The organism is Salinimicrobium oceani (assembly GCF_012037645.1).
On record NZ_JAAVJR010000003.1, the window covers coordinates 1 to 115343 of the forward strand.

Sequence of the window (115343 nt, forward strand, 5' to 3'; positions counted from 1 at the left end):
AGGTAGAAAATTTATGAATCCAGTTATAGATCATAGACCGTGACATCCCGTGAAGCTTAGACAGTTGAAAAACACTGTACCTGCCACTTTCATAATCATTCACAATTTGTCTTTTGAACTCATCGGAAAACTTCCGATGTTTACTGAGTAATCGAATATTTGACTTCATATAAGTTGATTTTGTGGTCAACCTATATCAGGGACGTACATTTTGTTTATTGTTTATTGATCATTGTTCATTGATCATCGCAATGAGGGCCTCATTTTTCCGTCATTCCAAAGACCCAGTCGGCAACTGAAGCAAGCTCCTTCTTTAAGGTGTTGCGACCTTAGGTCCTGTTGGATAACATAAGTTTGATCCAATTGATATAGTTGTTGTGGCTTTTGATAGTCTCAGATCTCAAATCTCACATCTCAAGTCTATTTCCTACTTTTGCACACATGAAATTAAACGACAACATCGTAGCCCTCGCAACGCCTTCAGGTGCTGGTGCTATCGCCGTGATAAGAATATCGGGTCCAGATGCTATTGAGCTGGTAGCTCCCGTCTTTAAAGCCAAAAGCAAAAAAGATCTTCGGGAGCAGGCTTCACATACCCTGCATCTGGGAAACATGACCGATGGGGAAAGGATCCTGGACGAAGTGCTGGTGTCGGTTTTTCATGGCCCGAAATCCTATACAGGAGAAAATACCATCGAGATCTCCTGTCACGGGAGTCCGTACATTCAGCAGGAGATCATTCAGCTGTTGATCAGAAAGGGTTGTCGTTCTGCGGAAGCAGGGGAATTCACTTTGCGCGCCTTTCTTAATGGAAAAATGGATTTGAGTCAGGCAGAAGCGGTGGCCGATCTAATTTCTTCTGAAAATCAGGCGAGCCACCAGATGGCGATGCAGCAAATGCGCGGCGGCTTTTCCAATGAGATCCAAAAGCTGCGGCAGGAACTGCTGAATTTCGCTTCTCTCATAGAGCTGGAACTCGACTTCGCCGAAGAAGATGTTGAGTTCGCAAACCGGGATGAATTTCAGAAGCTGGTGAGCAGGATTCAACAGGTATTGAAAAGACTCATAGATTCTTTTGCCGTGGGGAACGTGCTGAAAAATGGAATTCCGGTGGCTATCGTAGGGGAACCCAATGTGGGGAAAAGTACGCTGCTAAATGCCCTTTTAAATGAGGAACGTGCTATAGTTTCAGAGATTGCCGGCACCACCAGGGACACTATTGAAGATGAGATCTCCATAGGAGGCATTGGTTTTAGATTTATCGACACCGCCGGGATTAGGGAAACTGAAGATGTGGTGGAGAGCATCGGGATCAAACGCACCTTCGAAAAGATTAGTCAGGCGCAGGTTGTACTCTACCTTTTTGACGCCTCCCGTCTCTATGGACCCGAACAATCGGACCGTCATCCTGAACTTGTTTCAGGATCCCGGGAAGACTCCACCCCTACTCTTGAACAGGTTAAATTTGAAATCGAAAAGATCAGGAATCAGTTTCCGCAGAAGCCTTTAGTGATCCTGGCGAACAAGGTGGATCAGTTGAGCCCGGAACAGATCCAGAATCTCAGATCTCAGATCTCAGATCTCCATACTATTTCCTCAAAAAGCGGAGAAGGCGTGGAAGACCTGCAGCAAAAGCTATTGCAATTTGTCAACACCGGTGAACTGCGCAACAACAACACCATCGTCACCAACAGCCGACATTACAACGCGCTGCTTAGCGCTTTAGAAGAGATCAACAAGGTGCAGGACGGGCTTAACCACAACCTCTCCGGCGATCTGCTGGCGATTGACATTCGGGAGGCCCTGCATTACTTTGGAGAGATCACCGGGGAGATCACCAACGATGATTTGCTTGGGAATATTTTTGCGAATTTTTGTATTGGAAAGTAAAGTTCGATTGGTTCATTGATCCGATGTTATACCCTCTAAATTGTAAAAAAACATACAATCCACTGCAAGTTTCATCCACCCTCTTATAGCTTCAAATGCGAGCTGAGATATACTGAGAAAAATAGAAGATGAGTTATCAGTAATAGGCAGGTAAAGGAAATTGCTACTCAAAAAGCAGATAAACAGACGACATATTTCTTAAAAGACTGATAGACTTTCCTGGAAAATCCAAAAACCTTGAAAATTACAAGAGATTTTTTGCAAGAAATGATGAAAATGAACGTTATAAAGATTCATCAATCAATTAATAAATCATCACCTCATGCTAAAACGATTCTTTATTTTCTGCTCCGGGGCAGACACCAAAATCCTTGACTCCTGTTCTCCCGGCGAACAAACAAAATATGCAGGCATAGGCGCCACTGTTTTCTTTACAGCCGTCATGGCGTTCATTGCTTCATCTTATGCGCTTTACACCGTATTTGATAATTATCTTACCGCTGTTCTGTTCGGTTTGATCTGGGGCCTTCTTATCTTTAACCTGGACCGCTTTATCGTCTCTACGATCAAAAAGAAAAACAACTTTAGGAGTGAGCTCCTTCAGGCCACGCCACGTCTCATTCTCGCAGTAATTATTGCTGTTGTGATCGCCAAACCGCTGGAGCTAAAAATCTTTGAGAAGGAGATCAACCAGGTTTTACTGGAAGAAAAAAATGATATGACCCTGGCAAATCAGGAGCAGATCGCCACGCAGTTTGATCCGCAGATAATTGCGCTTAATACGGAAATAGCTTCTTTAGAAGAGGAAGTTGCTGGTAAGGAAGCTGAAGTGAACGCCCTCTACAACACCTATATCGCAGAAGCCGAAGGTACCGCCGGTACTAAAAGATTAGGTAAAGGCCCGGTATATACCGAAAAAAGGCAAAAGCATGACGCAGAGCTGCTTGCCCTGAAGGAATTAAAGGAAACCAATGCAGGGAAGATTGCAGCTGCAGAAGCAACAATTACATCCTTAAACCAGGAATACCAGGCAAAGGTAACCGAATCGCAGCCGGTAATTGATGGTTTCGACGGACTCATGGCGCGGGTAAATGCTTTAAGCAAACTTCCGCTCCTGCCTTCTCTGTTTATTATGTTTTTGTTCCTGGCAATTGAGACCTCCCCTATTTTCGCCAAGCTGCTATCTCCGAAAGGAGCCTATGACCTGAAACTGGAAGATGAGGAAAGCGCACTGCAAACCTGGGTTTCACAACAGCTTCAGCAGCGGGCACTTATTCTTAAAACAGATGCCGGCGTGAATAATAAGGTCTATGCAGACATTGCCGAAGAGCAGGAACTGTACGACTACAAACGAAAAAAGGCACGCGAGCTCATGCAGCTGCAGGCTGATGCTTTTTATAATAAACAGAAACAGGTGCTGGGATAACGAAAGGGACAGGATAGTCAGTCTTCTGATAAAATTTTTCTGACCAGGAGAACTCTTTTTAAGCCAAAACCCCTCGTCAGTTCGAGTGAATTTTTCGAGCGCTTTAGCGAGAAAAATTTGTATCGAGAACCAGAGGGAATTTAGAGCGCTTAAGCTAAGAAAATTCGTATCGAGAATCAATGAGTTATTCAATTCCAGAGGACAGCCTTTTCTTTTTTGCATCGCACAAAAAAGAAACAAAAAAGTCTAGGCTCACGAAACCTTATCTAAATTTTTCATACGGCGGCTAAATTTTAGGAACTCGCGGGAGATTAAATTTTTGCGAGTTCAATTCGTTTCGCTCAAACAGCCTAAAATTCTTAACGCCCCTCTCATTTCAAATTTTACAATAAGCTTTCGTAGGCCGGGGAACAACTACAACACCTCTTTCTCAAAAACAGACCCCTCGTCAGTTCGAGTGAATTTTTTGAGCGCTTTAGCGAGAAAAATTTGTATCGAGAACCAGAGGGAATTTAGAGCGCTTTAGCTAAGAAAATTCGTATCGAGAATCAATGAGTTTTTCAATTTCAGAGGAGAGCCTTTTCTTTTTTGCATCGCCCAAAAAAGAAACAAAAAAGTCTAGGCTCACGAAACCTTATCTAAATTCTTCATTCGGCGGCTAAATTTTAGGAACTCGCGGGAGATTAAATTTTGACGAGTTCAATTCGTTTCGCTCAAACAGCCTAAAATTCTTGACGCCACTCTCATTTCAAATTTTACGATAAGCTTTCGTAGGCCGGGGAACAACTACAACACCTCATTTTCAAAAAAACCCTCTCGTCAGTTCGAGTGAATTTTTTGAGCGCTTTAGCGAGAAAAATTTGTATCGGGAACCAGAGTGAATTTTTTGAGCGCTTTAGCGAGAAAAATTTGAATCGAGAACCAGAGTGAATTTTTTGAGCGCTTTAGCTAAGAAATTTCGTATCGAGAATCAAAGAGTTTTTCAATTTCAGAGGACAGCCTTTTCTTTTTTGCATCGCCCAAAAAAGAAACAAAAAAGTCCAGGCTCACGAAAGCGTATCTAAATTTGTCATTCGGCGGCTAAATTTTAGGAACTCGCGGGAGATTAAATTTTTGCGAGTTCAATTCGTTTCGCTCAAACAGCCTAAAATTCTTAACGCCCCTCTCATTTCAAATTTTACGATAAGCTTTCGTAGGCCGGGGAACAACTACAACACCTCTTTCTCAAAAACAGACCCCTCGTCAGTTCGAGTGAATTTTTTGAGCGCTTTAGCGAGAAAAATTTGTATCGAGAACCAGAGTGAATTTTTTGAGCGCTTTAGCTAAGAAAATTCGTATCGAGAATCAAAGAGTTTTTCAATTTCAGAGGACAGCCTTTTCTTTTTTGCATCGCCCAAAAAAGAAACAAAAAAGTCCAGGCTCACAAAACCTTTTCTAAATTTTTCATTCGGCGGCTAAATTTTAGGAACTCGCGGGAGATTAAATTTTGGCGAGTTCAATTCGTTTCGCTCAAACAGCCTAAAATTCTTGACGCCACTCTCATTTCAAATTTTACGATAAGCTTTCGTAGGCCGGGGAACAACTACAACACCTCATTTTCAAAAAAACCCCTCGTCAGTTCGAGTGAATTTTTTGAGCGGAAGCGAGAAAAATTTGTATCGAGAACCAGAGTGAATTTTTTGAGCGGTAAGCGATAAAAACTTGTATCGAGAACCAGAGTGAATTTTTTGAGCGCTTTAGCTAAGAAATTTCGCATCGAGAATCACAAAGTTTTTCAATTTCAGAGGACAGCCTTTTCTTTTTGCATCGCCCAAAAAAGAAACAAAAAAGTCCAGGCTCACGAAAACTTATCTAAATTTTTCATTCGGCGGCTAAATTTTAGGAACTCGCGGGAGAATTAATTTTGGCGAGTTCAATTCGTTTCGCTCAAACAACCTAAAATTCTTAACGCCCCTCTCACTTCAAATTTTACGAAAAGCTTTTGTAGGCCGGAGAACAAACACAACACCTCTTTCTCAAAAACAAACTCCTCGTCAGTTCGAGTGAATTTTTTGAGCGGTAAGCGAGAAAAATTTGTATCTAGAACCGGAGTGAATTTTTTGAGCGCTTTAGCTAAGAAAGTTCGTATCGAGAATCAAAGAGTTTTTCAATTTCAGAGGACAGCCTTTTCTTTTTTGCATCGCCCAAAAAAGAAACAAAAAAGTCTAGGCTCACGAAACCTTATCTAAATTTTTCATTCGGCGGCTAAACTTTAGGAACTCGCGGGAGATTAAATTTTGGCGAATTCAATTCGTTTCGCTCAAACAGCCTAAAATTCTTGACGCCACTCTCATTTAAAATTTTACGATGAGCTTTCTTAGGCCGGGGAATAACTACAAGACATCTTTCTCATAAACAAACCCCTCGTCAGTTCGAGTGAATTTTTTGAGCGCTAAGCGAGAAAAAATTTGTATCGAGAAAAGTCCAGGCTCACGAAACCTTATCTAAATTTTTCATTCGGCGGCTAAATTTTAGGAACTCGCGGGAGATTAAATTTTGACGAGTTCAATTCGTTTCGCTCAAACAGCCTAAAATTCTTGACGCCACTCTCATTTCAAATTTTACGATAAGCTTTCGTAGGCCGGAGAACAATTCCCTACTCCAGCCCTTTAAGCTTCTTAAAAAAGTTATCCGCGTAAGTGTCGCTTACGGGAATGTAATTGCTGGAGATCTTGATTCTCTTTCTTTCAATATGTTCAATCTTATCTATAGCCACCAGGTACGAACGATGTACTCTCGCAAATTTCGATGCTGGCAGGAGTTCCTCCAGTCTCGCAAAACTGAGCAGTGTCATGATCTTTTCCTGGGGCGTGTGGATCCTCAGGTAATCTTTCATGCCTTCAACAAAAAGAATATCTTCCAGAGCAAGCTTCTGCACCCTGTGCCCTACCTTCAGAAAAATATGATCGGGCTCGGGAGGTGCGGGAACCGGGTTATTTATTTTCGGGGGCTGTTTTTCGTTTAACTCCTGATACACCCGCAGCACGCTTTTGTAAAAGCGCTCAAAGGAAACAGGTTTCAGCAGGTAATCCTTTACTTCCAGCTCAAAAGCCTTCAGGGCATATTGATCATAGGCTGTGGTAAGAATGATCGCTGGCTTTGGCTGGAGCATGGGGATAAAGCTTAATCCGTCAAGATCGGGCATATTGATGTCGAGAAAAAGCAGGTCGGCCGGGGCTTCCTTGATATGCAGATTGGCTTCCATGGGACTCATGAAGCTTCCCTTCAGTTCCAGAAATGGCACTTTTGCTATATATTCCTCAAGGATCTCCTGGGCCAGAGGTTCATCATCAATAATGTAGCAAATGATCTTTTCTTTCATGTGGCTGTATATGTAGGTCCTTAATTTTCAGTAATACCGTATAATGACCGTCATTTTCATCTGTTTCAAGAGTATGGCTATGAGGGTATAACAGCTGCAGCCTCTTTTTAATATTCGGCAAGCCTATTCCGCCACTTTCCTGCAGCGCTCCAGCATTTCTACCAATCGGATTCCTGATCCTGAAGATAAGGGTATTTTCCCTCACCTCCACCTGCAGCTGAATTGCCCCGGGTGCAAGATCTGACGGACTGTGTTTATAGGCATTCTCCAGGAAATGGATAAAGAGCAGGGGCGCAATTGCTATACTTGCTGTCTCTCCCTTTATTTCCAGGTCTACAATTGGATGTTTCCTGTACCTGAGCTGCTGCAGACTAATGTAGTCCTGTAAATAAGTGATCTCCCGGAAAAGGGGAACCGTGGGCGCATTAGATTCATAGATCATATAGCGCATCAGGGAAGCCAGCCGCAGTACAGCTTCGGGCGCAGTAGCTGCCTGTTTGTAAACCAGGGTATGGATATTATTCAGCGTATTGAACAGGAAATGCGGATCGATCTGAGATTTCAGATAAGACAGCTCTGTCTGCACCGCCTGTTTTTCAAGCTGCTCTTTTAACACAGTGTTCAGCACCAGATTCTCTGTGACCCTTGCCAGCCAGCTTAGAAAGGTGAATACAGGTACTGCAGTAACAAGCGTCATGAGGTAATAATCCTGAAAAGCTCCTGCACTTGCGAAGCCTGAAGGGTGAAAAATGACAAATGGAATAGGGCCTGTCACTATGATCCCTGCCAGCAGTAGAAAATAATCTCTTTTTTTCCTTTTAGCTGAATACTTCAGAAGATAAAAGTGGCTGTAAAAAACATACATGCAGGTTAGCAATGTGCCTGCAGTTACTGCCCTCCACTGAAGATGTTCATCGGAATTCAGCTGCAGGACGATCAACAGTCCGAAGAGAGTCCAGAGCGCCAGGTGCACCAGCTTGAATATCTTTTTGATGCGGTTCATAGCACAAAGATATTCTTTCCTGCTATTCCCCAGGAACTTAGTCGACCGTTTGGCTTTCCGGCTCTGCGAAAGAGGAGATGAGATCTACAGAGGCTCTACAGAATAAGATGGGTTACTGGTAGGTTGAAAGTGGGGCTTGGTATATCGGTTTTTGTTTTTAGTACTCCTCCTCTTTCTTTTGTTCTGAAATCCCCGACTAACGATTATAGATTTCCATTTCTGCGGAAAACCAGGAAAGGATCTAAAAGAAAAATTATGCTTGCTTCTGAACTTCATCTCTCCATTCGCAATGTCTCCAAGACCTACCCAAATGGTGTCCTGGCTTTAGATCATGTTTCCCTGGAAATTCCGAAGGGCATGTACGGCCTGCTGGGACCCAATGGCGCCGGAAAGTCGACCCTGATGAGAACCCTGGCTACCCTGCAGGAACCAGATTCGGGGGAAATCACTTTGGGAGAGATCAACGTGATACATCAGAAAGCTGAAGTGCGCAAGACGCTGGGCTACCTGCCACAGGAATTTGGTTTATATCCGAAAGCAAAAGCCGAAGAGCTGCTGGATTATTTCGCCGTGCTTAAAGGCCTCACTAATCGTGCTTCCAGGAAGGAGGTTGTTACGGCCCTACTGAAACAAACCAATCTCTGGGAGAAACGCAAACAGAAGCTAGGTGGTTTTTCGGGGGGAATGAAGCAGCGCTTTGGCGTGGCCGTAGCTCTGCTGGGAAATCCACGTCTCATGATCGTAGATGAACCTACTGCGGGGCTGGATCCGGCCGAGCGGGTGCGGTTCCTCAATTTATTAAGTGAACTGGGAGAAAAGAGCGTGGTCATACTTTCTACACATATTGTAGAAGATGTGAGCGAACTCTGTACGCGTATGGCCATCATTAATAAAGGAAAAATTCTACTGGAAGCGGAGCCGCTTAAGGCCGTTGCAAAAATCCAGGGCAGGATATGGCGCCGCGTAATCGATAAGGATCAATTGCTGGCAGTGGAGCGAGACCACAAGGTCATCTCTACCCGCCTTCTGGGTGGCAGAACTGTGGTGCATGTTTACAGTGAAACCAACCCCGGCCCTGCTTTTGAACAGGTGCCTCCCGATCTTGAGGATGTGTATTTTTCGACCATGGCGGGCGTAAATCAGCAAAAGAGGGAGGTGCGGCCATGATCTTTTTCAGGATCTTTCGCGACGAGTTCTTTTACCAGCTAAGCCGGGTATCGGTATGGCTGTACCTGTTCCTGCTGCTCACATTTTCAATTGGAATGAGCCAGCTCATTTCCACCGGCGACGGGGTGCATCCTAACAACAGCTTTCATATTACCGCAACCATCATCATGGGCAGTTTTTTATGGCTTTTAATGGGGGCGACGGTAGCCGGGGAAGCGGCAGCCCGTGATGTAAAGCTGAAAATACATGCTTTAATATTTACTGCTCCCGTGAGAAGGCTGAACTATCTGGGAGGAAAATTCCTTGCTGCCTTTACAATAAATGCGCTGCTCGTATTCTCCTTACCCCTGGGCGTACTGCTTTCCTTTTATCTGCCAGGCATTGAGCGGGAGGAATTACTGCCCTTTCGCCCTATGTTGTATTCGAGGGTCTACTTCCTGCTCTCCTTACCCACTGTTTTTATAGTCACCGCCTTACAGTTCAGCTTTGCTGCCTTGAGCCGGAAGCCCATTATGAGCTTTCTTGCGAGTATCTTCCTTACAGTTTTTCCGCCACTGCTGGCCGTGCTGGCCGAAAATCTCTTCGGAAATCCAGACCTTATAAAGCTGCTGGATCCTGTGGGGGTGGCGGGGATCGTGGGCAATGAAATGCAAACCTGGTCACCCCTGGAAAAAAATACTCAGATCATCAGGCTGGAAGGAATGCTCTTCTGGAATCGCATTCTCTGGCTGCTCCTGGCCCTCGGCGTGCTGGTGATGACCTGCAGGCGCTACAGTTACGGCTATGCAACATCCAGGAGCTGGAGGAGCCGGTTCAGAAGAAAACAGTTCTCCCCTACTGAAACTGTTCCTGAAACCGGTATCCTTCGCGCTCCTGCCATTACTGCCCCGCAGGTACATCGGGAATTCGGCTTAACAACCAGATTACTGCAAACCCTCGCAATTGCCTGGGCCTCCTTTAAAAAAATGATCACTAACCCCATCGGATTAATTCTGGTGGGCGGTTTGAGCCTGGGATCAGCGATCTTTGGAGATCTCCTCATGACCGAACTCGGAATTCCCATAATTCCCACTACTCAGGAAGTAATTTCATACCTCAATCCGCCGTTGAACAGCGTCAATTCGCCCTGGGTGATCCTGCCCCTGCTCATCATCTTTTACGTGGGGGAACTCGTCTGGCTGGAACGGGATCATGGTCTGGCTGAAATTGCTGATGTCACGCCCCTCACCAGCTTGGTACTTTTTATCGGCAAATATCTGGGGCTGGTCTATATGCTTCTGGTATGGCTGGCGATCCTAATGGCGGGAGGCATAGGCATGCAGCTGCTCCTGGATTACCATCACCTGGAAATAGACCTCTATTTTCTGTCACTTTTCGCACTGCAGTTACCCGATTACCTGCTCTTTGGGCTGCTGACTTTTGCTGTGCACGTGATCATTGATCAGAAGTACATTGCAACTCTCGTCATATTGCTCATCTTCGGCATCATGGCTTTTCCATCTCAATTGGGACTGGAGCACAGCCTGTTGATCTATGCTGCCGGCCCCCGCTGGTGGTATACCGAAATGCGCGGATTTGGCGATAGCCTGGTGCCATGGCTATGGTTCAGGTTGTACTGGACCTGCTGGACCCTCTTGCTGGCCATTGCTGCCAATCTGCTTTGGGCACGAGGGAGAGAACAAAGCTTTTCCATGCGCTTTTTAAAAATCAGCGATGGCTTAAAAGGAAGAACCTTGAGGTTCAGTCTGGTGGTGATAGGCCTGCTTGGCATTACCGGAAGCTATATCTTTTACAACACCAATGTGCTGAAGGAATACCTTCCGGCTTCCAAAGTCCTTACGCGAAAGGCGGATTATGAAAAGCAATACAGCCGGTATGGAAATCGCCCTCAGCCTCAGCTCACCGGTACCCGCCTTGAGGTCGAGATCTTTCCACAACAGCAAAAGCTGGAGATCTCAGGAACTTTTTCGCTTAAGAACAATACCGCCGCTGCCATAGATTCCATTCATTTGGGGAGCGTTCCGGGAGTGAAATTGCAGGAAGTGGAATTCAGCAGAAAGGCTACAGCTTTGACAAATGATCAGGTGCTCGGTCATCACATCTACCGCCTTGAGCAGCCACTAATGCCAGGAGATTCCTTAAAGCTGAAATTTAAAGTGGAGGATGAAGCTAGAGGTTTCCACCACAAGACAAATCCGCCGCTGGTGGTCAAAAATGGCACCTCTTTTACAAATTTTGACCTGCTCCCAGGCATTGGATATCAGCGCTTCAGGGAGATCAGTGATAAGGAATTGAGAAAGAAATACCAGCTGCCTTTTCGGCCCGAAATTCCTTCTCTTTATGATCTGCAGGCCCGAAAAAAGGGATTCAGTAATGATCAAATGACCTTTGAGGCCGTCATTGGCACTGCAAAAGATGAGATCGCTGTAGCTCCCGGGAGACTGCTCAAAAAATGGACAGCCGGAAACAGGGCGTACTATCACTATAGATCTGCCACTTCAATTGGGGCAGAATTCACCATTTTATCGGCCGCTTATGAGAAGCGGGAGGCAGCGTGGCAGGACGTGGCCATCCATGTCTATTACCTGCCCGAACACCATAAGAGTATCGACCGAATCGTCAAAGGCGCAAAGGCATCGCTGCAGTATTATGCTGAACACTTTGGCCCCTATCCCTTTAAAAGTCTTACCCTGGTGGAGCAGGCAGGAGGTGGCGGTGGCGCCAGTGCCGATGCTGGGATCATCTACTTTGGAGAAAAGTACGCCCTCTTTGCTCCCGATGACGGCCCCGACGGATTTGACCTGCCGTATTACATCATCGCCCATGAGGTGGCACACCAGTGGTGGGGACTTGCCAGGCTAACTCCTGCTTACGTGGAAGGAGCGGGGGTTTTGATCGAAGGGCTTTCCGTGTATTCAGGAATGCAGGTGCTGGCACAAAATTATGGTCCCGGCCATTTGCAGAAATACCTGGATTACCTGCATGCTTCCTATGCCTTACCCCGCTCCCTCGCTTCTGCTCCCCTGCTCCAGGCCAACGAGGATTTCCTTTATTATAGAAAAAGCGGTTTGGCATTATATGCGCTGAGCAAATATGCCGGGAAAGAGCAGGTCAATGCGGCCCTTAGGGAGCTGCTTGAAAAGCGAACTTCGGGAGCGCTGCAGCTGCCTACCACCTTAGATCTCTATAAAGAGCTGCAGGGAGTAACGCCCGATTCGCTGCATTACCTCTTGCACGACCTGTTTAAGGAAAATACCTATTGGCGCCTGAAAACCAATAAGCTTTCCGCAAGGCAAACTGTAACAGGAGATTGGGAGGTGCAACTGGAAATTGAGGCCCGGAAGCTGGTCATTGACGCCTACGGAAATGAGAAGGAAGTGCCCATGCATGACTGGATAGAGATAGGGATCTTTGAAGAAGGCAAGCCCCAACAGGCACCGCTTTACCTGCAAATGCATCGCCTCGATTCGGGGGTGCAGACCCTTAATATCAGGGTGGCTCGTAAACCCGCAACCGGAGGTATAGATCCCAACCACCTGCTGCTCGACCTGAGACATGATGACAACATTAAAAAATCCGGGCTCTAAAAATGTAATGCTAAAATGCCCTTTTTGACAGGTTACTGCGGAAGGAGTTCAACACTTCAGGAGCTTCGGAATTCCTCCTTTTTATGTTGCTTCTGAAAATACTTCAGCCGGAACCCGAACTTCAGAAATTTCTGAAATTCAGAAGAAATTTCAGCCTTCCGAATACACTTGTAAAGCTTCCGAAGCACATCGGGATATTCCGAATAAGAGCATTGCCGCTGCTCGCCTTGCTCCTGTTCTTCAGCAGCATAACCTGCAGCTGTAATCTTTAAACACAGGCCAAAAAAAACCCGGAGAACGAAAATAATTTCTTCTCCGGGTTTCATTATGAGCTTAAGATCTTCAGAGTTTTTTCAAGCCTTTCATTTCAGCTTTAGTGGCCGGTTTGATGGAAATAGCAACGCCTCCCCCGGCAGCTAACTGCTGTTTCAGCCGGGAGCCAGAATTCACGATGACCTTCCTGATGCTGTAGCTCTGCGGATTCTTATCATAGTTTGCATCCTTTCCGTCGGCATAAATGGTGGCAATGAAATTCTGCTTTTTTGGAAGGTATTCAAAACTGATCTTTGCCTGCCGCGGCTGCTCATCGGTCACACCGCCAACAAACCACGCCTCTTCTCCCTTCGCCTTGCGGGCAATGGTCACGTAATCTCCTGGCTCGGCTTCAAGAATGTAAGTCGCATCCCAGTCCAGCGCCACATCCTTAATGAACTGAAAGGCATCGGGGAACAGCTCATAATTCTCGGGCAGGTCGGCAGCCATCTGCAAGGGACTGTACATAGTGACGTACAGCGCCAGTTGGTTCACCAGCGTGCTGTTCACCCACGAATTGTTATTGGGATTCACCTTACTAATGTCCATCTCAAAAATTCCGGGCGTATAATCCATAGGCCCGCCCAGCAGTCTCGTGAACGGCAGCACGGTAACATGAAAAGGTTTTGAGCCGCCAAAGGCCTGGAACTCTGTCCCCCTTGCCGATTCGTTTGCAATAAGATTAGGCCAGGTCCTTGCTACTCCCGTGGGCCTTACCGCCTCGTGGGCATTGACCATGATCTCATATTCGGCCGCCTTTTCAATGGCATACTGGTAATGATTCACCAGCCACTGACTGTAGTGATTTTCTCCCCGCGGAAGTATATTGCCCACATACCCGCTTTTTACGGCATCATAGCCATGCTCCTTCATAAATTGATATGCTGCGTCAAGATGCCGCTCATAATTGCGTACCGAAGCTGAAGTTTCGTGGTGCATGATCATTTCCACCCCCTTGTTTTTGGCGTAGGCAGTGATCTCCTCAAGGTCAAAATCGGGATAAGGAGTTTGAAAGTCAAAGACATAATCCTTTTTATGACCAATCCAGTCTTCCCAGCCTACATTCCAGCCTTCCACCAACACCCCGTCAAAACCATGTTCGGCAGCAAAATCTATGTATTTTTTGACATTTTTGGTAGTTGCACCATGCCGCCCGTGAGGCGTTGCATCTTCATAATTGGTTACACCAAGTTTTACAGCATTAAAATCTCTGGTATAATCCCAGGAACTTTTGCCCGTGATCATCTCCCACCAAACGCCGATATATTTCATGGGTTTGATCCAGGAGGTGTCATCGATCTTTGAAGGTGCGTTAAGATTATAAGTAATATCAGAAGTAAGAATATCCCTCGCGTCATCGCTCACAATAACGGTACGCCAGGGCGTGTGGGCTGGGGTGATCATATAGGCCATATCGCCATTAACATCGGGCGTAAGCGCCGAGGTAAAGACCAGATTTTCCGGGTCAAGGTCCAAGTGCATAGCCGAATAATCGATAAGTGCAGCTTCGTGGAGGTTAATGTAGAGTCCGTCATCGCTCTTCATCATTAGCGCGGTTTGCACTGCAGAAGGAGAAAATCTTTTGGACCAGGCATCCCCACCTTTATAAGATCTTCCTATCTCGGCTATTTCTGAAAGTCGGGATTCATTGTAGTCATATTCCTGAGTTCCGTAATCTCCCGGGATCCAGAAGGCTTTGTGATCTCCGGTCATGGCAAATTGGGTTCTTTCATTCTTCACTACAAAATGCCCCAGCTTTTCCTGCGAGGGAAACTCATACCTGAAGCCGAGACCGGTGTCAAAAAGGCGAAATCTAAGGGTCATTTTCCTCCCCGTTTCCTGCTGAAGAAGATCTACAGCCATTTCGTTATAGTGATTCCGAATCTGTTTTTCCTCGCCCCACACCGGCTCCCAGGTCTCATCAACTTCGGTGCGGTGTACCTCGCTCACCACGAAACCCTGCAGCAGGTCTGGCTGATTCTTAAGCTCAAATCCCAGTTGACTCGGAGCAATGACAGTCTTCCCTTTAAAACTGAGTTCATAGACCGGGGTACCCGCATCATCGAGCTTAAACTGCAGCTGCAGCCTGGCATCTGGCGACTGCAGTTCCTGCGCAGCAGCCGAAAGGACTAAAAAGAAAAGGAAAATGAAACTTTTAAAAATTTTTTTGTGCATAGTGATTATGATCTGGTTAAGGATAAGGTGCAAAATACATTGATGCCCAAAGATAAGGAAGCCTTTGAAAAGACATTTTTGGAAGGTATAAAAAAGTGTGTTTAATTTTCTGAGGGCAGTGCAGCGGAATGAAGAATCTTTTAATGGTTATGAGTTATGGGTTATGAGTTATGAGTTGAGATTCCTCCTTCGTCGGAATGACAAACGGCTTCAATCACTGAGCGCAGTGCAGCGGAGTGAAGAATCATTTTAGGGATCCCACAACAACTTTTTGAAGAAAATTTTAATTACCGATCTAAAAGAAAGTCCTCCCCTAAAAGAATGTTAAGAAAATTAACTAACTTTCCCGTTCTGGATCGCCCCCCTACTTCTGATCCAGCTTTTACAACCAAACCTTTCCATTTATACATGGCAAAAGCAGACATTGATTTTGAAAAAGAACTCTGGGATGCGGCGAACGAATTGCGCGGCGCGGTATCTGAGAATAACTATAAAAACTACGTCCTTCCCCTTGTTTTCGTAAAGCACCTTAGCGAGCGCTATGAGGTGGTGCGTGAGGAACTGAAGGAGCAGCTTAATGATCCTGAATCTGATTATTACACTACAGATACCGAGGAGATCAATTACGTCCTGGAGGACCGGGATGAATACCGTTCTCGGAATACCTTCAAAATTCCGGAAACCGCTTCCTGGCAATATCTAAAAGACAATGCCGAGCAGGATGATATCAAGGTGAAGGTGGATGATGCCTTTGATGTGATCCAGGAACTTCTAACGGGGTACAATGCCCAGCTGGTAAATATTTTGCCGCGGATCTTTGTGCGGAGTGAACTTTCTCCCAAACAAACCGGCGGAATCATCAACCTGCTTTCCCACCCCAAATTTTCTGAAAAGGAAAATCCCGAAAGCGATATCCTGGGCCGGATCTATGAATATTATATCGGCCGCTTTGCAATGGCTGAAGGCTCGGGTGCGGGGCAGTTCTTTACGCCGGGAAGTATTGTAAGGCTGCTGGTGGAACTATTGGAGCCTTACAAAGGCCGCATCTTCGACCCCGCTTGCGGGAGTGGCGGTATGTTTGTGCAGAGTTTGAAGTTTATTAAAGAACACGGCGGAAACAAAAAAGACATCGCGATCTATGGGCAGGAAATGACCGCACAAACTTTGCGCTTGTGCCTGATGAACCTGATGCTGCGGGACCTTTCTTTTGATATTAAACTGGGAAATTCTTTGCTTGATGACAAATTCCCAAACCTGAAAGCCGACTATATCATTGCCAATCCGCCATTTAATGTGAGTAACTGGCATCCTGAAGATCTGCCCGATGGCGATCCCCGGTTATTTGGTCCTAAAGAAGAATTCACTACAGATGGCAGCGCCAATTATATGTGGATGCAAACCTTCTGGCACCATTTAAGCGACACGGGAACTGCCGGAATTGTAATGGCAAACGGCGCGATGACCTCCAACAACAAGGGAGAGAAAAACGTGCGGCAGCATATGGTAGACAATTCTATGATAGATGCCATAGTTCGCCTGCCCGATAAGCTGTTCCTCACCACCGGGATCCCCGCCTGCCTTTTCATCCTGAGCAAAAACCGCGACGGAAAAGACGGCACCCACCGCGAACGCAACAACGAGATCCTGTTCCTGGACGCCTCTAAAATGGGCACAATGGCCAGCAGAAAATTGAGGGTTTTTAGTGATGATGATATTAATAAAATTGCTGAAACCTACCACAAGTGGCGCAATGTAACCCCGCAAGATGTCACCCTGAGCCCCGTCGAAGGGTACGTTGACATCGAAGGTTTCTCAAAAGCAGCAACAATTACTGATGTACAAAAACAAGATTACAAACTCACCCCGGGCATTTATGTAGGAACCGAAGCTGAAGAGGATGACGGAATCCCTTTTGAAGAAAAGATGCAAACTTTAAAAACTGAATTGCTGGAGCAGTTTGAAAAGGGAGAAGAGTTGAAGGAAAAGATTAAAGCCAATTTTGATAAGATTCTTTGAAATAACCTTGAAATATGGACGAAGAATATTAAATGGTAATGATTCGTGCAAATATTCATCGACACGAGAGAGAGAAAAAAAATTAAAATTAACAACCCACATCGCTCTTGAGAAAGATCAACAAAAAGTAAATCTAAAAAACAGTAAGGTATAATTATTCAAATGGCAGATAGATATTCTGAAACAGAAAGATTAGGCGTAAACGCAGTAGAATCAATTTTTTTGAAAACTTTTAAATGGATTTTTCGTGAACAGCCTATCATTGATATGGGCATCGATGCTCATATTGAAACTGTAGACAGTAAAGGTCCTACCGGAAAACTAATTGGAGTTCAGATAAAAACTGGACCAAGTCACTTTTATGAAACTGATGATTTTTATACTTTCTACTTAGATAATACTCATTATAATTATTGGATAAACCATTCACTCCCTGTATTATTAATTGGTCATTTACCAGACTCAGAAACAACATTCTGGCAATACATTGATAAATCTACTGTAGAAGAAACTAAAAAAGGTTGGAAAGTTGGGATACCTAAAACCAATTTATTAAACCAAACAAAAACGAAGTTCCGAATTCTTGAAATTTTGTCTTCAAAATCAATAGATGAAAAAATAAATAAACTATTCTTTGATAAGGAGCTTATGAAATTCATTGAAAATGGAGATAAAATTAATATTTATACCGAGGAATGGCATAACAAAAGTTTAGGAAGAGGACAGTTTTCTGTAATTCTTATAAAAGATGGGAAAGAAGAAGTAGTAAGAGAATGGAAACATTTTTATAATCTAAAATTACAAGATCATATTGCTAAATTATTTCCCTGGGCTGATTTTGAAAATGATAAAGAATTTTATGCTGAGAATTTTGAAGACAGCGTATATATGATTTATTCAAAGGATTGGCTACATACTTTCAAAATATATCCCTATAAAGTAGTTAGTGGTGAAGCAGGTTTATATCGACTAAATTTAAAACTGAACAAAACTGGAAAAGCGTTTTTGGCGTTAGAAGAATATTTAGAAGAGTTATAACAATGCACAAAACTGTATCCTATGAAAAGCAATGCTGAAACCTTTCTCAATAAAAAGGTCCGTCCTCGCCAATTTCGTTAATTGTCCTGCGGAAAATCACGCTCGCCAGTTCGCATTGTTTTAATTAAGGATGTTGTGCTTAATGCGTATGAGATTTTTGAGGTTTAACGGTTATATGATTTATCGCAAAATTTATTCTCTAAAAAGAATCTATTGAACAAAATAAAATTAACAGCTTACGATAAAAGTATAGAGTTTAGCGATGCGAAAGCATTTTTAAATTTGATGCTAAAGCAGAGCAGCAAAATTTTAATCTTTTCGGCAGGTTATGTTCTAATACTTATTCTAATAGATAGTATAGCACGGATTCTATTAGAACATTTGAAATCCTCCTATTTCGAACCATTTAATCAAATTCATCTATTAATTGAAATTATCAATGAGAAATTTGGATTGAAATTCATTGATTTTTTTAAGGATGTAATTGTAATTAGTGCAGGAGTTTTAGGAGTTATATTTGGTTTATTCTACACTAGTTTTTTGAACATCATTACAACGAAGTATGCAAATATGCACTATAATATTAGTTTGAAAATGATTGAACAAAAAACTATTAAGAGATACTTTTCTCTTTTAGCTATAATGGTAATTTCTTCAATACTTTTTCAATTAACTTTGGTGTTTGGTTTCAATCCAACTTTAATTAGTGCCTCTATATTTACGTTTTCTGTCATAATTTGTATAAGTTCTTTTATTTACTTCGGAAGGTTATCAATGATATTTTTCAACGAGAGTATTCTCGTTGCTGATATTCTAAATGAAGCGTATACAATTTTTAATAGAACATATAAAAATCGAAAGATTTTCTATTCAAAGGCTTCCAACAATTCTCTTACATCTGTAAAGTCTAAATTAGAATTTATTAAACTGATAATTGAAGAATCATCCCTAACCAATTTTAGAAATACTTCTTTGGATGGAATATCAAGAAGTTTATTAGATTTTTCTCTATTCTACTATAGATTAAAACAAACTTTTCCATCAAATAGAAAATGGCACGTTCAGATTTATCGACATAAAACTTGGGAAGAAGCTACCAGTAGCGAATATCAAGTCTTTAGCAATTCAAGCAGATCGTTATTTCCAGAAACTATTGAAGATTTTAATCATATTGACAAGCTTATTATTCAGAGTCAATTTATGCTATTCAAATTAATAAAAGATGATAATGAGAAATGGAAAGTATTGAGCCAACAAGCAAAATTTGTACAAACATTCTCTTATCAAATGGATATTGATTTATTCGATACTTATTTTGAAAACCTTTACGCTTTTCTAAAAGAGAACCTGAAGCCAAATGAATACAAGGGTAATATTTCTTACAACTTACAATTGGTTACAAACTTCAGCAATCTATTGATTAACTACTTTATTGGCCTGAATTATAATTCTAGTAATCTTATTACGGCTAGGAACATAAAAGATCTAAGTCTTAAAGTGCATAGTTTTGAAAACTTTGAAAATGTGACATCTATTCCTTATAAACTAAGAATTTGGATAGACGAACATCAAAATAAACTTAAGAATGAAAAGGACTTACTAGGTGAAATAGTAACACCATTATCCTATACAAATAACTTATTAAAATTAGAATTTGCAGAAATAATCGTAAAACATTTATCCTTCCTAGTAGAGAAATCAATTAAATTAGTTAAGGAAGTAAAAGATCTTCTACTCAAAGAAAATAAATATGACCTACAATGTTTATCCTTTTTGCTTGATAGCTTAGATATAGAAAATAAAACAATCCACGGGATTGACGTAAGTTCCAATTTAATTGCCGTATTAACTGAGGAAGAAATTTTTGTGAACTTTGACGCTCAAAAATTCCAAAAAGAGAGTATTAAAAATAAGATTGAAAATTTAAATGAAGATTTAATTCAAGGAATTTGGGAAATAGGATATGTTAGTGCTGATACAGAAATAGAAAATTTCCCAGACTTATTTGGAACCGTTTATAATATTTTAGTAAACAATATAATAGAAATTGCTACATCTAAGTCTCCAGACGATCTATATGTATTTACAAAAAGCTTTATACGGTATAATTTTATTTATATAAATAAATTAGAAAGAAAGATTAATTCTGAGAACATTCAATATCTAAGTGCTAAAATATACCCGCTGGTAATCGATTTATTTGAAGTTTGGTCATTTACATTCTTTGTGTTAAGAGCTGGGAAGAGAAACGATTTGATTGATGAGCTCATAGAGTTTTGGAACGAATTATTTATAACACTAAAAATTAAAGAGGCTAGTTATTGGCAAAAATTATTGGCCATCTATAATTACTTTCAGAACTCTTTAATGGGATTAGGTAATTCCTCATATGTTCGAGAGTTTGAAAGAAAAAGAAAATTTGAAGCATATATGAAAGAGAAAAATTTCATTAAGAGTAAAATGGTTAAACATCATCATTTTCCTTCTAAAGTGTTTTATAGTGATATCAACGATTTTTACTTAGAAGCAATTGCTAAAAGTTTTGACGACCATTTTGGATTTAAAGGTGACTTAGATCAATTCTTTATAGAATACTTTCTAAGAACACGTATTGTTTTGAAAGAAGCTAAAATTAAGGAAACAGAATATGGAAAAACTCTCAGAAGGGTTATGGAAAGAAATTAGATTCCATCAAAAATTACCTTTACTCGACCACACACAAGTATCCGGAAAGGGTAACGGATTTAATGATAGATTAAGTTTTGAAAGCGATCGGGTTTTTGAAAGCAAAGAAGAGAATTTTCTTGATCGCTCAAAATTCAAAACGATCTATTTAAGAAATTTAGCAAACAGAGCAGATCCTTCTTTATCCAAGGAAAGAATGTTTACAGAATCTATAAAATTTGAGAACTGTACAGATAATTTTATAAAAACTATTTTATTGTATTCTCAACGGGGACATTATAGAAATGATTATACAGTTATTACAAGAGCAATTGGAGACTGGGTTAAGAACTTGATTTATAATGGAAGGGTGATAATAGAAATAGTCAGTTGGTATACAAATGACACTAAACAATTCTATGGGTTTGAACTAATAGTTCTAGACATAAATAAATGCAAAATAAGACGAAAGAATGTCCTTTTCTCAGCACTGAAAAATGGTAAAATTGAAAAAACAAAAATTCCCAAATCGAAATGTATAATTATCGATTTCCCCAAAGAGTTAGGTGGGAATCAAGAATTTAAAAGAAAATCAAAAAAAATAGAAAAGCTTGGCATGGATAATTTATTCAATGTTGAAAATCCCAAGGAATCACTAGAATATAGTAAGAACTGGGATAAACAATTTGATAAAATTATATCAGATTGGGGGTGGATGAATCGACGTGAAAACATTTCCGATTTTTTGTATGCTTACCAGCTCCTAAATTTTAATAATTCAGCTCTTCAATGTTGTTATGCCTGCATAGACGGTTTTAAGTATTTGGTTTCATTTATAAGCTCAAAACTCAATGAAAATGCAATCTTTGAAATCTCAGGATTTTTAGATAGAAGCTTTTATACAGAATTGCTCGAAAAATTCACCAAAGATCAATTACCATTAGAAGAGGTTTTTAATGCTAATAATAAATCTGTTATGTTAGATTATTTATAGGAAATCTTCAATTGAGTTTTGCCACATTTTTAATTTTCAGTGGGAAATTCAGTTAATAGAACTAAATATAATAAAGAATGCTTAAATCAGTCGCAATTTTATACAGCAAGCTTACATAGCTTAGCTGATTGTCCTGCGGTCAATCACGTTCGCAATCTCGCCACTAGTTATAAATGAGTATTTAAAAGAAATAAACATAGCCAATGCCAGAGAATTGGAAAACATATAACCTTGGAAACCTCATAGAGCATCAAAAAGGTTTTGCCTTTAAATCAAAATGGTATCAAAACAGTGGAGCAATTATCGTTAGAGTTTCTGACACTACAGATAATTCCATAGATATCTCAACTTGTAACAAAATTGATATTGATCTCGCAAGCTCTTACGAAAGGTTTAAGATTCAATTTAATGACATTGTTATTGCTACCGTTGGATCCTGGCCTCCTAATTATGCCTCTGTTGTGGGAAAGGTCATCAAAGTTCCTCAAGAAGCCGACGGATCACTTTTAAATCAAAATGCTGTTCGCTTAAGGACTAAAAATCCTGAGAAGTTTGATCAGAAATTCATTTATTATTTGATGAAATCAAAGACCTTCCTCAAGTACATCGTGCATTCTGCCCAAGGAAGTGCTAATCAGGCCAGTATTAAACTAACTGATATTTTTAATTTCTCTTTTTCTCTACCAAATATTTCAGAACAAAAATCCATCGCCTCCATCCTTTCAGCTTTAGACGATAAGATCGAGCTCAACCTCCAGATGAACAAAACCCTGGAAGAAATGGCAATGGCTTTATACAAGCACTGGTTTGTTGATTTTGGGCCTTTTCAGGATGGGGAATTTGTAGATTCAGAATTGGGGGAAATTCCGAAGGGATGGGAAGTGAAACAATTGGAAGATATAATCAAATTTTCCAATGGATATGCTTTTAAAAGCAAGCAACTTCTTAAAGAGGAAGAACCAGACACCTTTCATATTTTTAAAATGGGTCATATCCAAAAAGGGGGTGGTTTGAAGGCTGATGGAACCAAAAGTTGGATTAAAAAAAGGGACTGTAAAGGATTAGATAAATTTATTTTGAGAACCGGTGATATTCTTATGAGTATGACCGATATGAAAGACAATATGACAATTCTAGGACATACTGCTTTGATGAACGAAAACAATAAATTTATTGTAAATCAGCGGGTCGGTCTACTTCGTGTAGCAAACAATTGTGGAATAGATTATCCATATGTGTTTTTGCTCACCAACAGCTCAGACTTTATTCAGCGTTTAAGAAGTCAGGCAAATAGTGGGGTTCAAGTAAATCTTTCAACAAATGCTATAAAATCAGCTAAAGTTGTAGTTCCAAATAAAGAAGTAAACGTAAAATTCAACAACATTACACTTCCTTATTACGAAAGTATTAATCAGAATGCCTTGGAAAACCAAACCTTAACCAAACTCCGCGATACCTTACTGCCAAAACTCATCAGCGGGGAAGTCCGCGTGAAAGATGCGGAGAAAACCTTATCTGAAGTCTTATGACACAAATGATCGAGATCACGGTACAAAAGGCGGCCATAGAGTGCCTCAAGGAGTTGGGGTACACTTATAAAGAAGGCAATTCCCTGCAGCGGGATCTCAAAAAGGTGGTTTTGGAGGAGGATCTTCGGGAATTTTTAGTGAGCTCCTATCCCGGCGTACCTGGCACCGCCATTAACGAAGCACTTTCAGCTTTTACGCAGCACGAGGGAATGGATCTCGATCACCGTAACCGCGATTTTCATCTTAAGATGACCCAGGGGGTTTCCATTACCTGGAAAGATGCTTCTGGCAAGGAACAGGCCCGGCACCTCTACCCTATCAATTACAGTGAACCTGAGAAAAATACATTTGTGTGTGCAGATGAAGTGAAGATCATTGGCAAGAACAGCCGCCGCACAGATCTGCTCGTTTTCATCAACGGACTTCCGCTCATTGTTTTTGAATTCAAGAATATGTTTGATCCCGAAGTGGGCGTGGAAAACGCGCACCGGCAAATTGGGCATTACTTTCAGGATATTCCGCAGCTGTTTGATTACAATGCCATCACGGTAGTTTCAGATGGGCTGGAAACCCTGCACGGGATGTACAATTCCTCCCTAAAGTGGTTTGCTCCGTGGAAAAGTGTATACGGGGATGACCTTCAGCAGCAACAGGAACTTCAGCTGGAGACCTTGCTGAAGGGATTATTTCCGAAGAAAACCTTATTAAACTACCTGCAAAACTTCATTTTCCACGAAGACCACAACGGGAAAATAATCAAGAAAGGGGCAAAATATCACCAGTACTGGGGCATCAAAAAAGCGGTGGACTCTGCGGTAGAAAATATTAAACCCAAGGGCGACGGCCGGCTGGGAGTGATCTGGCACACGCAGGGATCTGGCAAAAGCATTTCGATGGCCATCCTTACCGGGATCCTGAGGCAAATGCCCGAAATGAAAAATCCCACCATCCTCATCCAGGTAGACCGCAATGACCTGGACCAGCAACTCTATGAGAATTTTGTGCTGTGCAAAGACCTGGTGGGCCACGTACAACACGCCGATACCACAGATGAGCTGCGGGCCCTGCTGAGCACCGATGGCGGCGGGGTGATCTTTACCACCATTGAGAAATTTCGGTTAAAAGAACTGGCTTCGGGAAAAGAGCTCTCCCACCCGGTACTTTCTGAACGTACCAACCTTATCGTGATGGCAGATGAAGCCCACCGCACCCAGTACGGGTTCCATAGCGGCGGCTTTGCGCAGAACATAAGACGCGCCTTACCCAATGCCTCCTTTATAGGCTTCACCGGAACTCCCGTAGATGGCAAAGATGCCGATACCCAGCAGGTTTTTGGCCCCACCATTCACACCTACGACATCAAACAGGCCGTGGAAGACGGTGCCACGGTGCCCATTTATTACGAGCCAAAAATGGTTCCGCTCAACATCAAAGCCAAATATGATAAGGAGCTGGATGAAATGGAAGAAGATGAAGACGAGGAGAACAATGCCGTTTGGGCCGCGATAGAAGATGCCGCCGGGGCTGTGGACCGCGTGGAAAGGGTTGCCAAAGACATCCTCACCCATTTTAAGGCCAGGACCGAAAGCCTGGAAGGCAAAGCGATGATCGTGTGTATGAGCCGCAAGAACTGCGTAAAAATGTACAATGCCCTCACCGCGCTGGAAGGCTGCCCTGAAAGTGCCGTGATAATGACCGGGAACATCAGCAAAGATCCCACAGACTGGAATCCACACATACGGACCAAAGATGCGATGGAAGCCATTAAAAAACGTTTCCGCACGCCCGAGGATCCGCTGCAAATTGTGATCGTTCGCGATATGTGGCTCACGGGATTTGATGCCCCCTGCGCCCATACGATGTATGTGGATAAGATAATGAAAGGCCATAACCTGATGCAGGCCATTGCAAGGGTGAACAGGGTTTTTAAAGACAAACCCAACGGACTCGTAGTGGATTTCATAGGCATCTCCGGCTTCCTTGCCGAAGCCACCAAAAAATACACCGCCGGAGGTGGGGAAGGAAAACCCACATTGGATCTTGAAGCTGCGGTAGAAATTTGCCTGGAGCAGTTGGAGAAAGTGAAAGATTTGATAGGTGGATTTACCCTGGAGGAACTTGATCAAATGACCAATCTTGAAAGACTGAAATGGCCAAAAAAAGTAGTAGACCAGCTTCTAAAAAATGATGCTGTTACTGACAATTTCCTGCTGGAAGAACGCAAGCTTTCTGAATTGGTTGCAATGACCAGTTCCGACCCCAGAATTTGGGATAAACAGGAAGAAATAGCCGTAGTTCAAAAAATAAGAAAGATCATAAGACAGATCAAATTCCCTCCCGGTCCGCGCAGGGAAAAGAATGAAAAGATAAAAGACCTGATAAGCAAATCTCTGGAATCTCAGGAAATTGTAGACCTGGCAAAAATGTACAACCTGGATAAGATCGATATTTCCATAATAGATGACCGCTTCCAGGCCATTGTAAAGGAAAAAGGCGACGAGAACATCAAAGTTGAACTGCTGCGCAGGATCATCAATGACGAGATAAGGGTGCGAATGCCCAAGAACATCCGCCGGATGCGGAAGCTGAAAGAAGAGCTGGAAAAAGTACTGAGCAATTACCACCGGAATTCTTTGGATTCCATAGCCGCCATCAAGCATTTGCTGGACATCGCCAATGAATTTCAGCAGGATGATATCAGGACCAGGCAACTCGGTTTATCTGAAGACGAACTGGCATTCTATGACCTGTTATCGGCCAACGAAAAGCTCCTCAACCAATCCGGCCCCATCCAGGACCTGGTGCATAAAGTAGTTGACTCCGTCAAGAAAAACCTGCAGCTCGACTGGACCAAAAAAGAAGACGCCCGTGCCGCGATTAGGTTGGCGGTGAAAAAAGAATTGCGGGGAAAAGTGCCATTTTCGGAACTGGATAATTTGTTGAAAGAGGTAATTGAACAGGCGGAGGGTCAGTACAGGGACTGGCCGATGGAGGCTTAGCGGAATTATTACGCCCCTTCAGGGCTGACCTATTACGCCCCTGCAGGGCTGACGTATTACGCCCCTGCAGGGCTATCACTTTGCTATACTTAATCCATCCCGCTTCACGGGCTGTTAGTATAGTTCGCCCCTTCAGGGCTATATAATAGTAAACCTTTAATGGAGGCATCCCCTTAGAAAAAGCGTAACTTCAGTAAAGCCTCGAAGGGGCGAGATAGCTTAACGATGGGTGAAGCCCATCAGAAAAAGGCGTATCTTAAGTAAGCCCTGGCGTAATAGCTTAACGATGGGTGAAGCCCATCGGAAAAAGGCGTATCTTAAGTAAGCCCTGGCGTAATACCCTAACGATGGGTGTAGCTAATCAGAATAACGCATAACGAAGTAGCCCTGAAGGGGCGTAATACACGAACTACTATGGGTCAATCTCTCGTAAAAAATTATGTACATCTTATCTTCAGCACAAAACATCGTGCTCCATTAATCCTACCTCCCGTAGAACAGGAACTGCACAGCTATCTGGGAGGGATATGCAACAACTTAGAGTGCCACGTGATAAAAGTTGGTGGCTATACCGACCATATCCATATCCTCTGTATGCTATCAAAAAAGATAGCCCTGATGAAATTGATGGAAGAATTAAAATCACATTCCTCTAAATGGATAAAGACCAAAGGAGTGGAATATGCAAACTTCTACTGGCAGGATGGATACGGGGCTTTTTCAGTAAAACCTTCGGAAATTGACAGAGTCATTGCATACATCTCTAATCAGCATGAACATCATCGTAAGAAAACATTTCAGGAGGAGTATCGGGATTATTTGGATAAATTTAATGTCGAATATAATGAGAAGTATGTCTGGGACTAATATGTATGGTTCATCTATATTACGCCCCTTCAGGGCTATATCATTCTGCCTTCTTTAATTCATCCCGCTTCACGTGATGGTTATGTATCAAGCCCCTTCAGGGCTATACCTTCACTCTGATCAGAGACCAGGCTTCACCCCTTCTTCGGATGAAAATTAGGATCTGAAGGATCGTTATCCAGGTCGTAGGTGATGCCTAATGCAAACATGAAGAGTCCGTAGCAAATGATTCCGCAGGCGACTATAGCAAAAGGGATCTTGCCAATGTGATCGCCAATGAAGTTGAAGGCTTTATCGGTATTGACCACATAATCGGAATCCTTAAGAATGCCCGATTTTATGAAAAAGTAACCGATGATGCCCAGAATCACACCCCGGGCTACATAGCCCGTAAAGCCGAGGAAAAAGATGGTCGCCTTTTTCTTTCCACTGAACTTCACGATATCAAGACGCTCCCGGTATCCCCGGGTAATTCCGTAGAACAATTGCACTGCGGCAGTTACGGCAATCAAGAGACCCAGGCCCACGACCAGCCATTTCCCCCACCCAAAATCCAGCATACTGGCTGTCATTTCCCTCTGCTGTTGAGCACTGCCATCTTCAGAAAAATTCGCTGAACCCATAAGAACTACCAGTGCAGAATAGGCAATAAGCGCATCGGCAAAGGAGCTGAGGCCAATGCCGGTACGACGGGCAAGTCCTTTCCAGCCATTTCCGTAGTGATAGGGATCCCGAAAGGATTCATAGATGCGCCATACGATATAGCAAAGCATCCCCAGTAGGATGGCCCAAATGATAAGCACACCTCCCGGCCAATCCCGCACATAAGCTAGAAGGCTGTTTTTAGAAGCGCCGCCGTCCTTGAGCCTCAGCAGGGACAGAATGGCAATGATCCCAATAGCGCTATAGATAAGGCCGGTGGATATGCAACCCAGAATAGGGAAATATTTGATGTACTTCTTCTTCGCTTTTTTCACGGCAGAAACAGATTTGATCCTTAAAATAAGAATTTTACATTTTTCTCCCGTCAACTTGAGTGAAGTTCTATAAGCTACAGCGAATACAATTTTTTTCGAGAAGGACAGGAATTGGGAAACGCCTCTGTTCTCGATTCAGCTTTCCCCCTGCGCTGCAGCTGGAAAGCCACTCGAACTGACGGCACTATCATTCAGGATTCAGAACTTAAAATTCAAGATTTTCTCCCGTCAGTTCGAGTGTTTTCATCAATGCGGAAGCAGTGAGGAAAAAGTATCGAGAACACGGGAGTTTCAATGTAGCCTCTGTTCTCGATACAATTTTTTCATCCGCTCCCCTCCAATAAAAACCACTCGAACTGACGGCGGTAATCTTCAATTCTAAAGCGGCCTATCGAAAATCTTGTGTGAAAATTGAAATGAGCGAGCCGTAAAATTTTAGGCTGTTTGAGCCCAACAAATTTTGTAGAGAGAAGATTGTTGGAGGCGAGTTCCTAAAATTTAGGCTCCGAATGAAAATTTAAGCAATATTTTCGTAAGCCTAGACTTTTTTGGTTCTCGTACGTTTGTTAAGATTTAAGTTTCTTTGGAGAAAATGGCAGTGAAGATAGGAGATATATTTTGGTTCAGGTAGTCATATAGATATACCGTTAAAAAGAAACATACCCTATCTTCATTTGCTTCTCCGAATCTGAGCAGTACTTAGGGAGCTTTAAAAGCATCCCGCGTAAATACGAGAAAAGATTGTAAGGAGCTTTCTGCCATCATTAAATAACATCATTATGAAGGTAGAAAAATTTAGTGTGGGAATTGATATTTCCAAAGACTTTTTAGATTGTATTATTGGCTTTTACCCTACCGGAGATGCCATCAAATTTTCTAAAGTCAAAAGATTTAAAAATTGTATTGACGGCTTTGAAGATCTACTTGGATGGGTAGAAAAGGGCAGGAACAGCAGTAAAATTCTATTTGTAATGGAAGCAACTGGTGTCTACTACGAAAATCTGGCTTATTGGTTGAGTGGACGTGATTTATCATTAGCTGTGATCCTTCCTAATAAAGTCAATCATTTCTCTAAAAGCCATAACTTCAAGACCAAGACAGATAATGTAGATGCTCAAATCTTAAGTAGAATGGGTCTGGAAAGAAGATTAGATCGCTGGCAAGTCCCTTCGCCCCAGATGCGAGAAATTAAATTTCTCACCAGAGAATACAGAGATTTAAAATCAAAACTTGTTTGTGCTAAAAACCAACTCCATGCTAAAACTACTGCTTATAAATGTCCGAAGTCATTGCAAAAGCGACTAAAGCGTCAAATTAAAATGCTTGAAAAACAAGTATTAGAAGTAGAGGCTGAGTTGAGAATAACAGTAATGGAAGATGATGCTCTGGCGGATCAAGTAGAACGTATAGAATCTATACCTGGAGTAAGTTTTATGACAATAATTTGCATTCTTGGAGAAACTGACGCATTCGCTTTGATCCGTAATTCAAAACAGCTTGTGAGCTATTGCGGATTAGACATCCAACATCATCAGTCGGGGAATACTGAGGGAAAACAAAGGGTTAGCAAAAAAGGGAATAGTTACATCCGAAGTGCTTTATATATGCCAGCGCTAAGTGCTTTACAGCACAATCCGGATCTTAAGATATTCTATAACCGTTTAGTGGATAAGAACAAATTAAAAAAGAAAGCAGTAACAGCTGTGGCAAGAAAGCTACTTATACTGATCTATGTTTTATGGAAGAACAACTCGGAATTCGAATATAATTACGCCAACTAAAAAACAGGCGGATTATATTTGGAATTTATCGCAGTACCTTTTTTGGGCGATGCAAAAAAGAACAGGAATAGATTAAGGAGATCGATTTCAGAGGTGTATCCTAGCAAACGTTACGATAAAACTATTTAGCAACCAGAACCACTGGAATACCAAAACCTCTGTTCTCGATACAATTTTTCCTTTCGCTTCCGCTCAGTAAAAACAACTCGAACTGACGGCACTATTATTCAGGATATAGAATTAGCATTCTGGATTTAACTGCCGACTGACCACTGCGCACTGCCTACTTTTCGGTACGCCTCTGTTCTCGATACAATTTTTCCTTTCGCTTCCGCTCAGTAAAAACCACTCGAACTGACGGAGTTTGTATTCCGGATTCAAAATTTAATATTCAAAATTCAGGATCGGGAGATATTTATATTTGAAATTTGGTGCTTAAAAGAATACCTCCCAAAAATGCTATTTTTGACTCTCCTCCCGTCAGTTCGAGTGTTTTCATCAATGCGGAAGCATTGAGGAAAAAGTATCGAGAACACGGGAGTTTGAGAATCGCCTCTGTTCTCGATACGATTTTTTCATCCGCTTCGCTCCTGCAAAAATCACTCGAACTGACAGCAATATTATTCAGGATATAGAATTAGCATTCTGGATTTAACTGCCGCCTGACCACTGCGCACTGCATACTTTTCGGTACGCCTCTATTCTCGATACAATTTTTCCTTCGCTCCCGCTCAGAAAAAACCACTCGAACTGACGGCAAAGAGATTCCGAATTCCAGATTCAGGATTTAAGATTAAGAGATACTGAAATTTGGAATTTAGCCCTCCTGCGCAAAAAGCTCCGGCGGGTAGATGTTTGAAAATTGGTGCTTTTAATGGAAATTTGCTGCTTCAAAAAATACCTTCCCAAAATGCCATTTTTGAATACCCGTCAGTTCGATTTAAAATGATTTCTTTATCATTCCTTCTTCATAAGGTTCAGAAGTGGTTTTAATCTCAAAATCCACAACACCAAGTATGAGTTCCTCTTCTGTAATGACTTCCACTTTCCACTGGCCTTCCCTAAGGTTGTTTTTATGAGTATATCCCCGGAAACCAAGATCACGCCCCCCGGTAACTTTAAAACTAATATCATCTGTTACTTCCCATTTCCCGGACTCAGGATTGTACCATTTCCATCTATGAAAAATAGACTTTTTTAAGTCTGTAGGTGCAAAAACAGAAGTGAAGACATAAGCTCTTTGACCTGCCTGCCGATGAAAATTGGTGTCATATTTACGCCAGAATACATACCATGGGCTCCTCTCGTAAGTAACGATATATTCGTTATTCAGTTTTCGCACATCATGTGCCACTAACCCAGTATCCAGTGCCAGCGGCACCGGGGGAATAAGATTGAAGGTATAAAAAACATTAATTGTTATGTAGATAGACAGGATAAGACTAATGAGTTTTTTTAAACTTATCTCAGCTCTTGTGCCCGGGCTTGATCTGTAAATAAACCTGACGAGCGCCAGCGTACTCCCCAAACTTACAAGTCCCGAAATGATGAAAATAAAGGTATTCATTTCCTTGATCAGCGTGGGAATCATAAAAGCGAAAAAGGTAAAACTTATAAAAAAATAAACACTAAACTGAAGGTATTTATTGGAGATCTTCTTCTTAAGAAACTCGTTTGCAAACAAGAGCAGCACCAGCAGTATGAAAAAAAACATAGTTTTTGACATGGACACACTTCTGAAGAAATAGATAACAAAAGCACTTGAAAGGGCGCCAAAGAAGAACTGTATGGCTAACGGAAAATATTCAGAATAGCGTCTGATAAAAGCACCTTCCCACCTGTCATTTTCCACAGTATTGTATAAATAAAGCGTTATGGACAATAAGGTCATATGCGAACAAAGTACAACCGTATCATATACCCGATCTATTCGCCCTAAGGTCAAAGTATCAAAAATAAAACCTCCCATAAAAAAAATAATGGGAGCGTATTTTTGATTACGAGATACGAACCTTCCAAAAGCACTATTTCTATATTTATCTAAACCTCTTCTCATCACATTTTGAGTAGCGCCAAATGTAGGGGAAAAACTTCATCCGGGTATTTCGCCTCTGTTCTCAATACAATTTTTTCATCCGCTCCGCTCCTGCAAAAATCACTCGAACTGACAGCGGTTGCATTCCGGATTCAAAATTTAAAATTCAAAATTCAGGATCGGGAGATATTTATATTTGAAATTAGTGCTTAAAAGAATACCTCCCAAAAATGCTATTTTTGACTCTCCTCCCGTCAGTTCGAGTGTTTTCATCAATGCGGGAGCATTGAGGAAAAAGTATCGAGAACACGGGAGTATTTCAGTCGCCTCTGTTCTCGATACTTTTTGCCTTCGCTATTGCTCAGCCAAAAAACTCGAACTGACGGCGGTTGCATTCCGGATTCAGAATTTAAAATTTAAAATTCAGGATCGGGAGATATTTATATTTGAAATTTGGTGCTTAAAAGAATACCTCCCAAAAATGCTATTTTTGACTCTCCTCCCGTCAGTTCGAGTGTTTTCATCAATGCGGAAGCATTGAGGAAAAAGTATCGAGAACACGGGAGTATTTCAGTCGCCTCTGTTCTAGATACTTTTTGCCTTCGCTATTGCTCAGGCAAAAAACTCGAACTGACAGCGTCTGGATTCCGGATTCAAAATTTAAAATTTAAAATTTTCTCCCGTCAGTTCGAGTGAATCTGGACCAGCGATAGCAGGGGCAGATTAGTATCGAGAACACGGGAGTTTCAATGTCGCCTCTGTTCTCGATACAATTTTTCCTTTCGCTTCCGCTCAGTAAAAATCACTCGAACTGACGGCAATATTATTCAGGATATAGAATTAGCATTCTTGATTTTAACTGCTGACTGATCACTGCGCACTGCCTACTATTCCGTACGCCTCTGTTCCCAAAACATTTTTTTCATCCGCTTCGCTCCTGCAAAAATCACTCGAACTGACGGCGTCTGGAATCCGGATTCAAAATTTAATATTCAAAATTCAGGATCGGGAGATATTTATATTTGAAATTTGGTGCTTGAAAGATTACCTCTCAAAAATGCTATTTTTGACAATTATAAATGACAAGCCATAAAAATATAAAAAAGCCCTGGCCAACAAAAGCTGCTATGGCGCAGATCTATGAACAAAATCTGTGGGGCGGCATGGATACTGAATTCTATTCCGGTGCAGGCTCCCATCATTCTGAAACAGTGAACCCTTATATAGCAGTAGTATCAGAATTTCTAAATGGTTTTGACAGTCCGCCAACAGTTTGCGACCTTGGGTGCGGAGATTTTAATGTGGGAAAAGAACTGGTAAAGTATTGTACAAAGTACATCGCTGTAGATATAGTCCCGGAACTTATATCGCGGAACAAAAAGGAATTCACAGCAGCCAATCTTGAATTCCGCGCTTTCGATATTGCCACCGCTGACCTTCCTCCTGGAGATTGCGCGATTTTAAGGCAGGTGTTGCAGCATTTATCAAATGCTGAAATTCATTGCGTGGCAGAAAAATTATATCAGTTCAAATACATTATCCTGACCGAACATTTACCAGAAGGTGATTTTGAACCCAACAAGAATATTATCTCCGGGCAGGGGATCAGGTTAAAAAAACACAGTGGCGTAAAGCTTACCGCACCACCATTTAACTTGCAGGTCAAAGAAGAAAGACAGTTTTTATCTGTCCCTGCCCCAGGTTTTAAAGGAGTCTTAGTTACTACTTTATACCAATTAAGATAAACGCAATCCAGTTTAGTAGTATTACTTCTAGCTTTTTTTCCAGATTTTCACTGTAAAAAGCAAAAAATACCCTTTTAGGGGTATTTTATGGCAGCGATCGCCTATCTATCTTAGCAGCGTCAAAGTGTTGAAATGGACAGGAACAGATCCATAGAGAAGTTTTGGTAGGGCACGGCTTCTGTAATTTTATGATGGGGTAAAACACGTAAAAGTGGATCGTTCTTTATTTTAACAGGGTGTTTGACGCAAAAACCTTCAGGGGATTTCCTGGGGGTTTTTTCATTTTCTATACCTCCTTCCCCAGGTTCGGCATTTCCTGAAATTTGAAAATTCCTTATCTTCCCCCTCCGTAACAGGCCTCCCTATGCAAAATGATTTCAACGAGATCTCAAAATACTGGAATGAAAGATATTCCCAGAAGGTAAAAGAATACCGAAAATTCGAGGTTTCTGCTGATTTTATAAGATTCGCTTCTCTCTTCGCTCCGGGTAACTCCTATTTCTATATCGTGAATCTTCACAATTTTAACCTGGAATATGTCTCTGCTACCGCCAAAAATTTCATAGCTAAAGATCCGGAAAAAATAACCATGCAGGATCTTTTGCAAACAGTGATTCCTGAAGAACACCAGAGCATTAGTCTCAAAAGCAGGGTGAACAGTCATTTCTACACTTCCTTTGTCGCCAAAGAGGAGGTGCTGCATTACAAGAATATGTTCACTTACCGGCTGAAGGATCGCGAGGGCGAAATTCGAACTATGCTCTACCAGGCTTTTCCGTTAAGCGTTCTGGAAAACGGTACTCCCGAACATGTTTTCTGCATTCACTCCGATGTGTCTCACCTCAAGGTAAGCAGTACCAACGCAGTGTCTTTCGTTCATATGAACGGCGGAAAAAGCTACTACAACGTCGACATTTCTAAAGGAGAATTCATCGCCGAAGCCACTGAAGATCCAGGGCTCGACCTCGCAGAGCTACTTACGGAAAGAGAAAAACAGATCGTAAAGCGATTTTCCCGCGGATTAAATGCTGAACAGATCGCGGCAGAATTCAACCTCTCTCCCCACACCATCAAGACTCACAGAAAGAACATCCTTCGGAAAAGCGACTGCACCAATACCACCGAACTGGTGGCCAAATGCCTTACCAACGGCATTATCTCCCCGGGACTCAATTAATTTCTCGGGAAGCAATCTGAAAAATTTCAGCTGATTTTCCTTCGGGAAACCTGAAAACAATAGCCTTCAAAAATGCCATTTTTGACACCTCTCGTTTCGGCAACTTCTGAAATTTATGTGGAATAGCACAAATAGGGTCAAAACAAGATCTGCCGTGGCTGGCGGTTAGAAAAGGGAAAGCGTGCCGTGGCTCGCCATGACCGCTGCGTTCTTTTCTGCCCGGTTTACAGCCCTGGAAACTTCCTCTATTTCAGGTTCGTAAAATGTCACATTTGGATCTCCTTTTTTCCGCAGATAATTGCTTAAGATCTTATGGGTATGGTAAGTAGCCACCTGTCTTTTCAGGAATGGTTCATAATCTTCCAGCCTGCTCCCCCGGGCTTCAGAATCAATAAACCCAAAACCCTGGTATTGGCCTTCTCTTACCAGTACAAATGCCTCCTCCTCGAAATGCCTGCCTTTCTCGCGTATCACAAAAGTGGAGGATTCCTCGGTAAGGGAAGCAATGGCCTTATTGACTTTTTTATTATAGGTTTTTACCGGTTCATTGTCGCCACAAATTCCTTCACAGGTCTGGATCTCATAATGAGAACATACCTCAACATTGGCCTGCAAGCTGCAATATTTCGGACAGAGCTTAAATTCCCGACACAAAAATTCCAGCTTCTCCTGGGCCAGCGCCCGACTGTAAAAGGTTCCTATCGACTCCCTCTGCTTACTCGTCTTTTCCAGCGCCAGTTGCAGTACGCCGCGTTGATTCATATAACTCACGATCTGATATACCGGGCCCGGCCTTTTTTGTGCCCTGTTGAACCGCGGATAATACTTCCTAATACATTCCGCTTCCAGGAGCAGGGCAACCAGTTCACTGCCAGTGGTCTCATGATCTATATAAAAAGTTTCCTGTCCCAGCTCATATTCCTTGCTCATTCGATCATAGAAATGGGAAACAACCCGTTTCTTTATATCAATAGCTTTCCCCGCATAGATCACCTTGTGCTTTCTATCCTTAAAGAGATAAATACCTGCGCTTTCGGGTAAATTGTGGATCTGTTCGGCATCAATATGCGGCGGTAAAGTGGCCTGCCGGGAGCGGGCGTGCAAAAAAGAATTGATCACCCTGTAATCTTCATCCAATGACAACAGCCGCTGAAAAAGGATCACCGTAGCATCTGTATCCCCTTCTGCCCGGTGCCGGTTGACCAGCGGAATATTAATGGAATCACACAGCCTGCCAAGACTGTAGGAAAATAATCCAGGGATAAGTTTTCGGGAGAGACGCACAGTACAAAGCTTTCTGCGGCTGTACTCAAATCCCAGTTCCCGGAATTCATTCCGCAGCACATTGTAGTCAAAATTTACATTATGGGCGACAAAAATAGCACCGCGGGTAAACTCCTCTATCTTTTTAGCTACCTCATGAAACTTAGGGGCCGTGGCTACCATTTCATTATCGATCCCGGTGAGAGCGGTGATCTGCCGGGGAATTTCCTTTTCGGGATTGATAAGGCTGGTGTACTTGTCGATCACCTCGTCGCCGCGCAACAAAACGATGCAGATCTCGGTGAGCCGGTTTCCATTTATTCCTCCCCCGGTGGTCTCTACATCTATAACGGCAAATAACTGATCTTTCATGAAGGCTCCAAAAAGGGTAAAAATAGCAATAATTTCTGAAAAGTAGGAAAAAATCCACAACAATGGAAAATATCCTACATTTTTAAATTTCTTCGTTTACTGCCGCGCAAAAAAAGAGGCTGCCTGGAAAGTCATTCTAAGACGTCATCCTGAATTTATTTCGGGATCCTAAAAGAAGCTGAAACAAGTTTAGCTTGACGAAAAATCACTCACCAGGCAGCCTTTCTTCTGTTGCTTTTAAAGCTGAAAGAACTAGGCTACCTCCGCTTCTTCCGAAACCTCTGTCTCTTCAGAAACTATAGCTGCTGCTGCTTCTCCTTCTTCCACTTCATCCGAGAAATATGGAAAAACGTCAAGAATTGGAGATTCTGTTATGGCAGGAATACTGTAATCGCCCATAGTATCGGCCATGACTTGCGTAGTATTCTCAAAGGCTTCTTTAATATCATTCGCCTGCACCAGCAGGTACATATTGGTCTTTCTCTCCTTCCCGCTTTCCTCATCTAAGGCTACCAGGGAAACTTTGGACTTGAACCAGCGATCTGAGTTTTCAAAAGGATGTACCTCCGAAAAATTTGCCACCTTAATGTTGGTGATCCTGAATTCCTCGTTCGTATATGCTGCCATTTCTTCATTGATCCTGGCCTCTGCCTCTGTGTAGGAAACCGCGTCTAGCAGGTAAGTGTCTGTCGTGACCTTTTGCTCTCCCGTCTCGTGTGTTTTTCTGTATTTCACCTTACATTCATACCAAGTTACGCTCATATCATATTTTTTTAGGCTGCCAAAAATATCATTTTATGAACGCGTAGCTCAATTCTAAAGCCAGGAGATATTCACAATTTTACTTTTCTTCAACTTGTTCCCTTCGGAAGGTACACCCGAATAATTCAGGCCTTGTGCTGTATATCAGGCACTTCTCTCTTTCTGGAATATTTTGTTGATCTCGCTCCCGCTGAAGTAAAATGCGTTTAAGAAGATTGCTGCTGTTCCACGTGATCCTTAAAGTTATCGAGGATCGCCTGCCAGCCGGTTTGCTGCATTTCCAGCGGATTGCTCATTTCGGGATCAAAGATCTCTTCTACTACTGTAATATCACCGTAAGCCATGAAATGAACATCGGTCTTGCGCCCGTCATCCATCGTATAGGCGATATGTCTTTGTGCTTCCACCTTGTCATATTCGCCTTCAAAATCAAAGCCATGTGTACCATCCTTCGCTTCCATTCTATAGCTGAACCTGCCATTGGTTCGCAGATCGTTTTTCGCAGCAGGACAATGCCAGTCTGGACTTGCAGCATTCCATTGCCGAATATGCTCCGGCTCTGTCCAGCATTCCCACACTCTTGAAACAGGAGCCTGAATGCTCGTCTTGACAGATATCTTCTGACTTTCCTCCTGCCTGTCTTCTGCTAACTCCTTGATCACCTCAAAAGCTTTGGGCCAGGCATTTTCAAAGTAAGATTCGTATTCCTCATCGAGGTCCATATTGACCAGAAGTTCAGTATTATGCCCTTCCTCCTTTAAAATATAGATTTCTTCAGCCCCGCTCCAGGCTTTCACTTTTTCGCTTTCAAAATCTTCATTTCCGTTCTTATCGATCATACCAAGGTGCTTGAACACCATTTTTTCGGGTTCCCGCTTTTCCTCGATCCTGGCCACCATCCCTTCATTTTCGGCATTTAAAAACAGTACTCTGCTTCCTTCCTGCCAGTCGGTTTCTACTTTTGAGCCTTCAGAGAAGGCAGCAGTCCAAGCCATATAGGACTCGTTTCCCCATAAAATTTCCCACACCCGCTCCCGCGGAGCATGAATTGTTGCCTTATACTGTTTGCGCTTCATAGGTTCTTTTTTTGAAATTAATGATTTATGATCAATAGGAGCGAGATAAATCCGATCCTCTTTATTTTTTTTCTGCTGAACAATGTAAAAAACATTCTGGCCATCATCGCCTGTTCACAAACCAGGGACAAACCGCTAAAAAACCTTCCGCTTAACCTGTTAGCCCTGCAAGGCCTTTATGTCCAGCTTTTTCATTTGCAGCATTGCTTCCATCGCCCGATTCGCCTTTTCCTTGTCGGGATGATTCATAAGCTGTTCCATCCCCATTGGCGCCACCTGCCAGGACACCCCGAATTTATCTTTCAACCAGCCACATTGCTGCGCCTGCGGGTCCCCGCCCTGTGTGAGCTGCTCCCAGTAGGTATCGATCTCCTGTTGATTTTCGCATTGCACAATAAAAGACACCGCCTCATTAAAGGGATGATCCATCGCTATCCCGCTATCCATAGCCATAAATGTTTCTCCGCGAAGCTGGAACTGCGCATGTTTTACTGTGCCAAGAGCATATTCATTGTTATCTTCCTTTTCATATTTCAGCATCCCTTCCACCTTTGAATCTTCAAAGACCGAGACATAAAAATTTACTGCCTGCTCTGCCTTGCCATGCTGTTTTCCTGTAAAGAAAAGCAGAGGACAGATCTTTTGCACGGGCTGCTGCCGGCTGTCATCGATCATGAGTTGCCAGTTAAGCCCATATTGATCCTGAAGCCAGCCATAACCAGAGCTCCAGTCATAAGCATCTAAAGGCATCAGCGCCTGCCCTCCCGCAAGGAGCTTGTTCCACAGCTCCTGCAATTCCTCCTGGTCTCTGCAGGAGACAAAGAGAGAAATTGAAGGATTAAACTGGAAATGTGGCCCGCCATTGAGCGCCAGCAACTGGTAGCCCGCCAGCTCAAAATTCACGGTCATTACTGTCCCGGCTTCCTGCCCGTGTATCTCCTGCCCCACCGCGGGATATCTTGTAATACTGTTCACTGCCGAATTTTCGAAAAGGCCGGTATAAAAAGCTACTGCCTCTTCTGCTTCCTTGTCGAACCAAAGATTGGGGACAATGTTCTGTTTCCTTGTTTTCATATGGTGAATTTTAGTGGCTTAACGTACCTCCCGAACGCCCAGATCATTGTGCAGGCTGCTGCGGAAGTTCCAGCTTAGGTAAAGCTACCTTATTTTGTATTTAAAGCTTAGGGGTAATTCCGCCAACTTGTAGGGGGGATTGCGACAGTTTTTAATGTAATTTTATAATTTGCTTGTTATCTGAAGTTTATGCGAAAGCACGTCTCGATCCTAATTCCAAAAGGCCACACCAGCCTGGTCAATATTGTAGGAACTCACCAGATCCTTAACCAGGTAAATGCCTTTCTTAAGGAGCAAGGAAAACCCGAACTCTTTGAAGTTGAATTGGTAGGCCTCTCCAGTCCTACAGAACAATCCAATGGTTTGTTCACCGTGCATCCCGAGAAGGTTATAGGAGATATTGCTCATACAGATCTTATTATTATTCCCGCAATTCACGATGCTTTTGAAACAGCATTTTCAGATAACCGCGAATTCGTGCCCTGGCTGCAACAACAGTATAAAAATGGAGCTGAAATAGCAAGCTTTTGCATTGCAGCGTTTTTTCTCGCCTCCACCGGCCTGCTCGACGGGAGGCAATGTTCCACCCATTGGATCCATGCCGATGATTTCAGGAGGATGTTTCCGAAGATCGACCTGGTCGATGACAAGATCATGACCGAAGATCATGGCATTTACACCAGTGGGGGCGCCTATTCCTATCTGAACCTGCTGCTTTACCTGGTTGAAAAATTTGCTGGCCGGGAGATCGCTATTCTCACCGCCAAGACTTTTATGATAGATATCGATAAGGCTAGCCAGTCCCCCTTTATCATGTTCCAGGGACAGAAAGCGCATGAAGATATTGTAGTGCAAAAGGCACAGGACTACATAGAGCGCAATTACAATGAGAAGATCCAGGTAGAAGAGCTGGCGCAGAAATTTGCCGTTAGCCGCCGTAGCCTGGAAAGGCGCTTTAAGAAAGCGACCCACAACACCATCACCACCTATATACAACGGGTGAAGGTCGAGGCTGCAAAGCGCAGCCTGGAAGTTAGCAGGGAAAACGTGAGTGAGGTGATGTATGGCATTGGATATTCCGACGAAAAATCTTTCAGGAATACCTTTAAAAAGATCACTGGCATCTCTCCCGTGGCGTACAGGAACAAATACAAAGCTGACAGGCCGGGGCTCTGAGACCACCCTCTTTTCTTCAGGAGGAAAAGAGTTCTGCAGCCAAAATAGGGATAAAAAAAAGGCCCCTAAAAAGGAGCCTTCAGCAGTATATTAACTGTTGCTATTACTCAGTAATTTCTACAGAGGTAACAACGATATTTCCATCTACTATGATTGGAAGGTCAAGCCCGTTGATGCCGTTGAATTCATACATTTCGGCTACTCCGGTATCGTTATGCAGCATTACCCATACGGTATCGCTCACAGCAACATTGGCACTTTCAGTAAAAGTCACCATCACATCTTCGTGAGTTCCGGCTTCAAGATACATTGGTTCAGAAATGATCTCTGGTACCATAGGTCCGGTTCCGGCTTCATTGGAAGCGTGCACTACTACCCATCCAGATTCTGAAAGCTCTACAGATCCAACATTCAGTTGATTATCTGTTACCGCCTGGTCTTCTACAGACAAGGAACCAGTGATCGCTACTACAGTAACTGAAGTAATGGTCAATGGTTTTACAACTACATTCCCGTCGGCATCTGTAATTGGCATATCCAGCCCGTTCTCACCGTCAAATTCATAGGTTTCTTCTTCTCCAGTATCTGTGTGAAGCATCACCCACACAGTATCACCGGCTTCAACATTGGCAGATGAAGTTAGCGGCACTTCTACATCTGTATAAGTTCCAGCCTCTAAATAAACAGGTTCAGAAATGATCTCTGGTACCATAGGGCCATCGCCTGCGTCATTTGAAGCATGGATCACCACGTACCCGCCACGGTCAAAACTCACCGAAGCTACATTAACTACATTATTTGTCATCTCCTGGTCTTCGACCATCAAAGTTCCCATTGGGGCAACACTCACCTCAAAAGACTGGGTCACTACATTGTCTGCCTCATCCATGATCGGAGCATCAAGGCCGTTAGAGCCATTAAACTCATAGGTGCCAATGATCCCATCATCGGTATGTAACATGGCCCACAAAGTTTCTCCATCTTCTACAGTCTCTCCTTCTTTAAGTTGCACCATCACATCCATGGACTCCCCTGCCTCTACCATTTGAGGAACAGAAATAATTTCGGGTACCATTGGTCCTCCACTGCCGTTATCTCGGTGGATCACCACCCAGCCATCGGCGCTCATGGAGACATTATTGATAGTCAACATATTGCTTTCAAGCATTTGATCTTCTACTGCCAAACTACCTGTAGGGTCAAGAATTGGATCTGGGTCTATATTATCGTCGTCGTCGCTACACGCTGTAAATCCTAGGGAAATTGCAAAAAGGGGGATAAAAAGATAATTTCTTTTAAATTTCATATGTTTCGTTTTTATTGTTCGGCCGCAAAGTATTATTTATGAGTTCGAAACCCGTTAATACTGTATTAAATCGGGCAAAATTTGCTATTTTTAATAAATGTTTAAGTGCCTGAAAACCTTTTTTAGTAAAGCCTTTAGATTTTGGAAGCCTGCCTCTCACCGGGGAGCACTGCCTGCTATGGGTCTTTTCTTGCTGCTCTTTAGTGTTTATTCCTGTGACATTAGAGACAAAGAGTGTGATGGAATTTGTACCGAAGAATATCGTACTATAGTTGTAAAGATCGTTGATACGGAAGGTGATCCTGTAGCGCTGGATGATTTCCAGGTATTCATTGCAGGAACGAACCGGGAGATCACCATCACGCCCGATGCCCAGACCTTTGCCCTGATGCAGCAACATGGAAGTTATCCGCTTTTTAGCGATAAGTTCGTTCCGGAATTTGCCCAGCAGCAACTCGATCTCGTTTTTACCGGAATTCTCGATGGACAGGAAATAGTTTCTGAAGCATATAAAGTAGGTGCCGACTGCTGTCATGTCTTTTTGGTATCGGGAAATGTAGGACTACAGGTGGACCTGCCGGATTCTACCGAGTAGAAATCTCCTTCAGGAAATCCTTTTTTTGAGAGGTATAGGTAAGGACAAACTATCTCAATTTAGCTGTTATCTTACCAGAAGGACCATTAAAATTTAGATAAGGAAATTATGGAACAATCTAAACAGGACGCGCGTATTGCCAGCATGAGCTTCGCATCTGTATATCCACATTATGTTACCAAAGTGGAAAAGAAAGACAGAACCGAACAAGAGCTGCAGCAGGTGATCGAGTGGCTTACTGGCTTTAACGAACAGCAGTTGCAGCAGCTAATAGCTGAAAAAATCAGTTTTAAGGACTTTTTTGATAGAGCAAAACTGAATCCGGCAATGGACCAGGTAAAGGGCGTAATTTGCGGGTATCGCGTGGAGGAGATCGAAAATCCGCTAACAAGGCAGGTACGGGTTCTGGACAAGCTGGTAGATGAACTGGCAAAAGGGAAAAAGATGGAAAAAATCCTGCGCACTCCTTGAATCTGGAGCAGTTTTATAAAATGATCACCTAAGAATTCAGCTATGTCTACACTTAAAACCCGGCAAAATGATGCCGATGTCTCCAATTTCATTATGGATTTTGCAACTACCGAGCAAAAGCAGAAGGACAGTTTCGAGTTGATCGAACTCATGAAAGAAACCACAGGCTGTGAGCCCAGAATGTGGGGAGAATCCATTATTGGGTTTGGACAATATCATTATAAGTCGGAAAGGAGTCGGCAGGAAGGCGACTGGCCTCTGCTTGGCTTTTCTCCCAGAAAAGCCGCGATCTCCCTTTATGTGTATTCAGGTTGTGCCGGACAGGAGGATCTGCTGAAAGATCTTGGAAAATTCAAAATGGGAAAGGCCTGTATCTACATCAAAAAACTGGAGGATATTGACCAGCAACAGCTCAAAATTCTGATGAAATCTACGGTCGAATTTCTTAAGAACAAATATCCCGATAACTGCTAACGAAAGCTATTGATTTTAACATTGCGCCTTCCTTCCATGTTTCAGGAAAGGAACGAAATAGAAGAGGTGTCAAAAAAGACATTTTTGACACCTCTTCTGTGACTTGAATTCTATTTGCGGCTCACTCCGAAGCATTTTTGCATAAGGCCTATTAATTCCTGTTTTCTCACAGGTTTTGAGAGATAATGATCGCAACCTGCAGCGAGCGCTTTTTCAGCATCATCGGCGAGGGTATAGGCGGTCTGGGCAATAATCACCACTTCATTATTGAATTTCCTGATCTCACGCGTAGCCTGATGTCCGTTGAGTTCGGGCATTTGCACGTCCATCAGGATCAGATCGAGGTCCTCATGTTCAAGAGCAAGAGCAACAGCTGCTTTTCCATCTCTCGCCTGCAGGATCTCGCGACAGTGATCTTTGATAAAATTAGAAATAATGATGCTTGAGATCCTGTCATCTTCGGCAATAAGGATCTTAAGCTTCGGGAAGTCTTCCGGCTCCTCTGCATCAGGAAAAATTTCAGCAGCAGGTTCTGTAGATTGCGGCACCTCATAGGGCAGGGTGAAATAAAAGGTAGAACCTTCATTTTCAACGCTGTCTCCAGCAGCATTTGGTGCTACCCAGATATTTCCCCCAAGCAGGGTTACGTAGGCCTTGCAAATGGAAAGGCCCAGACCAGCGCCCTGCCGTGCCTTCTTATCTACGATTTCGGCCTGCACGAACCGGTCAAAAATTGCCTCCCGTTTATCTGGTGCTACTCCTATTCCTGTATCTTTCACATAGCATTTCACCATGTCTCCTTCCAGAGAAAAGCCTATCTCAATTTCCCCATGATCTGTGTACTTCACTGCATTTTTGAGCAGGTTCAGTACAATGGCATTAAACTTTTCCCCGTCAGTCATGATGCAGATGTCCTCGCCTCTGGATGCGAAGTGACAGCTTAGCCTTAAACCTTTTTTCTGAACTTCGGGTTCAAAGAAGGAACATGCAAATTCCAGGGTTCTATTGATGTTCACTTCAGAGATCAGCGTTTTTAATTCCCCCGATTCGATCTTGGAAATATCAATGATATCATTGATGATATTCAGCATTCGTTCCCCGCTTTCTTCGATCATTCTTAAATAGTGCTGCTGCTGCTCTCCCGCAATGAGTGGATCACGAAGCAGTTCGGCAAATCCAAGGATCCCGTTCATGGGCGTGCGTATCTCATGGCTAACATTTGTAAGAAAGGCCGTCTTCAACCGGTCGCTTTCCTCTGCTCTTTCCTTTGCGACAAGGAGATCATCTGTGAGTTCCTTTAACCTGGTCACGTCCTCCTTTACCGCGATGTAGGAAGTAGTTCTTCCCTTACTATTCCTTATTGGCGAAATAGTAATATGCTCCCAGTAAAGCTCGTCGTTCTTTTTCTTGTTTCTCAGTTCGCCCTGCCACACCCGGCCAGATGAGATCGTCTTCCACAGGTCTGCGTAAAGCGCTTTGGAGTTTTCTCCCGAATTAAAGATGCGCGGATTTTCTCCAAGAAGCTCGTCAAAAGTGTAGCCTGTAAGGCGGGTAGTCTGAGGATTCACGTAGGTGATTCGCGCTTCCCTGTCTGTAATGATCATGGCAACGGGATTCTGCTCTACGGCGACAGAGAGTTTTGTTAGCTCTTCTTCAGCATTTTTCTGAGCTGTTATATCAACAATATAGCCTCTTACTTTTTTTAGTTCGCCCTCCTCAAAAATGCCAATGGCATTCACCAGGGCGTATTTTTCCTGTCCCTCAATGAAAAACTCAAGCTCCCTGTTTTTTACCTTTTTGAACTTTTCCACGTCCTGTAACAAAAGACGGCGATCTTCTGGCCGTTTATAGAAACTGGTGATCGTGATCCCCTTGCCTTCAGGAATTTTGTCAAGCCCAAAAAATTCAAGAAAGGTCTTGTTATAGCTAAGGATTTCCCCGTTAACTGAAGAAACATAATCGGCAGAAATATCATTTTCGAAGAAATCTTCCAGTTCCTTTTTGCTTTTCAGCACCTCTAATTCAGCTTTCTTCCTCCCGGTAATATCAGAAAAAGTACCGTACATTCTCGTAGCCTTACCATCTGCGCCATAATCTACCCGCGCCCGGGAGTTGCAATGTTTCATCACTCCTTTTTCAGAAATGATCCTAAGATCATAGTTGAGTTCAGTCTTTTCCTCTATACTCTTAAAGGCCGCCTGGTGGTAAGAATCTCTGTCTTCAGGATGCACGTAAAGAGCATTGCCCTCAAGCGACGGAGCATACTGGCCGGGAATCAGGTCAAAAATATCATACAGCTGCTTTGACCACCACACTTCCTGTGAAGAGAGATCCCATTCCCAGCTTCCAATCTTGGCGGTGCATTGTGCCTCTTCATACCTGTTAAGTAGGTTTGTCTTTTCTTCCCCTATAGACTTAAGGGCTTCTGCAGCGTGCTTTTGCTCGGTAATATCGTGAGTCATGCCAATAGAGGAAATGATCTCTCCATATCTATCTTTTATATGCTGACATTTCTCCAGAAGATATCGGGTTTCTCCTGTCACACGGTGAATGATCCTGTGCACGATCTCATATCCCGGGGCCGATTCCTTTACTGAAGTTGTGTAGATCTCATCGACCTTTTCCCTGTCTTCGGGATGTACCACTTCCAGAAAAGCCTGGTAGTTTCCGTTGAATCCTTCCTTTTCTATTCCTGTGATCTTGAACATTTGATCACTCCAAATGAGATTGTTTTCCTTGAGATCAAGAGACCAGGAACCAAGGTTCGCGATTTCCTGCGCTTTGCTTAACAAAAATTCATTCTCCCGTAACCTGGTTTCAAGTTTTTTCCTGTCAGATATATCTTGAAAAGCGCCATGAACCCCTACGATCTTATCATTTTCATTTCGAATAGGTTCTCCAATGGTCCTCACCCACAGGCGATTTCCTTTGGCGGTTCTAATTTCCATTTCCTCGTCATAGGCTAAACCTTCCTCTACACAGCTGGAGAAAACTTTTAATATCTTTTCCCGCCACTCGGGGGTATAAAAATTAATGGCTTCGGAAATTTCGGGAACGTGGCCTACGGGAGTTTCATGGATACGTGCAATCTCATCGGACCAGTACAGCTTGTTGTTTTCGAGATCTACGCTCCAGCCGCCCAGCCTTGCTTTTTCACCTGCCATTCTCATAAGGCCCTTGTGCTCTGCCACCTTTACCGTGAGGATCTTTTCCTCCAGGAGGAGCATGTAGAGCATAGAGTTTTCATTTTTTGTGCAGCGCCAGGAGAGATTTGCGCGCAGGAAGCTGCCATCTTTTTTAATGACCTCTACTTCCATAACCCTTTGGGCTCCGGCCTGGAGAAACTGGCCATTAATACTTCCTTCTGAAAACCTGACCTCCTTTAAAATCTCATTTATATGCATCCCGGCAAATTCCTGCCGGGAATATCCCAGCTCCTCTGCCTGAGGGTTGGTTCTCAATATTTTTCCTGCTGCATCATGGACAAGAAGCAATTCATGAATTTGTCCGGCCAGACCTTCAAAAAGGAGATCGGCTTCCAGGTCATTCTTTAACCGAGCGGCAAGCAGTTCGTTTTCCCCCTGGAGATCCTTCAAAGCTGAAATGAGCTGATCTCTGGTCCTGGTATCTGGATCCATCATTCTAACGTAAGTTTTGAGACGCGTCTAATTCTTCAAAGTCGAGTATCGCTTGTGATTCTGAAGTAGGGAGGTCGAATCGATTTCTTAGGAACAATACAATGAGCTGAATTACAGAGGGAAAGTATTAAAAATATTTTAATAATATAATTTTTTTTTCAGCTGAAGATCCAGTTCTCCCAATGGAACGGCTGAAGTTGGTCTCCCATGGATTTTTCAAACGCAGAAGTCTTTTTCAGCATGACTCTCCTGCGAATTCCCTAAATTATGCTCACAAATTTTTCCAGCCATGTGCTATAGAACCAAACTCAACAGCAGGCTCAGCCAGATCGAAAAATCTTTTGATGCAAGTTTCATTGAGCCAGAAGCTTACCTTCCTATGAGAGAGATCAACGCTTTCGATTTTCAGAAAACCCCTGTCATTCTGGATGAGAATCGGGGAGAAATTGATTTTTTGCAGTGGGGGCTCGTTCCGTTCTGGGCAAAGGATGATAAGATCAAGAAAATGACCCTGAATGCGAAAATAGAAACTCTAACAGAGAAACCAGCCTTCAGAAATGTGGTTGGGAATCGCTGTCTTATTCTTGCCAATGGCTATTATGAATGGCAATGGCTGGATGCCAAGGGAAAGGAAAAACAAAAATTCCTGATGGCTCCCGAAGACCAGGAGGTGTTCGCATTTGCAGGCATCTACTCCACCTGGAAAGATCCTGCATCTCAGGAAGTTGTGAATTCTTACACCATCATCACTACCGAAGCTAATGAACTTATGAGCAGGATCCACAACATCAAAAAACGTATGCCTGTGGTCCTCAAAAAGGAGGACAGGAATAACTGGCTGTCGGGAATGGAAGTGAGTACTTTTGCTTTTCCATATGAAGTGACATTGGCAGCAACTGCGGTATAGTTTTTTCTACAGAATTTATTCCGCCTCAAAGATCTCTTCTATAGACATTTTGAATAAGCGGGAGATCCTGAAGGCAAGAGGTAAACTGGGATCGAATTTACCCTTTTCAATAGCGTTGATGGTTTGTCTCGATACTTCCACTACATCGGCCAGCTGCGCCTGAGTCATATTGTGTTCGGCACGTAAAACTTTGATCCTGTTCTTCATTTGTACCTGGAATTTCCTATCACAACACCTGCCAGATAAGTAATTCCAATGAGGATCACCAGGTGAGAGATCTCAGCATCAAAGGCTATCACATTGGTCACATCGAGCATGGAATAGGCCAGCCCCACAACAACTGCGATTCCAAGGGCAATAGCCATGGCATCCATAGTTACCTTTCTCTGCATTTCATCAAGAGCATTGATGTACTTTCTGTTCATAAATACCATTCCAATTCCCACAACCACAGTAAGCAGGATCGCTAAAGCAGAGAGTACTGTGTTTTCATTCCAAAGGAATTTTGGTCCAAAGGCAGCAATGGCTGTAGTTAAAACCCATGCTCCTGTCCATAAACCAAGCTGCCGGGTATTCTTCCTGGTCCTGTCTTCCCATCTTTGTGTTTGATCTTTCATAGTTAAGCTTATTTTACGTTTTGTAAAGTTTTATTTACACAAAAGTAGTAGAATTTTTCAAAATGTCAAGTTTTATTTACATTTTTTTTTATTTGGCTGAAGCTCCATCAAAGACCTTCCAAAAATGCCTTTCTGAAGGGTCTTTATTTTTATCGTCCAGTTATTGGTTAAGAAAACAGCAGGATGCGCTTTCGGTCTCCTGGAACTTTCATTTTTTGAGAATTGCTTGATGCGATTTAGGAATTACGCTTATCTTGGTCTTTCAAATTTTTAAAAACTACTATGGCTTCAGGTTTTTTTGCCCTTCTTGATGATATTGCAACTTTAATGGATGATGTAGCGGTGATGGGAAAGGTCGCCGGGAAAAAGACCGCGGGTATTCTTGGGGATGACCTTGCGGTAAATGCCGAAAAAGCATCGGGCTTTATGTCCTCTCGCGAATTACCTGTATTGTGGGCGATCACCAAAGGGTCTTTTTTCAATAAGCTCATCATCTTACCGCTGGCATTCCTTCTAAGTGCGTTTATTCCTTCTGCCGTTACTGTCATTCTCATTATTGGCGGACTTTACCTGGCATACGAGGGAGCCGAAAAGATCTATGAATTCTTCTTTCCCCATGCTCATGAAGGCCCTGCACCTCAACTCGAGGAAATTTCTGAAGCAGAAGTTTTGAGCCTGGAAAAAGAAAAGATCAAATCGGCTATCGTTACAGATTTTATTCTTTCTGTAGAGATCGTCATCATCGCTCTTGGAAGTGTTGAGAACGAGCCACTCCTCAACCAGGTGCTCGTGGTCTCTCTTATTGCCCTGGTGGCTACGGTGGGTGTTTATGGTCTCGTGGCACTTATTGTGAGAATGGACGAATTTGGCGCAAAGCTGATCAACCTTAATGATGAAAAAAATACGATCTCAGACAAGATTGGAAATTTTCTTGTAGCTGCGCTGCCTAAAGTGATCAAGAGCCTCTCGGTCATTGGAACTATAGCACTCCTGCTGGTTTCTGGAGGCATCTTTGTTCACAACATCCACTTCTTCCATGGCTTGTTTGAAAATCTTCCCGGCATCCTGGTCGAGTTTCTCATTGGTTTATTAGTAGGTTTTATAGTGCTGGGGCTCATCAAAGCAGCAGGAAAGATCTGGAAGAAGCTTAAAGGGTAATTCTTCCTGTTTTAAAGAAAAAGAGCGAATTAATTTATAGGAGCCATGAAGACAAAGGAACTAACCTCACAACAATCTGGTGCACTCATAAAGACGCTGCAGCTGCGATTCCACGATAACATGCACCGCCATCCTCAAACTTCATGGGAGGAAGTAGCACACAAATTGGAATCTGCTACAGGGCAGCAACTTGTTTCACTTTTTGAAATGGAAAGTACAGGCGGAGAGCCCGATGTGGTACAGATTGGAAAAACTTCGGAAGAAATTACCTTTTTTGACTGCTCAGCTGAAAGCCCCACTGGCCGCAGAAGTGTTTGCTATGACAGGGAGGGTCTTGAATCGCGCAAAGCTCATAAGCCCGAGAACACGGCTGTAGATATGGCCACAGCCATGGGCATAGCTCTTCTTTCTGAAGAGGAATACCGTCATTTGCAAAGTCTGGAGGAATTCGATACCAAAACCTCCAGCTGGCTTAAGACTCCGCCAGCCATAAGGTCTCTTGGGGGTGCGCTCTTCGGCGACCGCCGCTTTGATCATGTATTTATCTACCACAATGGCGCCCAATCTTATTATGCGGCCAGAGGTTTTAGAGCCAGCTTAAAGCTTTAGTCCGTTTTTTGTCAGTTTATTTTCGGTCAGCTTAGGCTCAGATCTGCTCTCTTATTTCATACATAATGGGCAGGGAATATTCAACAGATACAGGTTTATCTCTCTGCCTGCCGGGGATCATTTTTGGCAGTAAACGAACTACCCGTGTCGCCTCTTCCTCCAGTCTTTTATTCGGTCCTCTCGCCCTGATATCGGCAACATCTCCTCGTTCGTTTATTTTAAATACCACGTAGATCCTGTTCATTCCGGTAAGTCCAAGCTCCTCGCTTATTCTCGTATTGAAATGACGTTTCACATGTGCATCTATTTTACCCGACATGCATTTCTTTTGCTCCTCCTTTTGCTGAATTTTTTCACATCCTGGAAATAAAGGAATTTGCTGCACTATCATAAACGGGATCTTATCAATTTCCTCCTCCTCCTCTTCATACTGGATCTCTGCCACTTCTACGATCTCGATCTTTTGATCCTGGTTACTTTCTGTAGAACGTATCTTTGTCTCCTCTACCTCCAGTTTATCTTCCACTACTTCGATAACCTCGGGCATAGGTGGTGGTGGCGGCGGTGGCGGTGGTGGTGGCGTATTGAGCTGTGTGATTGGTACATCTTCCTGCTCAAAAGCTGAAATTTGTACTTCCTCAGTATCCAGATCTCCATTGTCGTAAAATTTCCATTCCAATGAGAAATAGGTGAGACCAAGCATGATGATCAATCCAATCTGGAAAAAGATCATGCTGTTCTTTCCCAGATCTGCTTTCGGATTCTTTTTGATTTGCATAACTATAGCATTAGCATATGAATTGAATTTTTCTCCCAGTTTTCTCCCTTGGTTTTCCCCATCCCACCTTTTCTTTCTATCATCTGAGCTGCCTCAAACTTTTGAATATTCGTTTAAGATCAGCGTATTAAAGGTAGATCTCTTCTAGCAGGAAAAGAATGATATATGTCATGTCTCCACACGACCTATGCTTTGGAAATTGAAATTAAAGCGCAAAAAAAAAGTCCGACTTGCGCCGGACTTTCCTCTCAAAAATGGGTTTCTTACTGCTTAATTTCTGCGGGAGTTTTTATGGTTTCATTCACTTGATCCTTGATCTTCTCCTTATCACCTACTACTATGAGCGTCATTTTTTCTGGCTGAATGTATTTCTTAGCCATTTCCTGAATCTGCTGAGGGCTTACCTCGTTGATATTCTTCACCTGATCTACCAGGAAGGACTCCGGAAGGTTATGAATATCAAGGAAGGTGAGCTGCCCTATGATTCCGCCGGGAGTGGAATTCTGCAACACATAAATGCCCGATTCGTAGTTTTTGATGCCCTGTAGCTCTTCGTTTGCAGGAGCTTCTGTTTGCAAGCGTCTAATTTCCTTGTTGATCTCTTCTATTGAGGCGCCGGTAAACTCTGTGGTGACATCGGCATTTTCATACCAGAGACCTGTCTTATAGTTGGCAGCCAGGGCACTGCTGGGGGAATAGGTATAACCTTTATCTTCCCTAATATTGCTCGTGATGCGCGATCCAAATGAGCCGCCCAAAAGGGAATTCATCACATCAAGTGCTATGTAATCCTTATGGGAAGGATCTACAACAGGCAAGCCATACATGATGGTAGATTGTGGCGCCCCTGGTCTGTCAATGATCTTTACAACGCCATTTGTTTCTGGTTTCGCAGTTGGATAACTGGCCTCTGGTCCTTTTCTCCAGGTGCTCAGCTTTTGTTCCACTGCACTTTTTACCTGCTCTGCATCGAACTGACCTACTACGTACACCGTTGTGCGTTGCGCACCGAAGTTCCTGTCGTAAAAACCTTTGACATCTGTCAGATCATATGAGTTGACCTGCTCGGAAGTTGGGTATTGCCTTCCGTAGGGATGATCTGGATATATTTGTGCAAAGAATTCCTTTCTTGCCTGGGTGCCGGGTCGGGAAAGGGAAACAGTAAGATTGCGATTCATATCTTTTTTAAGACGTTCAATTTCGCTTTCAGGCAGTTTTGGATCTACCAGCACATCGCTTAGAATGCCTACAGCCTCGGGAGCGAATTCTGAAAGCACACTGGTATTTAGGGAAGTAGTGTGGGTGCCAACCCCTATATAAAGATTCCCTCCCATTCCAGAAAGCCTCTCCTTTACGGAATAGTCCTTATTCGTACCTTCTTCCATGAGATCTGCCAAAAGATCTGCCAGCCACACTTCTTCTTTACCTTCGTTTATGTTGCCGGTTTTAAGGGTCATGCTAATTGTAGCCTTTGGAATACTGCCATAGGGAACCAGCACCAGCCGCAGTCCATTATCGTAATTGATCACTTCCTTCTCTGGAAGTTTAAAATCCTTTGGTTCTCCTCCCTGAGGGGGAGTCTCCTTATCTTGCGCCTTTCCAGGTAAAACCATGAAAAGGGCCATCAGAATTGTATAAAATGCTGTCTTCATTAGTTTGATTTTTCGTTGTTAGCCAGAAGTGGATTTACAGTGAGGATAGTCCTGTTAGATTTCCGAAGGTATTCCTTTACGGTCTTGTTCATGATCTCTGGAGTGACTTTTTTGAATTCCTGTTCCAGCTCATTGATCCTGGCAGGATTGTCATCAAAAAGGGCAAAAGTAGCTAGCAGGTCGGCCCGCCCGAGGCCAAAGGTGCCACCCAGTTCATCGTAAAGCTGCGACCGCATTTTGACCATGGCATTCTGCAACATTTCAGGCGTGATCTTAAGCTCATTCATCACCTCATCTACCGCAGCGATCACCTGTTCCTTTGAGGTCTCATTATCATAGGTGAAATCGAACATGAACTGCATGGGCCCATTGTAATTGAACATGTTTCCGAGGTAATTTATACCACCGCTAACATTGGAGGTGTACCCAAGTTGATCTACCAGTTTCTTTTGCAACAAGGCATTGTCTCCCTGTACCAGGATCTGGTTGAGCAGGCCCATGGCATAATATTCGGCCGTATTCCGCTTCGGCATATGGTAAGCAATTGCAATTGCAGGTTTGTTTGCAAGAGAGTCCTTTTTTACGAATTGTTTCTCCTTCTCCTGTCTAGGCTCCGAAATATCGGGCGTCTTCGGAAGATCTACCGCCGGAATGTCGCCAAAATATTTGCTGATCCATTCCTTTGCCTGCGCCATATCAAAATCTCCCACTACTGCAAGTGCTGCATTATTGGGCGAATAATAGGTATCAAAAAAGCTTTCAACATCTTCAAGAGTTGCGGCGTCAAGATCTTCAAGATCTCCATAAAAGTTGTGAGCGTTATACCAGTTGGTATTTGCATACTGTGGCATATCTAACCACGGGAAACCGCCGTAGGGTTGGTTGAGCACATTTACTTTCACCTCATTTTTAACCACGCCTTGTTGGTTGGTAAGGTTTTCCTGGGTAATGTCCAGGCCCCGCATTCTGTCGGCTTCGGCCCATAACATAGTTTCAAGCTTATTAGCCGGCACGATCTCAAAGTAATTAGTAAAGTCAAAGCGGGTAGAACCATTTAAAACTCCGCCGTTCTCCTGCACAAGCTTAATGAATTCCATTTTTCCGAGATTTTGCGATCCCTGGAACATCATATGCTCAAACAGGTGAGCAAAACCCGTGCGGTCTTTAGGTTCGATCCTGAAACCAATGTTGTAATAAACAGCGACAATAGCTGTAGGTGCAGTAGTATCCTGAGAGAGGATCACTTTTAACCCGTTGTCAAGCTTGTAATACTCAACAGGAACTTTAAATTCATTGACGCCATTGCTTTGCTGCGCGATCCCCGAAGCGGTACCGATCAAAAGCAGAAACAATATCATAATTTTCCTCATAAGATGATGGTGTTTGGTTATTATTCTTAAGTATATCATTAATAGACTCTTAATTTTGCATGAAGTTACAAAAAGTCCTCACATAATTGATGACTTCTGGTTCTTGAAGGAAGGAACAAAGAATTTCAACAGGAAAAAAAGCTGAGGCCTGGTGTTAACAGCTACATAGCATAAATAAGTCTTAAATTTTCTCTCCTGCCTTTGGAGGCAGTATTTTTTTTGTTCTTTTTCCTTATATTTCACGCAAAGAAGAATTTATAAATATCCTTCAGCGATCGAGGGTTTATAGCACAAGACCTACTAAATAAGACGTGCGCTACGAAATGTACGGGCTTCCCTCAAGATTGCATTTAATAACTAGAGACCTTAATGGCAGACGCAGATAAACCCGCAGAGGACCTACGGGACAAGAATGTAAAAGAGAAATTAGAGCTCCTTCAGAAGGTAGTTAATCTAAGCCCGAATATATTTTTTGTCATTGACCTGAGGAAACAAAAAATTGTTTTTGTGAGCAGGAAGGTCAAGGAATTATTTGGCCATGACGCAGAATATTTCCTCAATTATAAGCCAGACATTTTTCGTCATTTCATTCATCCCGATGACTACGATCTGCGTATGCAAAATCTCACCCGCTGTCAATCGCTGGCCGAAGAAGAAGAATGTGAAGTTGAAGTGCGACTGCTTGCAGACGGAGGGAAATGGGAATGGTACAGGATCAAGGAAAAGATCTTTACGCAAGATGAACGTGGAGCAGTCTCTCATGTGCTGGGAACTGCCCAGAACATACATGAGCAAAAGATTGGAGAGGAAAGACTCAGGGAAGAACACCGGCGTTTGGAAAATGCGCAGAAAATTGGGCATATAGGGAGCTTTGAGCGCAAGTTGCCCGGGAACATAATGATCTGCTCTGAAGAATTTTATCACATCCTGGGAATAGATCCAAAACCTGAGGGCCTTACTGTTGAGGACTTCTATTCTTTTGTACATCCAGATGACCGTCAAACTCTTCTAACTGCAGTAGAAAAGACGCATTCCACAGGACAAGCTTTTGATACCATTACCCGTATAGTGCGGCCCGATAAGACAATTAGACATGTACATCGCAGGGCTGCACTTATTAAAGATCAGAATGATGTGCCTCAAAGGGTCTATGGCACAATGCAGGACATTACCGAAAGGGTAAGAGCAGAAAAGGAAAAAAAGAGGGTTGAGAAACTGATGCATGCTACAGAGGCCCTGGCAGGAACAGGGAGCTATGAAGTAGATATTATTAACAATACCGTATTCTTTTCTGATGGACTTTTCCTCCTCTTTGGTGAGAAGCCGCAGTCTTTTGTTCCTTCCCTGGAATGGATCGACAAGAGAACGCATCCAGAAGATGTTGCTCTTGTCAAAAAGACGATCACCAGAGCGATCAAAAAGAAATCCACATATGTCTATAAGCGCAGGATCTTTCACAAGGATGGCAGTATTCGCTACCTGGAGGTTCATGGCAAAACCATCTTAAATTCCAGGGGAGAATTAAAAAAGCTGATTGGACTTGTACAGGACGTTACAAGCCGAATGGCAGCTCAAAAAGAGATCGAACGCAGTGAAAATCGCAGTAGGGAACTTCTGGAAGTTCTGCAAAACGCACCAGATGCTTACCTGGTCCTTTCCCGTGATCTCCACATCGAGATGGCTAGTGATGCATATATCGAGGTGACACAAACCAGCAGGAAAGATATCATCGGAAAATACCTTTTTGACGCCTTTCCCGATAACCCTGAACTTCCCGATGCTTCCGGAGTTCGGAATCTTCACGCTTCCTTAAAGAAAGTTCTGGCTACTAAACAAAGGCATCGCATGCCTATCCAGCATTATGATGTGCGGGATAAGAGTGGAGCATTCATAGAAAAATACTGGAGCCCTACCAACACTCCTGTAATAAATGCTAAAGGGCAGGTGGAATACATTATTCACCGGGTCATTGATGTTACAGATGTGCTCCAGGAAAACAATACCGTAAAAGGACTTGTTTCTGAAAGTGAAATGCTTAAAACCTCGCTTGAAGAAGTCAAGATCCAGGCGCAGCAGTTAAAGGAAAGCCGGGCTCTGCTACAATCGGTATTTGATGCCTCGCCTAGTTCCATTATCCTCTACAATACCATTTTTGATGACAAGGGAGAACCACAGGATTTTGAATTCCTGATGGTAAATGCATTCAACCAGCGGGTACTTGAAATTCCTTCAGATGTAACAGGAAAACGCCTTTCAGAATTATATCCTCATGTGATCACCACCGGGATCATGGGGCACTTTAAAACAACGATGAAGACAGGAGAGTCTGCAGATTTTGAAGTGTGGTATGATGGAGACGGTTTTCAGAGCTGGTTCCACTTCAGGGCAGTCAAATTGAACGACCTGTTGCTGGCTACTGCTGAAGATATTACTGAACGCAAGATCGCTGAGAAAGAAGTAATCCAGCTAAAGGAGGAACTCACCCAGAAAGCTACAGATAAATACAGAAAGATCATTAACTCCATGGATGAAGGATTCTGTATCATTGAGATCATTCGAGATGAGACAGGTGCCTGCGTCGATTACAAATATCTTGCTACCAATCCTGTTTTTGAGGAACAAACGGGGTTGAAAGATGTTCTGGGCCGAAGCATCAATGAGTTAGTCCCCGATATTGAGGATTACTGGAAAAGAATCTACGGGGAGGTTGCACGTACTGGAAATGCAATTCGCTTTGAAGATTATGCCGAAGCGCTTGGAAGATGGTTTGATGTAAATGCTTTTAGAATAGATTCGCCCAATGAGCAGCATGTGGCGCTTATCTTTAAAGATATTACAGAACGTAAGGAAGCCGAAGAACGAAAGACCTTTTTACTAAACCTCAACGAAGCTATTCGCCCTCTCGAAGATCCTGTCAAGATCAAGGACACTGCCATGCGATTTTTGGGGCAGCACCTCGAGGTGGACATGGCTTACTTTATAGGCATGTTTGAGGATGAAGATACGATCCTGGAAAAAGAAGGCTTCCATAAGGAACTTGATCCCCTGGTTGGAAAAAAGAAGATCTCAGATTTTAGTCCCGAGCTTCTGGAACAACTGCAAAGAGGAGAAACTGTGGTTATCGAAGATTTGTATGAGACCTATAAGGAAAATGAGCAGGCGAGAGAACAGATAAATTCCTCCCAGGTCAAAGCTGCAGTTATAGTTCCGTTAAGGAGAAACAGCCAGCTCGTAGCAGTAATATCTGTGCAGCACAGCAGCCCGCGGAAGTGGAATTCCAAAGAAGTAGCACTGGTAGAAGAAGTTTGTGAACAGATATGGACTGCAATAGAAAAGGCACAGGCAGAGAAGTCACTGCGGGAAAGTGAACAACGTTTCAGGAATCTGGTTGAGGCCTCAGCCCTTGCCGTTTGGGAAACAGAACCAGATGGAAAGATCATAAAGGACAGCACCTCCTGGCGCGCCTTTACCGGCCAGAGTAATGAAGAATGGGAAGGAGAAGGCTGGCTAAATGCTGTATATGAAGAGGACAGGGCTTTTGCTGAAAGAGCCTGGAAAGAAGCCACAGCCACAAAGACAAAGCTGGACATGGAATACAGGTTGATAAGTGCAACCGGTGAAGCTCGATGGACTAGCGTTAAGGCAGTTCCCATTTTCGATATAGATGGCAAGGTGACGAAATGGACGGGAATGAACATTGATATTCACGACCAGAAGCAGGCAGAAGAAGCCCTTATCTTTGCTAAGGAAGAGGCAGAAGAAGCTTCTCGCGCCAAGGAAGATTTCCTCTCTACCATGAGTCACGAGATTCGTACTCCATTAAATGCTGTAATTGGCCTTACCAATTTATTGCTTGATAAAAATCCGCGGGAAGATCAAAAGGAGAATCTCAACTCCTTAAGTTTTTCTGCAAAGAATCTTTTGGCGCTCATCAATGATATTCTCGACTTCAGTAAGCTGGAAGCAGGGAAAGCAGAAGTTACCATGACCGATTTTGATCTTCCCGGACTTCTCATGAACCTGAAACAGGCGCATCAGCCTATAGCCGATCATCAGCAAACAGAACTGGAGGTAAATTTTGATGACAGAATACCTGCAAGAATTTCAGCAGATCAGCTTAAGCTGTCACAGGTGCTCCACAATCTTGTAAGCAATGCTGTGAAATTTACTTCCCGTGGCAAAGTGGTGATCAATGTTAACCTGGAGGAACAACAGCATGATACCTACTGGCTAAACTTTGAGGTAAAGGATACGGGAATTGGGATTTCCAGTGAAAAACTGGAGCACATTTTCGAAAAGTTCGCCCAGGCCGAAAGTTCGACAGTTCGCCAGTATGGTGGCACCGGCCTTGGTTTGAGTATTACCAGGCTTCTGCTCGAATTGATGGATAGTAAAATAAAAGTGGAAAGTACTCCGGCTCATGGATCCCGATTCTATTTTAGCCTTGCAGTCAAAAAAGCAGAAGTAAAAGAAGAGATCCCTGCGCTTTCCGAAGATTCGCCTAGTCATCAGGATCTTCGGGATCTCAAGATCCTTTTGGTTGAAGACGTGGAGATCAACAGGAAGATCATCATTCAGTTTCTCCAGAACTGGTGGCAGCTGCAGCCCGATGAAGCGATCAATGGAAAAGAAGCCGTAGAAATGGCCGCTGCCAAACGGTATGATATGGTGCTCATGGACATTCGCATGCCGGTCATGGATGGATATGAATCCACCCTGCAAATAAGAAAATTGCCAGGTTATGCTAATGTCCCTGTCCTGGCGCTAACGGCCGACAAAAATCACGAACTGGAACATCCTGGAAAACGCTCGAGATTTGACGGACTACTAACAAAGCCATTCGAACCTCTGGACCTTAAGAAAAAGATCCTGCTTCAGCTTTCGAGACCTGTCGAAGAAGAGCAGCAGCCTTCTCCCTTCAAAGATCTTTCTGCTGAAGAGCTAGGGGAAAGAGAGGAATTGAAAAAGCTCATTGTACAGCAGCTGGAAGAATACAAAGCGACCTTCATTCAGGGAGTACAGGAGAATGATGTACAAAAGCTTAAAGACCTGGAACATAAATCGAAGGTAGTTTTTGAATTGACCAATCTAAAATATCTTAGTAAAAACCTGCAAAAGTTAATATCAGACCTGGAACTGGGTACGGAAAGGGACGTGAAAAATCCCCTTTTTGAAGAGATCAAAAAGGCCTTACAAGATGCAATTGATAAATTAAAAACTGAAGCTGAACCGCCGCCTTTTGAAATTTCCCGCTACGAAAAAATTGCCGGGAATAATGAGATCATCCTTCAAAAGCTCATTGTTAATTCGGTGAAGGCGATGGAACTTTATAGAACAGAATTTTCTGCTGCGGCTAATGCAAAAGACCTGGAAGCCCTTTCAGATCTTGTACATAAGAATACCACGTCTGTACATTACCTGCAGGCAAACGCCCTGGCAAGGAAGATCAATGATTTTAGATCATTTTTGGAAGACAATAATTCTGAAGATGATGAGCTAAGGAGAAAAAAGGAGGAAGTGATAACCGAATTTCAGAAGATCATAAAAGGGCTTAAAAGACTGGAAAAGTAAAGGAAGAAAGAAATATTTCTTCCTTTACTCCGAGTCATTCTCTGTCTAAAAAAGAGTTGAATTTTTGACATTTTTGAAGCCTCATATTTCCAGAGTTTCCTGTTTTTGAGAAATTCCTACTGCAGCTCACCTCCTGCTCTTTCAGTAAAATTACAAGTTCTAAAAAGAGAAAAAGGGAAAGAGCTTAAGGCTTGGGAGGAAGATCAAATGCTATGGCTTCATGTTCAAAATGTCCACGGTGAGAACCGTCGCAAAAAGGTTTGTTCTTTGAAAGTCCGCAGCGACATAGTGTAACACGTTCTCTCCCACCAAGATGATAGGTATTGCCATTTTTATCAACTATCTCGAAGTCTCCGTCAATGATTAGAGAGCCATAATTGTTCACCGTGATTTTTGTCTTTGACATCTTTTCTAATTTTTGCTGCTAATATAAGAGGTTTCACTTTGAGGCGGGGACACAGATGAGATTTTTCACATTGCAAGTTAGAAGAACCTCCTGGTGATCTCATTATTTTAGGAAGTCCATCTTTTCATTAGTAAATTATCGGATAAATATCCGATATTAGTGTATATCGGGAAAAAGACCGATATTGGTCCTTTAAGTATCAAATATGATTGCAGTTATTACAGGAGATATCATCAATTCGAGAACAGAAAAACCTGCCTTGTGGCTGCCAACGCTGAAAAAGGTATTACAGCATTATGGTAAAAGTCCCGAGAAATGGGAAATTTTTCGGGGAGATAGCTTTCAGCTTATCACAGCACCCAAAAATGCGTTTTTGACGGCAATTCACATAAAGGCAGCAATTAAGCAGAATAAGGATCTGGATGTGCGCATGGGCATTGGGGTTGGGGAGCAGGATCACAAGGCTGACAAGATCAGTGAATCAAATGGTACTGCCTTCGTTAGATCGGGCTCCAGTTTTGAAGCTCTGAAAAAACAGAACCTCGGAATACAGACCGGAAAGCCCCAGGTAGATGAACCCCTCAACCTAATGTTCAGTCTTGCCTTACTCACAGCAAATACCTGGAGCCCAACGGTAGCTGCGACCATCCTTACCTTTATAGAACATCCTGGTAAGAGTCAGACAGAGATTGGCAGCATTCTCAAAAGGTCACAAAGCAGCTTGAGTGAAGCGCTCAAGCGAGGTGGCTTCGAGGAGATCAGGAACCTGGATGATTTCTATCGCAAACAAATGTCTGTACTATGATCGAATTTGCAATTAAACTTGTACTTGCTCATATTCTGGGCGATTTCCTGTTTCAACCAGATCAATGGGTGGCCGAGAAAAGGAAGAATAAATACCGCTCGGCCTCCTTATACAAACACCTGGCTGTGCATGCTGCTGCCCTCCTCATTCTGCTTCAGTTCAACCTAACCTACTGGAAAGGTTTTCTCATTCTCCTCTGCTCCCATTATGTAATCGATCTCCTTAAACTACTTCTGGAACGTAAGATGCATCGTGGCTGGCTGTTCATTTTAGACCAGGTTGCCCATCTTCTTATGATCGCTGCGGTAGTCTACTTTTATCATCCCTTCAGCCTCGAATTCAACTGGATTTTTTCTCCTGAAATTCTTCTTGTGCTTACCTGCATAGTAATGGCAACCACGGTTTCAGCAATTTTAATGCGCATGTTAATGAGTCGCTGGATTTTACCCGAAGATCAACCAGAAGATTCACTCCCACTCGCCGGGAAATATATTGGCATGCTTGAAAGGCTGCTGGTATTTGCATTTATTGCGCTGGGGCAATGGGCCGCCATTGGATGGCTCATTGCAGCTAAGTCGATTCTGCGTTTTAGTGACCTAAGCAGAGCGAAAGATCGTAAACTCACAGAATACGTGCTCATTGGAACGCTGCTCAGTTTTTCTCTGGCCATAAGTATTGGGATCTTATACAATTTCTTAAAATATAAAGTCTAGGTTTTTTGCTATTTTAGAGACATGAGCTCATTCGTTTTAAATTCTGCGCTTGGCTATGCGATCGTTACGAGTATCGTGGTCATAGCCGTGATCATTTTTACGGTCATTAAGCTTCGGAAGCAGGTTAAAAAAACCGAGGCAAAAGAAAGAGCAAAGGAAAAAAAAGATCTTCCAGAGAACTAAAGTTGCAGCCCCCAGAAATTCCTTCTGAAAACTTCTGCACATTCTCTTTTCTCCAACAAACACTAACTAATTGATTATGGCACAGTTGATGCATATATAAGTGCATAACCACATCTGAAGAATTAGTGCTTCAGTTCCCAAAATTGCTAAAATGATGATCAAGAAAATGCCCCTCTGGACAGCTGTGCTGTTTGCCCTGATATGGACCTCGTGTTCAAAAGATGATGAAATACATGAACAAAACCTCAGCCCTGAAAATCCTGTAGAAGGAACTACAGAGGTTGCAGACCTTGAAGTGGAAGATTTCATTTATGAAGGTCTTAACGAGATCTACTTGTATAAAGCTGACGTACCTGTTCTGGCCGACACCTATTTTGATAATACTGCAGAAAAGAATGATTTCCTGAAATCTTTTTCTTCTCCCGAGCAATTGTTTGAAAAGCTGCTATCCTCTCAAGACAGGTTCAGTTTTATTACCGACAACTATAAGGAGCTGGAAGACAGCTTCAACGGAATAAGTAGCAGTACAGCGGGAATGAAATTTGGTTTAGGGCGTATAAGCGGTTCCAACAACCTGTTTGCATTCCTGCAATACGTCATCCCCGGAACTTCGGCTGCAGAAGCTGGCCTTACCCGAGGAACCGTGTTTACTGAGGTCAATGGACAAAAACTCACTTTAGACAACTTTTCCTCTCTGCTCGATAATGATACCTTCACCATCAATATTGGCTACGTGGAAGACGGCACCTTAAAACTTACCGATAAAACTGTGACGCTTACCCATACCTCCTATGCTGCAAATCCTGTACACCTGGTAAAGGTGCTGGAAGTAGAAGGTAGGAAAGTTGGATATCTCATGTACAACAGCTTTATTGCGAACTATGATTCTGAGTTGAATGAGGCTTTTGCGCAATTAAAAAGCGAAGGTATTACAGAGCTTGTACTCGACTTGAGATATAATGGTGGCGGCTCGGTAGATTCTGCGGTTGACCTTGCCAGTATGATCACCGGCCAGTTCAACGGGCAGATCTTTATGAAAGAGCAATGGAATGACACCTATCAGAAATACTTCGAAGAAAATGACCCAGAAAGGATCATTAACCGCTTCAATACCACGATAAGAACAGGCGCCAACATCAACAGTCTGAATCTTTCCAAAGTATATGTACTTACCACAGGAAGTACAGCCTCTGCCAGTGAATTGATCATAAACGGGCTGGAACCTTATATTGACGTGGTACAGGTGGGAGAAACAACAACTGGAAAATTCCAGGCTTCAGTCACCTTATATGATAGCGAAGACTTTAGTAAGGATGGCATTAACAAGAACCACACCTATGCTTTACAGCCACTAGTGCTTAAATCTGCAAATGCTGCCGGAAAATCTGATTATGTAAATGGCCTGGCTCCAGATGTAGAACTATCTGAAAGCATTAGTAACCTCGGGACTTTGGGAGATAGAGAAGAGCCTATGCTGAGAGCTGCAATTAATCACATTCTTGGTAAACCTCAGCAAAAGAAAAGTGAGCAGGAGAAACGTGCTGAAGAAAACTTCAGAGTTGTAGGAGAAAGCGGCATGGACAAAATTGGATATCAGAAAATGTATCTGGATAAGGTTCCGCAGCTTTTAACCCGCGAATAATTGATCAGAAATATTAAATAAGGAAACTCCCGGATGCATCGGGAGTTTTTGTTTTCTACAATAATTGTAGAATTTATGTACAACTTTCTACAATGCACATGAATCCGTGAATAATATATATGCTGCAGCTTTTCTGGATCTTCATGACCCGATCCTTCAGAAAGCATAAAGACGGAAAAGCCTTACACGGCGGCAATTACATTGCGAAATATTCATATTTGATCGGCAAATTTTGTCGCAATCCTGAAGAATTAACGCTGCTTTTGCGGCAACCAAATTCTTTTTGGAACTGTAATTGCCATAGAGCTACAGGACCTTTAAAAAAACAGGCATGCATTTAAGAGAAAGACTGTTCGGAAGAAAAGAGATCTTGAATTCTTACACCTACCAAATTAACTGGGACTGGTTATTTTCAAAGGTAGTGTTCATTTTTGCTGCCATTCTCTCTATGGGAATAGCCGCTTTTGTAGTCTGGGTTCTGCAGTGAGAGCTTTGGCCTTAGCGGTTCCCCTGGTTGAAATTATAATTTTGAGTTAAACTGAGATAGTAGTTGAAACAAGTCGCGTAATGCAACGTCTAAAAGATAAGGAGTACTGATAAACGGAAATTTTAAAACTGAAGATGATGAGGACAGCAAAAAAAATGTGGAGGGAAAAAGAAGATTTTCAAAGCTATTTATCTCAGATCAATTGGGATAGCTTTTTTTTCAGAGCTCAACTCGTTTTGGGAGTTTTTATCTTTTTTGCTGTATTCCTATACGCGCTTTTTCCCCTATAGATCTGCATTCTAAATATCGGCTCTCTTCCCGATAACCTCCATTATCGGCTGATTTCCCTATACCCCTTCCCCTACTTTTTCAGGATTTAGCTGAAAAACTACAGCAGAGATCTTGCTTACCATTTCTGAAATCATCTTTTTGCTAAAAATTTTACAATTCATCTTCTGAAATTGACAGTTCAGTCAATTTAAATTCTTCCCTGCCAGTTAAAATAACAACTTTGGATCATGATATTCTAACCTTCCAAAAAGGGGAAATTATGATAGTATTTATTTTTTACCTGCTTGTGGACCTCCAGTCTCCCACAAATGTTCATGCTCCATCTTCCTCTGCGGCTACTCAGCCCCGGACCTATTCGCAAAGGAAAGCTGAAAAACCTCCGGCAGCCGATAGCACATTTGATAAATTGGCAATGGCTGAAAAAGAAGGCTGCATGCTCCTGCGGGAAAACGAACGCACGCTCCAGGTGTCCATCAGATTTGAAAATCGACGAAATCCAGGTTTCGATCAAACCTGCGGGACAAGAATTCAATAAGCTTTTTTATCCCGAAAAAGAAACAGAAATTAGCAACAAAGTAAGTTCCTGAAAATGAAATTCTTCTTAAAAGTAATTCGCATCTCTATTCTCATTTGTGTCATTGTGGTGCTCATCAACTTTGTTTTCGGATTTTTGGGAATGACACAACTCACCAGCGGGAGGTTCTGGGGCACTTTCTTTTTCTATTCTTTTGTGCTTACTCTTATCAATGCGGCTTACTTCAGCTTTTTCAATCAAAGATTTGGGTGGGACAATGCAGGTATGAAAAGAATCCTTCTGGCTGCCTCAGGATCTATAGTACTCACCCTCATTGGGTACTTTGGCTGCCGACTCGTAGACCAAATCCTTTTCCAGGGATATAGTCTAAGCCACTTCCTGGAAAACGAAAAACTGCGATACTACCTCTTTCCTCTTCTTTTTACAGTTCTGGTTTCCCTGGTTTTCCATCTCATTTATTTCTACAAGGCACTTCAGGAAAAGAGAGTGGCAGAGCAGAAGATCATCGCAAGCAATGCCTCTGCCAGGTTCGAAAGTCTCAAGAATCAGCTGGATCCACACTTCCTGTTCAACAGCCTTAATGTTCTAAGTAGTCTTATCGAGGAAAATCCAGATATGGCCCAGAAATTTACCACCTCTCTTTCGAAGATCTACAGATATGTGCTGGAACAAAAAAATAAGGAACTGGTAAGCCTTGAAGAAGAATTAAATTTTGCATCGACCTATATGAACCTCCTAAAAATGCGGTTTGAGAACAGTATTTTTTTCGAGGCTCCAAAACAACCTTCTCTTTCTGAAGCTAAAGTTGTTCCGCTTTCGCTTCAGCTCCTGCTTGAGAATACCATTAAGCACAATGTGGTAAGCGAGTCAAGGCCCCTTAGAATTTCTCTTTATGAAGAAGATGGCTTCCTGGTGATCAAAAACAATCTGCAGAAAAAAGAGGTACTGCAAAAGAGGAACGGGGTAGGTTTACAGAACATCATAGATCGATACGCCCTGGTCACACAAAGAAAGGTAATGATAGCGCAGGAGGCTGATAGTTTTGCAGTAAAGATTCCAATATTAACCAAACAAATAACAATTATGAAAACTGAAAAAATGCATGAAGACAATGCTTATTTCAAAGCTAAGGCACGAGTTAAGGAGATGAAAGAATTCTACGGAAATCTCATTTCCTACTGTACGGTCATCCCGCTGTTGATCTTCATCAATTACCGCACTTACTGGGGCTTCCAGTGGTTTTGGTTTCCCATGTTAGGATGGGGACTGGGAGTGACCCTTCACGGTTTCTCCGTTTTCGGATACGGAGCACGCTGGGAAGAAAAGAAGATTCGTGAGATCATGGAAAAAGAACAACAAAAAAGCAAATCATGGAACTAGAACAAGCTTATCAAAACGAGAGTCTCGAATATAAAAGAGCTGTCAAAAAAGTAAAGGCCCTAAAAGGATTTTACGGCCACCTGTCGGTTTACCTGGTGATCAATATCCTGCTGTTAATTGTTTACACCTGGAATGAAGGCTTTATCAACGGATTAAAGGACATAAGTAACTATTTTACAGCCTTCTTCTGGGGAATAGGTCTTGTGGCTCATGCAGCAGGGGTATTCATGCCAAATATTATCTTTGGAAGGGAATGGGAGGAGCGAAAAATTAAAGAACTAATGGAAAAGGACAGGCGTAACAGCTGGGAATAAAAGCATTTGAAAAATACCTTTTTTGAAACATGATAAATTCAGTAGTCATAGAAGATGAGAAGCCGGCTGCACGAAGATTACAGCGTATGCTGGAAAAGATCGATGTGCAGGTACAGGTAGTTTTGCACACAGTTGAGGAGGCAATAGCATGGTTCTCAACACATCCTTCCCCCGAGCTTATCTTTCTTGATATCCAGTTAAGTGATGGCTTGTCCTTCGGAATTTTTGAAGAGGTAAAAGTGAGTAGTCCAGTAATTTTCACCACTGCCTACGATGAATATGCGTTGCAGGCATTCAAGCTCAACAGTGTTGATTATCTTCTGAAGCCAATAGATGATGAGGAACTTGAAGCTGCTGTTTCGAAATTCAGGTCCAGGAGAGCTGCCGAAAATGAAATGCCCGACCTTCACCTCCTTAAATCCCTGCTCAATTTACCCAAAGAATACAGGAAACGATTTACCATTCCAGTAGGCCAACACCTCAAGCTCCTGTCTATAGATGAGGTGTGTTGCTTCTATTCAGAAAATAAAGGCACCTACCTTTATACCCTTGACGGCCGAAGCTATCTCCTTGACGGCAGCCTGGACAAACTGGAACCAGAACTGGATCCTGCTTCCTTTTTTAGAGTGAATAGGAAATTCATTGTTCACCTGAAGTGCCTTCAGGATATTATCACCTATTCAAATCAAAGGCTGGAAATCAAACTGGAAGCTTTTAAAGGAGAACAGATCATTGTAAGCAGGGAAAGAGTAAAGGAGTTCAAAGAATGGCTCAATTAAATGACTTCCTGCTATACCTGGAATTTCTTCCATTTTCCTTTTGTAAACAACCAAAGTGTAAATAAACCCGCAGCAGTTTCAGAAAAAAATACCGCCCAGAAAACTCCAGATTCCTGCCAGTCCAGTTCGAGCGCAAGGTAGTATGCCAACGGGATCTGCAAAAGCCAGAAAAAAACAAGATTGATCTTAGTGGGAGTTTTTGTATCTCCAGCCCCGTTAAAAGCCTGGGTAGTGACCATCCACCAGCCATACACAAAATACGAGTAAGAAAGGATCTCAAGCCATTCCCCACCCACGGAAATGACCTGGGAATCATTGGTAAAGATCTGCATCAATTCTTCATTGAAAAAGAAATATATAAAAGACACACCCACCAGAAAGAACATTGTGTAAAGGCCTATTTTCCAGATCGACGCTTCAGCCCGTTCCGGATCTTGAGCACCCAGGTTCTGCCCCACCAGCGTCGCAGCTGCATTAGAAAGTCCGAAGGCCGGCATCATTGTGAACATCATGATCCTTAGCGCAATAGTTGCCCCGGCTACAGCTTCACTTCCCACCCCTGCCAGGATTCGCATTAAGAATATCCATGACGTCATGGAAATGACCATCTGGCTCACTCCGCCTAGAGAAGTTCTGAAGATCACAGCCATATCAGCGGCGTGCCATTTGATCTGCGAAAGCAGGATCTTTATGTGTTTGCCCCCACGGAATAAGATCCAGAGCTGTACCAGAACCCCTACGCCCCGGCCGGTAGTGGTGGCAATGGCTGCCCCTTCAATTCCAAATGCCGGAACCGGACCCCAGCCAAAGATCAGTAAAGGATCCAGGATAATATTAAGTCCGTTGGAGATTAGCAGGATCCACATTGCAATAGAAGCATCTCCCGCTCCCCTGAAGATCGCATTGATCACGAACAGCAACATGATCACCGCATTTCCACCCAGCATCCATTGCGTATAGACATAACCAGATTCGATCACCCATTGATCTGCTCCCATGAGTTGCAGCAATTCAGGAGAAAAGAATATACCGGCTATTGCAAATGGAGCGGCGGCCAGCAGCGCCAAAAAAATCGATTGAACTGCTGAACTCCCGGCGTCGAGATGGTTTTGTTCTCCCACCCGTCTTGCAACTACAGCAGTTACGGCCATTGACAGCCCCATTCCTATTGCGTATAGTAAAAAAAGATAGGTTTCGGTGAGACCTACTGTGGCAACGGCTGATGCTCCAAGCTTCCCTACAAAGAAAATGTCTACCACGGCAAAGGTCGATTCCATCACCAGCTCCAGGATCATGGGAACGCCGAGCAAAAAGATGGCGCGGCGAAGATCGATCTTCGTATAATCTGCTTCGGTTCCACGTATCGCATTCTTCAGCTCATGCCAAAGAGACCGGGAAGGAACCGCAGCCTCCTTAGATGCCGCCTCCAATTTCATGGTATGGATTTAATCTCCTGAAATTAAGCAAAAATCTGATTGAACGGGCTAGTGATCTTTCAGGAGTAGAGGAAAAAAAACGCTTCAGAAATCACATTTTTGGACCTGAGATCCAGGATTCTGTAAAAAGAATTTCAGACTGCTTCTGTTAATTTTCCAGGCTCAACTGTCCAGTCAGTTCTTTAAGGGTGATCTCAGAAAGTTTGGCCTCAAAAATGGCGTTACTGTGCCTCACTCTGGCATTGATGTAATTGAGTTGAGCGGTTCTGAATTCAATAGTGGGAATAGTTCCAATTCGATATTTTTCAAGAGTGATCTCGAGGTTCTGCCTGGCTATTGCTTCATTCTCCCTTTCCAGCTGCATCAATTCTAAATTGGTAAGGTAAGTTTGATAAGCAGTATGAATCTGCGCCTGCAGCGATAGTGAAAATTCTTCAACGGCAAGCTCACTGTTTTCCAGTTCCAGTCGCATCATCTTTTCATTCCTGTTCTGGTTAAAACCTTCAAAGAGATTCATTCTGGCAGTAAACCCATAGTTAAAACCTTCTGTTCTCCCAAAGGTGGTGAATCCCACGGGAGATTCATTTCTGGAAAATATATAACCTGTATTGGCTGTAATACGTGGATATCTTCCTGCCTTTACCTGCTTTAGCTCCAGTTCTGTGATGTTCCTGTTAATGACCTGTGCCAGCAAGGCTGGATTCTGCTCCTTTGCGCGCTGCTCAAGATCTGGAAGTAGTAGATCATTATCTACTGCTATGTCTTCCTCAACAAAAAAGGGCGTAGCAGGATTTCGGGCAAGAAGTTCATTCAATCTTATCTTGGTATTTCTATGCAGTTCCTGTTGTCTCAAGATCGTAGTGCGATCACTATTCAAGTCTACCTGGGCATTAAGTACCTCCAGTTTAGAGGATCTTCCAATGGTAAATCGATTCTGTGCCAGCTCCAGCCTTTGTTCCGAAATTACCCTTGTGCTGTCAAGGGCAGCGAGCTGCTGTTGCTGTTGCACGAGATCATAATAGGTGATCAAGACATCGCTTACTCTCGAAAGCAGGGTTTGTTGTAATTCGGCTTCCCCAAGTTTTTCCAGTTCTTTGAGCTGATCGTAACGTGCAAACATCCTAAACCCGTCAAACAGGGTCCAGTCGGCAACCGCACCATAACTTATGTTGTTGTTCTTTGCATTGTCTACTTCAATGATGTCGCCTGAAGCACGGGTTTGTCGGGTCGATTGTATACTGTTATTGCTGTTTGCAGTAAGGCCTATAGAAGGCAGCATTCCTGCATTTCCCAAACTCACGGCTTTACTGTCAATTTCCAGTTCATTCCGTGCTATTTCGATGGCGTAGTTGTTAGAAAGAGCGATGCGAATGGCTTCCTCGGCTGTTAGCTTTTCCTGTGCATTCAATGTTAGATTCATCAAAAATAACAGGAGGACAATAGATATCTTATTCATGTAAAAGAGGTTCGGGAATGTGGGTTTTTGAATTTTCAACTGCATTGAGCTCGTCCAATTCCGGCCTGTGCTTCTTCTCTTTAGCCCACAAATAATAAACAGCAGGAATAATGAACAGTGTAAGAATAAGAGAAAACATGGTTCCACCAATGATCACTACTCCCATTCCTATCCTGCTGGTAGAAGCAGCTCCAAAGGCTACTGCAATAGGCATTGCCCCAAGTGCAATGGTCAAACTGGTCATTAAGATAGGCCTGAGTCTCGATTCTGAAGCTTTTAGAATTGCTTCAAGTTTTGGAACTCCCTGTTCCCTTAACTGATTTGCAAATTCAACGATCAAAATACCATTTTTGGTCACCAGACCAATGAGCATCACCGTTCCTATCTGGCTAAAGATATTCCAGGTCTGCCCTGTGAGCCATAAGCTGAAGAGAGCTCCTGCCACTGCCATAGGCACTGTTAAAATAATGATCAAAGGATCAATAAAGCTTTCAAATTGTGCTGCCAGTAAAAGAAAAATGAGCAGCAGGGCCAGTAAGAACGCAAACATTGTATTAGAGCTGCTCTCAACAAAGTCCCTTGATTCTCCGCCCAGGTCTGTAGTGAAAGTTTCATCAAGTACTTTTTCCCTTATGCTTTCCATAGCTGCTATCCCATCTCCCATACTCATTCCGGGCGCCAGGCTGGCAGAAACCGTTGCGCTCATGTAACGGTTATTGTGGTAAAGCGCAGGAGGGCTGCTTTGTTCTTCTGTAGTGACCAGGTTATCGAGCTGAATGAGCTGTCCATCGCGGTTTCTTACGAACATGGAAGTGAGATCAACCGGTTCATCCCTGTCTTTCTTATCGAACTGTCCCATCACCTGGTACTGTTTCCCATTCATCATAAAATAGCCAAAGCGCTGTCCACTCAATGCCAGTTGCAGGGTTTGCGCAACATCAAGAACAGATACCCCCATGGTTTGCGCTTTTTCTCTGTCTATATTTACATAGATCTCTGGCTTGTTGAATTTCAAATTGAGGTCGGAGTTTGAGAAAGTAGGATCTTTTTCTACCTCTTCCATGAACCTGGGAATATTTACTTCCAGTTGTTCGAAATTCTGTGCCTGAATGATGTATTGTATAGGCATTCCTCCCCGCCTGTTGACAGCAATCGTGGGGCTTTGACTTACGTTTGTTCGGGCGCCGGGGAATTGTTTTGTCCAGGAATTAAGATCTGTGGCAATTTCATCCTGAGACCGTTCTCTTTCCGAAGGATCTACAAGGGCAATCCTTCCGAAGCCACTGTTGACAGAACCCGATCCCCAGCCTGGCGAGGTAATGATAAGGCTCACCTTTTTCTCTGGAATAGAATCATTGATAAGCTGGGTAAGCTCATTCATAAAACGATCCATATATTCGTAAGAAGCGCCCTCGGGTGCCGAAGCACTAATGCTTAAAAAGCTACGATCTTCATATGGCGCAGTTTCTTTTTGCAAGAGGTTGTAAAACACAACCGAGGCTATTAAACAGATTCCTAAAATGGGAAAACTCAGCCACTTTTTGTCCATGAAATCCCGAAGTGAGGCTGCATAGCTTCGGTTCATTTTGACGAAATATTTATCTGTAAAATTGTAAAATTTTGAGTTGTTCTGCTTTCCTGGTTTCATCAGGTAGGCATTGAGCATTGGTGTAAGCGTTAAGGCTACAAAGGCTGAGATCAATACTGCAGCGGCCAGTACCACTCCAAACTCCCTGAACAGCCTCCCCACAAAACCTTCAAGAAAGATCACTGGCAGGAACACTGCCGCCAGCGTCACCGAAATGGAGATCACAGCAAAAAAGATCTCATTTGAACCCTTGATTGCTGCCTGAATGGGGCTCATCCCCTCCTCCACCTTTTTATAGATATTTTCTGTAACTACAATCCCGTCATCGACCACGAGACCCGTAGCAAGCACAATGGCGAGCAGCGTCAACACATTAATGGAATACCCGAACATCCACATTATGAAGAATGTGGCTATAAGAGAAACGGGGATATCAATTAGAGGACGCAGAGCGATAGACCAGTTTCTGAAAAACAGATAGATGACCAGGATCACGAGGATAATGGCAATAGCTAGGGTTTCCACCACTTCGGTCACCGACTTTTTTACGAAGGTGGTATTATCAAATGCTATATTAAGCTTGAAGTCCTGTGGCAGGTCCTTTTGCAGCAGGTCATATTGCTCATAAAAAGCATCGGCAATGTCAAGATAGTTAGTGCCTGGCTGCGGAATGATCACCATTGAAACCATTTCCTGGCCCGAATCGCTTAATTTTGTTTCCAGGTTTTCAGCCTCAAGAGCTGCAGAGCCAACGTCTTTGAATCTTACCAGATTATCGCCTTCGGCCCTGATGATGATGTTATTGAATTCTTCTTCGGTGGTGAGGTTACCTAGAGTTTTTACCGCCAGTTCTGTATTTGATCCTGTAAGTTTTCCGGTAGGTAATTCGACATTCTGAGCGCTTAGAGCTGCCCTCACGTCGGCCACTGTAGCACCATACGACGCAAGCTTCACAGGGTCTATCCAAAGTCTCATGGCATAACGCCGTTGGCCCCAAATCTGTACGCTGCTTACGCCGGGAATGGTTTGCAATCTAGGTGCAATCACATTTTCGGCATAATCACTTAATTCCAGGACATTCTTTTCATCACTTTGAACCGTCATTGCAATGATGGGCTGGGAATCGGCATCGGCTTTAGATACCACCGGGGGCGCATCAATATCCTGCGGCAGTCTTCGCACAGCACGAGACACCTTATCTCGCACATCATTGGCCGCAGCCTCCAGGTCTTTATCCAGATTGAATTCAATATTAATGTTACTTGAACCCTGGCTGCTGGTGGAACTTATATTTCTTATACCGTCTATCGAATTGATCTCTTTCTCCAGGGGTTCAGTGATCTGGCTTTCAATAATATCGGGGTTCGCACCGGTATAGTTCGTTCTAACCGATATAATTGCAGGATCTATGGAAGGAAATTCTCTCACCCCAAGATAGGTGAAGCCAATAACACCGAAAAGTACGATCGCGATATTCATCACGATCGTAAGTACAGGCCGTTTAATACTTAAAGAAGATAAACTCATTAGGATCTTGAATTAGCAACAGGTTGACGCAGCTCCACTTTTACAGGAGCTCCATTTTTTAAGATCATCACGCCCGAAGTAAGGATAGTGTCGCCGGGTTTGAGTCCCGAAATGACCCTCACCAGGTTCTCTGTTCTCGCCCCGGTTTGCACTTCCACTTCTCTGGCAAGGCCTCCTTCAGCAACGAAGATCTTCTTCCCGTTCTGAATAGGGATTAAGGACTCGGTAGGCACCATTAATGCATCATCAACCGCTGCAAGTGGTAAATTCACATTAGCAAAAGTTCCGGGAATAAGCCTGCCTTCTGAATTCTTTGCAACTGCTCTCATTTTGAGGCTGCGCGTAGCCACATCAACTCCCGGTTCTATGGCATATATTTTCGCAAGATGCTTTTCTGAAGATCCCGAGGTCGTAAAACTGATCTCTGAACCTATTTTTACCTGAGAAGAATATTTTTCGGGAATGGAAAAGGTAAGTTTGAGGGCATCGAGATCAACCAGGTTTGCAATAGAGGTTGCAGGGGTGATATAGGTGCCTTCTGAAATATAACGCAGTCCTATAGTGCCGGAAAAAGGCGCTTTTACGGTGGCCTTTGCCAGCTGGGCTGCAATGAGCTGCGACTCGGCTCTTGCCGATTGCAGATTGGCTAATGCCAGGTCATATTCCTGCTGACTAATGGCTTCTTTTTCCAGTAAAAGCTGCGCTCTTCTTTCATTTTCTGCAGCCAGTTTCTCAGCAGTTCTTATTTTCGCAAGTTGCGCCCGCAGTTCCAGGTCATTTACCTTAAAAAGAACCTGTCCCTTTGATACTTTGCTGCCTTCCTTAAAATTTATCTGTTCCACTACACCCGAAATTTCACTGCGAAGCTCCACTTGCTCATTCGCTTCCAGAGAACCCGAAAGTGACAAATTCTCAGCGAAATTTTGCGGAACCAATACCATTCCACTTACGGTTGCATTTCCCTGCGACCTGGGGCCGGCAGTAGATTTTGCTTCGTTATTGGCATTGATCCTGTAGACGATCAAAACCACCAGACCTACAAGTAAAAAGGTGTAAATAAAATGTTTAGTTTTCATTAAGCGGGTATATTATATGGAATGTTGAATGAGCTTTAAGGATCATGATCCTACCTAAGACTTTTTTAATTGCAGGAGGTTTAATCTAAATCTCCAGGATGGTCGTTTTAATTTTATTTGGCCTTAGGAGACTCCTCTTAAATACACTTTCCTAACACAAAGTAAAGGCTTTCAATAGCTTCAAAAAATGCAGTTTTAAAGTACTTTTTTCCTGTTATTCAGTTTGTTTGTAAGGGAACAGGAAATGGTTAATATTTTCAAAAAATATCCTATCTTCACTGCTTGCAATCTACTTCCTTTTACCAGGTGTTCTTTAATACTTTAAATGTATAAATGATGTTGCCCGAATCATCTACATTAAGTTATGACCTTCTTATAGATCAACAGTTTCTCTTCACTTTAGGGAAGCAGGATCTATCTGTTCAGTACATCAATTTTCCAGCCCTCGTCTTTACAGGAAAGTGTCCCCAGGAACTTAAAGGAAAATTCATCAATGAGGTGGTGCATTCTGAAGATCTGGAAGTTTTCAGAAAATTGATCTCCTCTTTAAAAGAAGGAGAGGAAAAGCAATGCATCCTCCGCTTAAGAAAAGGAAATGGGACCTGGGAAAGCTTCAACTTTCGATGCCGACCGTACAAACAGGGGGAGGAGGAAATGGTCCTGTCTCTGGCCATTAGAACACCAGACAAATCCAGACCAGAAGAAGATCATGAGAAAGTGAATTTTCTTAGGAATGAGTATGAGCATTTGCTGGAGTCCTTAGATGAGGCGTTCGCCCTTGTAGATGTTATATATTCTCCTGAAGGAGAAGCCATAGATTTTCTGTTCCTGAAGACTAATCCTTCTTACGAAAAGCAGGCTAATTTAAAGAATGTTGTAGGGAAAACTGTAAGTGAGATCCTGCCCGGCTACTCCCGCAGTATGCTCAAAAAAATTGGAGAAGTTGCGGTTACAGGAAAGCCAGTCAGGTTTCAGGAGAAATCCAAAAGCCTTGGAGAATGGTTTGACCTGTATGCCTTTAAAGTAGGTGCAGATAAAAGTCGGCAGGTCGCGTTTCTTTTCAGAAATATTACTGAAGGAAAGGCGAGTGAAGAAAAAATGCAGGAAGAACTGGTAAGAAATCAGGATCATCTTCGCGAATCAAAAGAATTGCTCCAAACGGTATTCGACACTACCAATCTTGGAATTGCAGTACTTCGTACCATATATGCCGAAGATGGATCTATAGCCGACTTCGAATTTGCAAGGGTGAACAAGGTGATTCGGGAAATGTATCTACAGCAGGATGTGATAGGAAGCCGGTATACTGATGTCTCAAAATACGGAATGGAAATGGGCATTTTTGACGCCTATAAAAAGGTGATGGAAACCGGTGAACCTTTTGATGAAGAATTCTTTTTCGCCCAAGAAGGTTATAATAACTGGTTCCGTGTTACCGCACGTAGTAATCGTGATCTTATCATTACCACTATTGAGGATATCACCAAAGTAAAATTAGAAGGAGAAGCTTTAAAAGATTCCCTGAAGTTTAAAAAGGAACTGGTAGAGACCACCCCCGAGGTGATCATGATCGTGGACCTCAACAGCTTTAAGGTAAAATATATCAACAAAGACCTCCTGCCACAGGCGGGTATTACCAAAGAAAGGGTGCAGAGCCTTGGTCTTGCCGAAATTTTGCCCTTCATACATCCAAGAGACCGGGAGAAGATGCTCGACCTTCACAAGAAGCTTTTAAAATCTTCAAATGACCAGATCTACGATATTGAACTTCGGCTGAAGTTAAGTGGCGTGACCTGGGAATGGTTCAACGTAAGAGGAAAGGTCTTTCTGCGTCGCGACGAGACCTGGGTAGATGAGTATGTGCTGCTAGTTAGAAACATTTCGGAACAAAAACAGACCCAGAGAGCGCTCTTAAAAGCCGAAAAGCTTTCTATACAGGGGGAATTGGCCCGTACTTTTGCACATGAATTGAGAAATCCATTGGCAAGCATTGGAATGGTAGGGGAAGTAATGAGCCAGAAGATTCCTGAAGCGCAGAAAGAAGAACTCAAACCGTATTTTGAGATCCTGAAAAGAAGTACAAAGACCTTAAATAATCTGGTAAGCAACCTTTTGAATGCAGCCAATTATACACCTGCAATTCTTGAAAAGCAGGATCTTTCAGAAATACTTGACAATACCATCTCAAATGCTTCAGACAGGATATATCTTTCAGGAATAAAGGTAGTAAAGAATTACGGCGGCAATTACACCGTCATGGCCGATAAAGAGAAACTGCAGATCGCTTTGTTGAACATAATTGTGAACGCAAGTGAGGCAACTACTCCCGGAGAAGGGATCATAGAAATTGATATCGAAACCAGGGGAACAGAATATATTCTGAGTATCAAGGATAATGGCCACGGAATGGAAGAAAGTGAAATTGAGCACTTGTTTGAAGCCTTCTATTCGAAAAAAGAAAATGGTCTGGGGGTGGGACTGAGTTCGGTCAAGAATATTCTGGAAGAACACGATGCGCAGATCACTGTTTCAAGTGAACCAGATAAAGGTACCTGCTTTAAGATCTCATTTCACAATGCAGCCGAGATCTAATTTTCCTCAAATATAATTATTGAAGACAATTGGAAGCATAGCCTGAAGATGGCTGATGTTTTAGACGAAAGTTTCTTTTGGATTTAAAATTGCAATAAGGAAGTAGAATAGACGAACCGCCTCCCTATGTTTCTTCCCGATTACCCTACATTCTCGGAAAGTACAGTAAGTGAAGGCGGTTTTGTCTAAATTTATATGAGCTTTAGATCCTTCAGGATCCCAATGAGGTGAGGAGTGGTGTTTGCACCAAATTCCTCCCTAAGCTCTTTAAGTCGTTTTTCAATTGAACTTTTACTACTTGGAACGATCCCGCGATTTTTGAAGCTCTCCTGAATCTCCTCCTGAGTCAGCCCCTTTGCAATGGCATTGATCAATTCCATTTCCCAATTGCCCAGGGAAAGCACATTTTCTTTGGTAAGGATAGCATTGATGCTTCCCGAATTGTACTGTTGGCCGTTATTTAAAGCGAGTATTGCTTCCTGCAGGTCACGCATGCCCTGCCTGTCCTTGCATACGTAACCATCGATCTGGCCCGTATTCCACAAGCTTCTAACAGTATGAGGATGGTCTTCTATGGTATTCACAAGAACCTTTAAATTGGGATCTTCCTGTTTTAAGCGGTTGATCAATTCTTTCCCAGAATTGATCTTTTCCTCGTGATGATCTTTTTTAAAGGAAAGATCACAAATGAGCAACTGAAAAGGATCCTGTTCCTGAATGGCTTTTTTTTGCAAGAAGCCAGGCCTTGTCGCAATATTCCGCATGCTCCACCTTGTCTACCGCAAGTTTCTCAAGCACGGCACCAACAGCTAAATTTATGCTGTCAATATCTTCTGCGACCAATACCTTTTTAAACATCTTTTTGATCCTTCTCTTCTTAATTCAAAGTTAAGACATAAGATTCAGGACCAATTACGGTTTTCCACATCTGAGGCTCAAAAAGACAAAAAATTAACATTTCAATTTCATTTTAAAGATTTATCATCTTCTTCCTTTTCTCAGGCACAGCACGTGTTTTCTGCTCTTACAGTGCATTTTAATATTTGCCATTCCAGTTCTGGAATTATTTTTTGATCTTTCAATTCATAAATGCCTTGAGCTGTTTCCTACAAACCTGTATATTTGACAAGTCCTGCTAAAAATGAATATGGATTATCCAGAACTTGCTGCCCTGCTATTGGGATTTTTTGCTTTACTTCCAACAGTCGCCTCCCTTACAAGATTTGATCAATGGTGGGTTAGAGGATTTGATTTTCCACGCCTTCAAATTAGTGCGCTCATCCTCTTTGTGATCATTTACACAGTTAGTGTTTTTGAATTTAATGCGACCTGGGAATATGTTCTCGTTTTGTTCCTCATCTTGAGCTTCGTTTACCAGGGGATCAAGATCTTTCCATACACCATTTTTTCTCCAAAGCAGGTTCAGAAATTCCGCGGAAAAGATCCTGCAAACCAGATTTCTGTGCTCGTGAGTAACGTGCTTACTACTAATAATAAGTACAAAAAGCTGATCAAGCTTATTAACAAGGAAAATCCTGACCTGGTCCTCACGCTCGAAAGTGATTCAGAATGGGAAAAAGCACTGGAAGTTATTGAAGAGGAATATCCCAATACTGTGAAGATTCCGCTGAAGAATCTCTACGGAATGCATTTGTATTCGAAACTTGGGCTTGTAGATATAGATATAAAATATCTGATCTCAGATGAAATCCCTTCCATTCATGGAAAGGTAGTGTTACGCAGTGGCAAAAAGATCAATATTCATTGCCTTCACCCGAAGCCCCCGAGCCCTTCTGAAGATGATACTTCCACCAATAGAGATGCCGAGCTTTTACTTGTAGGCAAAGAGATCAATGGAAGAAAAGCAACCCTTGTCTTTGGAGACCTCAACGATGTGGCCTGGTCTCGTACCACCAAACTTTTCATGAGCCTAAGCGGATTGCTGGATCCACGAATAGGCCGTGGCTTTTATAATACTTTTCATGCTCAGTATCCCATCTTCAGATGGCCGCTGGATCATGTTTTCCACAGCTCAGATTTTCTACTTAAGAAGCTGAAACGACTTAGAAAAATGGGATCAGACCATTTCCCGATCTTCATCAAGCTCGTTTACGATCCTAAAGATGAGGATATGAACGGGGAACCTGAATGTCCCGATGATGAAGAAAAAGAATGGGCAGATGAAAAAATAGACAAAGGAGTTCATCCCGAAAATCATCCGCATTAATACTGCCTCAAAAATGGCATTTTTGACACCTATTCTTTAGACTTAAGCACCGGTGCAAGTACTTCCCAAACATTTTCTGCTACGATCTCATAACCTTCGGCAGTAGGATGTATGCCATCCTGTTGATTCAATGCTGCTACTCCCGCCACGCCTTCTAAAAGGAAGGGAACCAGGTAAAGATCATTTTCTTCAGCTAAGGATGGAAAAATATTGCGAAAAGCAGAAGTATATTCGGGCCCCATGTTTGGAGGGATCTGCATTCCTGCAAGAAGGATCTCCACCTCGGGATTTTTCTCTCGCACTACATCAATGATCTCCTGTAAATTCTTTTTGGTCTCCGCTACAGGAATGCCACGCAAGCCATCATTTGCTCCCAGCTCCAGTACAAATACATCCACATCCTGGTTGAGGATCCAGTTGATCCTGTTCTTTCCGCCGGCAGAGGTTTCTCCACTTAAACCTGCATTTACCACTTCATAATTAAGGCCCATCGAATCGATCTTCTCCTGGATCTCTGCAGGATAACCTTCAGAAGGATCAAGTCCCATGGCTGCAGTGAGACTATCGCCAAAGAAGAGAATGGTCTTTTTGTTTTCAGTATTTTCAGAATCATTTTCTTCGGCCGAAGTTTCTTCAACTTCATTTTCCACCTCCTTTTGAGAAGATTCTTTACAGGAAGTAAAAAGAAAAATGAACAAGCTGAGTAAAAATACGAGGTTTCTCATGGCATCTGGTTTGAAGTAAAAATCATTTCTTAATTTGCCTTTTTTGAAAGCAAATCCAAAGATGACAAAGATATTAAACGTGCGCAACCTGGAGAAGAGCTATACCAGCGGCTCCAGGAAGCTAACTGTATTGCACGATATAAGTTTTGATATTGAGAGGCAGGAGACTTTTTCAATAGTTGGCCCCTCGGGAAGTGGCAAGACAACGCTCCTGGGACTGTGCGCCGGTCTTGATCGGCCCAATTCGGGCAGTATCGAGCTGTGCGGAACAGAGCTCAGCACCCTAACTGAAGATCAACGGGCAGTGCTAAGAAATCAAAAAGTAGGATTCGTGTTCCAGGATTTTCAGTTACTACCTACGCTCACCGCACTTGAAAACGTTGCAGTTCCCCTGGAATTACAGGGAGCTAAAAATGCGGCAACTGTTGCTAAAGAACTTCTCGAAAAAGTAGGACTGGGAGATCGCTTTGATCATTATCCCTCCCAATTATCGGGCGGGGAACAACAACGGGTAGCTGTGGCCAGGGCCTTTTCAAACCGCCCCGAGATTCTCTTTGCCGACGAACCTACTGGAAATCTCGACGCCGAAACAGGCGAAACGGTGATCAAGTTGTTATTTGAACTTAACAGGGAAGCCGGCACTACTTTAGTGATCGTGACTCACGACCTGGAACTTGCTAACATGACTCAGCGTGTACTTCGCCTCAAAGGCGGAAAAATCTTAGAGCCCGATGCACAAAACTAAACCCCAGGCCTCCTTTTCCTGGTTATTAAAAATGGCATGGAGGGATGGAAAAGCCAGTAGCCGAAAGCTCGTGCTTTTCATGGCTTCCATAATTCTGGGAATAGCTGCGGTTGTCTCCATTCAGTCTTTTGGGGTCAACTTAAAGGAAAATATCGCGTTGCAATCTAAAGCCATGATGGGTGCAGATTTCAAGATCGATATGGAAGATCCCCCAGAGCCCGAAATTCTTGAGATCATGGACTCTCTGGGAGGTGCACAGGCTAAGGAGATCGGTTTTGTGTCGATGGCTGCCTTTCCAGGAAACCAGGGAACAAAACTGGTGAGGGTTAGAGGAATTGCCGGAAGTTTTCCCTTTTATGGGGACCTCGAGACAGACCCACCACAGGCCGCAAAAGATTGGAACCAGAAGGATGTCGCATTACTCGATGCCACCACCATGCTTCAACTGGATCTGAAACCCGGAGATAGTATCAAAATTGGTGCTGTGACCTTACCCATAGCCGGCGCCCTGGTAAATATTCCGGGCAGTAATTCCTTTTTTAGCTCCATCGCTCCCCCAGCGCTCATTCCTTACCGGCTTATAGAAGCAACTGGCCTTATCCAGACCGGCAGCCGCATTGATTACGAGTTCTATTTCAAGGCTGACCCCGCCATGGACCTTGAAAAACTGGACACAGATCTTGATCCCGTACTTGATACTTTTGATGCCGATCTTGACACGCACACCTCTACCAGTGAACGCCTGGGCAGGAGATATGAAAACTTCGGAAAATTTTTGAATCTCGTAGCATTTATTGCGTTGCTGCTTGGATGTGTGGGAATTGCAAGTGCCATAAATATCTACATTAAAGGAAAATTGCGATCTGTTGCAGTTTTAAAATGTCTTGGGGCAACCAAAAAACAGTCGTTTCTGATCTACCTGCTTCAAATCTCAGGGATGGGATTTTTTGGCGGCCTTATTGGAACTATTACCGGCCTCCTCCTGCAGCAACTTTTTCCATACCTCCTGGAAGACCTCCTGCCAGTAGATATTCAAATGAGCTTTTCTCTTGAGGTCATTATCATGGGCTTGCTGCTGGGCATTTTAATGTCTGTGCTTTTTGCTCTTATTCCCCTCACAGGCACACTTTATATCTCTCCTTTACAGGCTTTAAGGGTTCAGAAATATGCCGGTAAAAAGAAAGGGAAGACAGAGTTAGGTATCCTGGGAGGAATTTTCCTTTTCATTCTCCTGTTTTCATTCTGGCTACTAAAAGACTGGCGATATTCCTTCGGCTTCGTGTTTGGGATCATCATTACATTTTCAATCCTTGCAGGCCTGGCCAAAGTATTCATCAAAATGATTCGGAGGTATTTCCCTACTACCTGGGGCTTTCCTGCCAGGCAAAGTTTGCAGAATCTCTTCAGACCCCAAAACCAGACCCTTACGCTGGTCCTGGCTATTGGAGTAGGCACTTTCCTTATTAGCACATTGTACTTTACGAAAGATATTCTTCTGGCTCAGGCTTCGATTGATGCCCAGGGCAACAGCCCCAATATGATCCTATTAGATGTACAGACCGGGCAGGAATCACAGGTTTCCGAGGTCATTAGTACTAGCGGGAACCGAGTTCTTGACGATATACCTATAGTTACCATGCGGGTTCAAAGCATCGAAGGAAGAAATGTCAATGAGATAAGGCAGGATTCTGCTTCCAATATTAACGGGTGGATCCTTAGCCATGAGTTTCGTGTTACGTATCGGGATAATCTTATTGATTCTGAAGTGCTTGCGCAGGGAGAATGGATTCCCAGGGTCAAAGATCGTGATCTCATTCCAATATCTGTTAGTGACAATTTTGCTGAAGACGCCGAGGTTGAGATTGGAGATGCCATTTCATTTAATGTGCAGGGCGTAATAATGAATACCGAAGTTCGCAGCATTAGAACCGTAGACTGGAGCAGGCTGCAACCCAATTTCTCCATTGTATTCCCGGCAGGTATTCTCGAGGAAGCACCGCAGTTCAGGGTGATCACGGCAAAGGTGCAGGATGAAACAGCTTCAGCAGATCTGCAACAGGAACTTGTAAAACTATTTCCAAATATTTCAATTCTTGACCTGAGGCAGATTTTAAGCGTAGTAGAGGATATTCTGAACAAAATTGCCTGGCTCATCAACTTTATGGCATTCTTCAGCATTTTTACCGGGATCATTGTACTACTGGGAGCCGTTCGCACCAGTAAATTCCAGAGAATAAAGGAGAGCGTATTATTGAGGACCATGGGAGCCAGAAGCGGACAGATCCTGAAGATCCTCGCGCTGGAATATCTTTATTTAGGATTACTCGGAGGATTATCGGGAATTCTTCTGTCTTTAATCAGTAGCCAATTGCTGGCATGGTTACTTTTCAATGCTCCCTTTGCTCCTTCCCTCTTCCCGTTCCTTGTATTATTCCCCGCTATTACCCTGCTGGTGATGTTGATAGGCCTTACTAACAGTATAAGCGTAATTAAAAGTCCGCCGCTGGAGGTGTTGCGGAAAGAGAATAATGGGTAGATGAAAATCAGCAGACATTACAGTGAAAAATGCGGATTGGAGATCCCATTGCCCTATAGAGGAATTCGATCTTTTTCTCTGAAGGGTTTTCTGCATAATTCCGAACTTTGATAAAAAAGAGATCTTATGTCAAAGAGAAAACGCTCCACTCCTTATTCTATCCTTGAATTGGCGAGTGTAGCAGCTCAATCTACCGTGCAAAAAACTTTTGAGAACAGCCTGGATCTGGCTCAAAAGGCGGAAAAAATGGGTTATAACCGGTTCTGGCTCGCAGAGCATCATAATATGATAAGCATTGCAAGTTCAGCTACTTCAGTCTTAATAGGATATATCGCAGGGGGTACAGAAAAAATAAGAGTGGGCAGCGGCGGAATAATGCTGCCGAACCATTCCCCGCTTATTGTGGCTGAACAGTTCGGTACCCTTGGCTCCCTTTATCCCGGCCGAATTGATCTTGGTTTAGGCCGAGCTCCCGGCACAGATCAGGTCACAGCACACGCCATTCGCAGTGACAGGATGCAGGCAGTTCATAAATTTCCCGAAGAAGTGAGCGAAATTCAGCAGTATTTTTCCGCAGCCAACAGCAGGGCGAAAGTGCGGGCCACAGTCGCAGAAGGGGTCGAAGTTCCCGTTTATATTCTGGGATCTAGTACAGACAGTGCTCACGTAGCGGCCGAAAAAGGCCTGCCATATGCCTTCGCCAGCCATTTTGCACCTGCTCAGCTTTTTGAAGCCCTGAATATTTACTACAACAAATTCACCCCTTCAAAATACCTCGATAAACCCTATACTATTGGCTGTATCAATGTGATTGCCGCCAACACTTCTGAAAAAGCCGAAGATATTTCTACTACTTTGGTGCGGCTAATGCTAGGCGTTATGACGGGCGATATTGATTATATGCAGCCACCTACTAAAATGACTGCGGAACTGAAGGAAGTGGCCGCAAATCCTGCTTTCCAGAGAATGCTGAAGTACGCCTTTATTGGCAGTAAAGCAGAAGTAAAGCAAAAAACTGAAGCCTTTCTTGAAGAAACGGGAGTCAATGAGGTCATGGTCGCATCACATATTTACGATCCCCGGGACCGGATCAATTCTTACCAGATTTTTTCTGAGGTCATGCAAGAGCTCAACAAAGATTCTTAAAATTCATCTCATTATAAACAGCTAAAGACAATGCAGCTACATATTTACCAGGTAAACGCCTTTACTAATCGCCCATTTGGCGGTAATCCAGCCTGTGTGGTCCCACTTTCAGAATGGCTGGAAGATGACCTGCTCCTTAAGATCGCCCAGGAAAATGCAGTGGCCGAAACCGCATTTTTCGTTGATCAGGGTTACAAATTTCAGCTTAGGTGGTTTACTCCCGAAATGGAAATGGATCTGTGTGGACATGCGACATTGGCAGCCGCGCATGCAATAAAAGAGATTAGGAAAAGTACCGTCAAAAATGTCATTTTTGAGACCCGTAGTGGAGAGCTCACAGTTAAAAAACAGGGAGACCTTTATATACTCGACCTGCCATCCAGAAGGCCTACGGCTGCTACGCTGCCTCAGCTGCTTGCAAGCTCCCTGAACATACAGCCCCGGGAAGTTTTAAAAGCGAGAGATTACGTGCTGGTGTACAGGGACCAAAAGGAGGTGGAAGAGATTGTCATCGACCGCACCTATTTCGATCTGCTCGAGCTGGGAACAGGAGGAGTGATCGTAACCGCACAGGGACGTGACAGGGATTTTGTATCCAGATTCTTTACTCCGGGAGCATCAGTTTTTGAAGACCCCGTTACAGGATCTGCACACTGTTCCCTGGTGCCCTACTGGAGTGAGATACTGCAGAAGGATGAGCTAAAAGCAAGACAAATATCCGAACGTGGGGGAGAGCTTTTTTGTAAGCAAAAAGAGGAACGGGTGGAGATTGCCGGCTACGCCCGCACCTACTTTATTGGAAAGATCTTTGTGGAAGCAGACTAAGCCTCATGAATCTCTTTGGCTGCCCGCATGCCCGATCTTAGGGCTCCTTCCATGGTACTGCGCAAAATACTGGTATGTTCCCCCGCAAAATGAAGATTACCCTGGGGAACCTGCAGATTTACCAAATGACTGGTAATAGTCCCTGGTCCTGGCCATGATGGTCCTCCAAGTGAATATTCATCTGTAACCCAGTTTTTGATATAAGCTTCAGTGAAATTATTTTTTACACCAGGATGTACTTTCTCGGCATGGGTAAGGATCATTTCTGCAATTTCATCCTTAGATCTTCCTCCAATATTTCTGGCTGCTTCTCCTGCCAGGAAGCTCTCAAGTATTGCAGGATTTGATAAGGGAGTTTCAGGGTTCTCGTAAGCGTTCAATTGTGCTATTGGGAGATCTGTAAATGCCTGTCCCGAAAGACCTTTTTGAAACCACACCGGCTCCTTAAGCTTAAGAAAGACCCTGGCCAGGTCGAGGACCTGCACCTCATTGATCGCTGCCGATTTCTCCCTGGATAGCGCCGGTGAAAAATTGATCTTCTGGAGCACTTTTAGAGGCAGCGCAACGATCACCTTGTCTCCTTTGAATTCTTTGCCCTGCCTTGACTTTACCACTACTTCACTACCCAGGTCACGTATGGTTTCTACAGGCATTTCGTAATGAATATCGTCCTGCATTTCCTTTGCCATTTCCCGAGGCAAGAGGTCATTCCCACCTTTTAGAGTAAAGGGAACATCTCCCATAAAAAGTCCGAAATCTGATACGGCCATGGCAAGAGCCGATGTTTCTCCCGGGACTGCTGCGAACCACTGAGTGTTCTTTATCAGCTGAATTGCCCCTGGGCTCGCTCCCTGCTCCTGTAAATAAGATTCCAGGGACTCCTGATCCAGATGAAGGAGCGGACTTTCATTCCATGCTGAAGGGTTCCTAATGTCTTTGGGGAGGGTGTTGATAATGTATTTCTGAACGATGCCAAAAGGGCCTAATTCCTGCTCTTCGCTGGTGAGCTCATAAGGCCAGGTGACCTTTTCTCCCGGTTTTACATCAAAGCGTTTCCCGTTAAGGAAGTAAGTCACGGGCTTTTCGGGCAATGCCCAGGGAACTTTTTCCAGGCCATATCGGTCAATGAATTTAAGCGCAGTGGTATACGAATTTGAAAAAGCCGCAGCACCTTCTTCTGCTATAAGTCCTGCTGCAAATGGTTCTCGTAGCGTCGAAACTTTTCCCCCAGGCCTGTCTCTGGCCTCGAGGATAACTACATCATGACCTGCTTCCTTCAAGTTCCAGCCTGCAGCGAGGCCTGCAAGACCTGCACCTAAAACAATGATCTTTTTTGGACTTTTTGTTCTTGTAGAAAGGAATTCGGCCGCACCAAGGCTTCCGGCAAACAACAGGCCTGTTCCGAAAAATCCCAGTTGTTCTAAAAATGCTTTTCGGGTGATCCCTCCAGTTTCTGATATTTCCATGGGTTTAATTTTTAGTTAGACTTCAGAAATAAGCTGTGGGGAGCAAATAAAAAAGTTGCTTGAAAATCACATTTTTGGAAGCTCATCATAAGCGAGCTTTTCATCAACCACTTCCTCGTTTTCCTTTATAAAATACATCTTCATCATTCCTTTATTCTTGACCATGATCTCACCTCTGTAATGGCAGTCGAATTTCTCCTTTATAAGTTCAAAGGTATTTTCAGAAATATTGATCTTCCCTACTTCAGAGCAGGTTTCCATTCTTGCGGCGATGTTCACTGCATCTCCCCAAATGTCATACGCCCATTTCTTACTGCCTACCACCCCTGCTACCACGGGACCTGAATTTACCCCGATCCTGATGTCAAAACGGGTTTCACCATCTAATTTCTTGTGGTGCGCTTCCCTCACAAAGTTGACCATGTCACAGGCCGCAAGTATTATTTTCTCGGCGTGATCCTTAACGGGAAACGGAACGCCTGCAGCACACATGTACGCATCCCCCACCGTTTTGATCTTTTCAAGGCCATGGCTTTCAATGATCTCATCAAACCTGGAAAAATAGTAATCTACCGTTTTCACCAACTCTTCTGGAGAAAGATTTTCGGCGTAATGTGTGAAATTCCGGAAATCTGTAAACAAAATGGTGACGGCTTCAAAGCGCTGTGCACTTACCCTGCCCTTCTCCTTGAGTTCAAGGGCTGTTTCCTGTGGCAGAATATTGAGCAGTAACCTGTCTGAGCGGTTTTTCTCTCGCTCAATGATCTTCTTGGTTCTCCCTATGTATTTGTTGCGCCGGTAAAGACCAAGAGCCAGTAACATGATCAAGAATAATGCAATGGCCGTAGCTATTACGATATTTCGTTGATTGGCCTTTTGCTCATTGAGCAGGTCGATTTCAGTCTGTTTCCTGGATAATTCAAAATTGGTCCTGAGATTTGCCATTTCCTCAACGGCGGCGATATTTTCCACGCTATCCTTATAGGTGACATGCTGCTTGTAATGAGTATAGGCTTCAGGAATGTTCCCAACTTCCTCATAAAGCTTCGACAACAACAGATTTACCTCATCAAGATCGGGTTTTAGTTTATTTTTCTGCGCGGCTTGCAGGCTTCTTTCCGCGTAGGCTATTGCATTATCATATTCCCCTCTTTCAGAAGAAATCATGGCCATGGAAAACAGAAAATCTGTGATCGCATTATAATCTTCAACCTTTTCAAGAATTTCTATAGCCTCATTTAAAAAGCGTTCCCCTCGTCCACTTTCCCCCTGCTGGGCATATATTTTCCCGAGATTTCCCAGGCTATATGCATGGAACAGGGCTTTATCATATTGTTTGAAAATATCAAGGGCCTCTTCTGTATATACCAAAGCCGAATCTAGCTGACCTTTGAGCAGGAGGTCGTCCCCCACGTTAAACAAGGCCTTGCCAAACAACAAGGTATCTCCGGAGTTTTTAATGAATTCAAGTCCCCTATCAAGATAAGTGGCAGAGTGTAAAAAGTTACCGCTTTCGGAATAAGTGTTTCCAATCTCAACATTGACAATTCCAAGCAGAATATAATCCTGCATCTTTTCAGCGACCTCTGCGCTTTTGAACAGAAAATCCAGGGACTTGTCAAATTCTCCTTTGAGTCTCCAGTGTACCCCGGCCGTTAGATAAGCACTTTGAAGCAGATCAACAGAATCTGCAGCTTCGAGAATGGAGATCGCTTTCTCATTGTATTTCAGAACACTGTCTGAGAGTTTTTCTGACCTGGCAATTTCGTATAATAACACTGGATCCTCCTGTCTTTGAGCCTGAGTAGTATAAACAAATTTTAGGCTGTCTAGCTTGAGTGACCGTTCATCCTGAGAGAATCCCAGGTTCACGCAAGCCACTAAAAAACCTACTATTATGAATTTCCTACTCCCCATACATTTAGTCCGCCATCTTAAGTTTGGGGTCTACCAGGTATTCTTTTCCAGAACTGCCATTGATGCGGAATTTTACAGAGTACGGTTCTTCCCCACGAATCATCTCATTCTTCACCTTCCCCACCTTCACTCCTTTATTGCCTTGTTCAGATTCTACTTTATCCAGTAATTTCCACTTGCCTCTGTTATCCTTAGCAACTACATCGGTTATTTCTATGGTATCTTCAGAATCGGCATCTTTAACCACGCCACGCCAGTAGACTTTCATGCCTTTGTCAATTGTGGAAACATAATCCTGTGGTCTGCCCGGAGCCTGTGGAGGATCTTCCCTGTTATCTGAAAAGACTACATGCTGGTCAATATTATGATCATTGATCTTTTTGGTATCAACAGTGACATAGATCACCGTATTCCTTTCTGAACCCCCGTTTGAAGTAATGTCAATTGCCATACATTTTATCACCTTAGTTAATTAACTGATTATTAAGATAATAAAGAAATGTTATGTTAACAACTAAATTCGTTGAAGTACTTTAAAAAACTTCTTCATGAGAGAATTAACTCTCAAAATCACTCCATATTTAGGAGAAAGGAAGGTTTTTTAAATTTTAAAACATCACTAAGCCACGCCTTTGGATCACCACGGAAACATCCTTCTAAAATGACATTTTTGAACCTAATATTTTCTACCTGTTCCCCGTTCCGGCCCTTTAAGTTCTATCTCTTTCATACTGACTATCATGCACTAAGGAATTTTTCATACCTTAATATCCTGGTTTCCTGCAAAGAGTTTCAGGAACCGGAAGTATTCAGGTAATTTTTTTAATCAAATGCAGAAATCGGATAAGATCAACTGGCGCGCCTTATTTTCTCCTCAATCGGTGATCTATTCGCTGCTCGGGATCTTTTCTGCGACGGTGGCTTTAGAAGGTTTTATGCTTCCCAATCATTTTCTGGATGGCGGAATCACCGGGATCTCCATTGTAGTTGAGGAGCTTCTTCAAATTCCTTTTACTTATTTACTTGTTGCTTTTAACCTTCCGTTCTTGTACCTGGGCTATAAAAAAATTGGAAAGACCTTTGCGCTCCGGGCCCTGCTATCCATCCTCCTGCTAACGGTGCTCATGCACTTTCTTGAAGTTCCTGCTGTTACTGAAGACAAAGTGCTCATAGCTGTATTTGGCGGATTTTTAATTGGGCTTGGCCTGGGACTGGTCATAAAGGGAGGAGGCGTTCTTGACGGCCTGGAGATCATGGCATTCTACACCACCCGAAATTCAGCCTTTTCAACTGCAGAAATTATCTTAGCTTTAAATGGTCTTATCTTTCTGGGTGCCGCATTCGTTTTTGACCTGGAAACTGCTATGTATTCTTTTTTAGTTTACTTTACAGCAGCAAAGACTACAGATTACGTTGTTAACGGCTTTGAGGAATTTACTGCGCTTAGTATCATCTCAAGTGAATGCGAAGTGGTAAAATCCCTTATCGTAAATGAATATGGAAAAGCAATTACAGTTTATAAAGGAGAAAGAGGTTATTTGCCCGGGGCTTATGAGATTAAACATGATTGCGACATAGTGATGACTATAGTAACCCGGCTGGAGCTTCACAGGATAAAGGAAGCAACTTTAAAAATTGATCCCAATGCCTTCTTTTTTGTCCAGAGGATAAAGGAAGTTAAAGGTGGAATTGGGAGACAAACCACAAAAGATCCTTTTAAAGATTATGTTCGCAAAAATCTACAAAGAAGTGATGTCGAAACTGGAGAATAACCTTCCCTCCTGGCTCCACTATCACTCTCCTGCTCACACCCAGTATGTGCTCGACAAAGCGATCTTCCTTGCAGAACAGGAAGGCGTTGACGGTCGCGACCTCTTTCTTATCAAAGTCGCTGCCTTATATCACGATCTGGGCTTCATTGAAAATATGGAAAATCATGAAGAACGAGGTTGCAGAATGGCCGCCCAGGAATTACCAGAATACGGCCTTAGCCAGGAGGAAACTTCGAAGATCTGTGATATGATCATGGCTACGAGAATTCCGCAGCAACCAAATACGACCCTAGAAAAAGTACTTGCAGACGCCGATCTCGAATACCTGGGCACCGACAAATATGATGAGATAAGCGAACAGCTATACAAGGAGCTGCTGCATTCTCGGCCCGATCTAACCAGGGCACAGTGGAATGAGATACAGGTGAAGTTTCTTTGCAGCCACTCTTTTCACACCAGCTATTGCAAGATACATTGTGAAGCGAAAAAAGCGGAACATCTTGAAGCCCTTCGGGAAAAGCTTACTTCTGAAAAATGACTTTAGTCTCTTAATCGCACTGGCTCCACATTCCAGATGTTCTCACAATAATCCCTTATTGACCTGTCTGATGAGAATTTTCCCATTCGGGCGACATTCAAGATAGAGCGTCTGTCCCATTCGCTTTCGTTAGCCCAGAGCTTAAAAACTTCTTCCTTCTTTTCACAATATGATCTGAAATCTTTCAGCAATTGATACTGGTCCTGCTGAACGAGGTTGTTGAACAGCGGCCTGAACAATTCCGGATCTCCTTCCCCTAAAGCTCCCGAAACCAGAAAATCCAGTACCCGCCGAATGTTGGAATTCTCTTCATAGAATTCATACGGCCTGTAACCTTTTCTTTTGGTCTCCTGAACTTCTTCGGTAGTTTGCCCGAAAAGAAAGAAATTCTCTTCTCCAACCTCTTCCATGATCTCAACGTTAGCACCATCGAGCGTACCAATTGTGAGCGCGCCGTTAAGAGCGAACTTCATGTTTCCGGTACCAGAGGCTTCCTTCCCTGCCATGGAGATCTGTTCAGAAAGGTCGGCAGCGGGATAAACCCGCTGTGCCTGCTTTACATTAAAATTAGGCAGAAAGACTACTTTAAGTTTCCTGTTAACCTCCTCATCGTTATTAATAAGATCGGCCACCGCGGTGATAAGTCTTATAATGAGCTTGGCCATGAAATACCCAGGGGCAGCCTTGCCTGCAAAAATAAAGGCAGAAGCGGCAATATCCTCTCCCTTTCCATCTTTGATTCTAAGATAAAGGTCAATGATATGAAGTACTTTGAGATGCTGCCGTTTATATTCATGTATCCTTTTTACCTGAACATCAAAAAGCATGGCTGGATCTACTTCAACGCCCGCCCGCTCTGCAAGCAGTTTGCACAGTTCTTTTTTGTTCTCCAGCTTTACCTTTCTCCATTGCTGCTGAAAAGCGGGATCCCCGGCATATTTTTCCAGTTCCCTGAAGCTTGTAAGATCGGTAAGCCATTGATCCCCGATCTTTTCAGTAATAAGGGACGCTAATCTAGGATTGCTGAGTGCAAGAAATCGTCTATGAGCTACGCCATTCGTTACATTAGTGAACTTTTCGGGCCATAGCTTTGCAAAATCGTTCAGGACCTGTGTTTTTAATAGTCGGGAGTGCAGTGCAGAAACTCCATTAACTTTATAACTTCCCACGGTAGCCAGGTGGGCCATTCTTACAGCCTGTTCCCCGTGATCATCAATAAGAGACATCCTCGCGATCTGCTCCCCGTTAAGACCTTTTTCGCGGAGCTCTTCCAGAAACCTGCTGTTGATCTCATAGATGAGTTCCAGATGCCGCGGAAGAATCCTCCCTAACAAACTGATCGACCATTTTTCAAGCGCTTCTGGCAGCAGCGTGTGATTAGTATAGGCAAACGTGTGACTTGTAATGTGCCACGCATCATCCCACTCCATATCGTGTTCATCAAGCAGCAGCCTCATCAATTCGGCTACTGCTATTGAAGGGTGAGTATCGTTGAGCTGAACTGAAAATTTTTCATGAAATTCATTCAGCCTTCTGCCTTGCAAAAGATGTAAATGGATCATATCCTGAAGTGAGCAGGAAACAAAGAAATATTGCTGTTTTAAGCGTAACTCCTTACCCGAAAGGTTTTCGTCGTTTGGATAAAGTACTTTCGTAATATTTTCTGACCTCAGCTTCTTTTCCACGGCCCGGTAATAATCACCCATGTTATAAATGGAGAAGTCAAAAGATTCGACCGCTTCAGCTTTCCAGAGGCGCATAATTATTCCATTACTTTGATAGCCCAGAATAGGCGTATCATAAGCAGTTCCTTTAATGACCGATTCTGGATGCCATTCCACAAAATACTTTCCCTCTTTGCTGGTTCCGGCTTCTGTTCGCCCACCAAATTTGACTTCATAGGAGATCTCGGGTCGCATCACTTCCCACGGATTGCCATAATGCAACCATTTATCTGTAGCTTCAGACTGCCAGCCTTCACGAATTTCCTGTTTGAAAATTCCGAATTCATAGCGAATTCCATATCCAATTGCAGGAATACCAAGAGTTGCCATAGAATTCATATAACAGGAGGCAAGGCGGCCAAGGCCACCGTTTCCAAGTCCCGGTTCCACTTCCTGTTCAAGGATGTGATCAAGGTCAAGGTCAAGTTCGGCAAGAGCTTGCCGAGTTTCTTCCATGATCTCCAGGTTGAGCAGATTATTTCCCAGGTGAGGCCCCGGTAGAAATTCAGCAGAAAAATAAGCAACGCCTCGGGCATCCTTCTCGGCAAACTGTTCGGTAGAACGAACAAACTGACGAAGGGCCCGGTCACGCACGGTCAAAGCCAGGGCTGTATAAAGATCATTATCTGTAGTAAGCGCAGGCACCCTTCCCAGGTGATAAAATAATTTATGGAGGAAATCCTTTTTTATGTCGGCCTTGGAACGACCAATTTCACTTGCATTTTCTCCGATTGAAGAAAAATATTTTTCTATGCTTCTGTTATGTTCTTTCATCACAGCGTTTTTTAAAAAGTAAGAAAAAAAAATAAAATCTTTGATCCTGAAACAGAGATTATAAGAGTAATTTAAGAAATAAGAGGAGTTGTATTTATCCTTTTCCCTTTCAGAAGTGACAGATACAGAGACCTCCAGCTAATACCTGTCAAAAATGCCATTTTTGAGACCTTTTGAATCTAAGCTTCCTTAGGCATAAATAATCTTTTTTCCTTGATCATTTGGGTAGTTTTTGGCGGGAGCATTTCTTCCCAGCCACTTTGACCTTCCACGATCATTTGATGGACCTCGCGAGAGAAAATATCAAGAATTTCGGGGTCGTAGTCGGTAATGTCAACCACCCGGCCATTATCTTTAAAAAACTTGTAGAGTTCTTTCATTCGTGGGTGGACCTTGAGATTATCACTGGTAATGATCTCACCCGTATCCTGATCTTTCATTGGGTGCAAATAGATCTTGAGGTCTCTAAAGAACAATTTTCCAAACGCCTCGAGAATTCCGCCGCTCAAATGCCTGTAATACTTCTCATCGAAAAGTGCCACAAAGGTGTTGATCCCCATGCTCAATCCCATTCTTTCTGCGGTATACTGGGAAAAATATTCTACCATTTTATAATACTCCTGAAAGTTGGAGATCATTACCATTTGGCCCAGAGAGCCTAAAAGATCGGCCCTGTCTAAAAAGTCTTTTTCATCAATATCCCCTTCAGATCGAAGATTGGAAAGTGTGATCTCGAAGATCACTTTGGTCTTTTGGGGATTTACCTTTTTCTCTTCAAGGAATAACTTCAGGGACTGTTCATACATATTCATATTCACCTTCGTAACAGGGCGATAGCTCCCTCTTAAGGTGAGGATATTCTTCTTATAAAGTTCATTTGCCGGTAAGACGTTATTCCCCGAAGGGGAGAACATAACGGCCTCGGTCATTCCATTCTTTACCAGCTGCAGGCTCATCAACCTGTTATCGACCTCTTCAAACACGGGACCTGTAAAATTGATCATGTCAATTTCTATCTGGTCACTGTTTAAATGATCGTAAAGATGTTGCAAAAGCAACTTTGGATCATCGTATTGATAAAAGGCACCATAAATAAGATTGGTTCCCATAGTGCCCAGGCTTATTTGCTGAAGGGCAGCATTATTTTCGTGAAACTGCACATGGATTATGATCTCGCTGTACTCTTCCCGGGGCCGGGTTTGAAACCTGATCCCTAACCACCCGTGGCCTTTATATTTTTTAGCATAATCTATAGTTGCCACGGTATTGGCGTAGCTAAAGAACAGCTTATCGGGATGTTTCTCTCTGGAGATCCTTTGTTCAATGAGTTCCGTCTCATAGCTAAGCATGCTTTTTAGCCTTGCTTCAGTCACATATCGAGCATCTTTTTCTATTCCGTAGATGGCATCACTGAAATCCTTATCATAGGCACTCATGGTTTTTGCGATGGTACCAGAAGCGCCTCCGGCTCTAAAAAAGTTTCTTACCGTCTCCTGTCCTGCCCCAATTTCGGCGAAGGTGCCATAGATATGTTCATTCAAATTGACCCTTAAAGCTTTACTTTTTATTGATGGAACAGGATCAAATTCAACATCGTCTCTATCTCGAAGTTTCATACCCAGAAAAAATTTCCATTTAAATTAGGTAATATTTTCCGGGTGCTGCAATTTTTGACGCTCTTAGTAAGAAATTTTTATTGGAAATGGTAAGTAGATCAGTCGGTATTAGAGGGATTTAATAAACTTCATGTAGTTCCGAGGATCGTTCTATGCGGGAACACCAATAAAAAAGATTCCCTGAAAAGCATATAATCCCCATTCTGAATTTACCAAGGATCCTAAACAATGAAAAATGCAATAACAGGAGGCCGAAATAAATCAGCCTGTCAAAAAAGGGATTTTTCAGATAGTTTGATCTTCTAATCTACCACCACCTTATAGGTGGGATCTTCGAGAATATTGACCTCAATGATCTCATCGGCATTTTGCAGTAACTGTCTACAATCGCGACTAAGGTGTCTCAGGTGAAGTTTCTTTCCCTGCTTCAGGTAGCGTTCTGTAAGTTTATTTACAGCCTCAATGCCAGACATGTCTACTATTCTGCTTTCAGAAAAATCAATGATCACCTCTTCAGGGTCTCCAAGCACATCAAATTTCTCATTAAAAGCGGCCACACTTCCGAAGAACAAAGGCCCATAGATCTCGTAGTGCTTTAACCCATTATCATCGACATATTTTCTTGCCCTAATCCTTTTTGCATTGTCCCACGCAAACACAAGCGCCGAGATAATTACTCCCACTAGCACTGCCAGTGCTAAATTGTGCAGTACCACTGTTACAAACGTTACCAGTACCATTACCAGCACATCGCTCTTTGGCATTCTGCGGAAGGTTCTAAGACTTGCCCATTCAAAAGTGCCAATAGATACCATGATCATTACGCCCGTTAGGGCAGCCATTGGTAGCAGTTCTATAATATCTGCCGCAAACATAACAAAGACTAGGAGCATTACAGCCGCTATTATTCCCGAAAGTCTGGCCCTCGCACCCGAGGAGACATTGATCAAACTCTGCCCGATCATGGCACAACCTCCCATTCCCGAGAAAAAGCCGGAAAGAACATTGGCAGTACCCTGAGCGACACACTCCTTATTTCCTCTCCCCCTGGTTTCGGTGATCTCGTCAACAATGTTCAGGGTAAGCAGGCTCTCGATCAAGCCAACTCCTGCCATGATCGCAGCATAGGGAAAGATGAGAGCAATAACATCCCAGGTAAACGGGATCATTGGAATATGAAAAGGTGGAAATCCTCCATTAATGGATGCCATATCACCCACTGTTTTAGTATCGATATTCAGAAAAGCCACAAGTCCAAAAACCACCAGAATTGCCGCAAGAGAAGATGGAAAGACCTTAGTTAGTTTTGGCAAACCCCAAATGATCAACATGGTGATCAAAACCAGCCCCAGTAAGATATACAGGCTGGTTCCTGTCATCCACACCAGTTCTCCTGCTTCATTCACAGTCTTGAACTGGTCGAGCTGAGACATAAAAATGATTATCGCCAGGCCATTTACAAACCCAAAGATCACAGAATGAGGTACCAGCCTTATTAGTTTTCCCAGCTTTAGAACTCCAGCCAGGATCTGGAGAAGACCTGCCAGTACAACTGTCGCAAAGACATATTCGGGGCCATGAGAAATAGCAAGTGCAGCGATCACCACCGCAACAGCCCCAGTAGCGCCAGAGATCATTCCGGGGCGCCCTCCAAAGATCGAAGTAATGAGCCCCATCACAAAGGCAGCATACAGACCTGTAAGAGGTGAAAGTCCCGCGATCATTGCAAATGCCACTGCTTCTGGAATTAGGGCCAGAGCTACAGTAAGACCCGCAAGCACTTCAATTTTGTAATCTACTTTTTGGGAAAAATCGAAGAGATTAAAGATTTTTTTCATTATATAAGGCTATGATAGATAGTAATAGAAAGTGTTGTCCTGTGTTCAGGAGGATGAGGCGAGTTATAGTCCGAAGGATCAGGGTGGAGTAACCGGCGAGATGAATATTTTGTTTGTGCTCTTCATAAGAGCCGGCAAAAATAAGCTTTTTTGATCTGCTACAAAATTCTACCTGCTATTTTTCAAAGCTAAGGTCTCATGCCGGACCTCTGTCTTTCAGTCAGCTGCCCGGGGAAATGAAAAAATGGAGCGTCAAAAATGGCATTTTCAGCTCCCTTTCCTGACTCCAAAAAAAAGCCGGACTCGTTAAGAATCCGGCCAGTATGATCGTAATAAAGTGGGTTTATGCCACCTGCACATCTGCGGGATTAAAGGCATACAACAACTTATAATATTCATCTACAGATTTTTTCCAGGTAAATCTCATTTTACGAGCGTTAAGACTGATCTGCTTCCAGACGGTTTTATCATTTTCAAAAAAGTACAGTGCTTCTTTAAAGCTTTCCACCATGTTATAAACTTTCTCATCATAGGTTTTTCCATCAAACGCGAAGCCGGTATGTACATGTTGTACTGTATCCTTTAAGCCGCCGGTATGATGAACCAGGCAGGGCTGCCCGTTCCGCATAGCCAGCATTTGGCTAATTCCGCAGGGTTCGAACAAGCTCGGCATAAAATACAGGTCAGAATCCCGGTAAATGGAATTCACCACGTGTTCACACTGCGTATTGATGAAGATAAAATTCTTTCTTTTATAGCTTATTTCTCTGAGTAACTCCTCATAATCTGAAGCTCCAGTTCCAAGCAACACATAGACGCCGCTCACTTCTTCCAGCCTGTCCAGAATTTCAAGAAGAGCTTCGGGAGATCGCTTAAAGAAATAGAACTTTTGTTCGGTCAAACGAGCTACGCTTGCACAGATAAAATTGGGTTTCTTTTTCAGGAAAGGAACCACTTTTTCTCCAGTGTGCGCAAGGAAAGCGGCTTTCGCCCAATCCTGTTCCTTTTGGAGCTGCTTAAAAATAGTAGTCGCGATATTGTGGAACAAACGGTTTTTCTTTACGAGCGTTCCAGGGCTGTAGTCGGAGCCGTTAAGGATCCCGTGAAAACGTCCCTCCTTATCAGCCTGTCTCAGATCATTTTCCAAGCCCTCACCTCCAATAAACTCAGGAGCGTCACTAGGTAGCAAAACGTCCTGCTTATAGGAAGGTGAAACGGTATGCACTGCATCAGCAAATCTAATTCCCACAGCCATTAGGTTAAAACAATCTGCATAACGCGGATCTCTCAGTGCCTCTCTCTCGAATTCAAGATCTGGAAACCAGGTCTTCAGGGAAGAGTAGTTATTTTCAAAAGGACGAATGCCTTGTAGTGCAAGATTGTGGATACAGTAAACAAACCTGTTCTTCTTTAGACAGGAGTACTGCGGATGAAAATTCTTTAGGAATAGCAGCATGCTTGAATGCCAGTCATGCAAATGAACGATGTCGAGCTTTCCGAAAAGTTTTTGCTTTATGGCTTCGGCAACGGCAGTACAAAAAATCGTGTATTTAATCACATCACTGTAAAATGGCTCGTAAGGATCATGATGGTATATTCCACCCAGATTGCCCATCTCGATCTCGGGATGATGAATGACATAGTGAGTTATATTGCTATCTGGCTCCTTTGCAGGAACTTCAAAAAGCTGAGCAGTATAAGAAGTTCCTCTTAACTCCAATTTCAAAGAGGCCAGCAAAGTTCCATTTTCGTGTAATCTTGAATAGGACGGAACAACAACATGAACTCTGTCTCCACGCTCTGAAATCTGCCTTGGCACATCTCGAATTACATCCCCTACCCCACCAACTTTGCAGTTGGCAATGGCGTCATTTTCTGAAGCAACGAAAAGAAAATTATTCATATAAAAACCCTTTGATAATTACTGATATCCAGTACAGCGAAAATAGATTTTAAAAGCCTAACTCGCAGCATATCAAAAGGTTAAATTAGTATTAAAAAAGAGTTACTTCAAACGTTTTAGTTGCAATTTCTTTACCTAAAGCAGCAGAACCACAATTTTAAGACGACGTTTTTTCCACTGCCAAACATAAGTTCCTGAATTTCTCATTTTTGTTCCGGGAGATTCTCGCAAAATATTAATTGACAGCACTTTTAGCTTTTAAATTTTAGTAAGGTTGCCTTTTACACAATTTGAACTGTTGGATGCAAGTTGTCCTTAGAATAAGATCCAGCAGTAATCGAAATAAAAAATCCGGAAAAAAAGATTCTCAAATTTCCTTTACAGAAATTATTTTTACCGGGCAGGCTTTTGCAGCGGTATCACAGCTGGTGAAGATGGAATGATCTGCCGATTTGAGGGTGTGGAAACCCTTGCGATCTACAGCCTTCAGTAATACACTTTTTCCATCCTTCCTGGACATCTGGAAATGTGCAGGGGCCAATTCCACGCAGTAATTGCAGCCAATGCATTTCTTACGTTGCAGGGTCACAACTACCATTAAGCTTCTACCAGTTTATAGAGCTTGTCTGAAAGCCTCACTCTAAAAGGTACTTTTATCGTACAGCTATCGCCTTTAGTAGCCCTTTCTGAAAGCAGGTCGTTCACAAATATTTCTTTAAGCTCAAATTCCTGAGCGCCGGTATTTGGTCCCGTCACCAGAAGCTTGTCGCCCGGGCTGAGATCAAAGGCTTCGATCCTGAATTCGGCAATTCCAGCTTTCGGGAAATAGTGAATTCCTTTGCCAAGATACACCTTCTTCTGCGTGGCCTGAGAGCCGGAAGTTTTACTCCATTCTCCTAATTTCTGACCCAGATAATAGCCACTCCAGAATCCACGGTTATAGACCGTACTCAACTGCTCCATCCAACGGGCCACTTTATCTTCCGAATATGTTTGGGCATACAGTGCATCAATGGCTTCCCTGTAGACTTTTGTAACTGTGGCTACATATTCGGGGGCACGGCCACGGCCTTCAATCTTCAACACCTGTACTCCCGCGTCCATGATCTCATCAAGGAAATTAACGGTACAAAGATCTTTTGGAGACATCATATATTCATTGTCGATCTCGATCTCAAAACCCGATTCCTGATCGATCACTGTATACTTCTTGCGGCAGTTTTGCTTGCAGGCGCCGCGATTGGCCGATGAATTATGGGAGTGCAGACTCAAATAACATTTACCCGATACTGCCATACACAAGGCCCCGTGACCGAAGATCTCTATTTTTACAGGTGCTCCCGAAGGTCCCTTAATTTGCTCTTTTTCGATCCCGCTGGTGATCTTCTTCACCTGGCGCAGGCTCAGTTCGCGAGAAAGCACCATAGTATCAGCAAAAAGGCTGTAGAACTTTACAGTTTCAATATTGGTAATATTGACTTGAGTTGAAATGTGAACCTGCACATCCATACTTCGGGCAGATGCGATCACTGCCTGGTCACTTGCAATCACTGCTGTGATCCCTGCTTTTTTAGCTTCTGTAAGAAGATTCCTTACGAGCGAAAGATCATGGTCATAAACTATAGTGTTTAGAGTAAGATAGCTGCGAACCTTTCTTTTTTCACACCTCCTCACAATTTCCGGCAGGTCTTCCATGGTGAAATTAATGGAGGCACGGGCTCTCATATTCAGTTGTTCCACACCAAAATAAACCGAATCTGCACCATTGTCTAAAGCAGCCTGCAAAGATTCGAAGTTGCCTGCAGGCGCCATTAATTCCATTTTATCTTTCTTTGTCAGCATGATCTCTTATCAAAAAAGATTTGCCGTAGCAGTGAAATTTGCCCGGCGAAAATCAGGCGGCAAAGAAAAAGCCCTTTTTGAAAGATAAATATGACCGGGATCATATTTGGAAAAAACCAAGAGCCCTTGTAGTGAACAGGTAGAATGGGCTGAAATCTTCCAAAACCTTATCTAAAAATATATTATGAGTAAAATTTATGATTTTAAAGCCAGAGATCTCCAGGGCAAGGAAGTGGACCTGGAGATGTATAGAGACAAGGTCATCCTGGTGGTCAATACGGCTTCAGAATGCGGATTCACACCTCAATTTGAAGGTCTGGAAAACCTGTACAAAAAGTATAAAAGCCAGGGACTGGTGATACTCGGTTTTCCCTGCAATCAATTCGGAAAACAGGAACCAGGCGATGAAAAATCAATTGCTGAAGGCTGTATGGTCAATTATGGCGTAAGCTTTCCAATGTTCTCAAAAGTGGAGGTGAATGGAAAAGAAGCTCATCCCCTTTTTAAATTTCTGAAGAAAAAGCAAGGCGGATTACTGGGCAGCAAGATCAAATGGAACTTCACAAAGTTCCTCATTGACCGTGAAGGAGAGCCTGTAAAACGTTTTGCTCCCATTACCAAACCGGAAAGTATCGAAGAAGATATCAGAAAATTATTGTAGGCAACTGTACAAAAGGAAGAGGTTCCAAAAATGTCACTTTTGGCACCTCTTCTTTTTTTCCTTTTTATGACAGCTTCAGGAATTGCAGAATTTATTCAGAATTCCGTAGAGGTGATTTCAGTCATAAAACAAGACCAGGTTGTCCTTTAATTTTGCTGAAAATTCCTGAAAATGACAACTACATCAGCCTTGCCAAAAGGGCATCCGGTCTCCATCTATTCCGAAGAAAAAAAATTAATTCAAAACCTGGGGAATGAGCTCCTGCAGGCCGATCCTGAAAAGGAAACTCAAAAATTCTATAACATCTTCAATCAACTACAGGAAATCGAACGCCGGTTTGAGCGCAAGGAAAATCAACTATTCCCCGTGCTGGAGCAAAAAGGCTGGACGGGACCGTCAAAGAACATGTGGTCTTTCCATGATACCATTCGCGAACAGTTCCGATTACTTCGGAAACAGCTTGATGTGCAGGAATATCCAGAGATTAAGCGAGATTCGCAATACCTGGTAAGCAGCATTTTCAGGCTTCTGCTTGTGGAGGACAATGTGCTTTTCCCGAATGCCCTGAACTTACTTTCTGAAGCAGACTGGAAACTTGTAAGAAAAGGCGAAGAAGAGATAGGCTGGATGATGCCGAAAGCACCAGCTGCCTTTCCCGAAGAAGAAGCCAGATATATTCCCCCTTCGCAAGATCATACCCAGCGACCGCTCACTTTTAAAAAGGATGAGGCAGCGCATTATGATGAAGGTTATATGACCGTAGAACAGGTGAATCTTCTTTTAAAGACCATGCCGCTGGACCTTACATATGTTGATGAGAATGACAAAGTGATCTTTTACAATCGTGGGGAAGAGCGCGTTTTCCCAAGGAGCGCCGGTATTATTGGGCGCGAGGTAAAGTTTTGTCATCCTCCAAAAAGTGTGGGCACAGTTCTAAGGATCCTGGAAGAATTTAAAAAGGGCAATAAAAATGAAGCTTCCTTTTGGATCAACTTCAAAAACCGACTTATCTATATTCGCTATTTTGCCGTACGAGATGCCCAGCAGCAATACAAAGGCGTTATAGAAATGTCTCAGGATATCACAGATATTAAAGAAATTGAAGGAGAGCAAAGACTGCTGGACTGGAATTAAATTTGTTAAAACCGGTTAGGATTACGGTTTTCCTCATCCACCTCATCATTTTTTGAAATAAATTTACTCACCAAATTCAAAAATGATGGAATATGTCCTTTCGGGAATTGCAGGAATAGCCGTCTTTTTCCTGGTTCTTCTTTTTATCTATAATCGGCGGCAGGAGGCCAAGATCAGAAAGAATATTCGGGATATCAAGAAGATCCAGACGAGTACCAGGGATTACTTCAATTTTGACTAAGGTCCCAAAAAGGGCTTTTTTGACTACTCTTGTTCCTGTCTCTTCTTTTTTTCATGTCTATAGTTTTTAACAGTGGTCATTTTCTAATGATCTACCATATTTAACGCTCTAAGGTTGAGATAAAAACGCAGCTTCAGCTGCTTTTTTCTTATCTTTAATTAGTGTAATCCCTAATTTTTGAACCTATGAGATCTTCAATTATTCTGTTAGTTCTGCTTTTTCCAGTCCTGGCGTTGGCTCAGAAAAAAGTGCTGCCGGCAGAGGTTCAGATAAGAACTGCGGTCCTGGCTGCACCAGAGGATTTGCGTGCCGGGGTGATGGTGTACGGTTACAATGAAGCCGGAGAAATGGTGGTCTTAAGGGAAGGCACAAACCACCTGGTATGTGTCGCCGATGATCCCGACAAAAAAGGAATTAATGTCTCCTGTTATTCTAAGAAACTGGAACCCTTTATGGCCAGGGGACGAGCACTTACTGAAGAAGGTAAACCCGAGATGGAAAGGAGAGAAATAAGAAGGAAAGAGGCTGAAGCCGGTGAACTCGAATTACCCGATGCCCCCGCGATGACCTATATTCTCACCGGATCTGAAGAAAATTACAATCTCGAAACCGGGGAATTAAAAGATGGCCAATTCAGGTACGTGATCTATATTCCATACGCTACTGCCCAGTCGACAGGGCTTCCTGAAAAACCTTTTGCCCCGGGAATGCCTTGGATCATGGATCCTGGAACGCATCGCGCTCATATTATGATCACCCCGCCAAAAAATTAATTCAGGTGTAACTCTCTTTCTGAATCTCAAGAAAATGTTTTTTCCGAAGCAAAAGGTTATTTTTGCTTCAAAATTCTAAATAATGAACATTTTTAAGTTGTCAAGGATCCTTATTTGCGTCCTGCTGATAAGCAGTTGTAAAGAAGCGTCAAAGACAGAGGTAGCACAACCCGAAAAGACATTAGAAAATAAGTCCGCTTCGTCCACCGACGAAACGATTTCAGAACCCTGGACGGCAGAGCAACTTGTGCAACCGGTAGAGCTGGCGCATCAAATCGAGGCTGGAGATAGCCTCATCATCTTTAGTCTTGGAGCGGGAGGGATTATTCCTGGATCAATGGACACCGGACCTTCAGGTGAAAGTGATTCTTTAAAAAGACTGGCCGCTGAATTAGAAAAACTCCCCAAAGATTCAGAAATTGTTATCTACTGTGGCTGCTGTCCTTTTGACATTTGTCCTAATGTACGGCCTGCTTTCAACTTATTGAACAGTATGGGCTTTGAGCATCATCAACTATTGAATCTACAGGAAAATATTAAAGTAGACTGGATTGACAAAGGCTATCCTACCGGCAGTCCATCACTTTAATTCTGCCAGGAGATCTTCAAAATGAAGAGCTTTGGTGTACATATCCAACGCTCCATCACTTTTTCTGGGCCATTTATCCTTCGGTCGATCCCAGTAAAGTTCGACGCCATTCCCATCGGGATCGTTCATATATAAAGCTTCGGAAACTCCGTGATCTGCTGCCCCGGTGAGGGGATATTCTACCTCGATTAGCCTTTGAAGTACCTCTGCCAGCTCTTTTCTCTCCTTGTAAACAATAGCAGTATGATACAAGCCGACCCCGCTTTTCGCGGCTTCGGGTGCGCCTTTGCTATGCCAGGTGTTGAGACCAATATGATGGTGATAGCCGCCAGCCGAGAGAAAGGCAGCAGATTCATCCATCATCTGGGTGATCTCAAATCCTAAGAGGCCATTATAGAACATGAGGGCCTGTTCGAGATTCGAAACCTTGAGATGGACATGTCCTATGCGAGTGGTGACAGGTGCTTTATAATTTTCATCTATTGCCATTCCTCAAATTTTTCGGCTGATGCTTGTTAATTCTCCTAATCTTCGTGATGTTCGTAATACTTCATCTGGGTTTTTGACTGTGTACTTTTCGGAATTACCCTTCTTATAAAGGTAGATATTTTGTTCATAGTTCCCGGAATAAATATTCTCTCTCCGTCCATTAAGGCCTTGTAAGCCCCTTCAGCCACTTCTTCGGGAGGCATCATTAATTTATCCTTGTGATGTACTACGTTTGTTTCTTCCATATCGGCACGAGTAAAGAAATCTGTATCTGTGGGACCGGGACAAAGGCAGGTAACAGTTACCTTGCTCTCCATCTCCTCGAGTTCTGTAGCCAGTGCTTCAGAGAGTGATACCACATAGGCTTTGGTAGCATGATATACTGCCAGCAGTGGGCCGGGTTGAAATCCTGCTACAGACCCAAGGTTGAGAACTTTTCCATGATCCCGTTCTACCATATCTTTCAGAAACAAGCGGGTAAGGTGAGTGAGAGAAATAATATTCAGGTGAATGAGATGTGCATAGCGTTCATAGGGAATATCAACGAATTTCCCATGTTGCCCCACCCCAGCATCGTTTACCAAAATGTGTATGGGTTTCCCAAAAGCCTTAGCTTCTTCGTAAACTTCTTTTGCTGCCCCATCCTGTGCCAGGTCCTTTTGAATGATCTGGACTTCAATTCCATATTGCTGCTGCAATTCCTTGGTTGTAGCCTCCATCTTTGACTTATCTCGGGCAACTCCAATGATATCAAATCCATCCCGGGCAAACTGATGTGACAATGCCTTTCCAATTCCACTTGAAAATCCCGTGATCAATACTGTTTTATTTTTTCCGTCTTCCATAGTCTTACTTATTTATCTGATTTTCACCAATATAAGAAAGCTAATAAAAAAGGAGATTTAAATTAATCATAAAAATAGGGCTTCAAAAAAGGGAAATTCGGAGATTCTTTTCTACTTCTGAAAGTAGTTTCGAATTAACATTAATTAGGCACAGAATTAACAAGAGCTTAACCGCTGCCATTGGCAAAACTATTGGCAGAATCTACTTTTCTTTCGAAATTGTCAAAAACAATTATGCTCTCTATCCACCTGGAACAAAATATCATTTTTACCATTGCCGAAGATAAACTCACAGATGAAGACTATGACCGCTTAATTCCTTTGTTAGAGGAGAAGATACGCGCGTTTGGAAAAATAAGATGGTACTTTGAAATGAGAGCCTTTGAAGGATGGAGCCTTAGTGCCATGTGGCGGGATCTAAAATTTGATTTCAGCAACAATGAACATCTTGAAAGAATTGCAATGGTAGGCAATATGGAATGGGAAAAGCAATTGACAAAACTCATGAAACCTTTTACAGGAGCAGAAATTCAATTCTTTGATAGCAGCGAAAGGGATGAAGCCAAAAACTGGATACGAAAGATTGACATATGAACACCAGCGACTCATATAATACCTGGGCTAATTCTTATGATGCCATGAGCAATAAGACCCGAGATCTCGAAGGAGAGGTTCTTCGAAAGACATTTTTGAATCCGCATTACGGTAATATTCTGGAACTAGGCTGTGGTACTGGTAAGAATACCGGCTGGCTTTCAGAAAAAGCTGATTATGTCACTGCCATTGATTTCTCACCGAAGATGATCGAAAAGGCCCGGAAAAAGATCACTGCAGAAAATGTTACCTTCACTGAAGCCGATCTGAGACTGGACTGGCCAGTTAAACCTGGATGGGCAAATCTAATTACCTGTAGTTTGGTGCTGGAGCATATTGAAGATCTCGATTTTATCTTTGCTGAAGCTGCCAGGGCACTAAAACGAAACGGAAAGTTCTACATTTGTGAGTTGCACCCGGGGAAACAATATTCGGGCAGCAGGGCGAGATTTGAAACCGAAGCTGGTTTACACACGCCTGAAGCTTTTGTGCATCACATTTCAGACTTTCTTACCGCTGCAAAAGCACATAAATTTAACCTGCTCGATCTTAATGAACACTTTGATCAGCCAAGAGAGGAAAATATCCCAAGGCTGATTTCAATGGTCTTTGAAAGCGGTATTTAAAATTAGCCTAAAGCCAGTTCCCTGTTAAAGACTCGCTCAAAGAACAGGAAGGTTTCCTTAGCTTTCGAAATGGCCTGTACTTTCTCGATTTCGGTGAATGGATACTGCTCCAGGGTTATTTTGAAATTCTTCCAGTCTTCCAGGTTAGATTTACTTCCGCTAAAGAAATGAGGCGGGTCAATATCCTTTAATCCGTCACAGGATGGAATGTGCTTTGCGATCACCATTCCACCTAAAGCAGAGCCTTCAACTACATAAGCAGCCCCAAGAGCTTCGGCTGTAGAACGGCACTCAAAAATGTCATTTTCAGAAGGTATTTCAGAAGAGATTTTTAAGGGGGACAGGTCAAGGGCTAATTGCTGATGCTTCTCTCCCTTAAACTGAGGCAAATGTTTTTTTATTTCGGTTTCTGTAGCTCTATAGGCAATAAAATTTTGCAGCAGCAGTAATTTATAGGTCTCAAGATCCATACTGTGGTTCATGATCAACTTCGCCAGATTCTGGCCTTCTACCTGTTCATGAAGTTCTCGCGTTTCCTCCTTAAGCCTTTGTATCATCTCCATCCTGCTCCTCTTTAAAAATTCTGATTGTTTCCTTGATCTTTCCCAGGTTTTGCTTCTGCTCCTGGTTATCTGCCTTCAGGCTGTCCAAATAGTCGTAGATCTGGTTAATAGCGATCTTGTTTTTTCTAAGTCTCTCCCTTACCTCATCCCTGGATACCATATTAAACACCACTTTTTTGAGCAGGGGTTTCAGTTTTTCCTCAAGATTGTTCATGTGCTTTTTCAGAATATAGCCAGAAGCCCCGGCTAGAATCGTATCGGCAGCCAGCTCTTCATCATGAACTGTACCCGTGAGAAATATGAGCGGCAGGGCAGGATCTTTTTTCTTCACCAGTTCCAGCACGTCAAGCCCTGTGCAGGTTGGCAGGTTATAATCTGAGATCACCAGATCGGGGACGAAATTGACCAGCTGATGCCTGGCAGAAGAAAGATCTTCAACCACCTCAATGACCGGTGCCTGCACCAGCTTCTTAATACAACGCCGCGTGATCATAACATCTGCCTCATTGTCTTCTACCAGTAAAATCCTCAACGGAATTGTAATCATATTGTCTCCTCCAACTTCTTTTTTGGGAGGTCAAGATAGAAATAAAATTCAGATCCTTTTCCAGGAGAACTTTCTACCCAAACTTCACCATTATGCTTTTCCACGATCTTCTTAACAATTGCAAGCCCTATCCCAGAGCCTTTAAACTTACTACCTACAGCTCTTTGGAAAGTTTCGAATATTTTCTTTCTGAATTCTGGTGCTATTCCAATGCCATTATCTTTTACGAAATAGACCTGTCTGTCTTCTATTTCCTTAACTCCTATTGCTAGTTTAGGCTCTTCAACCGTGGCTGAATATTTGAGTGCGTTATTAAGCAGGTTCGCCCAAAGCTGAAAAAGCATTCGGCGGTCACCATACATCTCCGGAATTTCGTCCTCGATCTCAATAGTCGCAGCCGGATAACTTTTGGTCACATTAAACAATTGTAACACCTCCTGCAGCAGTTCACTGACGTCAACCTCTTTGGCATCAATGCCTTCGGTATGGCTCAAGCGGGAATATTCGAGGATGTTATCGATGAGATCATTCATTTTTTCGGTAAGCTCTCTCGACATACGCAACATCTTGATTCCCTCTTCACTCAGCTCCTGGCCATGGTCTTCTTCCAGAATATTTAAGAAGCCCTCCATCCCCCTTATTGGCGCCCTTAAATCGTGAGATAATCCATAACTAAACAATTCAAGCTCTTTGTTGGCTTCGACCAGTTTTTTGTTCAAGGCTGTAATTTCCTCCCGCTGTTGCGCCAGCACAAAGTGGCTCACGTTCTCACGGAGAGATCTCGCAATATTCTTATCCATGTCCCGCCATGGTTCAGAAGTGCCGGTTAATTTTTCACTCCACTTCTTAAAGGATTTTCTTGGGCTAATTCTTTTTTCCTTCTCATTATAGAAGGCCTTTTGTTCAGGATTTCCTCCCCAGTTCACTATCTGCACTACCTCGGGTTTAAACCAGAAAATGTATTTATTATCGGCAATTTTTAGGCTCAAGAGGCCCGAAGCCTTTGATTTGTACGCATCTGCTTCAGGAAAAAGTGAAGAAAGGTTTCGTGTCAAAAAGAGGCTTTTTGACTGTGGTTTTATAAAATTGTTCAGGAGGTTCTCCAGTTGCTCTTTTGATGGGGCGTTTCCGCTTCTTTCCCATCTCCCCTTAAAGAACATTGCGCCACCACCACAGGAGATTAGCTCTGTGAATTTAACCGTATCACCATTGAGAGCCTTAAAAAGGTCTTTGTGATACTTCATTTGTACTACCAGCTGCCTCCTTATATTTTCTGAAAGCTCAAAATTACTTATCTCGTTTTTAGTTACATGAAGCGTTAGCTCGTTGGAAAGTATCCTCGTTAAGAAACGACAGTGTTCCCTTTGTTCATGATCAAGATATTTTCTCGATTTGTGATGGCAGGCGATAAGCCCCCATAACTTTCCTTTTACCACAATTGCTGCAGACAGAGATGCTCCCACCTCCATGTTCTTGAGGTATTCGATGTGGATAGGGGAAACAGCTCTGAGCGTAGATCTTGAAATATCCAGTGGTTCTCCGGTAACAGGTGAGATTTCAGGAATTATAGGAACAGGCGTATAATTAACATCAGTAATTACACGCACTCTGTGTTTCAGGAAAAGCCGGCGTGATTGTTCAGGAATATCGGTAGCTGGATAGTGCAAGCCCAGCCAGGATTCCATGCCCTCCTCCTTCTGTTCAGCAATTACCTCCCCGTTCCAATCTTCATCAAACCTGTAGATCATCACCCGGTGATAACCATACATCTCTTTGGTGATGACAGCGGCAGAATCACAGAGTTCCTCGACGGTTCTCGCTGCAGTAAAACTATTGAGTATGGAGGTGAGCTGCTTCTGAAAATCGTAAGGACGCTGCTGTTTATCCTGGGGTTCAAAGTCAAGGATGAGATGTCCATGAGACAAATGTGGCAACATTAGAAACTGCCTTTGCTTCACGTTTACTTCCAGGCTAAGATTGGGATCTTCCTTACTGATACGATCCTTTAGGTCTACAGCACTATCCTCACCAATCAATTGCTCGAGCTCCTGGCCTAAAAGCTGTGCCGCAGAAAGGCCAAAGAATTCTTCTGAATTTTCACCGGCCTGGGTAATTTTCAAGGTTGAAGGATCGCATACGATCAACACTCCGTGAGCCTGAGTCTTACCTATAATATGGATAGGTTCTTTGGCGCAATTGTCCAGATTCACCTGATCTGGATAAGTAGAAGGCCCGGCAGGCATCTATGCTTTTATTTTGAAATAAAAGGAGCTGCCCACTCCTTCCTGTGAATCGACCCAGAGACTACCATTATGCAACTGCACGATCTTTTCCACATGGGCAAGTCCAACACCCGTTCCCTCATGATCATCATGTTTCTTCACCCTGTTAAAAATAGTAAAGATCCTGTCCTGGTCCTCCTTAGCAATTCCAATGCCATTGTCAACTACAGAGAATACCCAGAATTCTCCCTCGCGATAAGCAGAGATCCTTACTTCCGGATTTCTCTCTGCCGGCGTATATTTTATGGCATTCGAGATAAGGTTCTGAAAAAGCAGCCTCATTTCAATTTCATATCCCATGATCTCTGGCAGATCTCCAACATGGATCCTGGCATTGGTATCCTTAATTCTCTTGCCAAGATCATATTTCACCACCTCTACTACCTCTCTGGTCTTTACCAGTTTCTTTTCTCCATTCCTGCCTATCCTGGAGTGTTCCAGCAGGGCTCTTATCTGCTCAGAAAGTCGGGTGGATGCCTGCTTGATATAGTTCACGTAACTCTGCCCCTTTTCATCTAATTTGGGTGCATAGATCTTGCCTAAAATGTCAATTCCAAACTTTATTGTTGAAAGTGGCTCCTGCAAATCGTGAGAGCAAATGGAAACAAACTGTTCCAGGTCCTTATTTGCCCGTTCAAGATCTGCTTTCTGCTCTTTAAGCTGGTCTTCTGCATTCTTTAAAGCACTAATTTCAACAAAGGTGTACCTTATGGTGATCACTCTGTTGTCCTCGTCTGTTTCGGCAGTGGCATTGAGAATTACGGGCAGGGTTTCGCCAGATTTTGTGAGAATGGACTGCTCAAGATTGACCAGAGTTCCGGTTTCAGCAAAATCTTTATTAGATCTTAAGGCATCAACCTGTGATTCTTCACTATAAAGATCATAAATGGATTTTCCAATAAGCTCCTCCCGGGTCTTGTATCCAAGCTGCTTGACCGTCATTTTGTTGCAGTGCAGGATCTTGTAGTTCTGTGGATTTACACTAATATGCATTACAGGATCCTCTTCATAAAAGCTCTTGAACCTCTTTTCACTTGCCTGCAGCTTTTCTTTGGATTTTTGCAGGTTTTCAATATCTATGAAAGTGATTACCACTCCGTTAACTTTTTGGCTTGAGTTAACGTAAGGAGAGATTCTCCTAAGGTAATGTACCCCATCTTTGGATCGCACAGATTTTTCGAGCGTAATGCCGGTGTTCAATACCTTTTTGCATCTTTCCACCAGGTTACTCTTTCCTATGTTCCCTGTAAAATGGCTTATTGGCCTTCCAATATCGGAATTAAGGAAGCTGAAATGTTCCTTGATGGCTGGAGTGAATTTGCGGATGCTAAGATTGGAATCCAGAAATATAGTACCAATCTGGGTACTTTCGAGCAGGTTATTTATATCGGCATTAAGAGCCGCAAGATCATCCATTTTCTGCAGGTTTTCTGCGTTCACGGTGTTGATCTCCTCGTTAACACTTTGCAGCTCCTCGTTGGTACTTTGCAGTTCTTCATTAGAAGCTAAAAGTTCCTCATTTGCTGCCTGCAGTTCTTCATTACTGGTTTCGATCTCCTCAAGCGAAGTTTGCAGTTCTTCTTTCGTCTGTTTTAACTCTTCTTCAAGATTCGAAACATATTCTTTGGTCCTCGTGGTGAGGGTCACGTTATCTACTGTCTCAGTTCCCTCTAAATTCAGCTCTTTTTCCACGAAGGTGATCATGAAATTAATGTCTGAATCGAGATGTTGTTGCTGAAGTGGTTTTACAATAATATCAACACCCTTCTGTTCCCCATTATGGGTGTAAACAGCATCTTTACAATAGATCTTCTTCTGAAGTTTTCCAGCTTTTTTAAGGCTGTTCTGGATGAGATATTTGAGGTCTGCTCCCATCATGTCCAGTAGATTCGTAGAAAAACCATTTACTGGAAGGTTTGCATATTTCCTGAATTCTCCAAGTGCTTCAAGAATATTATAATCTGAATCCACACAAACGCTCGCCGCCCTGAAATTTTCGAGGATGGTTTCGTTGAATTCGGCAGTTAATTTTTGATGCACAGCATTTCCGGTTGTCTTGAAACTAGTGCGTTCGTAATGCGACTTGTTTTCAACCAGCCTGCGGGTCGAAGTTGGAGCATGGGCTATCCCTGCTTCCAGTCTTTTGCTGGGTTTGATATTCTGATAGATCTTCCATTTCCTGTCTACCTCCACAAAATTATTCTGCTGGGAATTTACACTTTCGCTGGTTCCAAGAACCAGGATACCATCCTGTTTAAGGCTGTAATGCAAAACACTTAGCGCCTTGGTTTGAATGGCAGGTTGAAAATAGATGAGCAAATTACGACAGGAAACCAGGTCCATATTACTAAAGGGCGGATTTTTGATAACATTGTGCCGGGAAAAGATTACTGCCCTCCTTAGTTTTTCGACCACCTCATATTTATGAGGCTTGCTCACAAAATATTTGGCCAGGAAATCTGCCGGCACATCTGCCGCGATACTTTCAGGATAAACTCCTCTTCCTCCTATTTGCAGATGCTTTTCGGCAATGTCTGTAGCAAAGATCTTGAGTTCAATTTCTTTATTTTGCTTTTCGGCTTCTTCAAAGAAGCACATCGCAAAAGAGTAGGCTTCTTCTCCGGTACTACATGCTACATCCCAAATCTTAATAACATCGCCGTTATTCCTTTCCTTGAGCATTTGAGGAATGACTTTTTTTCTAAGCAGTTCCCAAACTTTACTATCTCTGAAAAATTTGGTCACCCCAATGAGGAACTCACGATATAATATATCTACTTCGCCTTTAGTTTTTGTGAGATGCCCATAATACTCTGCTAGAGACCGGCATTTGCATACACTAACCCTTCGGGCTACCCTTCGGGCCAGTGTGGATCTTTTGTACTCCCGAAAATCCAGGCCAGTCTTCTCATCAACGTAGTTAAGGATCTTCATGAGCTCAGACTGGTCATAAACTACATCTCCATCCTTGAAATGAAATACAGCTGGCGCTGAAAGGAAATTATTCAGTTCCTCTCCCATTTCCTTAACCGGTAGCACATAATCAACGAGGCCAGTGTTAATGGCGCTCTTTGGCATTCCGTCAAACTGTGCTTCATTTGGCTCCTGCACCATGATCATTCCATCATTCTCCTTTATGGCACGAGCGCCCCGGGTACCATCACTTCCCGTTCCACTGAGAATAACTCCAATTGCCCTCTCCTTGTGCTCCCTGGCCAGGGATTCAAAGAACATATCAATAGGAAGATTAAGGGTTTGATGCTTTGGTTTATCTGAAAGATATAGACGATTATCTTTGATCACCAGGTTGTTAATGGGTGGAATAAGATAAATATGTCCCGGAGAGATCTCCATTCCATCATTGACCTCCACAATTGGAAGCCTTGTGCTTCGCGCCAGCAATTCTCCCATCATACTCTTGTAGTCTGGCGAAAGATGCTGAATAACAACATAGGCATTTTTAGAGTCCTCAGGTACATGTTCAAAGAAACCTTTTAAGGCTTCGAGTCCTCCTGCACTTGCTCCAATTGCTATAATTCGAGCAACGGAAGGATTAGTCGGAATATCGGCTTGTAGGGACGGAATTTGTATGGTGTTTTTACTCATATATAAACAGAGGCTGTTAGTGCCCGGAAACATCAAAGACTGACTACCTATTATCCAAATGACAAACGGAAGCTCGACATGTAACTACAATAACAGAAACCAGAAAATTAAAGAGCTTTGGATATAAGTTGATTCTGGCCGTGAAATTAATCCTATCCTCGATTTTTTACTGTTAATGATCTGTTAAGTAACATTTGTGCTTGTAGGAATTCAGAAGTTGCTGGAGTTGCGGGATCTCTGCTTCTCATCACTTTTCGAGATTTATAAAGGAATACTCGGGACGTGGAACAGAAAAAAATGTAGGAAAATCAGAAAATAAAAATAAATAGGAAAGAGAGAAGAAATACGAACCTTCTTCCCCTTTAAAAGGATCGCATTCTCACCCTCTTTCGTTTTTAATAACTTGATAATTACATGATTATCAATTATATAAATTTACGACTTAAAAATCGGGCGCCAAAAAAACCGGCCTGGGAAAAACCCCCAATTCTTTTTGTAGCCGCTGCTCCCTTGCGGGCTACCTCAAAATAAGATTTTAAAAATATCACCTCCCGCAAGACCTGGTCCTACAAAAACAAGCTTAGAATTTTATTAGAACCTGTGAAAATATCTTAAAATTCAGTACCTTAGGAAGTAGATATTTCCACAAATACCTGAGCCATGAAAAATTCCTTATCACCTTACCTCAGGAACCTGTTGGTCCTGTTTTTATTCTCGACCTTTTCGACCACAGCTCCGGCCATGTTTCAACAACCCGTATCTGCAAATTTTACAGAGTACAAAGGAAAAGTGGTGAATAGCAAAAATCAAACTCCTCTGACCTCAGCCTATCTTTCGGTCCAAAATACCAATGTTTCCACTGTGACCAATACAGACGGAGAATTTTCATTAAAGGTTCCAAAAAGCCTGGAAAATGTAAGCATTTCGGTTTCTCATCTGGGTTATTTGAGCCGGGAACTTCCGCTCCAGTTTTTTGAGCAGAGCCCTGTGGTGATAGAACTTCAGGAATCAATGGAACAACTTGATGAAGTTGCCATCTTTAACTATACAGATCCAGAAGCGCTTGTAAAGAACATGCTCAAGAATCGCGCATCGAATTATTTTACAGACCGTACCACCATGACCGGGTTTTACCGGGAGTCTATCAAAAGAGGCCGCAAGAATGTTTCCTTGTCTGAAGCGGTTGTGAAAATTCACAAACAACCTTATGATTCCAATGCAGACGATGATATTTCTTTAGTGAAAGCCAGAAAGACTGCCGATTATGATCGCCTGGATACTTTAGCTTTAAAGTTAAGAGGAGGCCCATACAACCCTCTTAGTCTCGATATCATGAAAAATCCCACTCATATCTTCAATGAGAAGGATCTGTCAAACTTCAGATTCAGTTTTGATCCCCCCACTAAAATCGATGATCAATATTTGTATGTGGTCAATTTCGAGGAGCTCGGGAAAGAATTGCCCTGGTATTTCGGAAAACTCTTCATAGATGCAGAAACTTTTACCCTTGTAAAAGCGACCTTTAACCTCAATGTGGATAACCGGTCGGCTGCTACCAATCTTTTTGTGAAAAAGAAGCCAGGCGGCACGAAGGTATATCCTGTAGAAGTAAATTACGATATCACCTATAGACAAAATAATGGCCGCTGGTACTTTGGGTATGGTCATACAGAACTGGAATTTGTAGTCAACTGGAGGCGAAAACTTTTCAATTCCAGGTACAGAGTGAACAGCGAACTTGCAGTAACCGACTGGAAGATCAATACTGAAAGCAGGACAATCAAAGATGACAGCTTTCTCAATAGACGAGTCATTATGAATGATGATGTCTCTGGATTCCGCGATGTGGCTTTCTGGGGAGAAAACAACATCATTGAACCCGATGAATCCATCGAATCTGCTATTGAAAAGATCAGGAATAAACTAGAGAACAACTAAAACGCATCTTTCTTTTAGTGAAATACAATTGCCAAAAGA

At 43.0% G+C, this 115343-nt stretch carries 88 protein-coding genes; 47 read left to right on the plus strand and 41 right to left on the minus strand.

Annotated elements, in window-relative coordinates; genetic code table 11:
• Positions 1-169, minus strand: a 169-nt coding sequence (locus HC175_RS24750) for a transposase (protein ID WP_168137558.1), incomplete at its 3' end; no start/stop codon positions are given.
• A gap of 272 nt (positions 170-441) precedes the next feature.
• Between HC175_RS24750 and mnmE the strand changes: the two genes are divergently transcribed.
• Both mnmE and HC175_RS05855 read left to right on the plus strand, forming a co-directional pair.
• Positions 442-1890 (plus strand): tRNA uridine-5-carboxymethylaminomethyl(34) synthesis GTPase MnmE, encoded by a 1449-nt coding sequence (mnmE, locus tag HC175_RS05850; RefSeq protein ID WP_168137559.1) that lies wholly within the window; start codon positions 442-444, stop codon positions 1888-1890.
• Positions 1891-2212: 322 nt separating this feature from the next.
• On the plus strand, positions 2213-3316 hold the full coding sequence (locus HC175_RS05855) for a DUF4407 domain-containing protein (protein ID WP_168137560.1): 1104 nt from the start codon (positions 2213-2215) through the stop codon (positions 3314-3316).
• 2635 nt (positions 3317-5951) lie between these two features.
• Here the strand turns inward: HC175_RS05855 and HC175_RS05860 are convergent.
• Complete coding sequence (locus HC175_RS05860) at positions 5952-6677, minus strand: LytR/AlgR family response regulator transcription factor (protein ID WP_168137561.1); 726 nt, start codon at positions 6675-6677, stop codon at positions 5952-5954.
• Positions 6646-7680 carry a sensor histidine kinase gene (locus tag HC175_RS05865; protein WP_168137562.1) on the minus strand — a complete coding sequence of 345 codons (1035 nt, stop codon included), beginning with the start codon at positions 7678-7680 and terminating at the stop codon, positions 6646-6648. Before HC175_RS05865 ends, HC175_RS05860 begins: the two co-directional genes overlap by 32 nt.
• Before the next feature lie 255 nt (positions 7681-7935).
• Between HC175_RS05865 and HC175_RS05870 the strand changes: the two genes are divergently transcribed.
• Positions 7936-8847, plus strand: coding sequence for an ABC transporter ATP-binding protein (locus HC175_RS05870; protein WP_168137563.1), 912 nt, complete (start codon positions 7936-7938; stop codon positions 8845-8847).
• Complete coding sequence (locus HC175_RS05875) at positions 8844-12434, plus strand: ABC transporter permease/M1 family aminopeptidase (protein WP_168137564.1); 3591 nt, start codon at positions 8844-8846, stop codon at positions 12432-12434. The genes HC175_RS05870 and HC175_RS05875 overlap by 4 nt, the downstream gene beginning before the upstream one ends.
• 56 nt (positions 12435-12490) lie before the next feature.
• Here the strand turns inward: HC175_RS05875 and HC175_RS05880 are convergent, their stop codons facing one another.
• Positions 12491-12760, minus strand: a complete 270-nt coding sequence (locus HC175_RS05880) for a hypothetical protein (RefSeq protein WP_168137565.1) — start codon at positions 12758-12760, stop codon at positions 12491-12493.
• Positions 12761-12776: 16 nt separating this feature from the next.
• Positions 12777-14921, minus strand: coding sequence for a glycoside hydrolase family 97 protein (locus HC175_RS05885; RefSeq protein WP_168137566.1), 2145 nt, complete (start codon positions 14919-14921; stop codon positions 12777-12779).
• A 408-nt stretch (positions 14922-15329) separates the two neighbouring features.
• Between HC175_RS05885 and HC175_RS05890 the strand changes: the two genes are divergently transcribed.
• The 7 genes from HC175_RS05890 to tnpA all read left to right on the plus strand — a co-directional run bounded on the left by HC175_RS05890 (position 15330) and on the right by tnpA (position 27028).
• The gene (locus tag HC175_RS05890; protein ID WP_168137567.1) at positions 15330-16937 is read left to right on the plus strand and encodes a type I restriction-modification system subunit M; all 1608 of its coding nucleotides are present in this window, start codon (positions 15330-15332) and stop codon (positions 16935-16937) included.
• A 162-nt stretch (positions 16938-17099) separates the two neighbouring features.
• A complete protein-coding gene (locus HC175_RS05895) occupies positions 17100-17975 on the plus strand; it encodes a DUF4365 domain-containing protein (RefSeq protein ID WP_168137568.1) in 876 nt (291 codons plus the stop codon).
• 213 nt (positions 17976-18188) lie between these two features.
• Positions 18189-20660, plus strand: a complete 2472-nt coding sequence (locus HC175_RS05900) for a hypothetical protein (protein WP_168137569.1) — start codon at positions 18189-18191, stop codon at positions 20658-20660.
• Positions 20623-21633, plus strand: coding sequence for a hypothetical protein (locus HC175_RS05905; protein WP_168137570.1), 1011 nt, complete (start codon positions 20623-20625; stop codon positions 21631-21633). Before HC175_RS05900 ends, HC175_RS05905 begins: the two co-directional genes overlap by 38 nt.
• 203 nt (positions 21634-21836) lie before the next feature.
• The gene (locus HC175_RS05910; protein ID WP_168137571.1) at positions 21837-23162 is read left to right on the plus strand and encodes a restriction endonuclease subunit S; all 1326 of its coding nucleotides are present in this window, start codon (positions 21837-21839) and stop codon (positions 23160-23162) included.
• Entirely contained in the window at positions 23159-26161 is a 3003-nt protein-coding gene (locus HC175_RS05915) for a type I restriction endonuclease subunit R (RefSeq protein ID WP_168137572.1), read from the plus strand. The genes HC175_RS05910 and HC175_RS05915 overlap by 4 nt, the downstream gene beginning before the upstream one ends.
• A 414-nt stretch (positions 26162-26575) precedes the next feature.
• Entirely contained in the window at positions 26576-27028 is a 453-nt protein-coding gene (gene tnpA, locus HC175_RS05920; protein WP_168137573.1) for an IS200/IS605 family transposase, read from the plus strand.
• 134 nt (positions 27029-27162) lie between these two features.
• Here the strand turns inward: tnpA and HC175_RS05925 are convergent, their stop codons facing one another.
• On the minus strand, positions 27163-28005 hold the full coding sequence (locus HC175_RS05925; RefSeq protein ID WP_168137574.1) for a DUF1206 domain-containing protein: 843 nt from the start codon (positions 28003-28005) through the stop codon (positions 27163-27165).
• 779 nt (positions 28006-28784) lie between these two features.
• Between HC175_RS05925 and HC175_RS05930 the strand changes: the two genes are divergently transcribed.
• On the plus strand, positions 28785-29786 hold the full coding sequence (locus HC175_RS05930) for an IS110 family RNA-guided transposase (protein WP_168137575.1): 1002 nt from the start codon (positions 28785-28787) through the stop codon (positions 29784-29786).
• Between the two features lie 940 nt (positions 29787-30726).
• Here the strand turns inward: HC175_RS05930 and HC175_RS05935 are convergent.
• Positions 30727-31842, minus strand: coding sequence for a DUF2914 domain-containing protein (locus tag HC175_RS05935; RefSeq protein WP_168137576.1), 1116 nt, complete (start codon positions 31840-31842; stop codon positions 30727-30729).
• A 1106-nt stretch (positions 31843-32948) separates the two neighbouring features.
• Here HC175_RS05935 and HC175_RS05940 point away from each other — a divergent pair.
• Both HC175_RS05940 and HC175_RS05945 read left to right on the plus strand, forming a co-directional pair.
• The gene (locus HC175_RS05940) at positions 32949-33566 is read left to right on the plus strand and encodes a class I SAM-dependent methyltransferase (protein ID WP_235942534.1); all 618 of its coding nucleotides are present in this window, start codon (positions 32949-32951) and stop codon (positions 33564-33566) included.
• Between the two features lie 364 nt (positions 33567-33930).
• Positions 33931-34743 (plus strand): LuxR C-terminal-related transcriptional regulator, encoded by an 813-nt coding sequence (locus tag HC175_RS05945; RefSeq protein WP_168137578.1) that lies wholly within the window; start codon positions 33931-33933, stop codon positions 34741-34743.
• Positions 34744-34908: 165 nt separating this feature from the next.
• On the opposite strand, the gene HC175_RS05950 is transcribed toward HC175_RS05945, so the two are convergent.
• The 4 genes from HC175_RS05950 to HC175_RS05965 all read right to left on the minus strand — a co-directional run bounded on the left by HC175_RS05950 (position 34909) and on the right by HC175_RS05965 (position 39290).
• Positions 34909-36378 (minus strand): exonuclease domain-containing protein, encoded by a 1470-nt coding sequence (locus HC175_RS05950; RefSeq protein ID WP_168137579.1) that lies wholly within the window; start codon positions 36376-36378, stop codon positions 34909-34911.
• A gap of 252 nt (positions 36379-36630) precedes the next feature.
• Positions 36631-37140, minus strand: coding sequence for a DUF4494 domain-containing protein (locus tag HC175_RS05955; protein ID WP_168137580.1), 510 nt, complete (start codon positions 37138-37140; stop codon positions 36631-36633).
• Between the two features lie 206 nt (positions 37141-37346).
• On the minus strand, positions 37347-38216 hold the full coding sequence (locus HC175_RS24145; RefSeq protein WP_235942535.1) for an SRPBCC domain-containing protein: 870 nt from the start codon (positions 38214-38216) through the stop codon (positions 37347-37349).
• Positions 38217-38375: 159 nt separating this feature from the next.
• Positions 38376-39290: a VOC family protein gene (locus HC175_RS05965; RefSeq protein ID WP_168137581.1), complete on the minus strand. Its 915-nt coding sequence runs from the start codon at positions 39288-39290 to the stop codon at positions 38376-38378.
• Between the two features lie 189 nt (positions 39291-39479).
• On the opposite strand from HC175_RS05965, the gene HC175_RS05970 reads away from it, so the two are divergent.
• On the plus strand, positions 39480-40466 hold the full coding sequence (locus tag HC175_RS05970; RefSeq protein ID WP_168137582.1) for a GlxA family transcriptional regulator: 987 nt from the start codon (positions 39480-39482) through the stop codon (positions 40464-40466).
• Between the two features lie 103 nt (positions 40467-40569).
• Here the strand turns inward: HC175_RS05970 and HC175_RS05975 are convergent, their stop codons facing one another.
• Positions 40570-41772, minus strand: a complete 1203-nt coding sequence (locus tag HC175_RS05975; protein ID WP_168137583.1) for a DUF7282 domain-containing protein — start codon at positions 41770-41772, stop codon at positions 40570-40572.
• A gap of 178 nt (positions 41773-41950) precedes the next feature.
• Between HC175_RS05975 and HC175_RS05980 the strand changes: the two genes are divergently transcribed.
• The 3 genes from HC175_RS05980 (at position 41951) to HC175_RS05990 (ending at position 43312) form a co-directional block, all read left to right on the plus strand.
• Entirely contained in the window at positions 41951-42367 is a 417-nt protein-coding gene (locus HC175_RS05980) for a hypothetical protein (RefSeq protein ID WP_168137584.1), read from the plus strand.
• A gap of 108 nt (positions 42368-42475) precedes the next feature.
• Positions 42476-42838, plus strand: a complete 363-nt coding sequence (locus HC175_RS05985) for a DUF2200 domain-containing protein (RefSeq protein ID WP_168137585.1) — start codon at positions 42476-42478, stop codon at positions 42836-42838.
• Between the two features lie 42 nt (positions 42839-42880).
• The gene (locus tag HC175_RS05990) at positions 42881-43312 is read left to right on the plus strand and encodes a DUF1801 domain-containing protein (protein WP_168137586.1); all 432 of its coding nucleotides are present in this window, start codon (positions 42881-42883) and stop codon (positions 43310-43312) included.
• 110 nt (positions 43313-43422) lie between these two features.
• Here HC175_RS05990 and HC175_RS05995 read toward each other — a convergent pair whose 3' ends face one another.
• A complete protein-coding gene (locus HC175_RS05995; protein ID WP_168137587.1) occupies positions 43423-46953 on the minus strand; it encodes a PAS domain S-box protein in 3531 nt (1176 codons plus the stop codon).
• Between the two features lie 286 nt (positions 46954-47239).
• On the opposite strand from HC175_RS05995, the gene HC175_RS06000 reads away from it, so the two are divergent.
• Positions 47240-47857: an SOS response-associated peptidase gene (locus tag HC175_RS06000; protein ID WP_168137588.1), complete on the plus strand. Its 618-nt coding sequence runs from the start codon at positions 47240-47242 to the stop codon at positions 47855-47857.
• 15 nt (positions 47858-47872) lie between these two features.
• On the opposite strand, the gene HC175_RS06005 is transcribed toward HC175_RS06000, so the two are convergent.
• Together HC175_RS06005 and HC175_RS06010 are read right to left on the minus strand one after the other, a co-directional pair.
• Positions 47873-48064: a helix-turn-helix transcriptional regulator gene (locus tag HC175_RS06005; protein ID WP_168137589.1), complete on the minus strand. Its 192-nt coding sequence runs from the start codon at positions 48062-48064 to the stop codon at positions 47873-47875.
• Positions 48061-48474, minus strand: coding sequence for an MFS transporter (locus HC175_RS06010; protein WP_168137590.1), 414 nt, complete (start codon positions 48472-48474; stop codon positions 48061-48063). The genes HC175_RS06005 and HC175_RS06010 overlap by 4 nt, the downstream gene beginning before the upstream one ends.
• Positions 48475-48756: 282 nt before the next feature.
• Here HC175_RS06010 and HC175_RS06015 point away from each other — a divergent pair, with 282 nt between their 5' ends.
• Positions 48757-49632 carry a DUF808 domain-containing protein gene (locus HC175_RS06015; RefSeq protein WP_168137591.1) on the plus strand — a complete coding sequence of 292 codons (876 nt, stop codon included), beginning with the start codon at positions 48757-48759 and terminating at the stop codon, positions 49630-49632.
• Between the two features lie 45 nt (positions 49633-49677).
• On the plus strand, positions 49678-50241 hold the full coding sequence (locus HC175_RS06020) for a DUF4256 domain-containing protein (RefSeq protein WP_168137592.1): 564 nt from the start codon (positions 49678-49680) through the stop codon (positions 50239-50241).
• A gap of 37 nt (positions 50242-50278) precedes the next feature.
• On the opposite strand, the gene HC175_RS06025 is transcribed toward HC175_RS06020, so the two are convergent.
• The 3 genes from HC175_RS06025 to HC175_RS06035 all read right to left on the minus strand — a co-directional run bounded on the left by HC175_RS06025 (position 50279) and on the right by HC175_RS06035 (position 54029).
• Positions 50279-51019, minus strand: a complete 741-nt coding sequence (locus tag HC175_RS06025; protein ID WP_168137593.1) for an energy transducer TonB — start codon at positions 51017-51019, stop codon at positions 50279-50281.
• 263 nt (positions 51020-51282) lie between these two features.
• On the minus strand, positions 51283-52671 hold the full coding sequence (locus tag HC175_RS06030; protein ID WP_168137594.1) for a M16 family metallopeptidase: 1389 nt from the start codon (positions 52669-52671) through the stop codon (positions 51283-51285).
• A complete protein-coding gene (locus HC175_RS06035) occupies positions 52671-54029 on the minus strand; it encodes a M16 family metallopeptidase (protein WP_235942536.1) in 1359 nt (452 codons plus the stop codon). The genes HC175_RS06030 and HC175_RS06035 overlap by 1 nt, the downstream gene beginning before the upstream one ends.
• A gap of 381 nt (positions 54030-54410) precedes the next feature.
• Here HC175_RS06035 and HC175_RS06040 point away from each other — a divergent pair, with 381 nt between their 5' ends.
• The gene (locus HC175_RS06040) at positions 54411-59612 is read left to right on the plus strand and encodes a PAS domain-containing protein (protein ID WP_168137596.1); all 5202 of its coding nucleotides are present in this window, start codon (positions 54411-54413) and stop codon (positions 59610-59612) included.
• Positions 59613-59796: 184 nt separating this feature from the next.
• On the opposite strand, the gene HC175_RS06045 is transcribed toward HC175_RS06040, so the two are convergent.
• Positions 59797-60018, minus strand: a complete 222-nt coding sequence (locus tag HC175_RS06045; protein ID WP_168137597.1) for a CDGSH iron-sulfur domain-containing protein — start codon at positions 60016-60018, stop codon at positions 59797-59799.
• A gap of 205 nt (positions 60019-60223) precedes the next feature.
• Here HC175_RS06045 and HC175_RS06050 point away from each other — a divergent pair, with 205 nt between their 5' ends.
• The 9 genes from HC175_RS06050 to HC175_RS06090 all read left to right on the plus strand — a co-directional run bounded on the left by HC175_RS06050 (position 60224) and on the right by HC175_RS06090 (position 67147).
• Positions 60224-60823, plus strand: coding sequence for a transcriptional regulator (locus tag HC175_RS06050; RefSeq protein WP_168137598.1), 600 nt, complete (start codon positions 60224-60226; stop codon positions 60821-60823).
• Complete coding sequence (locus tag HC175_RS06055; protein ID WP_168137599.1) at positions 60820-61536, plus strand: DUF3307 domain-containing protein; 717 nt, start codon at positions 60820-60822, stop codon at positions 61534-61536. Before HC175_RS06050 ends, HC175_RS06055 begins: the two co-directional genes overlap by 4 nt.
• 21 nt (positions 61537-61557) lie before the next feature.
• A complete protein-coding gene (locus tag HC175_RS06060) occupies positions 61558-61719 on the plus strand; it encodes a hypothetical protein (RefSeq protein WP_168137600.1) in 162 nt (53 codons plus the stop codon).
• A 151-nt stretch (positions 61720-61870) separates the two neighbouring features.
• Positions 61871-63361: a S41 family peptidase gene (locus HC175_RS06065; protein ID WP_168137601.1), complete on the plus strand. Its 1491-nt coding sequence runs from the start codon at positions 61871-61873 to the stop codon at positions 63359-63361.
• 331 nt (positions 63362-63692) lie between these two features.
• Positions 63693-63848, plus strand: coding sequence for a hypothetical protein (locus HC175_RS06070; RefSeq protein WP_168137602.1), 156 nt, complete (start codon positions 63693-63695; stop codon positions 63846-63848).
• A 550-nt stretch (positions 63849-64398) separates the two neighbouring features.
• Positions 64399-64674, plus strand: a complete 276-nt coding sequence (locus HC175_RS06075; RefSeq protein ID WP_168137603.1) for a hypothetical protein — start codon at positions 64399-64401, stop codon at positions 64672-64674.
• A gap of 54 nt (positions 64675-64728) precedes the next feature.
• A complete protein-coding gene (locus HC175_RS06080; protein WP_168137604.1) occupies positions 64729-66054 on the plus strand; it encodes a 2TM domain-containing protein in 1326 nt (441 codons plus the stop codon).
• The gene (locus tag HC175_RS06085; protein ID WP_168137605.1) at positions 66045-66368 is read left to right on the plus strand and encodes a 2TM domain-containing protein; all 324 of its coding nucleotides are present in this window, start codon (positions 66045-66047) and stop codon (positions 66366-66368) included. Before HC175_RS06080 ends, HC175_RS06085 begins: the two co-directional genes overlap by 10 nt.
• Positions 66369-66400: 32 nt before the next feature.
• Entirely contained in the window at positions 66401-67147 is a 747-nt protein-coding gene (locus tag HC175_RS06090; protein WP_168137934.1) for a LytR/AlgR family response regulator transcription factor, read from the plus strand.
• Between the two features lie 11 nt (positions 67148-67158).
• Here HC175_RS06090 and HC175_RS06095 read toward each other — a convergent pair whose 3' ends face one another.
• From HC175_RS06095 to HC175_RS06110, 4 genes are all read right to left on the minus strand, one after another.
• Positions 67159-68583, minus strand: coding sequence for an MATE family efflux transporter (locus HC175_RS06095; RefSeq protein ID WP_168137606.1), 1425 nt, complete (start codon positions 68581-68583; stop codon positions 67159-67161).
• Positions 68584-68731: 148 nt separating this feature from the next.
• Positions 68732-70039 (minus strand): TolC family protein, encoded by a 1308-nt coding sequence (locus HC175_RS06100; protein WP_168137607.1) that lies wholly within the window; start codon positions 70037-70039, stop codon positions 68732-68734.
• Complete coding sequence (locus tag HC175_RS06105; protein ID WP_168137608.1) at positions 70032-73154, minus strand: efflux RND transporter permease subunit; 3123 nt, start codon at positions 73152-73154, stop codon at positions 70032-70034. Before HC175_RS06105 ends, HC175_RS06100 begins: the two co-directional genes overlap by 8 nt.
• Positions 73154-74230 (minus strand): efflux RND transporter periplasmic adaptor subunit, encoded by a 1077-nt coding sequence (locus HC175_RS06110; RefSeq protein ID WP_168137609.1) that lies wholly within the window; start codon positions 74228-74230, stop codon positions 73154-73156. The genes HC175_RS06105 and HC175_RS06110 overlap by 1 nt, the downstream gene beginning before the upstream one ends.
• A gap of 333 nt (positions 74231-74563) precedes the next feature.
• Here HC175_RS06110 and HC175_RS06115 point away from each other — a divergent pair, with 333 nt between their 5' ends.
• The gene (locus tag HC175_RS06115) at positions 74564-76822 is read left to right on the plus strand and encodes an ATP-binding protein (RefSeq protein ID WP_168137610.1); all 2259 of its coding nucleotides are present in this window, start codon (positions 74564-74566) and stop codon (positions 76820-76822) included.
• A gap of 191 nt (positions 76823-77013) precedes the next feature.
• Here HC175_RS06115 and HC175_RS06120 read toward each other — a convergent pair whose 3' ends face one another.
• Both HC175_RS06120 and HC175_RS24150 read right to left on the minus strand, forming a co-directional pair.
• Positions 77014-77556 carry a helix-turn-helix transcriptional regulator gene (locus HC175_RS06120; RefSeq protein WP_235942537.1) on the minus strand — a complete coding sequence of 181 codons (543 nt, stop codon included), beginning with the start codon at positions 77554-77556 and terminating at the stop codon, positions 77014-77016.
• Complete coding sequence (locus HC175_RS24150) at positions 77504-77680, minus strand: hypothetical protein (RefSeq protein ID WP_235942538.1); 177 nt, start codon at positions 77678-77680, stop codon at positions 77504-77506. The genes HC175_RS06120 and HC175_RS24150 overlap by 53 nt, the downstream gene beginning before the upstream one ends.
• Before the next feature lie 289 nt (positions 77681-77969).
• Between HC175_RS24150 and HC175_RS06125 the strand changes: the two genes are divergently transcribed.
• Positions 77970-79049, plus strand: coding sequence for an endonuclease/exonuclease/phosphatase family protein (locus HC175_RS06125; RefSeq protein ID WP_168137611.1), 1080 nt, complete (start codon positions 77970-77972; stop codon positions 79047-79049).
• Positions 79050-79078: 29 nt separating this feature from the next.
• Here the strand turns inward: HC175_RS06125 and HC175_RS06130 are convergent, their stop codons facing one another.
• Positions 79079-79774, minus strand: a complete 696-nt coding sequence (locus HC175_RS06130; protein WP_168137612.1) for an arylesterase — start codon at positions 79772-79774, stop codon at positions 79079-79081.
• 61 nt (positions 79775-79835) lie between these two features.
• Between HC175_RS06130 and HC175_RS06135 the strand changes: the two genes are divergently transcribed.
• The 4 genes from HC175_RS06135 (at position 79836) to HC175_RS06150 (ending at position 85026) form a co-directional block, all read left to right on the plus strand.
• Complete coding sequence (locus tag HC175_RS06135) at positions 79836-80519, plus strand: ABC transporter ATP-binding protein (RefSeq protein WP_168137613.1); 684 nt, start codon at positions 79836-79838, stop codon at positions 80517-80519.
• Positions 80506-83055 carry an ABC transporter permease gene (locus HC175_RS06140; protein ID WP_235942539.1) on the plus strand — a complete coding sequence of 850 codons (2550 nt, stop codon included), beginning with the start codon at positions 80506-80508 and terminating at the stop codon, positions 83053-83055. The genes HC175_RS06135 and HC175_RS06140 overlap by 14 nt, the downstream gene beginning before the upstream one ends.
• A 126-nt stretch (positions 83056-83181) precedes the next feature.
• On the plus strand, positions 83182-84201 hold the full coding sequence (locus tag HC175_RS06145) for an LLM class flavin-dependent oxidoreductase (RefSeq protein ID WP_168137615.1): 1020 nt from the start codon (positions 83182-83184) through the stop codon (positions 84199-84201).
• Positions 84202-84231: 30 nt separating this feature from the next.
• Positions 84232-85026, plus strand: coding sequence for a PhzF family phenazine biosynthesis protein (locus tag HC175_RS06150; RefSeq protein ID WP_168137616.1), 795 nt, complete (start codon positions 84232-84234; stop codon positions 85024-85026).
• Here the strand turns inward: HC175_RS06150 and HC175_RS06155 are convergent.
• The 3 genes from HC175_RS06155 to HC175_RS06165 form a co-directional block, all read right to left on the minus strand.
• On the minus strand, positions 85023-86492 hold the full coding sequence (locus tag HC175_RS06155) for a flavin monoamine oxidase family protein (protein WP_168137617.1): 1470 nt from the start codon (positions 86490-86492) through the stop codon (positions 85023-85025). The genes HC175_RS06150 and HC175_RS06155 overlap by 4 nt on opposite strands.
• Before the next feature lie 66 nt (positions 86493-86558).
• Positions 86559-88409, minus strand: coding sequence for an adenylate/guanylate cyclase domain-containing protein (locus HC175_RS06160; RefSeq protein WP_168137618.1), 1851 nt, complete (start codon positions 88407-88409; stop codon positions 86559-86561).
• A 4-nt stretch (positions 88410-88413) separates the two neighbouring features.
• The gene (locus HC175_RS06165) at positions 88414-88860 is read right to left on the minus strand and encodes a hypothetical protein (protein ID WP_168137619.1); all 447 of its coding nucleotides are present in this window, start codon (positions 88858-88860) and stop codon (positions 88414-88416) included.
• Positions 88861-89239: 379 nt separating this feature from the next.
• Between HC175_RS06165 and HC175_RS06170 the strand changes: the two genes are divergently transcribed.
• A complete protein-coding gene (locus tag HC175_RS06170) occupies positions 89240-90181 on the plus strand; it encodes a YitT family protein (protein ID WP_168137620.1) in 942 nt (313 codons plus the stop codon).
• Complete coding sequence (locus tag HC175_RS06175) at positions 90135-90719, plus strand: HD domain-containing protein (RefSeq protein ID WP_168137621.1); 585 nt, start codon at positions 90135-90137, stop codon at positions 90717-90719. The genes HC175_RS06170 and HC175_RS06175 overlap by 47 nt, the downstream gene beginning before the upstream one ends.
• A 2-nt stretch (positions 90720-90721) precedes the next feature.
• Here the strand turns inward: HC175_RS06175 and HC175_RS06180 are convergent, their stop codons facing one another.
• The 6 genes from HC175_RS06180 to HC175_RS06205 form a co-directional block, all read right to left on the minus strand.
• Positions 90722-93217: a glycogen/starch/alpha-glucan phosphorylase gene (locus HC175_RS06180; protein ID WP_168137622.1), complete on the minus strand. Its 2496-nt coding sequence runs from the start codon at positions 93215-93217 to the stop codon at positions 90722-90724.
• Positions 93218-93396: 179 nt separating this feature from the next.
• The gene (locus HC175_RS06185; protein ID WP_168137623.1) at positions 93397-94833 is read right to left on the minus strand and encodes a TonB-dependent receptor; all 1437 of its coding nucleotides are present in this window, start codon (positions 94831-94833) and stop codon (positions 93397-93399) included.
• A gap of 302 nt (positions 94834-95135) precedes the next feature.
• Positions 95136-96671 (minus strand): SulP family inorganic anion transporter, encoded by a 1536-nt coding sequence (locus HC175_RS06190; RefSeq protein ID WP_168137624.1) that lies wholly within the window; start codon positions 96669-96671, stop codon positions 95136-95138.
• Positions 96672-97014: 343 nt separating this feature from the next.
• Entirely contained in the window at positions 97015-98574 is a 1560-nt protein-coding gene (locus HC175_RS06195; RefSeq protein ID WP_168137625.1) for a glycogen synthase, read from the minus strand.
• 367 nt (positions 98575-98941) lie between these two features.
• Positions 98942-99172 carry a ferredoxin gene (locus HC175_RS06200; RefSeq protein ID WP_168137626.1) on the minus strand — a complete coding sequence of 77 codons (231 nt, stop codon included), beginning with the start codon at positions 99170-99172 and terminating at the stop codon, positions 98942-98944.
• Positions 99172-100416, minus strand: coding sequence for a peptidase U32 family protein (locus tag HC175_RS06205; protein ID WP_438865917.1), 1245 nt, complete (start codon positions 100414-100416; stop codon positions 99172-99174). Before HC175_RS06205 ends, HC175_RS06200 begins: the two co-directional genes overlap by 1 nt.
• Positions 100417-100600: 184 nt before the next feature.
• Between HC175_RS06205 and HC175_RS06210 the strand changes: the two genes are divergently transcribed.
• The 5 genes from HC175_RS06210 (at position 100601) to HC175_RS06230 (ending at position 103814) form a co-directional block, all read left to right on the plus strand.
• Positions 100601-101077 (plus strand): glutathione peroxidase, encoded by a 477-nt coding sequence (locus HC175_RS06210; RefSeq protein WP_168137627.1) that lies wholly within the window; start codon positions 100601-100603, stop codon positions 101075-101077.
• A gap of 171 nt (positions 101078-101248) precedes the next feature.
• Entirely contained in the window at positions 101249-102211 is a 963-nt protein-coding gene (locus tag HC175_RS06215) for a DUF438 domain-containing protein (RefSeq protein WP_168137628.1), read from the plus strand.
• 82 nt (positions 102212-102293) lie between these two features.
• Positions 102294-102452 carry a hypothetical protein gene (locus HC175_RS06220; RefSeq protein ID WP_168137629.1) on the plus strand — a complete coding sequence of 53 codons (159 nt, stop codon included), beginning with the start codon at positions 102294-102296 and terminating at the stop codon, positions 102450-102452.
• Between the two features lie 185 nt (positions 102453-102637).
• Entirely contained in the window at positions 102638-103225 is a 588-nt protein-coding gene (locus tag HC175_RS06225) for a hypothetical protein (protein ID WP_168137630.1), read from the plus strand.
• A gap of 82 nt (positions 103226-103307) precedes the next feature.
• Entirely contained in the window at positions 103308-103814 is a 507-nt protein-coding gene (locus HC175_RS06230) for a rhodanese-like domain-containing protein (RefSeq protein WP_168137631.1), read from the plus strand.
• Here the strand turns inward: HC175_RS06230 and HC175_RS06235 are convergent.
• Together HC175_RS06235 and HC175_RS06240 are read right to left on the minus strand one after the other, a co-directional pair.
• Positions 103806-104303 (minus strand): VOC family protein, encoded by a 498-nt coding sequence (locus HC175_RS06235; protein ID WP_168137632.1) that lies wholly within the window; start codon positions 104301-104303, stop codon positions 103806-103808. The genes HC175_RS06230 and HC175_RS06235 overlap by 9 nt on opposite strands.
• Positions 104304-104338: 35 nt before the next feature.
• Positions 104339-105148 (minus strand): SDR family NAD(P)-dependent oxidoreductase, encoded by an 810-nt coding sequence (locus tag HC175_RS06240; protein WP_168137633.1) that lies wholly within the window; start codon positions 105146-105148, stop codon positions 104339-104341.
• Between the two features lie 234 nt (positions 105149-105382).
• On the opposite strand from HC175_RS06240, the gene HC175_RS06245 reads away from it, so the two are divergent.
• Positions 105383-105742 carry a SpoIIAA family protein gene (locus HC175_RS06245; RefSeq protein ID WP_168137634.1) on the plus strand — a complete coding sequence of 120 codons (360 nt, stop codon included), beginning with the start codon at positions 105383-105385 and terminating at the stop codon, positions 105740-105742.
• Positions 105739-106368 carry a class I SAM-dependent DNA methyltransferase gene (locus HC175_RS06250; RefSeq protein WP_168137635.1) on the plus strand — a complete coding sequence of 210 codons (630 nt, stop codon included), beginning with the start codon at positions 105739-105741 and terminating at the stop codon, positions 106366-106368. The genes HC175_RS06245 and HC175_RS06250 overlap by 4 nt, the downstream gene beginning before the upstream one ends.
• Positions 106369-106370: 2 nt before the next feature.
• Here the strand turns inward: HC175_RS06250 and HC175_RS06255 are convergent, their stop codons facing one another.
• Genes HC175_RS06255 through HC175_RS06270 form a run of 4 tightly spaced genes read right to left on the minus strand, consistent with a single transcriptional unit; the run spans position 106371 to position 113366 of the window.
• Positions 106371-106925 (minus strand): biliverdin-producing heme oxygenase, encoded by a 555-nt coding sequence (locus HC175_RS06255; protein ID WP_209309937.1) that lies wholly within the window; start codon positions 106923-106925, stop codon positions 106371-106373.
• Positions 106909-107478: a response regulator gene (locus HC175_RS06260; RefSeq protein WP_168137637.1), complete on the minus strand. Its 570-nt coding sequence runs from the start codon at positions 107476-107478 to the stop codon at positions 106909-106911. Before HC175_RS06260 ends, HC175_RS06255 begins: the two co-directional genes overlap by 17 nt.
• Positions 107475-109721: an ATP-binding protein gene (locus HC175_RS06265; RefSeq protein WP_168137638.1), complete on the minus strand. Its 2247-nt coding sequence runs from the start codon at positions 109719-109721 to the stop codon at positions 107475-107477. Before HC175_RS06265 ends, HC175_RS06260 begins: the two co-directional genes overlap by 4 nt.
• The gene (locus HC175_RS06270) at positions 109722-113366 is read right to left on the minus strand and encodes a chemotaxis protein CheB (RefSeq protein WP_168137639.1); all 3645 of its coding nucleotides are present in this window, start codon (positions 113364-113366) and stop codon (positions 109722-109724) included.
• Positions 113367-114026: 660 nt separating this feature from the next.
• Here HC175_RS06270 and HC175_RS06275 point away from each other — a divergent pair.
• Positions 114027-115304 carry a carboxypeptidase-like regulatory domain-containing protein gene (locus tag HC175_RS06275; protein ID WP_168137640.1) on the plus strand — a complete coding sequence of 426 codons (1278 nt, stop codon included), beginning with the start codon at positions 114027-114029 and terminating at the stop codon, positions 115302-115304.
• Positions 115305-115343: the final 39 nt, after the last annotated feature.

Coding starts and splice junctions, on each gene's coding strand:
- mnmE (WP_168137559.1), top strand. CDS start 442: ATGAAATTAAACGACAACATCGTAGCCCTCGCAACGCCTTCAGGTGCT.
- HC175_RS05855 (WP_168137560.1), top strand. CDS start 2,213: ATGCTAAAACGATTCTTTATTTTCTGCTCCGGGGCAGACACCAAAATC.
- HC175_RS05860 (WP_168137561.1), bottom strand. CDS start 6,677: ATGAAAGAAAAGATCATTTGCTACATTATTGATGATGAACCTCTGGCC.
- HC175_RS05865 (WP_168137562.1), bottom strand. CDS start 7,680: ATGAACCGCATCAAAAAGATATTCAAGCTGGTGCACCTGGCGCTCTGG.
- HC175_RS05870 (WP_168137563.1), top strand. CDS start 7,936: ATGCTTGCTTCTGAACTTCATCTCTCCATTCGCAATGTCTCCAAGACC.
- HC175_RS05875 (WP_168137564.1), top strand. CDS start 8,844: ATGATCTTTTTCAGGATCTTTCGCGACGAGTTCTTTTACCAGCTAAGC.
- HC175_RS05880 (WP_168137565.1), bottom strand. CDS start 12,760: ATGAAACCCGGAGAAGAAATTATTTTCGTTCTCCGGGTTTTTTTTGGC.
- HC175_RS05885 (WP_168137566.1), bottom strand. CDS start 14,921: ATGCACAAAAAAATTTTTAAAAGTTTCATTTTCCTTTTCTTTTTAGTC.
- HC175_RS05890 (WP_168137567.1), top strand. CDS start 15,330: ATGGCAAAAGCAGACATTGATTTTGAAAAAGAACTCTGGGATGCGGCG.
- HC175_RS05895 (WP_168137568.1), top strand. CDS start 17,100: ATGGCAGATAGATATTCTGAAACAGAAAGATTAGGCGTAAACGCAGTA.
- HC175_RS05905 (WP_168137570.1), top strand. CDS start 20,623: ATGGAAAAACTCTCAGAAGGGTTATGGAAAGAAATTAGATTCCATCAA.
- HC175_RS05910 (WP_168137571.1), top strand. CDS start 21,837: ATGCCAGAGAATTGGAAAACATATAACCTTGGAAACCTCATAGAGCAT.
- HC175_RS05915 (WP_168137572.1), top strand. CDS start 23,159: ATGACACAAATGATCGAGATCACGGTACAAAAGGCGGCCATAGAGTGC.
- tnpA (WP_168137573.1), top strand. CDS start 26,576: ATGGGTCAATCTCTCGTAAAAAATTATGTACATCTTATCTTCAGCACA.
- HC175_RS05930 (WP_168137575.1), top strand. CDS start 28,785: ATGAAGGTAGAAAAATTTAGTGTGGGAATTGATATTTCCAAAGACTTT.
- HC175_RS05935 (WP_168137576.1), bottom strand. CDS start 31,842: ATGAGAAGAGGTTTAGATAAATATAGAAATAGTGCTTTTGGAAGGTTC.
- HC175_RS05940 (WP_235942534.1), top strand. CDS start 32,949: ATGGCGCAGATCTATGAACAAAATCTGTGGGGCGGCATGGATACTGAA.
- HC175_RS05945 (WP_168137578.1), top strand. CDS start 33,931: ATGCAAAATGATTTCAACGAGATCTCAAAATACTGGAATGAAAGATAT.
- HC175_RS05950 (WP_168137579.1), bottom strand. CDS start 36,378: ATGAAAGATCAGTTATTTGCCGTTATAGATGTAGAGACCACCGGGGGA.
- HC175_RS05955 (WP_168137580.1), bottom strand. CDS start 37,140: ATGAGCGTAACTTGGTATGAATGTAAGGTGAAATACAGAAAAACACAC.
- HC175_RS24145 (WP_235942535.1), bottom strand. CDS start 38,216: ATGAAGCGCAAACAGTATAAGGCAACAATTCATGCTCCGCGGGAGCGG.
- HC175_RS05965 (WP_168137581.1), bottom strand. CDS start 39,290: ATGAAAACAAGGAAACAGAACATTGTCCCCAATCTTTGGTTCGACAAG.
- HC175_RS05970 (WP_168137582.1), top strand. CDS start 39,480: ATGCGAAAGCACGTCTCGATCCTAATTCCAAAAGGCCACACCAGCCTG.
- HC175_RS05975 (WP_168137583.1), bottom strand. CDS start 41,772: ATGAAATTTAAAAGAAATTATCTTTTTATCCCCCTTTTTGCAATTTCC.
- HC175_RS05980 (WP_168137584.1), top strand. CDS start 41,951: ATGGGTCTTTTCTTGCTGCTCTTTAGTGTTTATTCCTGTGACATTAGA.
- HC175_RS05985 (WP_168137585.1), top strand. CDS start 42,476: ATGGAACAATCTAAACAGGACGCGCGTATTGCCAGCATGAGCTTCGCA.
- HC175_RS05990 (WP_168137586.1), top strand. CDS start 42,881: ATGTCTACACTTAAAACCCGGCAAAATGATGCCGATGTCTCCAATTTC.
- HC175_RS05995 (WP_168137587.1), bottom strand. CDS start 46,953: ATGATGGATCCAGATACCAGGACCAGAGATCAGCTCATTTCAGCTTTG.
- HC175_RS06000 (WP_168137588.1), top strand. CDS start 47,240: ATGTGCTATAGAACCAAACTCAACAGCAGGCTCAGCCAGATCGAAAAA.
- HC175_RS06005 (WP_168137589.1), bottom strand. CDS start 48,064: ATGAAGAACAGGATCAAAGTTTTACGTGCCGAACACAATATGACTCAG.
- HC175_RS06010 (WP_168137590.1), bottom strand. CDS start 48,474: ATGAAAGATCAAACACAAAGATGGGAAGACAGGACCAGGAAGAATACC.
- HC175_RS06015 (WP_168137591.1), top strand. CDS start 48,757: ATGGCTTCAGGTTTTTTTGCCCTTCTTGATGATATTGCAACTTTAATG.
- HC175_RS06020 (WP_168137592.1), top strand. CDS start 49,678: ATGAAGACAAAGGAACTAACCTCACAACAATCTGGTGCACTCATAAAG.
- HC175_RS06025 (WP_168137593.1), bottom strand. CDS start 51,019: ATGCAAATCAAAAAGAATCCGAAAGCAGATCTGGGAAAGAACAGCATG.
- HC175_RS06030 (WP_168137594.1), bottom strand. CDS start 52,671: ATGAAGACAGCATTTTATACAATTCTGATGGCCCTTTTCATGGTTTTA.
- HC175_RS06035 (WP_235942536.1), bottom strand. CDS start 54,029: ATGATATTGTTTCTGCTTTTGATCGGTACCGCTTCGGGGATCGCGCAG.
- HC175_RS06040 (WP_168137596.1), top strand. CDS start 54,411: ATGGCAGACGCAGATAAACCCGCAGAGGACCTACGGGACAAGAATGTA.
- HC175_RS06045 (WP_168137597.1), bottom strand. CDS start 60,018: ATGTCAAAGACAAAAATCACGGTGAACAATTATGGCTCTCTAATCATT.
- HC175_RS06050 (WP_168137598.1), top strand. CDS start 60,224: ATGATTGCAGTTATTACAGGAGATATCATCAATTCGAGAACAGAAAAA.
- HC175_RS06055 (WP_168137599.1), top strand. CDS start 60,820: ATGATCGAATTTGCAATTAAACTTGTACTTGCTCATATTCTGGGCGAT.
- HC175_RS06060 (WP_168137600.1), top strand. CDS start 61,558: ATGAGCTCATTCGTTTTAAATTCTGCGCTTGGCTATGCGATCGTTACG.
- HC175_RS06065 (WP_168137601.1), top strand. CDS start 61,871: ATGATGATCAAGAAAATGCCCCTCTGGACAGCTGTGCTGTTTGCCCTG.
- HC175_RS06070 (WP_168137602.1), top strand. CDS start 63,693: ATGCATTTAAGAGAAAGACTGTTCGGAAGAAAAGAGATCTTGAATTCT.
- HC175_RS06075 (WP_168137603.1), top strand. CDS start 64,399: ATGATAGTATTTATTTTTTACCTGCTTGTGGACCTCCAGTCTCCCACA.
- HC175_RS06080 (WP_168137604.1), top strand. CDS start 64,729: ATGAAATTCTTCTTAAAAGTAATTCGCATCTCTATTCTCATTTGTGTC.
- HC175_RS06085 (WP_168137605.1), top strand. CDS start 66,045: ATGGAACTAGAACAAGCTTATCAAAACGAGAGTCTCGAATATAAAAGA.
- HC175_RS06095 (WP_168137606.1), bottom strand. CDS start 68,583: ATGAAATTGGAGGCGGCATCTAAGGAGGCTGCGGTTCCTTCCCGGTCT.
- HC175_RS06100 (WP_168137607.1), bottom strand. CDS start 70,039: ATGAATAAGATATCTATTGTCCTCCTGTTATTTTTGATGAATCTAACA.
- HC175_RS06105 (WP_168137608.1), bottom strand. CDS start 73,154: ATGAGTTTATCTTCTTTAAGTATTAAACGGCCTGTACTTACGATCGTG.
- HC175_RS06110 (WP_168137609.1), bottom strand. CDS start 74,230: ATGAAAACTAAACATTTTATTTACACCTTTTTACTTGTAGGTCTGGTG.
- HC175_RS06115 (WP_168137610.1), top strand. CDS start 74,564: ATGATGTTGCCCGAATCATCTACATTAAGTTATGACCTTCTTATAGAT.
- HC175_RS24150 (WP_235942538.1), bottom strand. CDS start 77,680: ATGTTTAAAAAGGTATTGGTCGCAGAAGATATTGACAGCATAAATTTA.
- HC175_RS06125 (WP_168137611.1), top strand. CDS start 77,970: ATGGATTATCCAGAACTTGCTGCCCTGCTATTGGGATTTTTTGCTTTA.
- HC175_RS06130 (WP_168137612.1), bottom strand. CDS start 79,774: ATGAGAAACCTCGTATTTTTACTCAGCTTGTTCATTTTTCTTTTTACT.
- HC175_RS06135 (WP_168137613.1), top strand. CDS start 79,836: ATGACAAAGATATTAAACGTGCGCAACCTGGAGAAGAGCTATACCAGC.
- HC175_RS06140 (WP_235942539.1), top strand. CDS start 80,506: ATGCACAAAACTAAACCCCAGGCCTCCTTTTCCTGGTTATTAAAAATG.
- HC175_RS06145 (WP_168137615.1), top strand. CDS start 83,182: ATGTCAAAGAGAAAACGCTCCACTCCTTATTCTATCCTTGAATTGGCG.
- HC175_RS06150 (WP_168137616.1), top strand. CDS start 84,232: ATGCAGCTACATATTTACCAGGTAAACGCCTTTACTAATCGCCCATTT.
- HC175_RS06155 (WP_168137617.1), bottom strand. CDS start 86,492: ATGGAAATATCAGAAACTGGAGGGATCACCCGAAAAGCATTTTTAGAA.
- HC175_RS06160 (WP_168137618.1), bottom strand. CDS start 88,409: ATGGGGAGTAGGAAATTCATAATAGTAGGTTTTTTAGTGGCTTGCGTG.
- HC175_RS06165 (WP_168137619.1), bottom strand. CDS start 88,860: ATGGCAATTGACATTACTTCAAACGGGGGTTCAGAAAGGAATACGGTG.
- HC175_RS06170 (WP_168137620.1), top strand. CDS start 89,240: ATGCAGAAATCGGATAAGATCAACTGGCGCGCCTTATTTTCTCCTCAA.
- HC175_RS06175 (WP_168137621.1), top strand. CDS start 90,135: ATGTTCGCAAAAATCTACAAAGAAGTGATGTCGAAACTGGAGAATAAC.
- HC175_RS06180 (WP_168137622.1), bottom strand. CDS start 93,217: ATGAAAGAACATAACAGAAGCATAGAAAAATATTTTTCTTCAATCGGA.
- HC175_RS06185 (WP_168137623.1), bottom strand. CDS start 94,833: ATGAAACTTCGAGATAGAGACGATGTTGAATTTGATCCTGTTCCATCA.
- HC175_RS06190 (WP_168137624.1), bottom strand. CDS start 96,671: ATGAAAAAAATCTTTAATCTCTTCGATTTTTCCCAAAAAGTAGATTAC.
- HC175_RS06195 (WP_168137625.1), bottom strand. CDS start 98,574: ATGAATAATTTTCTTTTCGTTGCTTCAGAAAATGACGCCATTGCCAAC.
- HC175_RS06200 (WP_168137626.1), bottom strand. CDS start 99,172: ATGGTAGTTGTGACCCTGCAACGTAAGAAATGCATTGGCTGCAATTAC.
- HC175_RS06205 (WP_438865917.1), bottom strand. CDS start 100,416: ATGCTGACAAAGAAAGATAAAATGGAATTAATGGCGCCTGCAGGCAAC.
- HC175_RS06210 (WP_168137627.1), top strand. CDS start 100,601: ATGAGTAAAATTTATGATTTTAAAGCCAGAGATCTCCAGGGCAAGGAA.
- HC175_RS06215 (WP_168137628.1), top strand. CDS start 101,249: ATGACAACTACATCAGCCTTGCCAAAAGGGCATCCGGTCTCCATCTAT.
- HC175_RS06220 (WP_168137629.1), top strand. CDS start 102,294: ATGATGGAATATGTCCTTTCGGGAATTGCAGGAATAGCCGTCTTTTTC.
- HC175_RS06225 (WP_168137630.1), top strand. CDS start 102,638: ATGAGATCTTCAATTATTCTGTTAGTTCTGCTTTTTCCAGTCCTGGCG.
- HC175_RS06230 (WP_168137631.1), top strand. CDS start 103,308: ATGAACATTTTTAAGTTGTCAAGGATCCTTATTTGCGTCCTGCTGATA.
- HC175_RS06235 (WP_168137632.1), bottom strand. CDS start 104,303: ATGGCAATAGATGAAAATTATAAAGCACCTGTCACCACTCGCATAGGA.
- HC175_RS06240 (WP_168137633.1), bottom strand. CDS start 105,148: ATGGAAGACGGAAAAAATAAAACAGTATTGATCACGGGATTTTCAAGT.
- HC175_RS06245 (WP_168137634.1), top strand. CDS start 105,383: ATGCTCTCTATCCACCTGGAACAAAATATCATTTTTACCATTGCCGAA.
- HC175_RS06250 (WP_168137635.1), top strand. CDS start 105,739: ATGAACACCAGCGACTCATATAATACCTGGGCTAATTCTTATGATGCC.
- HC175_RS06255 (WP_209309937.1), bottom strand. CDS start 106,925: ATGATACAAAGGCTTAAGGAGGAAACGCGAGAACTTCATGAACAGGTA.
- HC175_RS06260 (WP_168137637.1), bottom strand. CDS start 107,478: ATGATTACAATTCCGTTGAGGATTTTACTGGTAGAAGACAATGAGGCA.
- HC175_RS06265 (WP_168137638.1), bottom strand. CDS start 109,721: ATGCCTGCCGGGCCTTCTACTTATCCAGATCAGGTGAATCTGGACAAT.
- HC175_RS06270 (WP_168137639.1), bottom strand. CDS start 113,366: ATGAGTAAAAACACCATACAAATTCCGTCCCTACAAGCCGATATTCCG.
- HC175_RS06275 (WP_168137640.1), top strand. CDS start 114,027: ATGAAAAATTCCTTATCACCTTACCTCAGGAACCTGTTGGTCCTGTTT.